Genomic DNA, 109,205 nt, shown 5'->3' on the forward strand with positions numbered 1-109,205 from the left:
CCGCGTGGCATTTTCACCCTCATCAAGTAAAACGGGTAGGCTTACAGCCTACCCGCGACGAAATGGCTGGGGAGGAAGGATTCGAACCCTCGAATGCCGGAATCAAAATCCGGTGCCTTAACCAGCTTGGCGACTCCCCAAAAAACTGGAATTCGGTTCCGCCCACAGCCACAATGGGTGACGCGCCAACGTCCGGCAACGCTTGAGTGCGCCGAACGGCGGATCCGGCAGGCGCGCATGGGTTACTACAAAACAACAACCGCCTGAACCGGACATCCGTGCGTCACCAAACTGAGCGAGCCACTGCAAGGCGCGATCGACTTCCGGGTGAAGTGCGCGCGCAACCGGCTCCAAATCGTTTCTCAGCGTAGCGTGCGCGAGAGCCGTTATTGTGCAACAAGGCGTATCGCGTGTCAAGAGGGGGGAGGCAAAAATCGATGCGGTAGCGACCGCGACTCCAGGGTCGAGGATCCAGATCGTCTCGGTCGGGAGCGGGTACGGGGTGAGCTTTTCACCAATTCCTTCGGCAAACGCGCTTTCGCCGAAGAGGAAAAACGGGACGTCTGCACCAAGTTCGGCACCCAGCGCACACAGCGTTTCGCGCGAGCGGTTGAGTCCCCAGAGTCGATTGAGCGCCAAGAGCACTGTCGCGGCATCGCTGCTTCCGCCCCCAAGGCCGCCACCGAGCGGAAGGTGCTTTTCCAGACGGATCGTCGCGCCCCATTCGGGGTGGCCGAACCGCGCGCGCAGCAAATGCGCGGCGCGAAGGGTCAAATCGCGTTCCGGTGGCAGTTTGGCCAGTTCTGCCGGGCTATTGGGCGGCAGTTCGCGGACGATTCGGCCGTCGTCACGGCGCGTGATCGTCAACCAATCGCACCAGTCGATTAGCTGAAAGAGGGTTTGCAGCAGGTGGTACCCATCGTTACGGCGCCCGACCACGTGCAGAAATCGGTTGATCTTGGCTGGCGCCGGGACGCGAACGGTGCCGGTGCCCTGGGGTGGTACTGGGATGAGGGGCTCTGGCTGTTGGTGTGCAAAGGTCATGATTCGCTGCCTTGCCGCGTCTCGACGACGAGTATCAGACGGGTATCGCCGCGGCTGATTTCGATTCGGCGTGGCCACCCGTTCGGATCACGATCAGACCACCGCCAGGTCCAACCGAGCGCGTGTGTCGACTCGTGCGCAACCGGCTCGACGGCGGGGGGATTGGTATCGACCGGGCGCCAGCCCCAAAGCGCGGCGCGCCAGGTCGTCCACGGCGGAAGGGCAAAACCAAGAAGCGGTTCGACGAGCGTTTCGGGGTTTGGCGCAGTGCGTGACGGTTGCCCCGGGACGGTGAGCGTCGCGTCGTGGCCGGTTACGGTAAGCTGTGCGACTTCGTTTCCCGTGGGGGAGAGGAGTTGCCACGTCTCCTGATGGGGTGCGGTTCGTTGCCAGACGAAACGGCCCGAGATCCCTTCCGCTTCGTGTTGCGCCGCAAAACGCCCTTCGACGTAAAAGCGCACCGGTATCGCGGCAACCGATGCGGGGGACGTGCTGTCCACGCGCCGCGGGGGCGGGGAAGGGAAGGAGGAGCAGCCGGCGATTCCGGTTGCGAGCAATCCAAGCAGCGCCACGCGCCAGCGGACGCGCACCGCCCAGGCAAGCCGCAGCCGCGTAAGCCCAAAGAGCGACGTGCCTAACCGGTCGCTTCCCTGACGATTCATAGCCCTTCCCTCTCTGTCTGTTGCGGCGTCTCAGGGGCGGCGCTTGCCGGAGGCCCACCTTTGCACCGTCGCCGGATCGCGGCTTGCGTAAGCAGGCTCGCCGAGACCGGCGCCGTGAGGAAGACGAAGAGTGTGATGAGGAGTTCGGCAAAACCGGGACGCCCCTCTTGCCATGCAGCGATCATCGACGCGATCAGCAGCATCCCGATCCCCAGCGTCGATGCTTTGGTGGGCGCGTGCAGCCGTTGGAAGGCGTCCCGGAAGCGATTGAGGCCGATCGCGCCGACGAACGTGAAGAACGTACCGGCGAGCACGCATCCGGCGATCAGCCATTCCCACGCTTGCGAAACCATTCGACGCTCCTATTCGATCACGGCGTGGCGGGCCAGGTACCGCGCTGCAGCGGTGGTACCGACGAAGCCGAGCGCGGTGATCATCAACGCGGCTTCGAAAAGCAGCGGCGTATGGTGCCGCAGGTCCCAAACCAGAAGCAGGCTCGCGGCGTTGAGGTAGAGCGTGTCCAACGCCAACAGACGATCGACCGCGTCCGGTCCGCGCCACAGCCGCCAGGCGACCAAAACGAGGGTGAGCATCAGGACAAAGAGCGCACCGTCGAGCAGCGTGTTGAGCCAGGGCGAGAAAGCGGGCGTCATTGGGGCGTCTCCTCAATATCGAGCGAAAAGATCGCGATGAGCGGCAGTTGGTAGCGGGTATCGATTTCGTGGAGTGCTGCCGCTGGGTCTGCGCAGTCGAGTACATGGATGAGGAGCGAGCGCTCGGCAAACGCCACGGAAACCGTTCCGGGCGTGTTGGTGACGATCGTTGCCAACAGGGCGTTTGCGCGCGCGTGATCGGTGCGAAGCGGCAACACCAGCCACGCCGATCGCGGTTTGGCGGTGGGGCTGAGCGCCAGGCGCGCTACGCGGACGTTCGAGACCACGATATCCCAGAGGACGATCGCCGCCAACCGCAATGCAGGCAGCCAGCGGATGGTGGCACGGGTCCCCAAAAGCGGTCGAAGCCAAAACGGAATCCCCCACCCCAGAACGCACGCTGCAACGAGATGGGCCGGGCTCGCGCTGTGGTTGAGCAGCAACCACGCGCCAGCCAGGAGTAGCGAAAGGATCGGCGCAGGGAACCAGCGCGGTGGGATCGTCGCGGGGGTCATGGCACCTCCGGTGGTTCGGTCTGGGGAAGGACGCCGTCATAAGGCCGCGTCCACGGGGCCGAAAAGTGCACGCGCTCCAAGACGACGCGTGCGTATGCCGTCTGGTCGGCAGCCTGAACCGCTGCGGCGTAGGTGAAGCGGTAGAGCGGTTCTGCCCACAGCGTCATCGCGGCGACGACAACGACCAGCGCCACGACCGGCTGCATGAGCACGCGACTGTCACCGGCGGGCCAGACCGTGATGCGCTTCGGGTGGGTATGCCAAAAGATGGTCACCCCTGCACGGGCGAGCGCGATCAGTGTGAGTGCGCCCACTGCGATGAGCGTGAGCCACACGGCGCCTTGCCCCGGGCGGTCCAGGCTCGCTTCCAGCAGGTAGAGTTTGCCCAAAAAACCCGGAAGGGGCGGGATGCCGATCGCAGAAGCGGCAGCGAGCAGCATGAGGAGACCGAGCGCAACCGGATCGCGCAACGCAGGCGCAGGTTGGATCACGTCCCCGATTTCACCCCGTTGTGCGGCGACCAGCGCAACGACCAAAAAAAGGAGCGTGACGGTGACCGTGCTGTGGACGAGGTAAAAGAGTGCGGCAGCGATTCCCTTCGGGGTGGCCAACGCGACGCCGATGAGGATCGTGCCCACCGACGCGACGGTCAAGAACGCGATCTGCCGCGAAAGGGTGCGGGCCGCAAGCGCCCCGGCAACACCCAGCAATCCCGTGACGATCGCTACGGGAAGCAGCAACGCAAACGCCGCGCTACCCAAAACGCCCGACTCACCGCCCCAGACCGCCCAATGGACGCGAATGATCGCGTAGATGCCGACCTTGGTCATGATTGCAAAGAGCGCGGCAACGGGCGGTGACGCCGCACTGTACGCTGTGGGAAGCCACAGATAGAGTGGTGCGGCAGCGGCCTTGATCGCAAAGACGACGAGCAGCAGTGTGGCACCCGCGCGCGCCAAAAAGAGGGGTTGCGGGGCAAGCGCCGCCGTGCGTTGCGCAAGATCGGCAAGGTTGAGGCTACCGTAAGCGCCGTAGATGAGCGCTAACCCCAAGAGAAAGAGTGCCGATGCGGTGAGGTTTACGACCACATACCCAAACGCGACCCGCAAGCGTGCCTGTCCAAGACCGTGGGTGAGCAACGCGTACGAGGCGATCAACAGTACTTCGAAAAAGACGAAGAGGTTGAAAATGTCGCCCGTGAGGAACGCGCCGTTGAGTCCAGCCCATTGGATATGGAACAGGGGGTGGAAGGCCCGACCGCGGTGGTCCCAACTGCCGATCGCAAACGCCAAGGCACTACCCGCGACCACAGCGGTGAGCAGCAGAAAAAGAGCGGACAGGCGATCCGAGACCAACGCGATTCCAAATGGCGCGGGCCAGTCGCCCAACGAATAGACGCGAATCGCACCGTGCGCGGCATCCCAGGAAAGCAGCGACGCCCCCAGCAGGGTGATCGCCGCACCGCTCAAACTGAGCCAGCGCTCGCGGCGTAACGACGTTTCGGGGTGGTCGCTCCCCGGCGGATGGTCGCTGCTGCGCGCAGCGCCGAGGAGCAAAAGGATCCCCCACCCCAGCGGCCAAACGATCAGCAGGATCGGTAAATGGGTGAAGAGGGCGGTTGCAGCGTTGCTCACCGCGCGTCCTCCGTGTGCTTCGGGGTAAGGTGCGTGCGCTCGTCACCCGTGACCGCAAAACGGCGAACCGCCAACGCAAGCAGATAAGCGGTGGTGGCAAAGCCGATCACGATCGCGGTCAGGATCAGCGCTTGTGGTAGCGGGTCGGCACTAAGTCGGCGGCCCGCGTCGAGAACAGGGGGTGCGTCGATCCAGAGCCCACCCGCGACGAAAATGAACATATTGACCGCGTAACTGAGCAGTGTCAAGCCCAATGCCGTGGCAAACGCGCGCGGTTGCAAGAGCAGGTAGACGGCTACGGTGGTGACGATCCCAATCGCCGAAGCAACCAATCCTTCCAGCGTCATCGTTCGATCTCCTCGGTTTTGCGGTCATTGCGGCGACCCGCAGCCAAAGTGGCAAGGAGCAACAGCGTTGCCCCGACCACCGTGACATAGACGCCAAGGTCGAAGAGTGCTGCCGAGGCAAGCGGGAGTTCGCCTAAGAGCGGCAGGTGTGGGTGACCGTGTGCGCTGGTGAGGAAGGGGCGTCCAAACGCCCACGCAGCGGCGCCCGTGGCGGCTGCGATCGCGATCCCAGCGCCCACCGTGCGTGCGAACCGCCAACCGTCTTGGGTGCGCACGAATTGGTTTGCCGCGGCAAACCCGTGCGCGAGATAGACGAGCAGAAGCGCTGCAGCGGTGACCAACCCGGCGATGAACCCGCCGCCCGGTTGGTTATGGCCGCGCAAGAACAGATAGATGCTCAAAAGAAGCGCCGCGGGCAGCATCACGGTCGTTGCGACGCGCAGAAGGTGGGAATGGGGTTCGATCCACTGTGGTGTCCGTCGGGCGCGATCCTGTGCCCGTGACGCGCCGACAAAGAGCGCCCACGCGCCCAACGCGGCGACCCCGAGCACGGTGATCTCGCCAAAGGTATCGTAGCCGCGGAAATCGACGAGAATCACATTGACGACGTTGCGGCCGCCTCCGCCGGGAAGCGCCTCGGCCAAGAAGTACCAACTGATCGATTCGCGCGGCGTCACCAGCAGCCACCAAGCCAACACGCCGACGGTGACGCCCGCAGCGACGGCGATCGCACCGCGCAGGAAGCGTCGCCGAAACGGGATCGCCGGGGTGCGTTTGGGTAGGAACGAGAGCGCAAGGAACAGCAACACGGTGCTCACCACTTCGACGGCGATCTGCGTCATCGCCAGATCGGGCGCGGACAGCAGGGCAAACGCCACGGCGCTCACCAGTCCGATCACGCCGGTCAGAAGCACCGCGACGGTTCGGCGCGCATGCCAGAAGAGCAGCGCACCCGCCGAAAGCGCGACGAGCAACCAGAGCGGGAACGCAACGAGCAGTGTCGCGAACGAAGGTTCCGGGACTGCTGGGGTGTTAATCGTTTTCGGCCACGGTACGGTGAAATAGAGGAGCGCGAGCGCGCTCATCCAGACGAGCGCAACGATCACGGTGAGCGAGCCGGTGTCGGTACGGCGAGTGATCCAAGCCGCGGCGCGCACCAATCGAGCGATTGCAGCGGCAAAGAGCCAGCGGCCAGCGCGGCGTCCGAAGAGACGGTCGATATCGAGTCGATGGAGGAAGCGGTTGGTCATCAAAAGGGCGTACGCGATGCCGCCCCCGACGAGCGCAAGTCCGCTCATTGCGACGTGAAGCCCGGGATAGTGCCACAACGCTAGGTGAAGTTCCGGCACGGCTGACCCGGCCGTCGCTTCGGCAACCCGCGTGATCAGCGGTTCGGCGAGCCACGGCATCACACCGAAGAGGACGCAAAGGAGCGCAAGGAGCACCACGGGCGCCCGCATGCCCCACGCCGGTTCGTGCGGGTGGGGGTTGGGTAGTGGCCCCGGTTCGCCGTTGAAAAAGGTATCGTGAATGAAACGGAACGAGTAGGCGACGCTTGCGGCTGCCGCAGCCGTTGCGAGGATCGGGACGAGCGGGTGGGGCGCGGTGAGTGTCGCGGTGAAGAAGAGCTCTTTGGACAGGAAACCGTTGAAAAAGGGGATTCCAGCCATCGCCGCTGCGGCGATGATCGCAAAGAGACCGGTCCACGGTAGATAGCGCATCATGCCGTTTACGTGGCGCAAATCACGTGACCCCGTTTCGTGGTCGACGATTCCGGCACTCATGAAGAGGGCTGCTTTGAACAACGCGTGGTTGAAGATATGAAAGACCGCCACGACCACCCCTTCGACGGTACCCAGACCGATCATCGTCATGATCAACCCCAAGTGGCTGATCGTCGAATAGGCAAGGAGCCCCTTGAGGTCGTGTTTGAAGATTGCGATGACGGCGCCGAGCGTCAGGGTTGCCAAACCGACCGGTAATGCGATCATTTCGAATAGGCTCGAACCGGCAAAAAGTGGGTGCAGACGCAGCAGGAGGAAGAGCCCCGCTTTGACCATCGTCGCCGAATGGAGGTACGCCGAAACGGGCGTCGGGGCGGCCATGGCGTCGGGCAGCCAGAAGTGGAACGGAAACTGGGCGCTTTTCGTGACCGCACCGATCAGCACCATCACAAGCGCCCACGAAAAGAGCGGATGATTCTGCAACGCGCCACCTTGCGCGAGCAACGCGCTGATCTGGTGGGTGCCGCCGATTTCGCCTAGGAGCAGCGCGCCAGCCGCCAGAACCACACCGCCTACACCGGTGACGATCAGCGCTTGTCTTGCGCCGCGCCGCGCTTGCGTCTGCTCGTTCCAGTAGCCGACCAAGAGAAACGACGAAAGGCTGGTGAGCTCCCAGAAGACGACGAGCAGCAGCAGGTTGTCCGCGAGCACGATCCCGAGCATCGCGGCCATGAAGAGCATCAACGTCGCGTAGAACTTCCCGGGCGGATCTGTGGGGCCGAGGTAGTAGCTGGCGTAGGTGATCACCAAAAGCCCGATTGCCAGGATCAACGTAGCAAAGAAGAGGCTCAACGCGTCGGCGCGCAGTTGCCAGTTGAGCCCCAGTGAGGGGACCCACTGCGCCGCTTCGGTCACGGCACCCCCCGCCCAGATGGGTGCCGCTAGGGTCAGCAACAGGCCCAGCGCCAGTATCGCGACTGCAGCGGCACTGACAGCCGCGGCCCGTTTCCCAAACCGCGCCCCCGCCCACGCGCACGCCGTGGTGCCGAAAAGCAGAGGGAGGACAATGACCAACGTCAGCATCGGTTAGCGCCCCGAAAATTGCCGCGCCAGGCGTTTGCGCCACGCAGCGGCACGCGCTTCGTCGCCAAGCGCTTGGTACACGGCGACGAGGTGATCGCCGATTTCCGGGTCTGGCGCGCGCCGCCACGCGGCTTCGATCAGACGGCGCGCGGCCAGGTAGTCCCGTTGCCGGAAACGCAACCACCCTTCGCTGTCCATGATGAACCCGTCGTTCGGCTTGAGGGCGCGCGCCAGGCGCAGCAACCGTTCGGCTTCGTCGAGCGACCGGTTCGCGTCGGCAAGCAGGTAGCCGAGCGCGTTGATCGCATGGACGTCGAATGGCCGCATCGCCAAAAGCTTACGCAAATACCCTTCGGCGCTGTCGCGCGCGCCCATCCGTTCGAGCAGGATCGCGTAGTCGTAGAGAAGTTGCGGCACATCGCCAAACGTCGTAAGTGCGTCGATGAGCACGGCACGTGACGCTTCCCACTGCTTCGCTTCTTGCCACAAGCGTGCTTCGCGCAGTGCCGCATCCACGCCTGAGAGGGGGGCGTGTGCTTCCAAGCGCGACAACGCCTCGTCGACCCGCCCCAGCCGTGCCAGCGCTTGCGCCGTGAGTGCGGCAGCCGATTCGGCAAGGTTGCCGGGCAGCGCGCGCTGCGCAAGGAGACGAAGGGCGCGTCGCGGTTGTTCGCGGGCAAGCCACAGTTGTGCCGCTTTGAGGCGCGCTTCCGGGCGCTCTTTGGCAAGGCGCAAAAGCCACCGAGCACACTGTTCGGGTTCGATCCCTTGCGCCCCAAAAGTTGCCAGCGCGTCGATCAGCCGGGGGTCGGTCACACCGCGCTCGACCCACGGCGCAAGCAGCGCAACCGCCCGCTCCGGGTGGTCGGTTTCGGCGAGCAACGCCGCGAGCGCCAAGGTAACGGTGAGCGCTTCGGGTTGGCGTTCCTGCGCTGGCGCGAGGATCGGAATCGCCAGTTCCGGAGCAAAACGGTCGAGCGCCACCTGCGCGAGTTGCGCGAGCGCCGGTGGCCAGTCGGGACGCAACGCCACCGCCGCTTGCGCAGCAGCCCACGCGCGGTCGAGGTCACCCGCTTGCCGTGCGGCCTCGCTGACGATCAGGTGCGCCGCCGGCTCTTCGCGGTAGGGCGCAACCGCTCTTTCGATCAAGCGCAGGATCTGCGTCGGGTTACCCAACTCGGCCAACGCAGCGGGAAGCCCCAGCAGATTGCGTTCGCGCTGATCGGGGTCCTTTTTCAGGATCTCGGCGATCCGTTCGCTGATCTGCGCTTCGAAACGGGCGTTCAGCCGTTCGCGGTGCGCAGCGAGTTGCTGAAGCCGCGCGTCGTCCGGCGCTAGCCATTGCCAAAGCGTGAGGATGCGTTCGAACTGGGCTGCGTCGCCCGCCAGGAGCGCGGTTTGCGCCCAGCGGTCGAGCACGGCGGGGATCGGTTGCGCTTCGGCCGCGCGCTCGTAGGCTTCGAGCGCTTGCCCCCACTGCCCGTTTCGGAGCGCCAATTCCCCGACGAGCCACGCGAAGACGAAATCGCCGTCGAGCGGGGTGCGCAACGGCTCGACGCGAATTTCCGCGGTGGCGTCGGGCGAAGCAGGGGTGGCTGGTGCGGTGTCGCTTTGCGCCGCGGCAAACGGGGCGTACGCCAAGGGCAGAGCCGTCGATAGCAAGGTCAAGAGCGCGCGAAGCGTCATCGGGTTTCTCGATCGAATCGGGTTGCCGATAGGATAGCAAAAGATCGCCACGGTTCCCGCACCCCGGGCTCTGCGTTCGTGCGCGCGTCGCGAAAGGGTTCGCGCGCTCACTGAGTGCGCAGCGCGGCGGCGATCGTCGCCAGGTTGTGACGCATCAGATCGAGATAGGTCGCGGGCCCAGGAGAGGGCGCAAAGGTTTCGGCGTAGAGGGGACCCGCGACGGCAAGGCCCAGGCGCTGTGCGAAAGTTTGCGCCACCCGGCTCGTGCGATGGGCTTCGGTGAAGAGGATGCGAATTCCTTCGCGTGCTGCGCGTGCCTTGAGTTCGAGCAGGCGTTGCGCAGTGACCTCGCCGTGCGGCACCACGGTGTCGATACCGATCAGTTCGACACCGAACGCGGCGTTGAGGTAGCGGTAGGCGTCGTGCAGCACGAACGCCTTGCGGTGCGTGGCGGGCAGGTCGGCCAGACGGGTACGCCCGTCCGCGGCCAGCGCGCGCAGCGCCTCCAGGTAAGGGTGCGCGTGCGCGGTGATCGACTGCTGCGCGCTGGGGATGCGGGTGATGAGGTTTGGGAGTGCCTGCGCTAGGGCCTCGGCAACCCGTTCGGGATCGAGCCAAAAGTGGGGATCGTATTGGGTTGCGTGATCGTCGTGCTGGCCGTGCTCCAGCGTGTTGTCGGGATCGCGATCCTGTGTGTGGTCATGGCTATCGGCGTGATCGTGATCGTGATCGTGGTCGGGCGCGATGCCGGTGGGACGGAGCAAGCGCCGTTGCGGCGCAAGCAGATCGCCAAGCGCAAGGCGCGGGGTGTCGGGTACGAGTCGAGCGCAGTCGCGCACGAACGCGGTGTCGGTGCCCAGCCCCATCGTGACGATGGTCACCGCTTGCCGCAGAAGGGGAAGATGCGCAGGGTGCAGCGTGATGCTGTGCAGATCTTGTTGGGGTTGTGCGATCGCCTGCACCGCCGCGTGCGTGCCAACCAGATTGCGTACCCAGTCGGCAACGATCGGGTGACTCGCGACGATGAGGGGTTGTGGCGTGCGCTGGGCTTGTGCGCGCGATGGGTTCGCAAGCGGCAGGGTTGCCAGCGCGCCCAACCACTGCGCACAATAGGCGAGAAAATGGCGGCGCGTGGGGGCGCCGCGGTCGTGTTCGTTTCTATACATTTTCTGTACTCCCGTTGAGTCGTGCGATTCGGGCGTCATGCCACGCGGTGTTTGGGCGACGGGTGGCGGCGTCGCCACAGACCGTACGGGGCAAAGAAGAGCGAAACGAGGTAACCCAGTGAAAGGGTCGCCGCAACCGCGGGGCCGGGTGGCCAATCGCCGGCAAGCGCCGCGCAGAGCCCGATGGTGCTGCCGGCGGCGCCGATCGAGGCGGCAGTGACGAAAGTCGGCAGTAAACGATTCGCCCACAAACGCGCGGTCAGCGCCGGCAGCATCAACAACGTAAGTCCCAAGAGCGCGCCGAGCGCTTGGAAGACCGCGACCATCATCGCGACGATCACCGCGAGGGTGAGGTAGTAGGTGCGGGCCGACGCGCGCGGGTCGAGGCGGCGCAAGGTCTCGGAATCGAACCATTCGAACGCGATCGCGCGCCGACAGACAACGAGCGTGAGCAGGGTCACCGCAGCGGTTCCGACGATGAAACCGAGCGTGGCGCGGTCGAGCGCCAGTACCGAACCAAAGAGAAGGTGCATCACGTCGGTGGGGTTGCCTTGTGCCGTGATCAAAAGGATCCCAAGCGCGAGCGCCGAGAGTTGAAACCCGGCAAGCGTCGCGTCTTCGAAAAGTGCCGTGTTGCGGCTCGCCCACCCGGCCGCCCACGCCACGGCTACTCCGGCGACGAGGCCGCCAACGGTGATCGCGGGCAGCGAAAACCCGGCAAGCAGGTAACCGGTAGCGACACCGGGCAGGATCGCGTGGCTCATCGCGTCGCCCATCAGACTCATGCGGCGGGTGACCAGCAGCACCCCGCACGGCGCCGCCGCGAGCGCGGCAACGGCCAGCGCCAGCCACGCCTGGCGCAACCACGGGTCCGTCAGCAGCAAAGTGATCGCTTCCCATGGTGCGGTGAAGGCCATCACACCCCCTCCGCGGCAGGTGCATCGGCGCACCACGGCGCATCGTCGCGCGGTGCGATCGGTTGCGCGGCGCGGCGTCGCCATGCGTGCCAGTCGATCGTCTGGGTTGGCGCGAACGCAACCAGCTCCCGCGCAAGCAGCATCGTCCATGGAAAGTCGCTGCGCGCGATCGTTTCGTCGTGTAGAACCGCCAAGACCGTCACGCCGCGTTCCCGCCACTGGGCAAGGATTTGGCGCACCCAGGCGGTCGTCTGCGCGTCCATCGCGGTGAAGGGTTCGTCCAGGAGGATCAGTTTCGCATCGCGCACGAGCAGCTGCGCAAAGCGCACCCGCTGCTGCTGTCCGCCCGAGAGCGCCGCGACCGGACGTTTCGCAAGTGGCGTCAGTCCCATATCGGCGAGCGCGGCGTGGACGCGGTTGCGTTCGTCGCGTCGAAGCGGCCGCCAACAACCGACCTCGGGCCAGAGCGCAAGCGCAACCGCGTCGAAGACCGAAAGCGGAAAATCGACGCGCCACGTGGGGTGCTGCGGCAAGTAGGCGACGCGACCGCGCCACGTTTCCGGGAGGTGGACCGCGCCCGTGATCGGGGGCAACACTCCGGCGATCACCTTGAGCAGTGTCGATTTCCCCGCGCCGTTCGGGCCGAGCACCGCGACGTGGCTGCCCGCTGGTATCGTTGCGGTAAGGTGGTGTATCGCGGGGTGGCGGTCGTAGCCGGCGGTGAGATTGTCGAGGTGCAATGCTTCGCGCGCGGTATCGGGCGGGTTCATCGCGGAAAACCGATCAGTGACAGTGCGCGCATTGGCCGCGGATCACGAGCTCCGCTTCGCGCGGAACGAAACCGTCGGGCAGTGGCGGCCACGGCGTGGGGTGGGGTGGAAGACACCAAGTGCGTCCACACGTGGTGCAGAGAAAGTGGGCGTGCGCCGGGTTGTTGCTCGCGACTTCGAAGCGGGCGGCACGGTCGCTTGCGGCGATGCGCCGCACCAACCCTTTCGCGACGAGCCAGTCGAGCGCCCGATAGACCGTGACCCGGTCGGGCGCTTTGGGAGTCGCAGCAGTCGTTGCCGCGAAAAGCTCGTCTGGCGTCAGCGGTTGCTTGGCTTCGCGTAAGATAGCGAGTGCCCACCACCGTGCCGCGGTGACCCGGCCATAGCGGGCGAGTGTCTGCGCGATGGGGTCTTGTGGCATAGGATGAGGTGTCATTTTTGCAATTTTATTGCATGTGCAGGGTATGTCAAGAGTCAAGGAGTCGATCGATGACAAACGCTTGGGTGTTCGAACCGAGGGTCGCGTGTGTTCCCGTGACCGATGGACGGCTTTTTCCCGTTCGCCGTATCTTCTGTGTCGCCCGCAATTACGCGGATCATGCGCGCGAAATGGGCGCCGATCCGAACCGCGAAGCGCCGTTTTTCTTCCTGAAGCCCAACGACGCGGTTTTTCCAGTGACCGACGAGACGGCGTGCTGGCCTTATCCGCCGATGACGGAAGAGGTCCATCACGAGGTGGAACTGGTGGTTGCGTTGGGGCGTGGCGGCCGCAATCTCAGTGTAGTGGAGGCGGAGCAAGCGATCTGGGGCTACACCGTCGGACTCGACATGACTCGGCGTGACCTGCAAAGTGCGGCGAAGGCCAAAGGGCGGCCGTGGGATGTGGCGAAGGGGTTCGACGCGTCGCTGCCGCTTGCGCCGCTCGTGCCGCGCCCAGGTGTGGCGTTGACCCGCGGCGCGGTTCGCCTTTGGGTCAATGAGACGCTGCGCCAAGCGGGGGATATCGCGCAGATGATCTGGTCGATCCCTGAGTTGATCGCCACCCTTTCGCGCTATTGGCGGTTGGCTGCGGGGGACCTCATCCTTACCGGCACGCCGGCTGGGGTCGGGCCGGTGGTGGCGGGGGATCGCGTGACTGCTGAGGTCGAGGGGGTGGCGCGCTTCACGATGACGGTGGTTGCCGACGGTGACGCGCCCACGCGGTGAGCACGGCGCCTGCGAACACCATAGCCAAAGAGAGCCATTGCGCGGTGGTGAGAAGGCTGCCGAACGCGGAGAAGATGCCGGGGTCGGGGTTGCGGAAAAATTCGCAGAGGAAGCGAACGCTGCCGTAGCCGACGAGAAACGCGGCTGAAACCATTCCGGCGGGACGCGGTCGGCGTGCAAACCACCAGAGGAAGAGAAAGAGAACGATCCCTTCCCCGAAGGCTTGGTAGAGTTGCGAGGGGTGGCGGGGAATCGCATCGACGTGGGGGTAGATCATCGCCCAGGGCAGCCCTTCGGGTGCAGGGCGTCCCCAGAGTTCGCCGTTGATGAAGTTGCCGATACGACCAAACCCCAGCCCAGGCGGAATGAGGGGGGCGACGAAGTCGGTAACCTGCCAAAAATTTTGACCGGTGCGGCGCGCGTACCAGAGCATCGCGGCGATCGCGCCGAGCAACCCACCGTGGAAGCTCATCCCCCCTTTCCAGATCGCGACGATCTCGAGGGGATGGGTAAAGTAGTAGGCGGGTTGGTAGAAGAGCACTTCGCCCAGTCTGCCGCCGACGATGATGCCGACTACGCCTGCGGTGAGGAGTTGTTCCAGGCGCTCTGGGGACCACACGTCGGTTACCCTGAGCCGTTTCGCATGGCGAAGCCCCAGCCAATAGAACGCCGCAAAACCAGCCAGGTACATGAGGCCGTACCAACGGACGGTGAGCGGACCCAGGTAGATCGCAACCGGGTCGATTTCGGGAAAGACGAGTGCCATCGCGCTTCCTGCCGCAAAAGCGTTAGAATACGCCAAAGTCAGAGCCTTGAAGCAGGAGAGCACCATGCCGCAGTACCGTTCGCGCACGACGACCCATGGGCGCAACATGGCAGGCGCCCGCGCATTATGGCGCGCTACCGGCGTCAAAGAGAGCGATTTCGGCAAACCGATCATCGCGATCGCCAACAGCTTCACCGAATTCGTCCCGGGGCACGTCCATCTGCGCGACCTGGGTCGGATCGTCGCCGAAGAGATCGTCAAAGCGGGCGGTATCGCCAAAGAGTTCAACACGATCGCAGTCGATGACGGGATTGCAATGGGGCACGGCGGGATGCTCTATTCGCTGCCAAGCCGGGAGCTCATCGCCGATTCGGTCGAATACATGGTCAACGCCCACTGCGCGGATGCGCTGGTGTGCATCTCCAACTGTGACAAAATCACCCCGGGCATGTTGATGGCGGCGCTGCGCCTCAACATCCCAACGATCTTCGTCTCCGGCGGTCCGATGGAGGCGGGGAAAGTGACGATCGGGGGCAAGACGGTGGCGCTCGACCTGGTCGATGCGATGGTCAAAGCGGCCGAAGACCAGGCAAGCGACGAAGAGGTGGCCGCGATCGAACGGAGCGCCTGCCCCACCTGCGGTTCGTGCTCGGGGATGTTCACCGCGAACTCGATGAACTGTTTGACCGAGGCGTTGGGGCTGGCGCTACCGGGTAACGGCACGCTCGTGGCCACGCACGCTGACCGCGAGCGGCTCTTCCGCGAGGCGGGGCAGCGGATCGTCGAGTTGACTAAACGCTATTACGAAGCGGACGACGAAACCGTGCTTCCGCGCTCGATCGCAACCTTTGCCGCGTTCGAAAACGCGATCGCGCTCGATGTTGCGATGGGCGGCAGCACCAACACGGTGCTGCACCTGCTGGCGGCGGCGTCTGAGGCGGGCGTCCCGTTTACGATGGCCGATATCGACCGCATCAGCCGCAAAGTTCCGTGTCTCTGTAAAGTGGCGCCCGCGGTGCCCGATGTCCATATCGAAGACGTGCATCGCGCCGGCGGCGTGATGGGCATTCTGGGCGAACTGCAGCGTGCGGGGCTTTTGGACGATTCGGTGCCAACGGTCCATAGCCCAACGCTCCAAGCGGCGCTTGCGCAGTGGGACGTCAAACAGACCGACGATCCTGAGGTGCACCGTTTCTACCGCGCTGCGCCGGGCGGGATCCCGACCACGAAAGCCTTTTCGCAGGCAAACCGTTACCCTGAGCTCGATCTCGACCGCGCGCGCGGCGTGATCCGCGATCGCGTCCATGCGTTCACCCAAGACGGTGGGCTTGCGGTGCTCTACGGGAACCTCGCGCCGAACGGGTGCATCGTCAAGACCGCGGGGGTCGACGAGTCGATCTGGGTCTTCAAAGGCCGGGCACGGGTCTTCGAAAGCCAAGAGGCGACGGTCGAGGCGATCCTTTCCGACCAGATCGTGCCGGGCGACGTCGTAGTGGTCCGCTACGAAGGGCCGAAAGGGGGGCCGGGCATGCAGGAGATGCTCTACCCCACGAGTTACCTCAAATCGAAAGGGTTGGGCAAGGTCTGTGCGCTCATCACCGATGGCCGCTTTTCGGGCGGAACCTCGGGGCTTTCGATCGGCCACGTCTCGCCCGAAGCGGCGTGTGGCGGCCCGATCGCGCTCGTCGAGGAGGGGGATACGATCGAGATCGATATTCCCAACCGGCGGATCCATCTTGCGGTGAGCGACGAGACGCTCGCAAAGCGCCGTGCCGCGATGGAAGCGCGCGGCGCGAACGCGTGGAAGCCGGTAGCACGCAATCGCCCGGTCTCGGCCGCGCTGCGTGCCTACGCCGCACTCACGACCAGCGCCGATACCGGTGCGGTTCGGGATGTCACGCAAGTGGAGCGTTGAGATGGAGCAATTGCTCGCCGGGCTCGAGCAGAGAATCGAGTTACTGGCGCAACAACTGACCGCGTCGCGGCAGGAGAACGCGCAACTGCGGCTTCAGGTGGCTGCACTGCAACAAGAGAACCGCCGTCTCCAAGCGGCTGTGACCACGGCGCGCACCGAAGTGGCCAAACAGCAAGAACGGGTTGCGGCGCTGCGTGGTGAGCTGGCGGCGTGGCTTGCGCGTAAGGAGCGTGACGATGGTTGAAGTTCGGGTCGAGGTGACACTGCGCGGCAAGACCTACCGATTGACGTGTGACGAAGCGGACGCGCCGCTCCTGCGGGACGCGGCGCGCCTCCTCGACGAGCGGCTCGCGCGTCTGAGCGGCGAGGGGTTGAGCGGAGAGAAGCTGCTTCTTTGGGCGGCGTTCGAGATCGCAACGGAACTCATTCGCACGCAACGGCAAGGGGGGTTTGACATCGCCGGGTTTCAGCGTAGAATCGAGCGTATGGGTGCGCGGCTCGACAGGCTCTTGGCAGAGGGGCAGCCGCCGTTGCCGCGCTGAACCGGGTACTCCCTGCGGCGTTCGAGAAAGCTGTACGATCCTTGAACCAATAACGTGACGATTGGTCGCCGACCCAGACGTCGCCTGTGTGCATGTGCCCCGTGTACGTGCCTGATGGTGACGGGAACGCGACCCTCCTGAACCGCAGGTTCAGGTCACACAGCCGGATCGGCGCTGCGGGGCTCTTTTTTTCTTGATGCGTATGGACTACTGGTGGCTTGCTTACCCGGTTCTCGGGGTTTTCGTAGGGCTTTTTGCTGGTCTCTTGGGCGTGGGCGGCGGCGCGATCATGGTGCCGGTGCTGACCACGCTCTTTGCCTATCAGGGCTTTTCTTCTGAGGTCGTTGTCCATATGGCGCTCGGTTCGTCGATGGCTGGGATCGTCCTCACTTCGTTCGCGAGTGCTCGAACCCACTACCAACACCATGCGGTGCGCACCGACGCGCTCGTTCCCATGGCAAGTGGCGTGCTGTTCGGTACCTTCGTCGCCTCTTTCATAGCGTCCCTGATTCCCAGTCGCACCCTCGCGATTTTTTTTGCGTGCTTTATAGCATACGTTTCTTTGCAAATGTTCCTCAATTTGAAACCGAAGCCGACGCGTCAGCTTCCGGGTTGGCTGGGGCTCGGTTTCGCCGGGTTCGTGATCGGCGCCGTTTCCGCGCTGGTTGCGATCGGCGGGGGGACACTCACGGTGCCGTTCCTCACGTGGTGCAACGTCCCGGTGGCGCACGCGATCGGCACCTCGGCCGCGCTGGGGATCCCCATTTCGATCACCGGAACGATCGGTTATGTGGTAAACGGCTGGCATGACCCCAATTTGCCACCCTTCTCGTTGGGCTACGTCTATCTGCCTGCAGTGATCGGGGTGAGCGCAACGAGCATTCTGACCGCGCCGATCGGCGCCCGATGGGCCCACCGGTTGCCCGTGCCGGTGCTGAAACGAATTTTGGCCGGGGTTCTGCTCTTGCTCTTGGCGAAGATGTTGTGGACCCTCTACGGGGGTGGGGCATGAGCGGGTTGCTGCTTGGCCAGTCGGTTGCTGTTCCGGACGGGTACGCGCCTGAGCTGCTGACGCCGATCGCGCGTGCCACCGCGCGTGCGACGTTGGGTGACCCACTGCCGCATTGGGTGGGTGAAGACCGCTGGTACGGGTACGAAGGCTCGTGGCTCGACGCGCATGGAAAGCCGCAGGCGGCGGTGATCGAGATCGGGGTGCCTGCCCATTCCCCATACTTGATCGAATCGAAGTCGCTCAAACTCTATCTGAACGGTTTCAACCAAATTCGTTTCGCGGAGGGCGACGCGTTGGTTGCGCGCATCCAAGCGGATCTGGCGGCGGTAGCGCAGGCGCCGGTTCGCGTCGCGCTTCATCCCCTGACGCAATTTTGCCGCGCGGTTGCGGCCGATTTCGGCGACCCCGGCGCATGCCTTTTGGACGCGGTTGCCGCGGATGATTTTCGTTACCAATACGATCCCACGCTGCTTGCGCTCCGCAGCGCCGTTCCCTCCGAACAGCGCTTCGTGATGCAGGCGTTTCGCTCGCTCTGCCCGGTGACGGCGCAACCCGATTGGGCGAGTCTCTATCTGCGCTGTTTCGGGCCGCGCGTCGATCCCGCATCGCTTCTGCGTTACCTCGTTTCGTTTCGCTGTCATGCGGAATTTCATGAGCAGTGCATCGAGCGGATCTACACCGACCTGTGGCGCTTGGGTATGACGGAGTTGATGGTCTGGGGGCGGTTTTTGCGTCGCGGTGGGTTGGAGATCAACCCATTGCGGGCGAGCAGCGAAATGTGGCTGCCGCAACAATGGGTCGCCGATCCGCGGCAATGAGATATTACTGATGAAAAAAGGGTTGCTTTCTTTTGCCCTTTACGCGTACAATGTCCCGAGGATTTTCTCATTGACCGAAAGGAAGGAGCAGCGATGAAAAAAATCGCACAACTGTTGGCGGTGGCTGGGATAGTCGTAACGGTCGCAGCACCGGCGATAGCCGAAGATGCCTCGGCGCTGGCGAAAGCGAAAGGGTGCATGGCGTGCCACGCGATCGACAAGAAACTGGTCGGCCCGTCCTATAAAGACGTCGCGAAGAAATATACCGAAGCCGACGTGCCCAAATTGGTCGAGAAAGTGAAGAAGGGCGGTGCCGGTGTCTGGGGTCCGGTTCCGATGCCGCCGCATCCCCAAGTGGCTGAAGCGGATATCGAAAAGATCGTCCGATGGGTGCTCACCCTCAAGTGATCGGCTTGCGCGCGTTTCGGTGTCTTACCGAAGCGCACGCAGCGCAAGCAAAAGCCCGCAATGGCAAAGCCCGCAATGGCAAAGCCCGCAGAGGCGGGCTTTTTCATTGGTTGATCTGGTCGGCGAATTCCAGCGCTTCAAGAAGCGCCTGATTGTGCATGGCGCTCGCAACCCCTAAGCTTTCGGCCTGGGCGATCAAGCGGGCGGGCGAAGCGCTTTCGCTCGCTTCGGCGAGCGCCAAAAGTGGCGCGTAAGGGCCGTCCCGTTGGATCAGCGCCGCTTTGACCGCTTCCGGTAAAGTGAGGGGTTCCAACGATACTTCGGGCGGTTCACCCGTGAGCTGCGGCAGGATCGAGAAAAGCCCGCAGAGAAAGAGCGCTTCGGCTTCGTCGGCGTCGAAGAACTCCGCAGCGAGACGCTCGAGATAGCGGGCGCGCGTCAATGCCGTCTGCGCGAGCGCGGGCATTTCGGGGTGGTCGTGGCTATGGACGAGCAAGACCGAAAGCCAACGCAGCAACGGCCGGTAACCGAGGATGCTCACCGCATGGCGAAACGAGGTGATCTCCATCCGTAGCCCCATCGCGGGCGAATTGAGGTAGCGCAGGAGCCGGTAGCCGAGCGCGACGTCCCGTTTCAGCACCTTTTCCAATTCTGCGATCTCAGCGTCTTGCTGCAGAAGCGCGATCAAATGGAGCACCGTGGTGCGTGCCGGTGCCGGTTCGCACTGCGTGTTGGGGAGCGCCTCTTTGAGAAAGAACCACCCGCAGACCCCGGCGAAATGGTGCAATGCCGTTTGCGCCGCAGCCCGAGACGGCACCCCCCACGCCAACGCCACCCCTGGCGCCGCGTCGGGGCTTTGGCATTTGCGCCAATCGACGAGCGAAAAGCGCCACGGCGCGTCGGGGTAGGGACTGACCCCATCGTACCAGGCCAGACAAAGCGGCGTCTCTTGCTGGACGCAGTGCGCGATCAGCTGTTGCGTGGCCGGGATGGTGAGTGCCTGTTGGGGGATTTCGAGGAAGGTGTTTTCCGGCCACGCCCATGAAAGGAGTTTGATACTGGGCGGCAGACGCATCAGCGACAACAGCACGGCGTGTGACTGTGGCCAGTGCGGCGTGAGCGCCGTGAGCGTCTGGAGCGCCTGCTCCGTGGTGCTCGCGTGCAGGCAGAGGCGGTTCGCGGTGATCTGAAAGCGGCGATTGAGCGCCGGTTCGCGGGTCAGATAGGCGAAGGCGGTGTTCATTGCGGCGTCGATTGAAACGTGAACGCGTCGGCGAACAAGGCTTCTTCCGGCAGGTTCGCGGCTCGGAAGCGGGCGCGTGCGGCTTCAACCATCGCGGGGGAGCCGCAGACGTAGGCGTCGTACGCCGTGAGGTCGCTGAGCTCAGCAACGACTGCGTCCGGTACCAATCCGGTTCGCCCTGTCCAATCGGGCGCCTGCACCGGCTCTGAGATCACCGGGCGATAATCGAGCCAGGGGTGGGATTCGGCAAACGCCCGCAACCAGGCGTCGCGGTAGAGCCCAGCAGGGGTGCGGGCGCCGAAATAGCAGAGCACGGGGCACTGCGGCGGTTCCCCCGCGGCAAGTTCCAGCAGGAGCGATTGGATTGGCGCAAAACCGGTTCCCCCGGCGACGAAAAGGAGCGGCCGTGCGCGCGATTTCAGGGTAAAGGTGCCGAATGGCCCTTCGAGGCGCCACACCGTTTTCGGTGCGGTTTCGGTGAACACCTTCGGGGTGAAACGGCCACCGGGCACCAACCGGATGTGGAGTTCGAGGAAACCGCCGTGGTTGGGTGCCGACGCGATCGAAAAACTGCGGCGGGCGCCATCGGGCAGCAGCACATCGACATATTGTCCAGCGCGGAAGCGAAAGTCGAGGCTATTCGGCAGCTTGAGCGTGACGATTGCGACCTCGTCGATCTTTTCGATCGTCTCGACCCGCGCCGGGAATTTGTGAATGGGCAGATCGTCGGCGCGGCGCAGCTCCCGCACTTCGATCGTCAGATCGGATCTGGGGTAAGCCCGGCAGAGCAGCGTCCAGCCAGCGGCGCGTTCGTCGTCGGACAAAACGCCCGGCGCGACCCCCTTCAATTCCACGGTGCCGTTCACGACGCGCGCACGGCAGGCGCCGCAGGCGCCGTCACGGCAGCCGTACGGCACAGTAAGGCCCGATCGCAGCGCAGCGTCGAGTACCGTTTCGTCGGGCGCGGCGGTAAAGGTGGCGTCGGGGTGATTCGCAATCTGAACCGTGTGGGTCATGGAACGTCGCGTGCGATAATCGGAAGCCTTTATTGTACGGGAAGAGGGGCGCGAGCGTGACGGTTCGAGTGTTGGTCGTGGGCGGCGGGGATGTCGCGTTACGTGCAGCGCGCGCCTTGGCGTCTCGCGTCCAGTTTTGGGTGGTGGTGCGCGATCCTGCCAAAAGCGCCGCGTGGCGCGCGTTGGGGGCACGCGTGATCGTCGCCGATCTCGACCTCTGGCGGTCGTTGGCGCGAATCGGCGCGGCAGTGGATCAGGTTTGGGTCACGGTGCCGCCTGCGGAGGATGGGGTGGTCGACCCCCGCACCCGTCGTCTGCAGGCAGCGCTGCGGCGAAGCACCGCCCGAAGTAAGCCACGCGGCCCGGGGCGGCGTCACCATTTCGCTCTTCGGCCGCGTATGGTCTATCTGAGTACGAGCGGCGTCTATGGCGACCGAGGAGGGGCGTGGGTGCGCGAGAGCGACCCGGTTGCCCCTCAAACGGCGCGCGCAGCGCGGCGGGTCGCGGCGGAGCGGTTGTGGCGCGATTGGGCGAAACGGGGCGGCTGGGTGGTGCGGCTGCGCGTACCGGGGATCTATTCCGCCGAACGCCTCCCGGTGGCGCGGTTGCTGCGTGGTGATCCGGCGATTCACGAAGAGGAGGACAGTATCAGCAACCACATCCATGCCGACGATCTGGCGCAGATCCTCTGGGTGGCGGGGTGGCGCGGCAAGACGGGGCGCGCCTATCACGCTGCCGACGATCAACCGTTGCCGATGGGCGCGTGGTTCGATGCGGTGGCCGATGCACTGGGGCTGCCCCGCCCGCCGCGTCTGCCCAGACAAGCGGTGTTGGAACGTGTCGGGCCGATGATGGCTTCGTTTCTCACCGAAAGCCGACGGCTGCGTAACGACCGCCTCAAACGGGAACTTCGCTTTCGTTTGCGCTATCCCACGGTTTTTGCGTTGCTCGCGCAACCGATCTGGAAAGAAAGGAGGGAATCGTGCTCTATGGCGTCGTCAAGTCGCTGCATATCATCTTGATGACTTCGTGGTTCGCGGGGCTCTTTTATCTGCCGCGAATCTTTGTCAATCTGGCGATGGAAGAGAACGCAGCCGCACGTGACCGGCTGCTCCTCATGGCACGCAAACTTTTTCGCTTCATGACGCCGCTTGGGGTTTTGGCGGTGGGGTTCGGTCTCTGGCTCTGGTTCGGGTTCGGTTTTTCCGGCGGGTGGCTGCACGCGAAGACGACGCTCGTGGTATTGCTGATCGCCTACCACGCGTATTGTGGAGTGCTGCTGCGCCGTTTCGAGGCCGGCACCAACACCCGCTCCCACGTCTGGTTTCGGGTTTTCAACGAAATCCCGGTGGTGATCCTGACCGTCGTCGTCTTTCTTGTCGTGTTGAAGCCGTTCTAAGCCGGGAAGCATGTCGTGTCGAATCGGTTGCGCGCGTTCGCGCCGTGCCCGCGCGGGTTGGAGTCATGCCTCGGTGACGAATTGACCGCTGCGGGTGCCGCCGAAATCCGGGTGCGTCCCGGTGGTGTTGCCTTTACCGGTGACTGGCCGGTACTCATGCGGGTACACCTCACGAGCCGCATCGCGACGCGGGTGTTGGTCGCGGTGGGAGGCGGCGCGTTGCCGCACGGCAAGCGGCGTGGCGAAGAGGGGGCGGCGCTCTACCGCCTGGCGCGAACCGTCGCGTGGCCGAAATGGGTTTCGCCCGATGCGCGGCTGCGTGTCGATCTCACCGTGACGCGGGCGGCATGCACCGATGCGATCCCTTTTCTCACGCTGCGGGTGAAAGACGCGATCTGTGACGCGCTCCGCGCCCAGTGCGGTCGTCGTCCCAGCGTTGACAAACACGATCCAACCTTTCGGGTTGTCGTCTTCCTCGACGAACGGGGGGCGACCTTCTATTGGGATACGAGCGGGGCGCCGCTTGTGCAGCGCGGGTTCAAGTCAGCAACGACGCTGGCGCCGCTCAAAGAGAACCTGGCTGCTGGGATTTTGCAGGTGATCGGGTGGACACCCACGTTGCCGCTGATCGACCCGATGTGTGGCAGCGGGACGTTCTTATTGGAAGCGGCGATGCGCGCCTATGCGATTCCCCCGGGGCTTTTTCGCGTGTTCGCGTTCGAACAGTGGCACGGACTCGACCGCCAGACGTGGCAGCAGCTACGCAACACCCTACGGGCAGAGACCGCTCGGCACATCGCTGTGCTGCGCACAAAGCACAGGGAGCCGCTCCTTTTTGCCGCCGACGCCGATCCGCGGCAGATCGCCGCGGCGCAGCACAATTGGCAGAAGCTCGAAGCCGCGGTGGAAGCGTCGCTGCCGATCGTGTGGCAAACCGCGGCAGCGGAAGCACTCGAACCGCCGTCTGAAGTGCCGCCGGGCTATTGGGTGACCAATCCCCCTTACGGTGTGCGCCTAGCCGAAACCGAAGCGCTCGCCGCGTGGTACCCGGTGCTGGGCGACGCCCTCAAACGGCGCTGGGCAGGGTGGACCGCCCATTTCTTGACCGCCGATTCGCAATTCGCCAAGCGCATCGGCCTGCGGCCAGCGGCGAAGTGGCACCTCGACAACGGGCCACTGCGCTGCGTGTTGCTGCGTTACCCGATCGTAGCGGGTTCTTTGAAGCGTAACCGCGTCATGAGTGCAGAAGCAGAGGCGTGATCAACGGCAAACCGAGCCGTTACGCCTTCGTTACACGATATCGAGCCCTTCTGGGACTTCCACTTCGGGCTTGTCGGGCCGTTTGCTGTGGAGTTTGATCTGGATGCGCAGGTCATTGACCGAATCGGCGTAGCGCAGCGCATCTTCGTAACGGATCATCCCAGCTTCGTAGAGGTCGAAGAGCGCTTGATCGAAGGTCTGCATCCCCAGTTCGCGCGAGCGTTTCATCACCTCTTTGATTTCGGGGATCTCCCCTTTGAAGATCAGTTCCGCAACGAGCGGCGTGTTGAGGAGGATCTCAACCGCAGCGACGCGCCCTGGTCCCGAGGCGCGCGGCAAGAGCCGTTGTGAGACGATCGCTTTGAGGTTGAGCGACAGGTCCATCAGCAACTGTTGCCGTCGGTCTTCGGGGAAGAAGTTGATGATGCGATCGAGCGCCTGGTTGGTGCTGTTCGCGTGCAGCGTCGCCAGGCACAGATGCCCTGTTTCGGAGAAGGCGATCGCGTACTCCATCGTGTCGCGGTCGCGAATTTCGCCCATCATGATCACGTCGGGTGCTTGGCGCAGCGCGTTTTTGAGCGCGATTTCCCAACTGTCGGTGTCGATCCCGATCTCACGCTGTGAGACCAGGCATTTCTTGTGGGGATGGAGGAATTCGATCGGATCTTCGATGGTGATGATGTGCCCGCGGCTGTGTTCGTTGCGCCAGTCGATGAGCGCCGCAAGCGAGGTCGATTTCCCGGTACCGGTGCCGCCGACGAAGATCACGAGCCCGCGTTTGACCAGCGCCACCTCTTTGAGGATGGCGGGGAGCCGAAGACTGTCGAGCGTCGGGATGGTGTCGGGGATGGTGCGAAAGACGAGCGAAACCCCCCCTTTGGCGCGGTAGGCGTTGACCCGGAAGCGGCCGATGTTGGCTGGCGAGATCGCGAAGTTGCACTCTTTGGTGGCTTCGAATTCGGCGGCTTGGCGGTCGTTCATCACCGCGCGGGCGATCGCAAGCGTGTGCGCGGCGGTGAGTGGCTGATTCGACTGCGGTTGCAGCGCCCCGTCGATCTTGATCGCTGGCGGGAAATCGGGGGCGATGAAGAGGTCGGAACCGTTGCGCTCCTTGACGCGGCGCAGGAGGTCGGTGGTGAATTTCAACGCTTGGTCACGCTGCATCGATGGGTTCCTCCAACGAATCAACGGAACGCGTCTTTGTTCACCGCGTAGGCGCGCGCCTCGTCGGGGGCAACGATATGACGCGCGACCAGTTGTTGCAGCGACTGGTCGAGCGTCTGCATCCCCAACGCTTGGCTCGTCTGGATGATCGAGTACATCTGCGCGATCTTGTTCTCGCGAATGAGGTTGCGAATCGCGGGTGTGCCGATCATGATTTCGTGCGCGGCGACGCGCCCGCTGCCGTCGCGCCGCTTCAAGAGTACTTGCGAGATCACCGCGCGCAGCGATTCGGAGAGCATCGCGCGCACCATCTCTTTTTCGGCAGCAGGAAAGACGTCGACGATCCGGTCGATCGTCTTCGCCGCCGACGAGGTGTGCAACGTTCCGAAGACCAGGTGGCCCGTTTCGGCGGCGGTAAGGGCCAGGCGGATCGTTTCGAGGTCCCGCATCTCGCCGACCAGGATCACGTCGGGATCTTCGCGCAATGCCGACCTCAGCGCGTTTTCGAACGAGAGGGTGTCGCGATGGACTTCCCGCTGGTTGATGAGCGATTTTTTCGCCTCATGGACGAATTCGATCGGGTCTTCGATGGTGAGGATATGGAGCGGCTGCGTGGTGTTGAGGTAATCGATCATCGCCGCGAGCGTCGTCGATTTCCCGGAGCCGGTGGGGCCGGTGACGAGCACGATGCCGCGCGGCTGGTCGCAGATCGTTTTGAAAACCGCCGGGGCGTCGAGCGCTTCGAGTGTGAGCACTTTGCTGGGAATGGTGCGAAAGACCGCGCCCATTCCGCGACTCTGCACGAAGGCGTTGACCCGGAAGCGCGCCAGGTTCGGGATTTCGAACGAGAAGTCGGCTTCGAAATGGGCTTCGAACGTTTTGCGTTGCGCGTCGGTCATGATGTCATAGACGAGCGCCTTGACGTCGGCGTCGGTGAGTGCCGGCAGATTGACGCGCCGAATATCGCCGTGGATGCGCAGCATCGGCGGCAGCCCTGCCGAAAGGTGGAGGTCCGACGCTTTGTTTTTGACGGCAAAGGCAAGCAGTTCCGCGATGTCCATCGAGCAGTCTCCCGCATCTGATCCTGCTATGGTAGCCGATTTCGTCGATGCTATACTCGTTGCGGTCGCAAACGATCGACGAAACGGAGCAGCATGGAGGGCATGAGCGAGGTCGACGCGTGCGCGATCGCCGCGCGGGTTGCCGCGGTGCGGGCACAAATCTTCGAGGCGGCAGAGCGCTTGGGGCGCGATCCGGCGACGGTGACGCTGGTTGCGGTGAGTAAGACGCAACCCGCTGCGGTGATCCGTGCCGCGTTTGCCGCAGGCGTGCGCGTCTTCGGCGAAAACTATGTGCAGGAGGCGGTGGCGAAACAGGAGCAACTCACCGATCTACCCGTCGAATGGCATTTCATCGGGCCGATTCAACGCAACAAGACGCGGGCGATCGCTGCCGCGTTCGACTGGGTCCATTCGCTGGACCGCCTGGAAGTGGCGAAGCGCTTTGCCGAGCAGCGTGATCCCAAACGGGGGCCGCTCAACGTGATGGTGCAGGTGAATGTGAGTGGGGAGGCGAGCAAAGCCGGTGTCGCGCCTGAAACGGTGGTGGCGCTCGTGAAAGCGGTGGCGCGGTTGCCGCGGCTCCAAGTAGTGGGGTTGATGACGATCCCTGAGCCAAGCGCCGATCCCCCATTGCTCGCGCGCCGTTTTCGAACGGTGCGTGAGCTGCGCGACACGTTGCAGCGTGAAGGCTTGCCCGTTTGGGCGCTATCGATGGGGATGAGCAGCGATTGGCCGGTGGCGCTTGCCGAAGGGGCGACCCATCTGCGCATCGGTAGCGCCCTTTTCGGACCCAGACCGCCCAAAACATCGCGGCGCGAAGGTGGTGAAGACGCATCAGGAAAAGGAGCAAAAGCATGCGGTTGAGTTTTTTGGGTGGCGGCAATATGGCCGAAGCGATCCTGGGCGGGTTGGTCGATCGGCGCGTGACCGATGCGAAACGGATCCACGTCGTCGACCCTAACCCGGATCGCCGCACGGCGTTGGAAAGTCGGTATGGGGTGAAGGCGCTTCCCGTGGTCGATGACCCCTTTTTCGAAACCGATCTGATCGTGCTTGCGGTAAAGCCCCAAGTGGTTGCGACGGCGCTCGCGCCTCTTGCCGGTCGCGTCGGGCGAACGCCCGTGCTGTCGATCATGGCCGGGGTGCCGATCGCGCGGATCGCCGCATTGCTGGGGGACACGGCGCCGATCATCCGCGCGATGCCCAACACCCCGGCTTTGGTGGGTGCCGGAATGAGCGGGCTCTACGCGCCGCCCGAGGTGGGCGTAACCGTACGGCAGTTGGCGCAAAAGGTGATGGAAGCGGTAGGTGAGGTGGTCTGGGTCGAGAACGAAGCGGCGATCGACGCAGTGACTGCGGTCTCCGGCAGCGGTCCAGCGTACGGTTTCCTCTTCATGGAAGCGCTCGCCCGCGCGGGTGTCGAGCTGGGGTTGCCCGCCGACGTGGCGCGCCGTTTGGCGGTCGGGACCCTGCTGGGCGCCGCGAAACTCGCCGGCGCGAGCGCCGATCCCTTGGACGTGTTGCGCGCCCGTGTCACTTCGCCGGGGGGAACGACCGCTGCGGCATTGGAAGTACTGTTCGCGCATGCGTGGGACCGCATTCTGGAGACGGCGGTCGCGGCGGCGTACCAGCGCGCGCAAGAGCTGGCGAAAGGAGCGTAACGGATGGGGGGCGGGCAACTTTTCGATCTCGTTTTCGGTACCGTCTTCAACGGACTTTCGGCCCTTTTTTGGATCGCGTTTTTGATGCGCTGGCGACGGATTTCGTTCTTTCTGCCGGGGGGCGCGTTTGTGCTGACGCTCACCGAATGGGCGGCGCGGCCGGTGCGACGCCTTTTGCCGCGTACCCGGCTCGACTGGAGCTGCGTACTCTTGGCGTGGGTGAGCCAAATGGTGTTGATCGGCCTCAAGTTTGCGGTGCTGGGTCACCTGCCCAGCCTGCCGCTCTTCGGCGTTCTGGGGGTGATGGTGGTGGGCGGCGCGCTCGAAACCCTCTATGTCCTGGGGTACCTGGTCTTCTGGGTCGTGCTGGTTTCGGCGTTGCTCACCTGGTTACAGCCCAATGCCCCGCTCGCGCCGGTGATTCACGCGCTTGCCGATCCCTTCCTCGATCCGATCCGTCGTTTCGTGCCAACGATCGGTGGGATCGACCTCAGTCCGGTGATCCTGTTCCTTGCGCTCAACCTGCTGGCGATCGTCGGCGGCGAACTCCGATTCATGGTCGTGCGTGGCTTGTTGGCGGCGTCGGTGGGTGGGTGACGTGTCGGGCTGGCAGACGCATTCGGACGGGGTGTTGTTGTCCCTGCACGTGCAGCCCGGCGCGAAGCGCAGCGGTTGGGCAGGGCGCCACGGCGATGCGCTCAAAGTGCGGATCGCGGCCCCCCCGGTCGAGGGGAAGGCGAATGCGGCGCTGTGCGCCTTCTTGGCCGAAACCTTTGGCCTGCGTCAGAACGCGGTGACGGTGGTCGGGGGCGAATCGTCTCGGACCAAGCTGGTGTTGTTGCGTTGTGACGCGCACGAGCGCACCGCGATTCTGACCCGTTTGGGCGAAATGTTCCCACACTGACCGTGGTGTTGGGAGACGCGGCAATGGGGCACGCAGCGTGGCGCGGTTGGCAGCACCTGTTGCGCCCTGGGGATTGGGGGGCGCTTGCGATTGGCGTTGTAGCGGTTGCCGTGTCGCTGACATGGTTACTGCAGGCAGGAGCCCCCACCCACGCCGTGGTGCGTGTCGCGGGCCGTGTCGTCGGAACCTATGCGCTTGACCAGCCCCAAACCATTCAGGTAACCGGTGCGTTGGGCGTCACCGTGATCGAGATCGCGCCGGGGCGCGCGCGGGTGGTGCGCGACCCAGGCCCCCGGCAGATCTGCGTGCGGCAAGGGTGGTTGACGCGCGCTGGGAGCGCTGCGATCTGCGCGCCCAATGAGGTGACCGTGGAGCTCACTGGGCGCACGCGCCTCTACGATTCGCTCAATTTTTGACCGGTGCCGCTTCGCGTTCGAAGACGAAGGTGCCGCGCCGCATCAGGTGGGTGACGCGCCCCGTGAGCGGCAGACCCCACCACGGTGTGTTGTGCGCAGGCCCGACGAGCGAATGGGCGTCGACGATCCACGGTTCGTCGGGATCGAAGAGGATGAGGTCGGCCGGGGCGCCGACTGCAAGCCGCCCCCATTCGTCGTTATCGACAAGCGCAGCGGCGCGACTGCTCACTGGGGCAAGCGTCTGGGCAAGCGACAGCCCTTGCGATTCGCCCCAGCGCAGTACGAGCGGCAGGAGCGTTTCGAAGCCTGCGGCCCCGGGGGCGCTCTCCGAAAAGGGGTAGGCTTTCGCGTCACGCCCCACGGTCGTGTGATTCGAGGTGATGACGTCGATCGTGCCGTCAGCGACTGCTGCGGCGAGCGCTTCCCGGTCGCGGCTGCTGCGCAAAGGCGGAATCACGTGGGCGTTGGTATCGAACGCCCCGATGTCGAGTTCGGTCATCGTCAAATGGAGCGCGGAGACGCTCGCCGAGACGGGTAGCCCTTCGTCTTTCGCGCGGCGGATCAACGCGACGCTGCGTTCGCTCGACAGATTGACCACATGGAGCCGAACGCCTGCTTCAGCCGCCAATTCGATGAGGCGCGTGAGCGCGACCGTCTCCGCCGCGACAGGGATTGGCGGTAGCCCCAGGCGTGCGGCGACCACGCCGTCGTGCGCGCCGCCCGGCAGGCTGAGGTCGGGGTCGGCAGCGGTGAGCCAGACGGGAAGGTCGAAGCTTGCCGCGTACTGCATCGCCCGCAGCAACGCCAGCGTGTCGCGCATCGGGCGATCGCCTTGCGAGAACGCGATGCAGCCGGCCGTGGTGAGACGCGCCATTTCCGCAAGTTGCTCGCCTTTGAGGCCGACGGTGAGCGCGCCGAGCGGCAGGATGTCGGCGGTTGCGGCGCGGCGCGCGCGCTCAAGCAGCATTTCGACCAACCCCGGTTCGTCAAGCGGCGGGGCTGTATCCGGCGCGACCACCAGATGACCGATCCCGCCGGCCGCTGCGCCGTGCAATTCGCGCTCCAAGCGGGTTTGCTGTTCCAAGACCGGGCCGGTGAGGCGCGCGTAGGTATCGACCAACGCCGGGGCAAGTACGCGCCGCTGCGCGTCCCAGGTTCGATCTGGTGTAAAGCCCGGAATCGCCGGTGCCGCAGGCGGGTCGGCCGGGTGTTCTTGAATCGCCACGATGCGGCCGTCGGCGATCGCAACCGCTCCGTACCCTTCACGCCCCGAAGCGGGGTCGACGAGGTAGGCGTTGGTGATCAACCACTTCATGCGAGACCTCCTGGGGCAACGCCCGCCAATAGGGTGAAGACGGCCATGCGGATCGCGATCCCAAAAGTGACTTGCGGCAGGATTACGGCTTGGGGGCCGTCGGCGACGCTCGATGCGATCTCCACCCCACGGTTCATCGGGCCTGGGTGCATCACGATCGCGTCGGGTTTGGCCCGTTTGAGCCGCTCGGGGGTGAGTCCCCAGCATTCGTGGTATTCGGCAGTGGTGGCGATGAAGGAGCCGTGCATCCGCTCGTTTTGCAGCCGCAGCATCATGATCACGTCGACGCCGTCGAGCGCTTCGTCGAGGTCGTGGGTAACCTGTACGCCCAATTCGCCGAGCGCTTTGGGCAGCAGCGTTTTCGGCCCGGCAACGCGCACTTCGGGAACCCCCAGGGTGGTGAGCGCCGCGATCTCCGAGCGCGCGACCCGTGAATGAAGGACGTCACCGACCACCGCGACGGTGAGACGGGTGAATTCTTTCTTGTAGTGGCGGATGGTGTACATGTCGAGCAACCCTTGGGTGGGGTGCGCATGGCGGCCGTCGCCAGCGTTGAGCACGCGCACGTGGTCGAGCCCACGTTCAGCGAGGTGTTGCGCGATGCGTACCGGCGCGCCGCTTGCGGCGTGACGGATCACGAACATGTCGGCCATCATCGCGCAAAGATTGTCGATGGTGTCGAGCAGCGACTCCCCTTTCGCCGTGCTGCTGGTGGCGATGTTGAGGTTGACGACGTCGGCAGAAAGCCGTGCGGCAGCGATCTCGAAGGTGGTGCGCGTACGGGTCGAGTTTTCGAAGAAGATGTTGAAGACGCTTTTGCCGCGCAGAAGCGGCACTTTTTTCACCGCGCGCTCAGAGACTTCGAGAAAAGAGTCTGCCAACGAAAAGATCTGCTGCAGGATCGGTTCGGGTAGCCCATCGAGCGTCAAGAGGTGACGCAGGCGCCCGTCGGGTGTGAGTTGGAGTGGCGTCATGCAACGAGCTCCCAACGAAAGGTCTGTTCAGGGGTGACGATGAGTTCGAGCCGCACGTGGGTGGCCAGCGGGGTCAGGCTCCGCCAGGGGCAAAAGTCGGGACAGATCGGGAGTTCCCGCCCCCCGCGATCGGCAAGCGCCGCAAACCGCACGCACGCGGGGCGGCCGTAGTCGAAGAGTTCATTGATCGCAGCGCGCACCGTGCGTCCGGTGTAGAGCACGTCGTCGATCAGCAGGATCCGTGCGCCTTCGACCGAGAACGGAAGTTCGCTGGGCCGAACGTCGCGCCGCCCCAGACCCCGTTGTGCCAGATCGTCGCGGTAGAACGACACGTCGATCACCCCAAGCGGTAGCGTTGGCGCGAGCGCGGCGCGCAGCCGTTCGGCGATCCAGCTGCCGCCCGCGTGGATGCCGACGAAGGCGTCGAAGGTATCGCGGTACGGCGCAATCGCGCGCTCGAGTTCATGGTAGAGCGTTTCGGCGTCAGGGGGTGGCGATATCAATGGGTTTTCCGTGTGCATGCGTGATTGCTCCCGGAGGGTAGACGGTGGCGTGACCGTCGCAGAAGGTTTGCAGGATGAGCGCGGCAGCTACCGCGTCGAGGCGCGCTTTGCGCGCTTGCCAGCGCCGTTTGCCCGTTTCGCGCAAGAGCTGTTCGGCGTGCGCCGAGGTAAGCGACTCATCGACCCAGTAGATGGGTTTGGCGTGACGGGCAGTGAGGGTGTTGGCGAACGCGGTGATCGCGGGGTGCATTGGGTGGGGGTTCCCACTTGCGGGTGTGGGTGGCCACCCCAGGACGAATCCACAGGGGTGCCATTCCGCGACGAGGGCGTCGAAAGCGACCCAGAAACGCGTTTCGGGCTGCGCGGCCAGTGTGGTCAGGGGGGTCGCGATCGCGACGGGCAGCGTGGCGACCGCGACGCCGATCCGCGCGTTGCCGTAGTCGATCCCGAGCCAGACGCCGTCGCAGGGCGCGAGCGCGCATTCAGCCATGCCCGGCACCTCCGACCAGAAAACCGGGGCGCACGCCAAGCAGCGCGAGCGCCGCCTGATAGCGCGCTTCTGGCGGCGTGGAAAAGATGATCTCGGGGTCGGCGGGTACGGTTAGCCAGTCGTTGCGGGCGATTTCGCTTTCTAGCTGGCCTTCTCCCCAACCGGCATGGCCCAGCAAGACCAGGAAGTCGCGGACCGCGTTCACGTCGCCCAAGCTCGGCAAGATGTCACGCGACGAGGTGAGCGCCATGTCTTCGGGTAGCGTCATCGATCCCGCCCATTCGCCACTGGGACGATGCAGGACGAAACCGCGTTCGGTCGCGACTGGCCCGCCGTAGAAGACGGGCGCGTCGGCAACGAGGGGGTTGACCGCGCCCGCTTCGACCCGCTCGAAGAGCTGCCCTAGGGTGATTTCGGTGGGACGGTTGATGATCAACCCCATCGCGCCTTGAGGGTGGTGTTCGACCAAATAGACCACCGTTTGGCGGAAATTGGGGTCGTTGAGCTCGGGCATCGCGACCAGGAAATGGTGTTTGTAGCTGACGAAACGTTGTCCCATGGCGGTATTGGATCCTTCTCAGTTGAGGAAAGAGCGCTCCAAGATCGGCGCATACGGCGTACGCTCACTGGGGGGCGTTTCGGGGGTGGGCAGCAAATTGGGGTTCCACCCCTCGCCGCCTTCCCAGATGGGTGTTGGCGGATAGGGATCTGGTGGCGGCAGTTCGGTGTAATAATACTCAGGTCGGCCGTCGAGGATCGTGGTCGCGATCCCCGATGGCATCGGCAAATAGGTCTCCGGAACGCCCGCGAGCGCCGTCTGCATGAAGTCGATCCAGATCGGCAGTGCCGCCCGGCCACCGGTCTCCCGTTTGCCAAGCGGTTTGGGCTGAGGGTAACCCACCCAGGTGACCGCAACGAGGCTCGGGTGGTAGCCGGCGAACCAGGCATCGACCGCGTCGTTGGTAGTGCCTGTTTTGCCCGCGAGGTCGTTGCGTTTGAGGGCGCGTCGCGCCGCCGCGCCGGTTCCCCGTTCGACCACGGTGTGGAGCATCGAGTCGATCAACCAGGCGTTGCGCGCGGGGATCGCGCGAATGCGCTCGTCTCCGGCAACGGTGGGGTGCGCCTTCCAGAGCAGTGTCCCTTGACCGTCGCGGATTTCGTCGATCAGATAGGGTTCGACAAGATAACCCCCGTTCGCGAAGACCGCGTAGGCGCGTGCAAGTGCCCACGGGCTGGTCTCCCCGGCGCCAAGGACCATGGTGAGATACGGGGGGTGCCGTTTGGGATCGAACCCGAAGCGGGTAATCCACTGTTGCGCGTATTGGGGGGTGATGTCGTGGAGGATGCGGATTGCTGGAAGGTTCTTCGAGTGGGCGAGCGCTTCGCGCACCCGCATCCACCCTTCGTATTTGTCGTCGTAATTTTTCGGCGCCCACTCCTTGCTTCCCGTGATCTCGGGGCCGAAGACGATCGGCTCGTCTTCGATCCAGCTGCCCGGCATCCACCCCTTCTCGAGCGCGGCCGAGTAGATGAAGGGTTTGAACGCCGAACCGGGTTGACGAAAACCCTGTGTGGCGTAGTTGAATTTGGCGAGTTCGAAATCGTAGCTTCCAGCGAGCGCCCGGACCGCACCAGTGGTGGGGTCGAGCGCCACGAGCGCTGCTTGCGCATCGGGCAGTTGCGTCGCTTCCCATTCTCCTTGCTCGTTTTGGCGAATACGGATCACGGCGCCAGGGCGAATCTGGAGCGCTGCTGGCGCACGCGGCGCAAGCGCGCGTTCGAGGAACGCGATTCCTTTGCCGGTCAAAGAGAGGGTTGTACCGTTGCGCCACACCGTGATCGCTTTAGGGGCGACGGTGAGCACGACTGCGGCGAGCGCGTCGGGCGCGTCGGGGTAGGCTTCGAGCGCTTCGGCGAGCGCACCGGGATCACGCGACTGCAGCACCGAAGCAGGGATCTCCCCTTCCGGGCCCCGAAAGCCGTGACGCTGGTCGTAAGCGAACAACCCCCGGCGAACCGCGGCTTCGGCTTCCCGTTGCCATTTGGGGTCGATCGTCGTGTAGACCTGAAGCCCCGCGGTCATTGCGGTGTCGACGCCGTAGCGCTCGACGATCAGTTGCCGGACCAGTTCGGCGACGTGCCCGCCCCAGGGAATGGCGCTTTTGACGACGGTATTTTCGCGCTTCTGGTCGCTGGCAAGTGTCAGAGGTTCGGCTTTGGCGGCTTCGTATTGCATCTCATCGATGAATCCGGCCTCCTTCATGCGCCGCAGTACATATTCGCGCCGCGCCAATGCTCCTTCCGGGTTGCGGTAGGGGTTGAGCTGTGACGGTGCTTTGGGAAGTCCCGCAAGGAGTGCGCTTTCAGCGAGCGTGAGCGCTTGGATCGGCTTGCCGAAATAGACCTGCGCTGCGGCCGCGAACCCGTAGGCGCGTTGCCCCAGGTAGATTTGGTTCATGTAGAGCGTCAAGATTTGGTCTTTGCTGAGTTCCCGCTCCAATTTGATCGCGAGCAGAATTTCGTAGAATTTTCGCCAGTAGCTCTTTTCGCGCGAGAGGTAGAAGTTGCGCGCCACCTGCATCGTGATCGTCGAACCCCCTTGCGCCTTGGCACCGGTGATGAGGTTCGCGATCGCGGCGCGTACGATGCCCAGCGGATCGACGCCAGGGTGTTCGTAGAAGTGCTCGTCTTCAGCGGCCAGAATCGCCGCTTTCAAGTGGTCCGGTACCGCGGTGATATCGACGACCACCCGCCGTTCTTCGCCGAATTCCGCGATTTTTTCGCCGTTTTTCGCGTAGATGCGCAACGGCATTTTGGGGCGGTAATCGGCCAGCTGCGAAACGTCGGGCAGTTCCTGCCACGCAAAAAGGATCACGGTGGCGATCACGGCAAGCGGCGAGACGAGGAGTGCGAACGAAACGGCCGTCCATTTGAGCAAACGCATAACGATTGTCTTGACAGCGGGCGGAGATTCGCCGATTATAGCTTTGCTGCCGCGAAAGCGCGTTTTTTATCGATCGAGGGGAGGCGTTGCATTCGATGCTGCGGTTGGGACGACAACAAAAAGCGGGGGAGGGCGTTGGCATCGATTTGGGGCCATCCGCCGTCAAAGCGGTCAAGTTGCAGCGGCGGGGGCAGGCAGTTGCGCTAGCAAGCGTTGCAACCGTGCCGTGTGAAAGTGGGTGGTATTCGGCGTCTGGGGTAGGCAATCCAAAGGCAGTGGTGGGCGCGCTCATGAAGGCGGCTCAGATGCTGGGTGGCGTCCGAGCGGCGGTGATGGCATTGCCCGACAGTGCGGTGATGCAACGCAGCGTCGACTTTCCTGTCGGCCTTTCCGAACGGGAAAAGGAAGAGCTCGTCTTTGCCGAATTGGCGCGGATGTCTCCGTTTCCGGTCGAGGATCTGCGCGCCGATTGGCAGGTGGTCGGGCCTGGCGTCGAACCGGAAACCGAACGGGTGGTGATCGTCGCCACCCGCCACGAGCGGGTCGAGGCGATGCAGCTTATCGCTGAAGAAGCGGGATTGACCCTCTCACACTTGGACGTGGAAAGTCTGGCGTTGCGTCGCGCGGCGCTGCGTGCGGAACTGCTTTCTGGCGTCACGGCGCTCGTCGACGCTGGGGAAGAGACGATCGAGCTCGTTGTCTGGGTCAATGGCGAGCGGCGATTCGACCGCAGCCAATCGTTCGAAGCGAGCCGTATCCGACGTGACCTGGCACGTTTTTTGCGTTCGAACGAAGCGGCTAACCAGATGGTCGCGTCGAATCAATGGAGCGAAGCGGCGAAGACAGACGTGTTGCAACCGTTTTTGGCGAAATTCGCGTTCGAAGTCGCCAATCTGTTGAAATTTTTTCTTACAGCGGCCGGGGGAGGGGTGCAGATCGACCGGCTTTTGCTCGCGGGTGGCGTCGCGACATTGCCTGGGGTTGTCGAAGCGGTGCAGGGTATGGTTTCGCCGCCGGTGGCACTGCTCAACCCTTGGGTGAAGCTGACTGTGGCAGCGCGTTGGCAGGAGTGGTTGCCGGTCGCACCGCGATTTGCGTTGGCAACTGGCTTGGCGTGGCGGGGGGTAGCGTGAATTCGATCGATATCGATCTCTTGCCGTGGCGGGAAGCGCTGCGCGAAGAGCGACGACAGCGCTTCTATTTCGGTTTGGGCGGGGTGGCCCTGTGCGCCACGCTCGTGGTCGCCACAGGGTGGTGGTGGCTCGATTCCCTTTTGGCGCGGCAAACGGCGCGCAACCATTTCTTGGAACAAGAGATTGCGCAGCTCGACCGGCAAATCGCCGAGATCAAATCGCTGGAATCTCTGATTGCGGGGATTTTGGCGCGGAAAGAGGTGATCGAGTCGCTGCAACTGCGGCGGGTCGAACCGATCGCTGTCGTCGATGCGTTGCCGCGGTTGTTACCCGAGGGTGTGGCGCTCACCCAAGTTGAGCGCCATGACGCCGAGGTCACCTTGCGCGGTCTGGCGCGCTCCAACGGCACGGTCTCAGAATTGATGCGCGCGCTGGAGTCTTCTCCCGATTTCCATCGCGTCCGCTTGATCGAAACGCAAGCAACCGAAGTCGACCGGCAAAGTGGCGTTCAATTCGCGCTGGTGGTGACGATCGACCGAGCCTCGATCGAGCAGCGTACGACGCAAAAGGAAGGAGCGGAGCGATGAAGGCGCAGTTCGCCCGGTTCGCTGCCCAGTTTCGCGATCTCGACCCGAACGATCCGGGATTGTGGCCGCTTGCGCCGCAGGTCACCGTTTGGGTCGTGGCTTTCGTACTGGCCCTCTTTTTGGGGTGGTATCTCTTGTGGAGCGATCAGATCGCGGCGATCGAAGCGGCGGTGGCCAAAGAACCGGAGCTCAAAGAGCGGTGGCTGGCGAAGAAACGGCTTGCAGTCAATTTGCCGCTGCTGCGCAACCAAGTGAAAGCAGCGGAAAAGCAGTTTGGGGACCTGTTGCAGCGCCTTCCCAGTCGCGCCGAAGTCGACGGGTTGTTGAAAGAGGCGCACCGCTATGGGTTGCAGCGCGGTTTGCGGTTCGAGCTCTTTCGGCCGGGGACTGAAAGTGTGAAAGAGTTCTATGCCGAATTGCCCGTGACGATCCGGTTGACGGGGGATTACCACCGCATCGCCGGGTTCCTCAGCGACGTCTCGTCGATGCCCCGCGTCGTCTCGTTCGCCGACGTCAAATTGGCTGTCGCGAATCGACAAGGCGACAATCCAACCCTGCAGATGGACGCAACGCTCTTTGCGTATCGTTATCTGGATGAGGAGGAGCGGGCGGCGCAGGTGCCTAAGCCGGCGCAACGCCAAGGAGGTCGGCGATGATGGCGCGGCGCTGTTTCCTGCGTACCCGGTTCGTCGCGGTGGTGGGGGCGCTGCTGACTGCGGGGTGTGGGTTGGTGGTGCCGCCGGACGGCACGGAGGATTTGGTCCGGTGGATGCAACAATCCGCTGCGCCGCTCAAAGGGCGGGTCAAACCGTTACCGCAGGTGCGCACGATCGTTCCGCTGACCTATGCGGCTTATGATCTGCCCGATCCGTTTGCATTGTCGCGCTTCTTGCCGCCGCCACCCAAAGTGGAGGCGGCAGCGGTCGACCCCGGGTTGCCTGCCCCCGATTTGACGCGCGCGCGTGAGCCGCTCGAAGCGTTCGCGTTGGACGATTTGGCGTTACGCGGAGTTCTGGAGCAGAAAGGGACGCGGTGGGGGCTGATCGCTGCGCCGGATGGCAAATTGTACCGGGTGACGGTCGGCAACTATTTGGGGAAAGATTTCGGCCAAATCGTCGCGATCGAACCGGCGGAAACGGATGCGGGGCGACGGTGGCGGATCGTGCTGCGCGAATTGGTCCGTGACGACGACGGCCGTTGGCGGGAACGGGAACGCGAATTGGTGAGCCAAGGGGGGTAAGGTGCGAAACGAGTGGCGACGTGTGGCAGTGCGGTGGTTGGCTGGCTTCTGTGGCATGTGGATGGCACTCTCCGCATGGGCGACCAATCTCACTGGCTTGGAACTGGTCGAGGGTGGCGATGGACAAGCGAGCCTGATGTTGCGTTTCGATGCGGCCGTGCCTGCCCCTGCTCACTTTCAGATGAGCGGGCCGGTGCGCGCGATCTTCGACTTCGTCGGGGCTAAAAATGGGTTGGGCCGCTCGGAAGAGCGCTTTGCGCGTGCAGGAGTCGATCGGGTCTATCTGGTGGAGTCGGGGCAGCGGCTGCGCGTCGTCTTGGTGCTCGACGAGCCGGTGCCCTATGCGCTTGCGGCTACCCCCGAAGGGTGGCGCATCGACTGGCGCCGCGCGGCGCAACCCGCTTCGGAGCCGGTAGCGAACGCGATTGCGGCAGTCGCGTCCGCGCGAAGCGCAGCGCCACCGGCAGCCGAGGCGGTGTTCGACACCCCTGAAATTCGCGACGTCGATTTCCGTCGCGGCGAACGCGGCGAAGGGCGTGTCGTCGTAACGCTCTCTTCGACGAAGGTCTCCCCCGACCTGATCCGCGCGGGGGACCACCTGGAAGTGCGTTTCCCCGACGTCCGGTTGCCCGATCTTTTGCACCGCCGATCCGACGTCCGCGATTTCGGCACACCGGTGACCGAATTGCGCTTTGCCCAAAAGGGGCGCGATGCAGTGCTTTCGGTTTGGGCGAAAGGGGATTGGCAACCCACCGCGTATCAGGCCGATACCACGTTCGTGTTGGAGGTCGCTGAGCCGCCCAAGGAGGAAGAGAATGCCGTTTCTGATCTCCTCAAACCGAAATACAACGGTGAGCGGTTGACGCTCGACTTCCAAAACGTCGAAGTGCGGGCGTTGTTGCAGGTGCTTGCCGATTTCAGCGGATTCAATATCGTCGCGTCCGACACGGTGCAAGGTACGATCACCTTGCGGCTCAAAGAGGTGCCGTGGGATCAGGCGCTCGATATCATTTTGCAGGCGAAAGGGCTCGACAAACGGCAAAACGGCAACATCATCTGGGTTGCACCCACCCAAGAGATCGCGCAACGTGAACAGGAGCGTTTGGCGGCGATCAACCAGAAAGTGGAAAAAGGGGTGCTGCGCACCGAATCGTTCCAGATCAATTACCACTCGGCTGCTGAGATCCATCAGATGTTGGTGAGCGGCCGAAGCGGCGGTGGCAGCAACGGCGGAGCCCAGACGCAAGGCTTTCTCTCTGCGCGTGGTTCGGCGACCTTCGACGCGCGCACGAACAAACTCTTCGTCACCGACGTCGAGGATCGCCTGGCCGCGGTGCGTGCGCTCTTGAAAGAGATCGACGTGCCGCCGAAACAGGTGGTGATCGAAGCGCGCATCGTCGAAGCGACCACCAATTTCGGGCGCGAAATCGGCGCGCGTCTGGGGTTTGATGACGCGCGCATCCGGAGCCTGGGCGGTGGGGTGCTCTACACCATCGGCCCGTTCAATTGGCCCAATACCACAGGCGCCACCGTGACCAACACCAATTACGGTTCGTTCGCGGTTTCGATCTTCAACAAGTCGCTCACGCGCTACCTCAACCTTGAACTCAACCTGGCCGAGGTCTCGGGGAACGGGCGCATCATTTCGAGTCCGAAGATCATGACCGCGAACAACGTCAAGGCGCGGATCAGCGTAGGCGACGAAATTCCGTACGTGACGCCGGGCACCACTACCCAAACGGCGACGGTCTCGTTCAAAGAGGCGGCGCTGATCCTGGAAGTGACGCCGCAATTCACCCCGGATGGGCGGGTACGTATGTCGGTGCTCGTCGAGAAAAACCGTGCCGATTTCACTCGGAGCGTCCAGGGCAACCCGCCGATTTTGAAGAAACAGGTCACAACCGACGTGATCGTCGAAAACGGTGGCACGGTCATCTTGGGTGGGCTTTTCGAGGAGAGCGATCAGCAAAACGAAAACAAAGTCCCCTTTTTGGGAGACCTTCCGATCATGGGTAACCTCTTCAAGAATACCAACCGGACCGCACAGCGCACCGAACTGATGATCTTCCTCACCCCCCGCATCGTCAGCGACGATCTGCGCCTGCGCTAAGGTACACTACGCCCATGTTCCCAGAAAACCGAGGAAGGTGTGGAACCGATCGTATTGGTGGGCATGATGGGCGCCGGGAAGACCACGATCGGCAAGGCGTTGGCAGCCCGCCACGGGTTGTCGTTCGTCGATGCCGACGAAGCATTGGAAGCGCGCACCGGCGTTCCGATCCCGCTCATTTTCGAGTTGGAGGGCGAAGCCGGGTTCCGCGATCGCGAAGCGCGGCTTTTGGATGAGTTGCTGGCCAAAGAGGATCTGGTGATCGCAACGGGGGGCGGCGCGGTGACCCGCGCGGAGAATCGCCTACGGTTCAAGCGCCGCGGCGTGGTCGTCTATCTGGAAGCACCGCTCGAGGTGTTGTGGGAACGCTTGCAATACGACCGCACGCGCCCGCTCCTGCAGGTGCCCGATCCGAAAGCGCGGCTGCAAGCGCTCCTTGCCGAGCGGGACCCCTGGTACCGCGAAGTGGCCGACCTGATCGTTCCCACCCGCGATGGGCGGTTGTCTGCGGTGGTGCAAACGCTCGAAGAAGCGCTGGTCGCTTATGGGGTGCCGTTGCCCGCAACGTCGGCGTGAGGGGCTGCACCAGAAACGGAAGAAAGGAGATGAGCCGTGCGCATCGTCAGCGTCGATTTGGGGGCGCGATCCTATCCCATCTGGATCGATGAGGGGATCTTGTCCCATGCGGAGCTGTTGCTGCCCCACCTGCCCCAACCCAACGGTGTGATCGTCACCAACACCACGGTGGCGCCGCTCTATTTGGAGACCTTTCGCGCTGCGCTCGAACGGCACGGCGTTGCGGTGTCGGCGGTGGTGTTGCCCGATGGCGAGCGCTATAAAAACTGGGAGACGCTCCAGAGGATTTTTGATGCGCTCGTCGACGTCCGCGCGGAGCGAGAAACGACCGTGATCGCGCTGGGGGGCGGCGTGATCGGGGACATGGCCGGTTTTGCTGCGGCGTGCTGGCAACGCGGTGCGCCGTTCCTTCAGGTGCCGACGACGCTCTTGGCGCAAGTCGACTCCTCCGTCGGTGGCAAAACCGCGATCAACCACCCCCGCGGCAAAAACCTGATCGGTGCGTTCTACCAGCCGCGTGCGGTGTTGATCGATACGGCGACTTTGCGCACGCTTCCGGCGCGCGAATTGCGTGCGGGGCTTGCCGAGGTGATCAAATACGGACTGATTCGCGACGCCGCGTTCTTCGAATGGCTGGAACACCGCATCGAGTCGCTCTTGGCGCTCGATGCCGAAAGCATCGCGATCGCGGTCGAGCGCAGCTGCCGGAACAAAGCAGAGGTGGTTGCAGCGGACGAAACGGAACGGGGCGTTCGCGCCACCCTCAACTTGGGTCACACCTTCGGGCACGCGATCGAGACCGCAACCGGTTACACGCAATGGTTGCACGGCGAGGCGGTTGCCGCAGGGATGATGATCGCCGCCGAAGTGTCGCTTCGCTTGGGGTGGCTCACGGAAAACGACTGTGCCCGGATCGAAGGGCTACTCATCCGTGCTGGCCTTCCGGTACGGGGGCCGGCACTCGATACCGACCAGGTCTGGCAACTGATGACGGGTGACAAGAAGGTTGTCGGCGGCAAAATCCGCTTCGTCCTGCTCAAGGGAATCGGGGAAGCGGTGGTGACCGCTGATCTCCCCAAAACCGTCGTCGATGCGGCTTTGGCCGCGCGGTTGGGCTGAGCGCATCCCGGCAAGAGGGTGCGTCAGACCATATCCCGTTGCTCGGTATTGCACACGGTGCCGTACTGAGGCAAGGTAGTTCGTTTCGTCAAACACTGAGGCACGGCGCCCCGGGCGAATGCTTGTCGCTCGGGGCGCTTTCTTGTAGAATCTTTCTGTCAAGTCCTCTAGTCTTATAAAAGACATAAGACATATTTTGTTTGTGCGAGACCATAGCGAGGTGATCGTCATGTTGGAAGCCTACCGTGCCCATGTGGCCGAGCGTGCGGCGCTCGGCATCCCCCCGTTGCCGCTTTCCAAGGAACAGACCGAAGCGCTCGTGGCGCTCCTGCGTAACCCGCCCGCAGGCGAAGAGGCGTTTCTGCTCGAACTGCTCACCTACCGGGTGCCGCCCGGGGTGGATGACGCCGCGAAGGTGAAAGCCGAATTCTTGACCCACATCGCGCGGGGTGACGAGACCAATCCCCTCATCAGCCGTGAGCGTGCCACCGAACTGCTTGGCACGATGCTGGGGGGCTACAACGTGGCGCCGCTTATCGAGCTCCTGAAAGACCCTGTGGTGGGCCAAATCGCTGCAGAAGGGCTCAAACACACCTTGTTGATGTTCGATTACTTCAACGACGTCAAAGCGCTTGCCGACGCGGGGAACGAGAACGCCAAAGCGGTATTGCAGTCGTGGGCAGAGGGGGAATGGTTCACCAGCCGCGAGCCGGTGCCCGAGCGCATGACGATCACCGTCTTCAAAGTTCCCGGCGAAACCAACACCGACGACCTCTCGCCTGCGCCGGACGCCTGGTCGCGTCCCGACATTCCGTTGCACGCGTTGGCGATGCTCAAAAACCCGCGCCCTGGGATCAAGCCCGATGAGCCCGGTGTTCGCGGGCCGATCAAACAGATCGAATCGCTCAAAGCAAAAGGGCATCCGGTTGCCTATGTCGGCGACGTGGTAGGGACGGGTTCGTCGCGCAAATCGGCCACCAACTCGGTGATTTGGTGGACCGGTAAAGACATTCCCTTTGTTCCCAACAAACGCTACGGCGGCGTGTGCTTGGGCGGCAAGATCGCGCCGATCTTCTTCAACACGCAAGAAGACGCTGGCGCGTTGCCGATCGAGATCGACGTCTCTCAGATGGAGATGGGGGACGAAATCGAGCTCGAGATCAACCACGAAACGGCCGAAGTCAAAGCCTACAAAAACGGACAACTGATCGCAGAATCGAAACTCAAGAGCCCGGTCTTGCTCGACGAAGTGCGCGCGGGGGGGCGGATCAACCTGATCATCGGCCGCAACCTGACCGCGAAAGCGCGCGAGGCGTTGGGGTTGCCTGCTTCGACCCTCTTCCGGCTGCCGCAGCAACCCAAAGAGAGCGGCAAGGGGTACACGCTGGCGCAGAAGATCGTCGGCCGCGCTTGCGGTTTGCCAGAAGGGAAAGGGGTGCGCCCCGGGACCTACTGCGAACCGCGGATGACCACGGTTGGTTCGCAGGACACCACCGGCCCGATGACCCGCGACGAACTGAAAGACCTGGCTTGCTTGGGCTTTTCGGCCGACTTGGTGATGCAGTCTTTCTGCCATACCGCGGCCTACCCGAAGCCGGTCGACGTCAAGATGCACAAAGAGCTGCCCAAATTCATCACCGAACGGGGCGGGGTCAGTTTGCGTCCCGGTGACGGCGTGATCCACTCGTGGCTCAACCGGATGTTGTTGCCCGATACCGTCGGGACAGGCGGGGACTCGCACACCCGTTTCCCGATCGGGATCTCGTTCCCGGCTGGGTCGGGTCTTGTCGCGTTCGCTGCGGCAACGGGGTCGATGCCGCTCGATATGCCTGAATCGGTGCTGGTGAAATTCAAGGGCGAAATGCAGCCGGGCATCACACTGCGTGACCTGGTAAATGCCATCCCCTACTATGCGATCAAGCAAGGGCTCTTGACGGTCGAGAAGAAAGGGAAGAAAAACATCTTCAACGGTCGGATTCTGGAGATCGAAGGGCTGCCACACCTCAAAGTCGAGCAGGCGTTCGAACTCACCGACGCGTCTGCCGAACGTTCAGCTGCGGCCTGTACCGTCAAGCTCGACAAAGAGCCGATCATCGAATACCTCAAGAGCAACATCACGCTCTTGAAGTGGATGATCGCCAACGGCTATGAAGACAAGCGAACCTTGGCGCGGCGCATCGAAAAGATGGAAGCGTGGCTCGAAAATCCGGTGTTGTTGGAGCGCGACGAAGACGCCGAATACGCTGCGGTGATCGAGATCGACCTCAACGAAATCACCGAACCGATCGTCGCATGCCCGAACGACCCGGACGACGTCAAGCTCCTCTCCGAAGTAGCTGGCGACAAGATCGACGAGGTCTTCATCGGCTCGTGCATGACCAACATCGGCCATTTCCGCGCCGCGGCGAAAGTGCTCGAGGGGAAAAACGACATCCCCACGCGCCTCTGGATCGCGCCGCCCACGAAGATGGACGAGATGATCCTGCGCGAAGAGGGGGTCTATGGGGTGCTTGGGCGCGTCGGCGCCCGGCTCGAAATGCCCGGCTGCTCGCTCTGCATGGGCAACCAGGCGCAGATCAAGCGCGGCAGCACCGCGATGTCCACGTCCACCCGCAACTTCCCGAACCGTCTGGGGCTCGATACTCGGGTCTATCTCGGGTCTGCGGAGCTCGCGGCGGCATGCGCGCTCTTGGGGCGTATCCCGACGGTCGAAGAGTATATGGCGCTGATGCAACCGGTAAGCGCGCAAGCGCCCAACATCTACCGCTACATGAACTTCGATCAGATTCCGGAATTTGCCGAAGTCGCCAAGCAAGTCGCGGCGTAAGGTTCGGTTCTTCGGGTTCTGATCCCAAGGAAGGGGGCTTTGGCCCCCTTTTTTGTGGAGTCGGCGCCAAGCATCGCATCTGTGCACGATACCGGGTGTTTCGCCTACAATGGACCCGATGGAACAGAGTTCTGAATCTTCCTCGCAATCGGTCCTTGCGTCGCTCTGGGAGCGGATGAACGCGCAGGGCGAATTTCCTGCGCTGGCGCGCAGCGTCGGGTTGGTGGTGCAATTGGCCGAATCGAACGACGCGCGTGTCGATCATCTGGCAAGCGTGATCCTACGCGACGTTTCGCTGGCGTCGCGGATCTTACGTTTGGCAAACAGCGCCACCTACCGCCGCAGCGGCATGCCGGAGATCACGACGGTGTCGCGGGCGCTCGTGCTCCTGGGGTTGGAGACGGTGCGCAACCTGGCGCTCGCCTCAGTGGTCTTGCAGCGGCTTGGTAACGCGCAGGGGACGATCGCGGTCGAGTGGGCGCGCGCGTTGGTGAGCGCGCTCTTTGCCGAACAGCTCGCCCCCAGTTTCCGCATCAAAGGAGAACGTGCTTTTTTGTCAACGCTGTTTCGTCATTTGGGCCGCTTACTCATTCATCACTACTTTTCCGAAGAAGCGGCACAGATCCAGGCGCTCGTTGCCGCCGGGATGTCGGAGGCGAAAGCAGAGTACCAGGTGTTGGGGGTGCATTGTGCGACGTTCGGCCTCTTCGTCGCGAAGGCGTGGGGGTTGCCGCTTGCGGTACAGCAGGCGATCGCGCCTACGGTTGGTGCGCCGCCCGTTACCTTGACCCAGGAACAGGATGCCGTGCGCTGGCTCACCGCCGCAGCCGAGGCGGCTGGCGCGCAACTGGCGCAAGGAAAGACGCTCGCGGCGCTGTATGGTGAGCTGACGCACCGCTATCCGTTTCTCAAGTCGATCGATGCGTCACAGTGGCAGGCGAGCACCAAACGGTGCGAAGCGGCAGCTGCTCATTGGTGGCAAGCCCTCGTAGGGCGTGGCGATCCCTTTGCGGTGCTCGCCGAACCCCAGCCGCAGCTGGAGCCTGGTCGCGCCGCGTCTTGGTCTCGCCGTGTGGAACCGTCGGAGGAACGGGCAGCGGCGGCCGCTGAACCAACGCCCGCAAGCGAATCCGCTAATAATGACTACGCACCCGACCCGCAAACGCCCGTCGATGAAGCACAGGCGATGCGGCGGATCCTGGTCGGAATCGAGGAGTATTCACAATCGCTGCTCGAAGGACAGCCGTGGGCCTCGGTTGCGGTAATGGCGTGCGAAATCGCTTGGCGGGCGCTGCGCTGTGAACGGATTCTTCTCTTTCTCTGCGAAGGCGATCGGCTCGTGCCCGCATTCGGGATCGCACCCGAATGGCGCGACCTGCGTGCGGCGCTTTGGCACATCCCGCTGTCCGGCCCCGGGCACGTGTTTCAGTTGGCGGTGGCGCGGGGGCTCGACATCGAAATCGAGATGCGCAGCGACCCCGCGATTGCCGCGAAGTTTCCCGACGCGATGCGCCGCCTGCCGCGCGGCGAAAGTGTCTTGCTGCTTCCCTTGCGCACGCGCGACGAGACGTTCGGGCTTGCCTATCTCGACAAGCCGCTGCCCCGGCAATTCCAGCTCTCACCCGAACTCAAACGGGTGATTCGACTGTGGCGCAACCAGGTGGCGCTGGGCTGGGCGCAAGCGCGGACGAAAGCGCAAGAAGCGGTTTAGCCGTCGGTTGCCGGGATCAGCAAAATTTCCACCCGCCGGTTCTGCGCCCGCCCTTCCGGCGTGGCGTTCGAGGCGATCGGGCGCGAACTACCGAACCCAACCGCGACGATGCGCCGCGGATCGACACCGCGTTGCATCAGGTAGCTCGCGACTGCCTGCGCGCGGTTTTCCGAGAGCGTCTGGTTGAACGCCGCGCTGCCGGTGGCGTCGGCGTGCCCCTCGATGCGGATGAGGGTGTTGGGGTATTGCTGCACGCTCTGCGCGAGTTGGTCGAGTACCGTGAGGAAACGCGGTTGTAATTGCGCGCTCCCGGTGGCGAAGGTGATCGCCTCCGGCGCTTGCAGCCGGATGGTGTCCCCTTGCCGTTGGATTTCGACGCCGGTATTGGCAAGCTGCTGCCGCAGTTGCGCCTCTTGCTGGTCCATTTGATGGCCGATCGCGCCGCCGACTACGGCACCCACCGCGGCACCGATCAACGCCCCTTTGGTCCGGTCTCCTTTCCCTGCGACGACGTTCCCGAGAACCGCACCGGCAACGGCGCCGGCGGTTGCTCCTTTCGCGGTATTCGCTCGTTCCCCGGTATAGGGGTTGGTCGTGACGCAACCGGCAAGCAACGCTGCCGACGCGAGCACGGCTGCTCCAGCACGCGCGGTACGGGTGGTCAAAAATCGGGTCATCGGTGCACCTCCTTCGGTCCTTTCAGTCATGGGTAGGGGTTGAATCACGGTAGCGGTGACAAAAACGCATCTCTTCCCCGTACGGGAAAAAATCTTCGACAATGCCTGCCCGAATCCGTTCTTGCGCATTTTGCCAGAATTGCGGGGTCAAGAGGTCGCGGTGGTGTTTGAGGAAGATCTGCCGGATCTTCGGGTCCCCCAGCAAGAAGGTCGCGAACTCTTCGGGGAAGACGTCGCGCGGCCCTGCGGAATACCACGGCTCGTCGCTCATCTCCATTTCAGGATAAGGCGCAGGCGGAATCGCGCGGAAGTTCATCTCGGTCATATATTCGATCTCGTCGTAGTCGTAGAAGACGACCCGGCCGTAGCGCGTCACGCCGAAGTTCTTCCACAGCATATCACCGGGGAAGATGTTCGCGATCGCGAGCTCGCGAATCGCATTGCCGTATTCGATGATCGCCGCTTCGGCTTCCTCTGGGGTGGCGGTTTCCAGATAGAGGTTGAGCGGCGTCATGCGGCGTTCGATGTAGAGGTGTTTGATCACCAATTGGTCGTCGATCTCTTCGATCAGACTGGGCGCCTCTTGCCGCAACTCGACGAGCAATTCGGGAGAGAAACGCGCAAGCGGCAACGCCACTTGGGAAAATTCCAGCGTATCGGCCATTCGGCCGACGCGGTCGACTTGCTTCACCATGTGGTATTTGCGGCGCACGGTGGCGTGGTCGATGTTTTTCGAACTGCCGAAGCGGTCTTTGATCACTTTGAAGACGTACGGGAAGGAGGGTAGGGTGAAGACGAGCATCACCATCCCTTTGATCCCCGGCGCGATGATGAACTGGTCGTTGGAGTGGCGCAGGTGGGCGATGAGATCGCGGAAGAACATCGTTTTGCCCTGCTTGCCCAACCCAAGCATCGTATAGAGTTCGGAGCGCGGTTTGTTGGGCATGATCGAGCGTAGGAATTGCACGTAGCCCGACGGGACTTCCATATCGACCAGGAAGTAGGCACGCGACAGCGAAAAGAGCACGGAGATGCGCCACGCTTCGAAGAGCGCGGTGTCGATGATCAATTTGCCGCTGTCGCCGTGGCGAATCGCCAGACAGAAGGGGATTTCGTCGTGGCCGTTGATCCCTTTGCCGATCACGTACGCCGTTTTGTTGCGGTAAAACGGGGAATAGAGCACCTGAATCTGGGCGTTCACTTCCATTTTCGGCCACCGGCCACCCAGGTGCGTCTCCAGCGCGCGTAGGACAAAGCCGATGTCGCGGTCAAGGTCCTCGAAGGGGCGCTCCCAGTCGAAATCTTCGACGATGCGACGGATCGTTGCCCGTAGCCCCCCCTCTTTCGGGTAATAGCTCGTGTAGACGGGCGGGAACGACTCGATGTATTCGGTCGAGATCGCAGGGCGCGCGAAGATGTATTGGTTGTTGAAGTAGCTTCGGTCCAGGATTTTGGTGGTCACCGAATTGAAAAAGGTCTCTGCGAGCTCAGGCTGTTTGTGGTCGATCAGGTGGTCGATGTAGAAGAGTTTGACCGCACGCCAGGTGGCGTCGTCGAGCGTAGCGATGGGAAACTGCGTTTTGAGCCGTTCGACCGTTTCGGCAACGCGCTGATCGTAGAATTCGACGCGATCGCGCACCAATTCGAGCTGCTTTTGCCAGTCACCCGCTTCAAAGAGCTCTTTGGCCCGGGCGCTTACCGCGCGAAAGATACGGTAGTGCTTGTCGAACCCTTCGATCATCGTTCGTGCCATGCCTTGGGCGATGAGTTCGAGTTCATCGGGCATCGGCCGATCCATCTTCGTCTCCCTTGTCTGGTTGGAGTTTTCGCGAAGTATAGCGCGGCAAAGGCGTTTTGACGGATAATAAGGGTTCCTAACACAGGGAGTGAAAGCACCATGAGCTATCAAAAGATCCAAGTGCCAGAAGGGGGTCAAAAAATCGTAATGGGGCAGCCGATCCCCGACAACCCAATCGTACCCTTCATCGAAGGGGACGGGATTGGGGTCGATATCACGCCCGTGATGCGTGCCGTGGTCGACGCTGCTGTGGAGAAAGCCTACGGCGGGAAGCGTAAGATTCACTGGATGGAAGTCTATGCCGGTGAAAAGGCCACGCGCATCTACGGTCCCGATCAGTGGCTTCCTGAAGAGACCCTGGAGGCGCTCAAGGAATACGCGGTGTCGATCAAAGGGCCGATGACCACTCCGGTTGGTGGCGGAATCCGGTCGCTCAACGTGGCGTTGCGGCAAGAGATGGACCTCTACCAGTGCGTCCGCCCAGTGCGCTATTTCAACGGGGTGCCGTCGCCGCTCAAGCACCCGGAGCTCGTCGATATGGTGATCTTCCGCGAAAACACCGAAGATATCTACGCGGGGATCGAATGGCCGGCGAAATCGGAAGGGGCGCAGAAGGTCATCAAGTTCCTTCAAGAAGAGATGGGGGTGAAGAAGATCCGCTTTCCCGAGACCTCTGGGATCGGCATCAAGCCGGTCTCGATCGAAGGGACGAGCCGTCTGGTGCGCGCCGCAATCCAATACGCGATCGACAACGACCGCAAATCGGTGACGCTGGTGCACAAGGGCAACATCATGAAGTTTACCGAAGGGCTCTTCCGCGACGTCGGCTATCAGGTGGCGAAGGAAGAGTTCGGCGCGCAACCGATCGACGGGGGGCCCTGGTGCCAATTCACCAACCCGAAGACTGGGCGCGAAATCGTCGTCAAGGATTCGATCGCCGATGCGTTCCTGCAGCAGATCCTTTTGCGCCCTGCCGAATACGACGTGATCGCAACGCTCAACCTCAACGGCGACTACATCTCCGACGCGCTCGCCGCGCAGGTTGGCGGAATCGGGATCGCGCCGGGCGCGAACATCGGTGACCATTACGCGGTCTTCGAAGCCACCCACGGCACCGCGCCGAAGTATGCCGGGCTCGACAAGGTAAACCCGGGCTCGCTCATCCTCTCTGCCGAGATGATGTTGCGCTTCTTCGGCTGGAAAGAGGCGGCGGACCTCATCATCGCCGCGATGGAGCGCACCATCAACGACAAGATCGTCACTTATGATTTCGCCCGTTTGATGGACGGCGCCACCGAAGTCTCCTGTTCGGGCTTTGGTAAAGCGATGATCGAACGGATGTGAGCAACCGACGACTGACGGAAATTCGCTTGCTGTAAGTTTCGCGTAAGCATTCATCCGTACGCTTTATGCCATCGTCGAGGTCACCCTGGGCGATGGCTTTTTTCGTTAACCACAAAGGAGGTTGAGATGGACAAGTCACCCGACGCCTACTGGAAAGCGACACTGCGCCTCATTGGCACAGTGCTCGTGATCTGGTTTGCGGTCTCCTACCTAGCGGGGATCTTGTTGGCCCCGGTGCTCAATAGCATCCATCTGGGCGGATATCCGTTGGGCTTCTGGTTCGCCCAGCAGGGCTCGATCTATGTCTTCGTCGCGTTGATCTTCTGGTACGCGAAGAGAATGGATGACATCGACCGCGAGTTCGATGTCCACGAAGACTGAGGGGAGGAAACAGCATGTCACTGAATGCCTGGATTTGGCTGATCGTCGGGCTTTCGTTCGCGCTCTATATCGGGATCGCGATCTGGGCCCGCGCTGGTAGCACTTCGGAGTTTTACGCAGCAGGGGGTGGGGTTCCGCCGGTGATGAACGGGATGGCGACCGCTGCCGACTGGATGAGTGCCGCATCGTTCATCTCGATGGCTGGCCTCATTTCGAACTTGGGTTACGGCGGTGGCGTCTTCCTGATGGGATGGACGGGGGGTTACGTCCTTCTGGCGATGACACTTGCACCGTACCTGCGCAAATTCGGTAAATTCACCGTGCCGCAGTTCATCGGGGATCGGTATTACTCCAAAACCGCTGCGGTCGTCGCGGTGCTTTGCCTCTTGATCGCGTCGATCACCTACATCATCGGGCAGATGACCGGTGTTGGCGTGGCGTTCTCCCGCTTTCTCGGGATCTCCAAAGAGATGGGGATCTACATCGGGATGGCGATCGTCTTCATGTACGCAGTTTTCGGCGGCATGAAGGGGATCACCTACACGCAGGTGGCGCAATACATCGTGTTGATCGTGGCCTATACGATCCCGGCGATCTTCATCTCCGCAATGCTCACCGGCAACCCGCTTCCGCAGTTGGCGTTGGGCTCCACCTTGAAGGGCTCAGACGTCTACCTGCTGGAGCGCCTGGATCAGATCGTCACCGAGCTGGGCTTCGGGAAATATACGACGACCACGGTGGGGAGCACCCTCAACATGTTCGTCTATACCCTGAGCCTGATGATCGGCACCGCCGGCTTGCCGCACGTGATCATGCGCTTCTTTACCGTGCCGCGCGTGAAAGACGCGCGCGCTTCAGCAGGCTGGGCGCTCGTCTTCATCGCGATCCTCTACACCACGGCGCCGGCGGTCGGGGCGATGGCGCGCTACAACCTTTTGGCCACGGTTTATCCCGCTGCGCTCGAGAACAAGCCGATGGTGACCGCTGACCAAGGGATCCGCTACGAAGAGCGCCCCGATTGGATGAAGCGTTGGGAAGTGACGGGTCTGCTCATGTTCTCCGACAAGAACGGAGACGGCCGCATCCAGTACTACAACGACAAGACCAAAGACGAAGCCGCGAAGCAGAAGTTCGAACAAGCCGGCTGGAAAGGCAACGAATTGACGGTGGACGCCGATATCATCGTGTTGGCGAACCCGGAGATCGCGATGCTTCCGAACTGGGTGATCGGCTTGATCGCAGCAGGGGGTCTGGCGGCTGCGCTCTCGACCGCCGCGGGGCTCTTGATGGCGATCTCGGCTGCGATTTCGCATGACCTGGTGAAAGGGGTGTTTGCGCCGAACATCAGTGAGAAAGGTGAGCTGATGGCGGGCCGAATTGCGATGGCGATCTCGATCGTCATTGCCGGCTACCTGGGGCTCAACCCGCCGGGCTTCGCAGCAGGGACCGTCGCACTGGCATTCGGTTTGGCCGCCTCTTCGCTCTTCCCGGCGATCATGATGGGGATCTTCTCGAAGAAGATGAACAAAGAGGGGGTGATTGCCGGGATGATCGCCGGTATTGTCGTGACCCTCTTCTACGTCTTCGCACACAAGGGGATCTTCTTCATCAAGGGCACCGAGTATCTCGACCTGATCGGCGGGCCGAACAGCTTCTTCGGGATCACGCCTGAGGCGTTCGGTGCGGTGGGGGCAGCGGTGAACTTCATCGTTGCGTTCCTCGTCGATAAGTTCACACCGGAACCCCCGGCGCACATCCAGGCGTTGGTGGAAAGCGTCCGCGTGCCGCGCGGTGCCAAAGCGGTGGATGGCGCACACGTCCACTGATCGTCCGGTTTGGTCCCTGCCTCGGTTGGCCCGAGGCAGACAGGCCAGACCGCTTGCCGGAACTCCGGTATAATGCGCAGGCCGCCAACTTCGGTTGGCGGCTTGTTTTCTGAGGATACGACCTATGGAAAGCATCCATTTGACCGTCTCGCTTGCGATCAATTGGATCCTCTTTTTGGCACTTTTTCCAGTAACCTTCGTCTGGTTACGCCGCGCGTTTCGTATCATCGTCCAGCGCGACTACTCCGAAGTGGCATTGAAAGGGGGAGAGCCGCCGCCCGATCCGGAACGGTGGGCGCCGTACACCGCGGCAATCAATCTCGTTGCCGGTGCGGTCACCGCGTATGTGATCTATGGTGTGATCGTCTTGGCACTACCGTTCGATACCTGGACCGCGATTGCGGGAACGACGATCTGGTTGAAATTGATCCTGGATTTTGCGCTCAGTCGACACGCCCATTGGCGGGCGAAGCAAGCGCTGAAAGCTGAGCGCGCGCAGAACGCGCCCAACGATTGACCAGCACGGCGTAGCCGGTTGCCAATACGGTAAAAAGTACGAGTGAAAAAAACGAGAGATTGAGGAAGCTGAGTGGAATGCCCCAGAGGGTGATCCGGCTCATCGGCTCGGCCCACCAGACGATCGCAAAGTTGTAGAGCAGCCAGACGACAAGTTCGGCCCACGTCAAACGGCGCGTGCGTTGCCAAAACGCTTTGCGGATCGTTTCCGCCCGCGCGTTGCGTTCGTCGTGGGTCAGCATTGGCATCGTGACCGCGCCTCAGCCCGAGAGAAAGCAGCCAAAAGAAAAGGGCGCTTGGTTGCGCCCCTTTCGCGGCTACGGCATGGCTTCGTAGAGCGGCAACGTCAGGAATTCGGGGAATTCCGGATCCAATGCGATCTTCTCGAAGATTTGCGCCGCTTGTTCATACGTTTCCAGCGGTTCGCCTTGGGCGGCGACCACCGCTTTCACCTTGTCGAGCTCTTCCGGGATCAGGGAGCGGACGAGCTCTGCGGTGACCTTGCGTCCGTCGGTCAAGATCCCTTTCGGGCTATAGACCCATTGCCACACTTGCGAGCGCGCGATCTCTGCGGTTGCGGCATCTTCCATCAGGTTGTGGATCGCGACGGCACCGTTGCCGTTGAGCCATGCGCCCAGGTAGTGGATCGCCACGTTGATGTTGTTGCGCAGCCCCGCTTCGGTGATCGGCTGTTCCGGACGGAAATCGAGTAGCTCCTTCGCCGTGAAGGTTTCCGTACGCTGTTTTTCCCACTGGTTGGGTTTGTCGCCGAGCACCGCGACGAACTCTTCCATCGCGATCGGCACCAAACCGGGGTGGGCGACCCAGCCGCCGTCGAAGCCGTCATTCGCGTCGCGCCGCTTGTCTTTGCGCACACCTTCGAGCGCACGCGCGTTCGCTTCCGGGTCGTTTTTGATCGGGATCAGCGCGCTCATACCGCCGATCGCCGGGGCGCCGCGCTTATGGCACGCCTTGACGACCGAAAGGGCGTAGGCGCGCATGAACGGGACTTCCATGGTGATCAAATTGCGGTCGGCCAGGCAGAAGTCTTTGTTTTTCTTGAACTTTTTGATGCAGGAGAAGATGTAGTCCCAGCGCCCTGCGTTGAGACCTGCCGAGTGGTCACGCAGTTCATAGAGGATTTCTTCCATCTCGAACGCGGCCAGGATCGTTTCGATGAGAACAGTCGCTTTGATCGTGCCCCGCGGCAGTCCCAATTCGTCTTCGGCGAAATGGAAGACGTCGTTCCACAACCGCGCTTCGAGATGGTTTTCGAGCTTCGGCAGGTAGTAGAAGGGGCCGGCGCCGCGCGCGATCTGCTCTTTGGCGTTGTGGAAAAAGGCCAAGCCGAAATCGAAAAGCCCACCAGAGACGCGTTGCCCGTCGACAAGAACGTGTTTTTCGTCCAGGTGCCAGCCGCGCGGACGGATTTGCAGCACCGCGATTTTCTCATTCAGTTTGTATTCCTTGCCGTTTTCGGCAACGAAATCGATCTGACGGCGAATCGCGTCATAGACGTTGATCTGCCCTTGGATCTGGTTGAACCAGTTGGGACTGTTCGCGTCTTCGAAGTCGGTCATGTAGCTGTCCGCGCCGGAGTTGAACGCGTTGATCACCATCTTGCGATCCGACGCAGGGCCTGTGATTTCGACGCGGCGGCATTCCAACGCTTTGGGCACCGGTGCGATCTTCCAGTCGCCTTCGCGAATGTGCGCCGTTTCGGGAAGGAAATTGGGCATTTCCCCTGCGTCGATGCGCGCTTGCCGTTCGACGCGCGCGCGCAGGAGTTCTTGCCGCCGTGGTTCGAATTTCCGGTGCAGTTTGGCTACGAATGACAGCGCCTCTGGTGTCAGAATCTCGTCGAAGCGTGGGTGCATCGGGGCGTTGATCGTCACGCCGTCAGGTAGTGCAGACATCGTTTTTGTCTCCCTAAGTCACAATGAACGGATTTTTCCGCAACGAGTTGCGTTACGGGGCTCCATAGACGGAAACGAAATAATAGCAGGTGAGCGCGGTTCCGACGAAGAGGACGAAGGTGCGAAGCCACTTCGCGGGTAAGCGTCGCGCGACGCGACCAGCGAGATATCCCCCGACACTGGCGCTCATCGCGGTGACCACGAGGTGGGGCCAGCTCACCGCACCGCCGATAACGAAGGTCGCCGCTGCTACCGTATAGATCGCCGCTGAGAGCAGGTTTTTGAGGGCCTGGATTTCATGGATGTCTTCGATGCGTTGCAGCGCAATCGCCGCGATCATCACAATTCCCATCCCTGCGCCAAAGAAACCGCCGTAGATCGCGACGAAGAACTGGAACAGACGCGCACCCGGGTGGGCAATGCTGCTGCCGGGGGGCGCTATGACGGTATCGTTTCGTTTCTCGGCCAGGGGTTGGGGCGAAATGGCTGATGCAGCGGTTTGCCGCTGCTTCGTAAGCCAGCGGTTGATGCGTGGTGGCGCGGCAAAAAGCAGTGTTGCAATGAGCAAAAGCCAAGGAATGAGCGTTGCGAAGGTTCGGTTGGGGGTGAAAAGCAAAAGCACAGCACCCAGCGCGCCTCCGATCAACGCAATCACGACCATTACGACAAGGTGGTGGGCATAGCGGCGCAATTCGTGCCGGTACGCCCAGGCGGTGAAGAGGCTCGCTGGCCAGAGCGCCACCGAATTGGTGGCATTGGCGACAACCGGGGGCAAACCGGCTGCGAGCAGTGCCGGAAAGGAGAAGAAGGTGCCGCCGCCAGCGAGCGCATTCATCGCCCCCGCGGCGGCACCGCCCAGAATCACACCGAACCACGCGGTGAATGGGGTGTCGAGAAATTCCATGAGGCGCGTACGCGCGTCAGACCGCTGCGCCCAGGAGGTAGTCCCTCATTTTGAGATCTTCCTGGATCACATGGTGGATCAACCAGTCGCGCAACAGTTGTAACAGCGCTTCTTTATTTTCCTTGGGTAGACTATCGGCTGAGGTTTGTTGGGAGTGGGCCAGCAGGATCTTTTCGGTCAGGTCGTTGAGGCGCCGGACGAGCGTTTCGTGGGCTTGCGCGTGCTTGTGAAAGTGGGGGTAGTCAATTTTTCGCATGACCGACTCTTCACGCGCAAAGTGATCACGCGTGTAGTCGTGAAGCGCGTCGAGCGCAAGCGTAAGCACCCCCATCGAGGCATGCGTGACAAAGAGGGATTGCACCTCGTTGATGAGTTCGATCAACCGCTTGTGGTCTTTGTCGATCTTTTCATGACCCACCGCGAGTTGCGGACGCCACTCTAAGGGCGTAAAACCGGATTTGTCGTTGGCCATGGAACGCGCACGGTAGCAAAGATGGATATACAGAGATTATACTGATCACTGCGCGTTGTCAGCAGGTCGTTTGCGATGCCTCCACCTTGTCCCTTGTGTGCGTCAGAAGTGTTGCCCATCGTTTGGCAAAACCGAATGTGTCGCGTCGTATGGGTGCAAGATCCCGAGTATCCGGGATATCTCCGTGTGATCTGGCAGCGGCACGTCGAGGAGATGACTGATCTTTCCTGGGCTGAGGCGAACCATCTGTGGCGGATTTTATGGGGCGTCGAGCGTGCCCTCCGCGCGGAGGCGCAACCCGACAAGGTCAATCTGGCTGCGTTCGGGAACGTGGTGCCGCACCTGCATTGGCATGTGATCCCTCGTTACCGAGACGATCCCCATTTTCCTGAGCCCTACTGGGGTCGACGCGTCCGCAATCGCCCGTCCGTTCGGGCCGTTGCGACATGCGAAACGATGCGTGCCGCGCTGACTGCCGAATTGGGGCGCGGCGAAGATGTCGCGTTGGTGTGAGGTTTTACGGTACAATTGCGCCCGATCGGAGGCGTGGCCGAGTGGTTTAAGGCAGCGGTCTTGAAAACCGCCAGGGGTTTGCGCCCCTCGTGAGTTCGAATCTCACCGCCTCCGCCATCCCTTGCATACCGACGATCTGTTTTCGTGCCAAGGAACGCTGAAGGGGTTCAAAACTTCTCCGGTCGTAACACGCCCACTTCGAACGTATAAGCCACCACGGCATAATGGCGGAAGTAGTGGGTCAGGACGTGATCGAGAATCGCGTCGGCAACTTCCGGCGAACAGAGTACCTCGATGCGGACCGTTTTCGCGGCTTCCCATTCACCGCTGCGGGAACCGCGGGAGCCCTGACCGCGGACTTCGCAGACGCTGTAACCATGGGCACCCAGGCGCATCACGTCGGTAGTGAGCAGCCCTTCGATCGCTTCTTCGGCAATGATCACGACGAGTTGTCGGGTAGCGCGCGTTTTCATCTCGTTATCCAATGATCTGTTGGGATACGAAATAATACAGCGGGATGCCAACCAGAATGTTGAAGGGGAAGGTGACCACGAGCGATGCGCCGATCGAGAGCGCCGGGTTGGCTTCGGGCACGGCGATGCGCATCGCTGCGGGGGCCGCGATGTAGGAGGCGCTCGCGGCGAGCGTTGCCAACAGCATCGCGCCGCCTGCGGAAAGGCCGGCGATTGCCGCGGCGATGAATCCTAGGGTAGCAGAGATGAGCGGCATCACGACACCGAAAACCGTCAGAAATACCCCGGCACGCTTCAGCGCGTCGATCTGCCCGGCCGCGACGAGCCCCATTTCCAAGAGAAAGAGCGATAGCGCTCCTTTGAAGCCGACGAAATAGAACGGTTCGAGCGGGGCGATCTTTTCGGGGCCGGCGAGCCAACCCACGACGAGTCCCCCTGCCAAGAGCACGATACTTTTCCCTAAAAGGACCTCGTGCGCGAGTGGTCCCCAGCGGACGGTTTGGAGGTTACCCATCCGCGCCAGAAGAATCCCGACGATGATCCCGGGGATCTCAAGAAGGACGAGGAAAAGCGGCGCGTACGCTTCGAATGGGACGTTTTTGGCGCGGAGAAAGTCGAGCGCGACCGCAAACGTCACCGCGCCCACCGAACCGTAATGACCGGCGATCGACGCGGCGTCGGGCCGCGGCAGTCGACCCAAACGGGTGAGGATGGGAAACGCAACGAGCGGGATGAGCACGCCCAAGAGGATCGTTACCCCTGCTTTGGGTGCGACTTCGAAGAAAGGCTCTTTGGCAAGTTCCACACCGCCTTTGAGACCGATCGCCAGGAGCAGATAGATCGAAAGGGCTTCGTAGAGTTGTCCGGGGATTTTGAGGTCAGAACGCGCGAGTCGCGCCAGAAAACCCAGTACGAAGAAGAGCGGAACCGGATCGAATGCCATGATTGCTTCCGACGAAATGATCGTAATTCATAATTATAACGCCGTGCGCGCCGCATAGCTGTCACGCGAGTGCGCAATGCGCACCCCTACGGCGCGGGCGTTTGGGTAAAAATCTGGTTTGGCAAGCGTCACCTCGACCCAATCGATTTTCGGATCGTGGCGAAAGAGGTGGTCGACGAGTTCGGTGGCGAGCGATTCCAGGAGATCGACGTGGGGCTCCGTGTGCCAAGCGGTGATGCGGTCGACGGCGAGCGAATAGTCGATGCACGCGCTGAGGTCATGCGGACGGATCGGCAGCGCGCCGCGTGCGCGAACGGAGACGAGTAAGCGTTGCGGGGCCAGCCGTTCGTGCGGGCACAGCCCCACCGGGACGACCACTTCCATCTCGTCGATGAACACTTCGTACATAGGCATTCGTCTTCAGGCGTATCGGCGCGATTGTAGCGGCATTGTTTGAGAAGGCAAAAAACGGGGCGGCGCAAATCGAGCGAGCCGCGGTCGGCAGAAATCGAAGCGGTCGATATGGGCTTTGTTGTGCGAAAATCCTAGGGTCACGGTGAGGGCGAGGGAAGATGACACCGCACACAGTCGATATCGTCGTTCTGGCTGCGGGAAAAGGGACGCGGATGCGTTCGGCGCGGCCAAAGGTGTTGCAGCCGCTTGCGGGGCGGCCACTCCTTTTTCACGTGCTCGATACCGCAGAAGCGCTCGCTCCCGCGCAAGGCGTGGTGGTGGTCGGTCATGAAGCGGCGCAGGTAACCGCTGCGCTCGCGGCGTGGTATTCGCGCCAGAGGGTGTCTGCAAGCAGTGGGAACGGGCCGACTGCGCCACAGAAGGCGCCCGAGCAAACCGGTTCAGACATCTGGCGCACGGTGGCGCAGACGCCGCAGCTTGGCACCGGTCATGCGCTGCAGGTAGCGCTACCGGCGCTCGCCGATTCGCCAGCACGATGGGTTCTGGTCCTCTACGGTGACGTTCCGCTCATTCGGCCGTCGACGCTCGTGCGGCTCGTCGCCGCGGCAACCGCGTGCGACGGGGTCGCGCTGCTTACGGTGACCCTCGAAAATCCGAGCGGGTACGGGCGAATCGTGCGCGATGGCGCAGGTGGTGTTGCCGCAATCGTCGAAGAGAAAGATGCGGATGCAGCCACACGTGCGGTTCGCGAAGTCAATACCGGTGTGATGGTCTTGCCGAAAGCGCGTTTGGCTGCTTGGCTCGCCGCGCTTACCCCCAACAACGTGCAAGAGGAGTATTACCTCACCGACGTGGTGGCGCGTGCGGTGGCCGAGGGGGTGCCGGTGGTTGCGGTGCAACCGGAGACGGTGGAAGAGACGCTCGGGGTCAATGACAAGCGGCAGCTTGCGGAATTGGAACGGATTTTCCAACGGCAGACGGCGGAACAGCTTCTGGCGGCGGGGGTGACCCTGCTCGACCCAGCGCGGTTCGACGTGCGCGGGGAGCTTACCTGCGGGCGTGACGTGACGATCGACGTCGGTTGCCTCTTCCTGGGCGAGGTGGTGTTGCACGACGACGTGGTGGTCGGCGCGCACTCTGTGCTGCAGGACTGCGTAGTTGGGCCGGGGACGCGCATCGAGCCCTTTTCGCATATCGTCGGGGCGCAGATCGGCGCGAACGCGGTGATCGGCCCCTACGCCCGCATACGGCCCAAGACGGTGCTCGCCGACGGGGTGCATATCGGTAACTTCGTCGAAGTGAAGAACAGCGAAATCGGCGAAGGGAGCAAAGCCAACCACCTGAGTTATCTGGGCGACGCGACGGTGGGATCTCGGGTCAATATCGGCGCCGGAACGATCACCTGCAACTACGACGGAGCGAACAAATACCGGACGGTGATCGAGGACGACGCGTTCATCGGCAGCGATACGCAACTGGTTGCGCCGGTGCGGGTCGGGCGCGGCGCAACGTTGGGAGCGGGCACGACGCTCACCAAAGACGCGCCGCCAGAGGCGCTGACGCTTTCGCGAGCACCGCAGCGCTCGATCACGGGCTGGAAGCGCCCCCAGAAGAAACGATGAGCGGTTGGCGTGCGCATGCAGGGTTGGGGGCAGGTAGGGTGGTGAAGCGCGGCCAACGGTAACGAACGACGAACTGAAGAGGGCAGAGCACGATGTGTGGGATCGTCGCGGCGGTAGCCGCTAATGGAAGCATGGTCGATTTCTTGCTCGACGGGTTGGCGCGACTCGAATATCGCGGGTACGACTCTGCAGGCATTGCGGTGGTCGATGACGCTGGGGTGCTGCAGCGCGCGCGGGGAACGGGCCGGGTTGCGGCGTTGGCAGAGGCGGTGCGTCGCCAGGGGCTCAGCGGGCGGGTGGGCATCGCCCATACCCGTTGGGCAACCCACGGGGCACCGACCGAAGCGAACGCGCACCCCCATGTGGTGGGTAGCGTTGCGCTCGTCCATAACGGGATCATCGAAAACGCCAACGCGTTGCGCGCCGAATTGTCTGCGCACGGGGCGGTTTTCGCGTCCGAGACCGATACCGAGGTGATCGTCCATCTGGTGGCGCAGGCACGTGCCGCAGGGGCATCGCTCCTCGCCGCGGTGCAGCAGGCCGTGGCGCGCCTTCAAGGGGCTTTTGCGATCGCGGTGCTCGACGCGAACGACCCACAGCGGTTGGTCGTGGCGCGTCGCGGTTCCCCGTTGGTGTTGGGCGTGGGCGAAGGGGCGAACTTCGCGGCGTCCGACGTCTCGGCGTTGGTTTCCCACACACGCCAGGTGATCTGGCTGGAAGAGGGGGACGTGGCCGAATTGACCCCCGCATCGGTGACGGTCGTCGCGGCGGATGGTACGCCCGTGGCGCGCCCCATCCGCACTACGGCGCTCACCGCAGACGCGGTGGCGTTGGGGGGGTACCGCCACTACATGCAGAAGGAGATCTTCGAGCAGCCGCAGGCGATCGCCAATACCGTCGGCGCGATCGGCGGTGGCGTCGCGTTGGGGTCCGCGCTCTTTGGGGCGACCGAGCAGTGGCTAGACCAGATCGACCGGGTGCTGATTTTGGCGTGCGGCACCAGCTACCATGCCGGAATGGTCGCACGCTACTGGCTCGAAGCGGTGGCGGGGATTCCGACGGTGGTCGAAATCGCGAGCGAATACCGCTACCGCGACAGCGTTCCGCATCCAGCAACGCTTGTGGTGGCGATTTCGCAATCGGGCGAAACCGCCGATACCCTCGCGGCGCTCGAACATGCCCATCAACTGGGGATGACGAAGAGCCTGGCGATCTGTAACGTACCAGAGTCGGCTTTGACCCGCACCGCGGCGGCAACCTTTCTCACCCATGCCGGACCGGAGATCGGAGTCGCGTCGACGAAAGCCTTCACGACCCAATTGGTGGCGCTGGCGCTGCTCACCTTGACGTTGGCGAAGCTGCGCGGCCGGCTCACCCCCGAAGCGGAAGCAGCGGAATTGACGCGGTTACGCCATTTGCCGGTGGCGCTACAGGCGGTGTTGGCGAAGGAAGCGGAGATCGCTGCGTGGGCGCCCCATTTCGCCGACAAAGCGCACGCGCTCTTTTTGGGGCGCGGGGTCCATTGGCCGATCGCGATGGAAGGGGCGTTGAAACTGAAAGAGATCAGCTACATCCATGCGGAGGCCTATCCCGCGGGCGAACTGAAGCATGGGCCGCTTGCGCTCGTCGATGCCCTGATGCCGGTGGTTGCGGTGGCGCCGAACGATCAGTTGCTCGACAAGCTCATGTCCAACCTGGAAGAGGTGCGCGCCCGCGGCGGCGAACTCTACGTCTTCGCCGATCAGGGGGTGAGCATACCGCAGGTGCCGCACCTGCACGCGATCCAGTTGCCGGAACACTACGGGCTCTTTTCTCCGATCGTCCATGTAGTGCCGCTACAACTCCTGGCATATCACGTGGCGCTCGTGCGGGGAACCGATGTCGACAAGCCTCGGAACCTGGCAAAGAGTGTGACGGTGGAGTGACGCGCGTCCCCCGCCTTCCGTTTTCACCCGGTGCGGGGTGTTCCGCCCCGCCTGAAAAACGGAAGCGGGTGGATGGGGTTCAGGGGATCAAGAAGACGTGCACCCGCCGCGGCCCATGGGCGCCCAACTGGATCGTCTGCTCGACGTCTCCGGTGCGTGAGGGGCCAGCGACGAAGTTGATGGTGCGCGGCAGATGTTCGCGCCAATCGGTTGTGTCGTCACCCAGTTCGCGGCGCAGCAGCGCCCAGAACTCCTCGAAATGGGAGACGATGCGGGACTGCGATAGCAGCACGAGGTGGTTGTCGGGCACGAACCGGTGGGTGGTGGGATGCACGGGGGCGGAGAGGAAGACAACACTTCCCACTTCGGCGATGCCAGCGTACGCTTCGCTCACCGCGGTTTCCGTGGTGACGGTTGCCGGTTCGCAGCGCAGTTGCCACGCAGCAGGCCAGGGGAGGTCGAGGAGGGTGCCGCTCGCGTGTGTGGGCGGTGTGGCACCCACTTCGGCACACCACGCCGCGACCGCTTCGGGAAGGGCGTCGCGGGAAGGGAGTTCGTGCACCGTTCCGGCACGTGCGGTCCAAAGTCGTTGCCATCGTGCCGCGACTGGTTCAGAGAACGCCAGCCGGGGGTGGGGTGCGCGCGGGGTGATCGCAGCGGCACGCGCAGCGGGATCGGCAGGCTCAACTGCGCCATTTTTGCCCAGCGCAGCGCGGATCGCAGCGAGCACCCGTTCACGACCGTCGGCGTGCCGGGTGGCGGTGCTGTCGTTTGCCGAAGCGGAGTCCAGCCGTTCGGGTCGTTGCGACGTGGGAAAGCCTGCGGTTGCGTTCATCGCTCGCCTCCGTTTGGGTTTTCGCGTTTGGCGTGCCACAGTTCGAGAAAGGTGCGTCCCGGGGGCGTGGGCAGGTCACGAACCCCAAACCAGCCGCGGGCGAAGGGAAACCAGTCAAGCGTCTTGCGCCCGCGCGCCCACGCGGCGAGCAGCCTGACTTTGACCCGTTCCGCGGCATGGTAGAGCGCAGGGCGGGTTGCGAGCCAGCGCCAGAGGGTGAGGGCCCGTCCTTCCAGCGCCGGACGAAGGCCCGCTTTGTGCTGTTCGTGGCGAAGACGGCGCAGCAGGTCCGGCAATGGGATTTTCACCGGGCACACTTCACCGCAACGACCGTTCAGCGTGCAGGCGTTGGGCAGATCGAGCGCGTTGTCGAGTCCGGTAAAGAGCGGAGTCAAGACCGATCCCATCGGCCCCGGGTAGACCCAACCGTACGCATGCCCGCCGATCGCGCCATAGACCGGGCAATGGTTCATGCACGCGCCGCAGCGGATACAGCGCAACATCGGACGGAACGGTCCATCGAGCATCCGGCTGCGTCCGTTGTCGACGAGCACGACGTGAAACGCCTCGGGGCCGTCCTGGTCGCCTGCGCGGCGCGGGCCGACGGAGTAGGTGGTGTAGGTTTCGCTGTCTTGCCCCGTTGCGGAACGCGCGAGCAAACGCAGAAAGAGCGCAACGTCCTCGAGGGTGCCGACCACCCGCTCGATTCCGGCGGTGACGATATGGACCCGTGCGAGCGTCTGCGTGAGGTCACCGTTCCCTTCGTTGGTGACGATGAGGGTCTGTCCCGTCTCGGCTACGAGGAAGTTCGCGCCGGTGATGCCGACGTCTGCTTGGAAGTACTTTTGTCGCAGCTGCAACCGCGCCTCGGTGACCAGCCCTTCGACGGTCGTTTGCCGCGGCGTGCCATGCGCGGCTTCGAAGAGGTCGGAGATCTGCTCTTTGGTTTTGTGGACCGCGGGGGCGATGATGTGTGAAGGAGCTTCTCCCGCCAGCTGAATGATGTACTCCCCTAGGTCGGTTTCGACGATTTCGTACCCCGCTGCCTCCAGCGCCTCGTTGAGCCCGATCTCCTCGGAGACCATCGATTTGCCCTTGGTGATCACGCGGGCGTTCGCTGCGGCGCAGATCTCCAGAATGATGCGGCGCGCCGCGTCGGCATCGGGTGCCCAATGGACGACACCGCCGTGGCGGGTGACCTCTGCTTCGAACGCGGCGAGGTAGGTGTCGAGGTTGGCCAGGATTTCGTCTTTGCGCTGGGCGCCCGCTTCGCGCAACTGCTCGAATTCGGGGACGAGCGCAACCGCTTTCGCGCGTTTGCCGATGAAGCCATCCGCGGCACGGGAAAGCGCCGCCTGGAGATTGGGCTCGTGCAGCGCGAAGACCGCTTGTTCGCGAAAGCGGCGTGGAGTGCGGCTGGTCATCGGGTGACACAGCTGGGCTTTTGTCGATTGCTCGCTCATTGCATGCTCCCGCGGGATCGCGTCAGCCATTCAAACCGGGACCATTTGCCAGCCCCGCCAGCACTTCGAGGGTATGATAGACCCGGACCGGGGCATGGATGCGCGCAAGCCGCCCGGCAATGTTCATCAGACAACCCAGGTCGCCGCCTAAGAGCACTTGCGCGCCGCTCTTCAGGATGTTTTGCACTTTGCGTTCGACCATCGCTTCAGAAAGTTCCGGATATTTGACGCAGAAGGTGCCACCGAACCCGCAACACACCTCGGCCTCTGCCATCTCCACCAGCGTCAGCCCTTCGACACGGGCAAGGAGCTGGCGCGGTTGTCCCTTGATCCCCAGGCTGCGCAAGCCGGAACAGGAGTCGTGGTAGGTGACGCGATAGGGGAACCGGACCCGTGGGAGTTGTTCCAATGGAACCTGTTGGGCGAAGTAGCTCAGCGCTTCCCACGACTTGGCTGCGAGCCGTTGCGCGCGTTCCCGCCATTCGGGATCGTCTTTGAGCAGTTCCGGATAGTCGTGGCGAATCGTCGCAAGGCACGAGCCCGAAGGCGCGATGAGATAATCGAAGGGTTCGAACGCGGCGATGGTCTGCTTCGCAAGCGCACGGGCGGCATCCCAGTCCCCCGCGTTGTAGCCGGGTTGCCCGCAGCAGGTTTGCGCGAACGGGACTTCGACGCGGTGCCCCGTGGCTTCCAAGAGTTGCGCAAGCGCCATCGCGATGTTGGGACGGATGGTATTGACCAGGCAGGTCACAAAGAGACCGACGCGGGGTTGGGTAGCCATAGTACGAAAACACGAGCGGGAAGACCCGCTCATTATACTGAGCAGGAGGCGCACTTGTCGATCGGGAACAGAAATTGGGTGCGACGCAAGCAATGGGGGATCGCGTGGCGCCTAGCGCTGCTCTGCGGTTGGCTGGGCATCGCGCAGACGCAACCGGTGGCGCAAGCCGAAACGGCACAAGCGTGCGCGCAGGCTGGTTCCGCCGAAGCGATTTGGCAGCCGTGGCCGACGGTAGTGGTGCCGTCTGCGCGCGAAGCCCCCGCGAAAGTGGTCGCACGCGAGTCGGCAACCGTCGCGCCGGAAGTCGCTGGCCGAATCGAAAAACTCCCCGTGCGCGTGGGGGACCAGGTGGCGGCAGGCGATGTGGTCGCGGAGCTCGACGCGTCGCTGTTGCGCTTGGCGCGCGACGAAGCGGCGGCGGCGTATGCCGCGGCGCAAACGCGGGTGGCGCAGGCGAAACGGTTACTTGCCCAAGCAGAGCGGTTGCTTGCCCAACGGGTGGGCAACCGCGACAACATGGCGGCTGCCGAAGAGCAGTTGCGGATCGCCGAGCAGGAGGCGGCTGCGCGGGCGGCGCAACGGGCGCAAGCCGAATGGCGCTTGGCGCACGCGGTGGTGCGCGCGCCGTTTGCCGGTGTGGTCACCGCACGCTTGGCGCAGGAAGGAAACTGGGTCGCTGCGGGACAAGGGATCGCGGTGGTGACCTCGGCCGAGCAGGAGGTGGTCGCGCAGGTGGTGGGCGATCAGGCAGCGGAGCTTGCCCATGCTGCCGCGTCACCTCGCTTCGTGCCGTTCGTAACCGGACATTCATCCGCGCTCATCTCCGATCCCTCTTCTGATCCGGCCGCGGAAATCGCGCTCACCTGGGTCGCAACCAACGCGGTGCGTGACGCGCCCGGACAGCGCACGACGGTGCGGTTTCGCTTCACGCACCCTCATCCATTGGCCGCAGGAACCGTGGGGCGGGTCCGGTGGCAATCGTCGGCACGCATCGCGCCGCCAGAAGCGGTCACGACCTTCGACGGTCGCGTCGGGGTTTGGGTGCGACGTAACCCCACTGCGCCGCCCCGTTTTCTGGCGTTACCAGACGCCCTTCCGGGGCGCAGCGCCGTGGTGGCGTTACCGTCTGGGTGGTTACCTGAGGAGGCGCAGATCGCGGTGGGTCGCCAGGGGGGGCTTGCGTGGGCATACGTGGGTGCGCGTACACCCCGATCCGAAACTCGCGCGGAGTGCGGGCAATGAGTGGGTTTGTGCGCCGCTTGTTGGAAAATGGGCCGCTGGCGAACCTTGCGTTTTTGCTGGTCGTTGCGCTCGGGGTCGCCAGTTATCTGACGATGCCCCGGGCGCGCGACCCCGAAATCAATTTCAACTGGGTCAATGTCTGGACGGTCTATCCTGGGGCGAGCGCCGAAGATGTCGCGCGAAAGATCACCGAGCCGCTCGAAGAGGCGCTGCGCACCGTTTCCGATATCCGCTATTTGGTGTCGACCTCGCGTGAGGGGCTGTCGTCGATCTTGGTCCGTTTCGAACGCCTGGACGACGCCACCTTTGCGCGCCGCGTCGAAGAGGTACGGCGTGAGGTGCTCAACAAGGCGAACGACCTGCCGGAGACCGCGAAAACCCCACGCGTGATGGAGATCACGACCTCGAACGGTTTTCCAACCGCGATGCTCGCGTTGTACGGACCGGTGGGTGGGGAGACGCTGCGTGCGACTGCGGAGCGGATCAAACGGGACCTCGAGCACCTTCCGGGGGTAGATCGCGCGTTGGTCTTCGGCTTTCGCGAACCGGAATTGCAGATACGTTTCGACCCGATCGCGTTGGCGGCGCTGGGCGTTGCCCCTGTGACGCTCGCGGATCAAGTGCGCGCCTGGTTCCGCGATCTGGCTGCTGGGCGGGTGCGGATCGCTGGCGAAGAGTGGCTCGCTCGGGTACAGGGCGAAACGGTTTCTGCCGAGGCGCTCGCCCAGTTACCGATCCAAGTGGCGCGTACCAACGACCCGGTACCGGCGCTGCTGCCACTTTCCCAGCTTGCCGAGGTTCAGGAAGGGGCGGAGCGCGCCCGTCAACTCGTCCGTTTCCACGGTCATCCGGCGCTCCTCGTTTCGATCACCAAAAAGGCGAAGGCGAACACCCTTCAGCTTTTGGACGCGCTCAACCGTTATATCGACGAGCACAATTCGGGGCTCGAAGCGCTGGGGCTGCGGCTTGCGCTCGTCGATGACCAAACCCCGGAGACGCGCGCAGCAATCGGTGTGATGGAACAGAACGCGCTGGTGGGCCTTGCGCTGGTTCTGGTAATGGTCGGGTTTTTCCTGGGGCGGCATTTGGCGCTGCTGGTGGCTGCGGGGATGGTTTTTGCGCTTGCGGGGGCAATGGCTGTATTGGCCGTGAGCGGCAGTACGCTCAATTTGACGGTGCTCTTGGGGGTGGTGATCGCGCTCGGGATGCTTGTCGACGATGCGGTGGTGATCGTTGAAGCGATCCACGACAAGATCGTGCAGGGGGTGCCGGCGCAGCAGGCGGTCTTTGCCGGGTTGCGCGAAGTGGCCGCGCCCGTGGCAAGCGCGGTGCTCACCACAGTGGCGGCGTTTCTGCCACTCATGCTCCTGCCCGGCATTCTGGGCGATTTTTTGCGGGTCGTTCCCGTCGTCGTCACTGTGGCGCTGGCGATGAGCCTCGTCGAAGCCTATTGGTTACTTCCGGCGCACATCTTGACGATGCATGCGGCGTTCGATCGGCCGCGTTCGCGCTGGGGGCTCTGGCGCGAGCGCTTTCAGCGCCGCTTGCGCAATCGCTATGGTCGGTGGCTGGTATGGGCGCTACGCCGACCGAAACGGGCGGCGGTGCTTGCGTTCCTGGCGTTCGCTGCTGCGGTGGCGTTGGTGGTGAGTGGCACCGTTCGGGTGCAGTTTTTCGCGTTCGAAACGATTCGGCTCTTCTATATCCATGCCGATCTGCCGGTCGGGACACCGCTTTCTGAGACGCTCGCGGTTGCCGACCGGATGCGGCAGGCGGTGGAAGCGACACTGCCTGCCGAGGAGCTGCGCGCGGCGGTGGCGATGGCGGGCGTGAAATTCACCGATACCGAACCGCTTTATGCCGACCACCATGCCCAGGTGATCGTTTCGCTCAACCCCCGCACACCGAACGGGCGAAGTACCGAAGCGGTGATCGATGCGCTGCGCGACGCGGTGACCGCCGCGGCGAAACCCTACACCGCGTCGTTCTTGATCGTCAAAGGGGGGCCGCCCGCGCAGCGCCCGGTGAGCGTCAAGGTGCGCTCCGACGACGACGCTGCGCGCGACGCCGTGGTGGCGCTCGTCAAAGAGTGGCTCCGCGACATCCCGGGGGTGAAGGACATTCAGGATGATCAGGCGGCCGGGCGCCCCACCATGGAATTGCGCTGGCGCCCGGAGGCGCTGGCCGACGCGAACCTCGACGTCGTCACTGCGACCCGAACCGCGGCGCTTCTTGCCGACGGCGAGTACGTGGGGGAGACGCGGCGGGGCGGTGAGACCTGGCGGGTGATCGTCCAGGCAAAACCCGTTGCGTGGCCGAGCGTCCCGTCGTGGCTCGATTTGCCGATCGTGACGCCTGCGGGTGGTGCGGTGCCGTTATCGGTATTGGCCGACGTGACGGTGCGCGAAACGGCGGGCGTGGTGCGCCGTTACCAATACACCCGTTCGGTGACGGTGGAAGCGGAACTCGACCGCACGGTTGCCGAGACCCAAGCGGTGAACGCAGAGCTACTGCGGCGTTGGCAGGCGGTGGCGGCGCAGTATCCCAACGTCACGCTCGACTTCACCGGCGAGCTCGACGACATCAAGGAAAGCCTTGCGGCATTGCAGAAAATCTTCCTAGTCGGGGTGGGGTTGATCTATCTCATTTTGGCCACTCAGTTTCGCAGCTACGTGCAGCCACTGGTGATCCTGGTGACGGTGCCGTTGGCGTTTACCGGCGTGGTTTTCGGGTTGGCCGCGTCCGGTTTGCCGCTCTCGCTTTACACGATGTACGGGGTGGTCGCGCTCACCGGAATCGCGGTCAATAGCGCGATCGTGCTCGTTGCTGCGGTGAACGACCGCCGCAGCGCCGGGATGAGCCCGATTCACGCCGTGGTGACCGCGGCACGGCGGCGGATCGTCCCGATCCTCATCACGTCGGGCACGACGATCGGTGGGCTCTTTTCTCTGGCAACGGGTCTGGCCGGTCACTCGCTCCTCTGGGGGCCGGTGGCGTCGAGTATCGTCTGGGGGCTGGGCGTTTCGACGATCCTCACCCTTTTCGTGGTGCCGCTCCTGTTGCTCGCGCTGTTGCGGGGTCAAGCGAAACGGGTTGCAATGGTCTGAATGGTGGGCAGTGGTTTTCTGACTCGAAAGTCGTTACAATCCTTCGCAAATAACGAGTCGATACGATGAACACACCCACGATCCTGCCCCAACTGGTCAATCCGAACCCAGCCCCGTTCCTGCCGATGAGTCGCGCCGAAATGGATGCACTCGGGTGGGACGCCTGTGACGTCGTCTTGGTCACGGGCGACGCGTACGTCGACCACCCCAGTTTTGGCATGGCGCTCGTTGGGCGGCTGTTGGAAGCGCACGGTTTGCGCGTGGGGATCATCAGCCAGCCGGATTGGCGCAGTGCCGAACCGTTTCGCGCGCTGGGGCGGCCCCGCCTCTTTTTCGGGGTTACCGCCGGTAATATGGATTCGATGGTGAACCACTATACGTCGGATCGCCGCATCCGCAGTGACGATGCCTATACCCCGGGTGGTGTTGCGGGCAAACGTCCCGACCGGGCGGTGATCGTCTATACCCAGCGGTGCCGCGAAGCCTTTCCTGGCGTGCCGGTGGTCATCGGCGGGATCGAAGCGAGTTTGCGTCGCATCGCCCAGTATGACCACTGGAGCGAAAAGGTGCGGCGCTCGATCCTGCTCGACGCGAAAGCCGATTTGCTGCTCTATGGCAATGCCGAGCGCGCGCTCGTTGTGCTCATTACCCGGTTGCAAGCAGGCGAACCGCTTGAGTCGATCCGTGACCTGCGGGGGTCGGCGTTTGCGGTGAAGCCAGGTTGGCTGCCCGGTCCCGAATGGGTGGAGCTCGACGCCACCGACCCCGATCGCCCGGTCGAGCAGCCCAAAGGGGCGGCACGCGAACGCACGGTGGTGCGGTTGCCGGCGTTCGAAACGGTGGCGGCAAACCCGTTGGCCTATGCGCACGCCTCGCGCCTCCTGCATCTGGAATCGAACCCATTCAACGCGCGCGCGTTGGTGCAACGGCACGGGGTTGGGCCGGGCGCGCGCGATCTGTGGGTCAATCCGCCGCCGTTGCCGCTCACCACGGAAGAGATGGATTTCCTCTACGAACGGCCCTATGCACGCCGTCCCCACCCCAGCTACGGCAACGCACGTATTCCCGCGTGGGAGATGATCCGTTTTTCGGTGAGCATCATGCGCGGCTGTTTCGGTGGGTGCACGTTTTGCTCGATCACCGAACACGAAGGGCGGATCATCCAGAACCGGTCGCAGGAATCGATTGTGCGCGAAATTGCCGCGATTCGCGACAAGACGCCCGGTTTTTCCGGCCACATCACCGATCTGGGCGGTCCCACGGCCAACATGTACCGGATGCGGTGCAAGGACCCTGCGATCGAGTCGCGCTGCCGCCGCCTTTCGTGCGTCTATCCGGACGTCTGCGAAAACTTGGGCGGGACCGACCATCGACCCCTCATCGCGCTCTATCGTGCGGCACGGCAAGTGCCCGGCGTGAAGCTGGTGACGATCGGTTCTGGCGTGCGTTACGACCTGGCGGTGAAAAGTCCCGAATACGTCAAAGAGCTGGTGCAGCACCATGTGAGCGGGCGGTTGAAGATCGCCCCGGAGCATACCGAACCGGAGCCGCTCGCGCACATGATGAAACCGGGGGTCGAAACGTACTACCGCTTCCGCGCGCTCTTCGAACGCTACTCGAAAGCAGCAGGGAAACGGCAACAACTAATCCCGTATTTCATCGCGGCGCACCCCGGAACTACCGACGAGGCAATGGTGAACCTTGCGCTCTGGCTGAAGCAGAACGGGTTCAAACCGGACCAAGTGCAGACCTTTTTGCCAACCCCGATGGCGTTGGCAACCGCGATGTACCATTCCGGACGCAACCCGTTGAAACGGTTGGCAAACGGGGGAAAGCCGGTTACCGTCGTGCGCAAAGGGCGGCAACGGCGGCTGCACAAAGCCCTCCTGCGCTGGCACGACCCCGCCAATTGGCCGCTCATTCGGGAAGCGTTGCGCGCGCTGGGGCGGCGTGACCTCATCGGGTATGGACCCAATGCGCTGGTGCCGCCGGTCGATCCCCCCATACAGCGTCAAAGAACAAGCGCAGGGCAACCCCACAAGCGGTTACCCCAACGCGCATCGACACCACGAAAACAGGGAGTGAAGCGTCCGTGAGTACTCAGCCTCCAGGTGCTACGCCAGAGGAACCGGCGTGGCGCGAAGCGTTGCGTTTGATGATGCCGTTGTCGCTTGGCTTGATCCCGTGGTCGATCGCCACGGGGCTTACGATGCGCGCTTATGGATTGAGCGAAGGCGAAGCGGCGGCGATGAACCTCTTCGTCTACGCGGCAACGGCGCAGCTGGGCACGTTGCCGTTGATCGTTGCCGGGGCACCGATCGCAATCGTCTGGCTTACCGCCGCTGTGCTCAATTTGCGCTTCGTGATTTACAGTGCGGCGATCTCGCCAGCGTTTCACCACCAATCGTGGGCACGGCGTGCGTTGGGCAGTTACTGGCTGGTCGATGCGCTGTTCATCGTGTTGGGGCCGCGGCTCACAGAAGAACCTGACCCCGAGCGGCGCTGGCGCATGTTTTTCGCGGCTGGCCTCTGGTGTTGGTGGCTGTGGCAGCTTTTCGGACTGGTTGGGATTTTCGGCGCGGAATGGTTGCCGCGTGACTGGCCGCTCACCTTCATGGGCACGATCGCGCTGCTGGTGCTTTTGGTGCCGCTTGTCAAAGAGGCAGCGATGCGCGTCACCGCGCTCACTTCGGCAACGGTGGCGATCCTGGCGTACGACCTGCCGCTCAAAAGCGGCGTGGTCGTTGCGGTGCTCGCCGGGCTGGCTGCCGGTGGTGCTTGGACCTGGTGGCATGCGCGCCGCCAAGGAGCGTGAGTATGGCAGAAGCACACGGCGTCTGGGGTTGGGGCTATCTTCCCATTTTTTTGCTCCTCTTTTGGGCCACTTGGCTCACCCGCGGCGCGTTCTTGCTGTTCGGGGAAAAGGTACGGTTACCGCAATCGGTGCAGATGTGGTTGCGCTACGCCCCCGCGGCAGCGCTGGGCGCGCTGGTTGCACCAGACCTCTTTCTGGCCGGTGGGGAAGTCGCGTTCAAGCCGGAGCTGGTTGCGGCAGTGGTGGTGATGGTCTCCGCCGCGTTCTGGCGCAACCCGTGGGCCCCTTTCGCGTTGGGGATGCTGACGCTGGTGGCGCTACAAAACGCGTTCCCGGGGTAGCGGCATGCCAGAATTGCCTGAGGTCGAAACGGTCAAGCGAGGACTGATGCCACTCATCGGTCAGCAGTGGCGGCACACTACCGTTCGCCGGGCAGACCTACGCCGTCCACTCGATGCTTCGGCATTTTTGCCGTGGCGCGATGCTACGGTCTGCGCCGTCACCCGGCGCGCCAAAGTGGTGGCGTTGGAACTGGCGCGTGCAGACGGTGCGCGCGCCTATCTGCGCTTTCACCTGGGGATGAGTGGGCGGCTCTACTTCACGGATCCCGCGTCTGATTGGCTGCCTCACGAACATCTGGAGCTCGCTTTTTCTGCGTCGGTCCTGCGCTTTCGCGATCCGCGCCGCTTCGGTTGGTGCGACCTGTTGCCAGCCGACGACTATGCCCGTTGGTCGGCAACCCTCGCGCCCGAACCCTTTTCACCCGCATTGACCCCGGAATGGGCGATGCACCGCGCCGGACGTGCCAGCATCAAAGCGGTGCTGCTTTCTGGTCGTGTCGTGGTGGGCGTGGGCAACATCTATGCGTGTGAGGCGCTCTACCACGCCGGGATTGCGCCGCAGCGCCCAGCGGAAACGCTTTCCGCGGACGAATGGGCGCGACTCATCGCGGCAGTGCGTGCGGTGCTCGACGCCGCGATCGCCGCTGGTGGGACCAGCTTTCGGGACTACGTCACCGTCGATGGCGCGCAAGGGTGGTTTCAATTGCAGCTTGCGGTCTATGGGCAAGAGGGGAAGCCTTGCGGCCGGTGCGGGACGCCGATCGAACGGATCGTGCAGCAGAGGCGAAGCACCTGGTGGTGCCCGCGGTGTCAGGCGGATTGATCGTTCGATCGATCCTTTTTGTGCTACCCTTTTACTTCTTCACGACAGTCTTGAGCCGAAATGGCACTGGGTCAGTACCTGATCGATTTCGACGCGTGGCGGGGGTCGGTTCGCTCGGCGCTCCTAATCGTGCAGCAGGCGCTTAGCGATGCCGGAGTGGCTGGGCGTGAGCGCGTGCGCGCCCGGTTGCTCGAAGCGTTCGATGCCGTGGATACCCAACGGCTGCGGGTCGCGTTCCTGGCCGAATTCTCCCGTGGCAAGACCGAACTGATCAACGCGCTTTTTTTTGCCGACCATGGCGAACGGATATTGCCGTCGCGGACGGGGCGCACCACGATGTGCCCAACCGAGCTCGAATGGTTCGACGGTGTAACCCCCGAAGTGCTGCTCTTGCCGATCGCTGCCGCGCGCGACGTCACGTTACGCGACGCCCGCATGCAGCCGGAGCTCTGGACGCGGCGACCGTTCGACCCGCAGGACACGCAGAGCGTCTTAGCGGCAACGCAAGGGGTTTGCGAAGTCGAACAGGTGTCGGTCGATGAGGCGGAGTCGCTCGGATTTCGCATCGACCCCAGCGGCGAAAACGGGCTCGAACCGCAGCCCGACGGAACCGTTCTGGTTCCGGCCTGGCGCCACGCGATCATCCGCTATCCGCACCCGCTCCTCGCCGCGGGGCTGGTGATCGTCGATACCCCTGGACTCAACGCGATCGGGGCGGAGATCGACCTCACCCTGTCGCTGTTGCCCGAATGTCAAGCCATCGTCTTCGTGCTGGGTGTCGATACGGGTGTTACCCGCAGCGACCTCGCGGTTTGGCGCCGGTTCATCCAAAGCGGTGGTGACCGCTCCGCTGCGACCTTGGTGGTGCTTAACAAGATCGACGCGCTGGAGGATGGGCTGCGCAGCGAAGCCGAGATCGAAGCGGAGATCGACGCGCGGGTTGCCGACGTCGCACACCATTTGGGCGTTTCGGTCTCGCACATTTTCCCGCTTTCGGCGCAACGGGCGCTGGTGGGGCGCATTCGGCGCGACGACGCGTTGGTGACGCGGTCGCGGATCACGGAGTTCGAAGCGGCGCTTTCCGAAGCGCTGGTCGATCGTCGTCTGGAGATCAGCGAAATTCACCTCAAAGCCGCGTTGGAGGGGCTCCTTGCCGCAACTGGGATCGAAGCCAAATTGACGCAGCTCCACGGCCAGCTGGAAGAGCTCAACGGGCTGCGCCACAAGAACCGCGCTCGGATGCTCTACCTCCTCAAGAAGGTGCAGAGCGAAAAAGAGGAGCTCGACGCATTGGCCGAGCGCAGCAAAGCGGCGAAAGCGCTGTTCGCTCGTGAAGCGAAAGCGCTGCTCGAGCTCATCGGTCGGCGGCGGATTCGCGCAGAAGTCGAGCGGGTGGTCGCGGCGCTCCAGCAGGCGACCTTTTCAGCGCAGATGCGCAGCGAAATCGAACGTTTTTTCGACCGCATCTCGGAGTGGCTTGAGGGAGGCAACCGCAAACTCGGCGAATTGAAAACGATGGTGGACAAGCTCTACCACCGCTTCGAAACGGAGTATGGGCTCAAATGCGATCCCCCTTCGGAGCCGCCGCAGTACGAGACCTTCATCGCGAGCATCCAGGACGTACGGGAAGCGGCGCTCGAACAGGTGGCCGGGTGGGGGTTTCTCTTTTCCCACGGCAAAAAACGGGTGATCGAGCAGTTTGCGTCGCTGGTTGGGCGGGAGATCGAAGCCCGTTGGGAACGCCACTACCGTCAGTTTCTGGCGTGGGTTCGGGTGGTGATGGTGCCGATGGACGAAGCATTGGCCGAACAAGCCGAAGCGCTGGAAAAGCGGATGCAAAGCCTGGCGCGCATCCGCGATTCCGTAGACACTCTGGAACCCCAGATCGCGGCGCTCGAAGCCGAGTACCAGGCGTGGCAAAACCACTGCGCCCGCATTGCCGCGGCAATCGACGGGGTTCGTTCCGCAGCGGGGCTTTGAGTGCGTCGGCACAGACCAAGGGCAGCGGTTGCCGCAACCCCTTCAAGCCCGATTCACGACTCCGGTCTCAACCAGGATTCCACTTGCGCGCGCGCGGGAACGCTGCCGGCATGAACCACTTTCCCGTCGATCACAACACCCGGTGTGCTCATCACCCCGTAGCGCATGATCTCGGGCAGTGATTCCACTTTTTCCAGTTGAATCGAGACGCCCAACGCATTGGCTACCGACTCGATCAGTTGTACCGTATTCTTACAATTCGCACAGCCGGTACCCAAAACTTTGATTTCCATTGCGGACTCCTTTCACGAAACAATCAGTTCAACAGCACGTTGAAGAGATAACCGACGAACAAAATCCCCATGGCCACGACGCCAGCGAACGTCGCGATCAGGGGCAATTTCAAAACGTTACGCAGAATGAGCATCTCCGGTAGCGAAAGTGCGATCACGCTCATCATGAACGCCAACGTCGTGCCCAGCGCGGCCCCTTTGGTGATGAGCGCTTCGACCACCGGGATGATCCCTGCCGCGTTGGTGTACATCGGTACCCCCATCGCTACCGCGGCAGGCAACGCCCACCACGGCGCATCTTTGCCCAAGAGCTTTGCCATCAACTCCTCTGGGACGTAGCCGTGGATTCCGGCGCCCACGGCGATCCCAATGAGGACATAGGGCCACACTTTGCCGACGATCTCCCGCACATGGCGCAGCCCCGCGGCAAAGCGGTCGTTCCAGGTCAGTGTGGTTCCCGTGGGCAATGCGGCGTCTCCCATGTGAATGTCGCGCACCCAATCTTGTAGGTAGCGCTCCATCTTGAGCTTGCCGATCACAAGCCCCGTGGCGATCGCAATCGACAACCCGGTGACCAGATAGAGCGCGGCCACTTTCCAGCCAAAGAGGCCGAAGAGCAGTGCCAGCGCCACCTCATTGACCATCGGCGCGGAGATGAGGAACGAAAAGGTGACCCCCAATGGGACGCCCGCGGAGAGGAAACCGATGAAGAGCGGTACTGCCGAGCAGGAGCAAAACGGGGTGACGATGCCCAGAAGCGCCGCGAGAAAATTGCCAATGCCCAGCCGCTTGCCCGAAAGGAGCGCCCGGGTGCGCTCGGGGGCAAAAAAGGTCTGCACGACGCCCATCACGAAAACGATACCCAAGAGCAACAGCAGCACTTTGGGCGCGTCATAAGCGAAAAAGTGCACCGCCTCACCCAGATGGGTCTCACGGCGCAAGCCTAGGGTGGCGACCACCCAATCGGCCCAATCGGTAAGGTGCGAATAGGCGAACCACCACACCACCGCAGCCGTCGGGATGCCGACGAACCAGCCAAGATGCGTCGGCGGTGTCGGGTTGGGGGTCGTCGTGTTCGAGGAAGCGGTCATGGTTGTCACCTTTATGTGCAGGGTGGGGGGTGTTTTCGGGCTCACAGCGCCGCGTTTGAGCGGGTACTTCTGGCTTCATACCACCCGCGGGTGCGGTTCACGATCGCCACCACTGCGAGCATCACCGGTACTTCGATCAAGACGCCCACCACCGTAGCCAGCGCCGCACCCGACTCGAAGCCGAAGAGGGCAATCGCTGCCGCAACGGCCAATTCGAAAAAGTTGGATGCGCCGATGAGCGCCGACGGGCCGGCGACCTCGTGTTTTTCTCCAACGGTTCGGTTGAGGAGATAGGCCAGGGTCGAATTGAAAAAGACCTGAATGAGGATCGGCACCGCCAAAAGCGCGATGATGAGCGGCTGATCGAGGATGATCTCCCCTTGAAAGCCAAAGAGCAGCACCAGGGTGATGAGGAGCGCCGCAATCGACGCATGGCCCAACTTCACCAGCGCGGCTTCATAGACTGCTTCGCCTTGCGCAAGCAACCGACGGCGCCAGATCTGCGCAAGCACCACCGGGATCACGATATAGAGCACCACGGAAAGGAAGAGCGTCTCCCAGGGGACTTCGATTTTCGAAACGCCCAAGAGAAAACCGACGATCGGTGCGAACGCAAAGACCATGATGATGTCGTTCAGCGCCACTTGCGTCAAAGTGAAGTAGGGATTGCCGTTGCACAGCCGACTCCAGACGAAGACCATCGCCGTGCAGGGCGCAGCGGCAAGCAGGATCAAACCGGCAATGTAGGCGTCGTGCTGCTCGGTGGGGAGCCATTCCGCGAAGAGATGCCGGACGAACAGCCACGCCAAGAGCGCCATCGAAAAGGGCTTGACCGTCCAGTTGACGAAGAGCGTCACCGCAATGCCGCGCCAATGCGCGGTGACGCCACCCAATGCGGAAAAGTCGATCTTGATGAGCATCGGGATGATCATCACCCAGATGAGGAGACCGACCGGCAAATTGACCTGAGCGACCTCCATACGGCCGATCGCTTGAAAGAAACCGGGGACCACTTTCCCCAGAACGATCCCGGCGACGATGCAAAGCGCCACCCAAAGGGTCAAGTAACGTTCGAAAAAACCGAGGGGCGCGCCTGCCGCGCGGCGCGCTGTGACGTCACATTGGGCGCTCATCACGCGTTCTCCTGGGCGAAAGGAACGGCCAATGCTTGGGCAACCGCAGGGACCAAATGGGCGCGGATCGCGTCCCGTACCGCTTCGAACGCGGCGAGCGGCTGCCCGTGCGGATCGGGAAAGGCCATGTGTAACGTGGGAATGGGGCGGGGAAAGACGGGGCACGCCTCACGGGCGTGGTCGCACACCGTGACCACGAGATCGAACGGTTCGTCGAGAAACTGTGCCACATCCTTCGGCGCGAGCCCGTCGGTGGGGAGTTCGGCGCGCCGTAGCGCTTCGAGCGCATTCGGCGCCACTTCGGACTGCGGCGCAACGCCTGCCGAGAAAGCGCGAACGAACGGAGCGAGGTCGTGATTGAGGATCGCCTCGGCCATTTGCGATCGGCACGAGTTACCGGTGCAGAGTACCAAAACCCGTTTCATGCGGTGTATAGAACCGCTGAGCTGGGTGCCCGGCGCGATTGTATTGAAGACGGTACCGTATTTGCGTAGATTTTCGTGTAGGAGATCAAGCCGCCGGTCATTCTCCACGCTGTCTACCCCAATCGTGTAGCAGATCCGAGCAAGGGCAGGCGGGACATCGCGTCGCTCACCGTGCAGACGAATCGCTACATGGCGCAAGGAAAAATTGAGAATGGGAATGATGCGCTCCACGCCCTTAAGCATGCAGGCACCCAGCGCAGCGAGAAGCAGTTCGGCAGGGTTGAACGCATCGTGTCGCCCCGCCATATCGGTATCGAGAATTACGGTTGCGTTTTTGGTGCGAGCGATTCCGTAGGAGGTGCCCCGTTCTGCCCAAACGTCGAATACCATGGGTGGTTTCGACGGATCGTTCCGTTTTTCCGTCATCGGCATGGCTCCTCGGTTGATTGAAACCAGTGATCGTCAATGCCCGATTCGGCACGCATCGTCGCGCACACCTCCCGTTGCCCAGCGCAGCACTCCTCGGTGAGATAGGCGATGAGCGCATGCATTTGGGGAATTGCGGCGCGGTAGCGGACGAAACGCCCTTCGGGGTTGCTCATCACGAGCCCGGCGCGTTCGAGCGTCTTCGCATGGAACGTGACCTGGCTGGGACTCATCGCGAGCCGTTCGGCGATTTCGCCGGCAACCAACCCCGTCGGCTCCTCGCGGACCAAGAGCCGAAAGAGCGCGAGTCGCGGTGCCGAAGCCAGTGCGGAAAGGGCGTCGATCGCTTCGTTGGCATTCATTTTGATTTTACGAAAATTGTTGAAATGTTGTATCCAAAAAAAACCAACCACAGGGGTTGGTTGGATTGGTTGCGGGGGCAGGATTTGAACCTGCGACCTTCGGGTTATGAGCCCGACGAGCTACCGGACTGCTCCACCCCGCGTCACGTGAAGCGAATTATAGCGTGCTGCTGCGCAGCGTCAACCCATTTATGGGTAAGGTTATTGCGCGGGCCGTGGCAACCATGAGTCCGCTGGCCCATGAAGGGGCTGGACTGCGTGCCGCACCGAAATCTGGGATAATCGCATCGAAATCGTATCGGGACCGTGGCGTGTTTCCTCCCCGTTTTTATACCCCGGAAGCCCGTTCGTGGCACACCGCGCCGCAAACGCCCTGGGATTTGCCGCCGGAAACCGCGTACCACGCGCTGGTGCGGCGCGTTCTGCCGGGCAATCCCATTCGGCTATTCGACGGCGCAGGGCGGGAGTGGGAAGGGGTTGTCGTGGCGGTTGGTCGCCGCACCGTGACGGTAGATGCGTTGCAGCCGGTCACGCCGCTGCCCGAACCCCCAACGCCGCGGGTACTCGCCACCGCACTTCTTCCCGCGGAGCGGCTCGACTGGGTGGTGCAAAAGGGAACGGAACTTGGGATGACCCATTGGGTGCCGCTTGTCACGGCGCGCAGCCAGGTGGGGTTCGATGCCGCGCGCGCTGAGAAGAAACGGCGGCACTGGCAACAGGTGGCGGCGAACGCCTGCGCGCAGTGCGGTCGGGCAACCGTACCGGAAATCCTCCCGGTGACACCCCTGACGGCATTGGCGGAACGCCTTGCCGAATGGGTCACGCCACCGATCACCTGGTTCTGGTTGCAGCCGGGAGGTACGTCGGTGGCAAAGCGCGCACCGCCTATGGGCGGTGTCGTGCTCCTCGTGGGGCCGGAAGGGGGGTGGCACCCGGAAGAGGAACGATACTTCGCCCAACATGAGGCGGTCGCGTTGGGGCTGGCGCCGTGGGTGTTGCGGGCCGAAACTGCAGCGGTCGCGGCGCTCGCGCAAACGGCGGTGTGGTGGTCACAATGAAAGGGATGCACAACGGATGAAAGCAAGCGGTGCGGCGCGCAAGCAAGGGACAGAAACGCCGGAGGCGATGGTGCCGATCGCGCTCGAAGACAGTAAAGCGGTCGCGCAGTTCGTTGCGTGGCTGCGCCATTCGGCACCCTACATCCACGCGTTCGGCGGCAAAACCTTCGTCGTGGCGTTCGACGGTGAAGTGGCGCAAGGCGAACGGATGCAGCGGCTGGCGTACGACTGCAACCTCCTTGCTGCGCTTGGAATCCGTCTGGTGTTGGTGCACGGGGCCAGACCCCAAATCGACGCGGAGATGGCGCGGCGTGGGCTGACGCCACAGTTTCACCGCGGCCTGCGCGTCACCGACGCCGAAGCGCTGGAATGCGTGAAAGCGGCGCAGATGGTCACGCGGCTCGAGATCGAAGCCAAGCTTTCGCAGGGGTTGCCGAATACCCCGATGGCGGGAAGCTTCATGCGCATCACCGGTGGCAACTACCTGGTGGCGCGTCCGCTCGGAGTGATCGAAGGGGTCGATTACCTCTACACCGGCGCGGTGCGCAAGGTGATTGCAGACGAAATCGAAGCCGACCTGGAACAAGAGAACGTCGTGCTGATCTCCCCCATCGCCGCGTCGCCCTCGGGCGAAATCTTCAACCTGAGCATGGAAGAGGTGGCAGCCGAAGTCGCGGTGGCGCTACACGCGGAAAAGCTGATCTTTCTCTGCGACGCACCGGGAATCCCGACACCGGAAGGGGAAGGGGTGATGGCGTCGGTGACGGTCACCGAAGCGCAGCAGCGGCTGGACGAAGCGGGCGCGACCTTTTCCGAAGATCTGCGCGCCTACCTGCCGTACGCGATCGACGCGGTTCGGCGCGGCGTGCGGCGCGCGCACCTCATCGCACGGGACCTCGACGGCGCGATCTTGCTCGAATGTTTCACCCACTCAGGGGTGGGCACGATGATCACCCGGAATCCCGTCTTTCGCTATCGCGACGCGACCAGCGAAGACGTCCCGGCGCTCATCGCGCTGATTGCGCCGATGGAAGCCGACGGCACCCTGGTGCGGCGCAACCGCGAGCTCCTGGAGCAAGAGATCACCCGCTTCATCCTGGTCGAACACGACGGCGTGGTGGTCGGCTCCGCGGCGCTTTACCCCTTTTCGGAAGAGCGGGCGGGCGAATTGGCGTGCCTTGCGGTCGCGCCGGAATACCGCCGCGCCGGGATCGGCGAGGAGCTGCTGCGTCGGATCGAAGCGCGGGCGCGCGCAGCGGGTTTGGAAAAACTCTACGTGCTGACAACCCGCACCGCCCACTGGTTCCTGGAGCGGGGGTTCGTGGAAGTGAGCGTCGATGCCCTTCCGAAACAGAAGCGAGAACTTTACAATTACCAACGGCGAAGCAAAGTGTTCGTCAAAACGCTCACTCAGTAGGATCAGTCCATGACACGAACCGTTTTTTGTGTGAAGTTACAGAAAGAAGCCGAAGGGCTGGAACGTCCGCCGCTGCCAGGGCCGCTGGGAAAGAAGGTCTATGAGCAGATCTCGAAAGAGGCGTGGCAAGCGTGGCAGCGCTACCAGACGATGCTCATCAACGAGTACCGCTTGAATCTGTTGGATCCGCAGGCGCGTAAATTCCTGCAGGAACAGATGGAGCAGTTCCTCTTCGGCACGGGCGCGGGTCCAGAAGCGATCCCCAACTACGTCCCGCCGCAAAACTGATCCTACCCGCAGATGATGCCCGTCAAACCCAAAGGGCTCTTTCGCTGGCTCAATGGCCGCGTCGTGCTGACACTGGGGGCAGTGTTTGGGGGGTGTGGGGTTGTCTTGAGTGCGATCGGCGCGCACGCGCTCACCCACCTTTCCCCAGCGTTGCAGGACGCCTACCAAACCGCGGCCTGGTACCACCTGATCCATGCGGTGGGGTTGTTGGCCGTGGGGGTCTGGTTGCGAACCGCGCCCCATCCGTTGTGGTTGCGCTGGGCGGCGCTTGCGTGGGTGGCGGGGATCGTCCTCTTTTCCGGCTCGATCTACCTCCACGCGCTCTTGGGCGAACGGTGGCTGCCGGGTTGGGTCACCCCGCTTGGCGGGTTGGCGCTGATCGCGGGCTGGGTGATGCTTGCCGCAGCGGCCTGGCGCGGCGCCGCCCCTTGAGCGGTTGAAGCTTACGCCTCGGCTTGCGGCGGCGGCGAGCCGCGGTAGCGCACGTCCTTGCCCTCCACCACGTAGATCACGTGCTCGACGATGTTCTTGGCGTGGTCGCCCACGCGTTCGAGCGCCTTCGCGATGAAGACCAGTTCGATCGACTGCGAGATCGTGCGCGGGTCTTCCATCATATAGGTGATCAGCTCGCGCAGGATCCCTTTGAACATCCGGTCCACCTCTTTGTCGCGCGCCAGGATTTCGCTGGCCTGGTCGTCTTCGAGCCGCGCGTAGAGGTCGAGCGCCGCATGGAGCATCTCCACGCTGGTACGGGTGATCAGATCGAGCTCGACGCTGGGCGTGAAAGAGGGCTGCCGTTCCAGCAGGCGTAACCCCGCTTTCGCGATCTTTTTTGCCTCGTCGCCAACCCGTTCCAGGTCTGTCGCGATCTGCATCGTCGCAAGCGCAAGCCGCAGGTCACTCGCGGTGGGGGCGTTGCGCACGATAAGCTGAACGGTTTTTTCGAACACCTCGCGGTCTTCGGCGTTGATCTCTTTTTCTTTCGAACGAACCGCTTCCAACAAATCGGTATTGCCCGTACGCACCCCTTCGACCGCGCGCTGCACCTGCGCTTCCACCTCTCGCCCCATGGTGAGCACCAAGGTGCGCAATTCGTTGATCTCTCTGTCGAAAACGGAAAGGGTGTGCGGCTTCAGATTCATCAGCGGTTCTCCTCAGAACGTGCCGGTAATCTTAGCATGGGAATGTGACGGTTTGGTGACAGGACGAAAGCCGCGCCGTCATGGCCGCACGAACCGCTCGACCCCATTGGGTGTGCCCAGAAGGAGCACATGCGCGGCCTGCATCGCGAAGATGCCGTTCGTGACCACGCCGGGAATGTCGTTGAGCCGCCGTTCCCACGCCAGCGGATCGTCGATCCTGAGTCCATGCACGTCCAGGATCTGGTTGCCGTTGTCGGTGGTGAACCCTGCGCGCAGTTTCGGGTCGCCCCCCAACGCGCGCAATTGCCGCGCCACGTATTCCCGCGCCATCGGGATCACCTCGACCGGCAGGGGAAAACGGCCCAGCACCGTGACGCGCTTCGTCGCGTCGCAAATGCAGACGAAGCGTTCGCTCATCGCCGCGACGATCTTTTCCCGCGTGAGCGCACCGCCACCGCCTTTGATCATGCAAAAGTTGGGGTCGATCTCGTCCGCGCCGTCGATGTAGAGCGCGAGCGATTCGACCGTATTCGCGTCCAACACCGACACGCCGATCGCTTCAAGGCGCGCGGTGGTCGCTTCCGAGCTCGAAACCGCGCCCGTAAGCTTCTTGCCGCTTCGGCCCAAGGCGTCGATGAAACAGTTCACCGTCGAGCCAGTACCCACGCCGATTACCGCGCCATCGGGGATCTCTTGCACCGCTGCTTCGCCGACGAGCTGTTTGAGGGTGTTTGGGTCCATCGGGGCTCCTTTGTGACGTAAGTGCGAAAACCAGGCGATCGATCGTGTCGATAGGGATATTAGCACGCAGTGAAAAAGGGATGGCCGCAAGGTTGTGGTGCGTAGAATCCCCACGAAATCGGGCATAATGGTACGAGCGGAACGAACAGCCAAAGAGGGTGGGAGGGGGAAGGCCGATGTGGCCGGCGCGATCAGAAATCAAAAAACGCATCGATGAGGCACAGGTGCTCTATTGTCCCTGAATCCGTGGTCACCAAAGTCGAAACCTTTCCTGTGAGCTGTCCGGCATGAAATTTTTGCCGGACAGACCGATTCATTGTCATGCCGACCATCTTTTCGGGGGTGATGGACCCGTATTTGCCCGCAAAAGTCGGCCTTGTCGGGACGGCGTTACGTCATATTGCAGCTTTCAGGCGAAGGGCTGCCTTCCACCGCAGCGGAATCCGTCCTTGGGGTGGGTTTCAGCCCGACCATCGTCATGGCGATGCCGCTCGCAACAATCGCTGCTGAAGCGCGACGAACACCTGCACATGGCCGGCAAATCCGCGGCCAAAGTCGAGAATGAGTTTTCTGGCATGTGCCACAAACTTCGCCGCCCGGTACATGATCTCCTGCAACACCGTCTTGAGCCTTCTGCGCTTGGCCGGGTGGCGAATGGGCGCAATCTCGCCGGTCAGGCCCAATTGGCCAAGGAGGCGCAGGCAGTTGTAGGCGAATGCCCCCAGATGCAGGATCACGTCGTTGGTGTCGAACTTGCCCGACGGCAACCGTTCCAGATCAAGGTCAGATTTGATCTCGGCATGGAACTGTTCGTGTGTGCCGTGATACCGGTAGTGCTCGATCACCTCCACAGCCGGCAGGGTGAGGCTCGTCCACCAGCCTTCGATCTCAATGTCCGGCACCAGCAGGTGTTGTCCCTTCTTGTCGATGGTGCGCTCGGTCACCCGCACGATCAGCCGGAAGGTGCGCTTTTGTTTCTGCCAGGCGCGCTCGACCTGGAGGTCGAGAAGTCCCACCCGCTTGCCTGGTCGGGTCACTTCAAAGGCGTTCGCTTCCTCGGCCCGCTTGACCCAGGCCGTTCTGTCCTGCTTTCTTGGGTTCCACTTCGTGACGAATTCCAATACGCGCCCATCACGCGCCCAGGCGTCGCGTTCTTCCGCTTTGGCGAACAGCAGTCGCGCGCTGTCAAAGCCGCTGTCTTCGACCATCAGGACGGGTTGATCCGCCCTGACCAAACGCTTGACCCGAGGAAACGCCCGTTCGTAGAAGTACTCGGTCTCGAGCGCCGAATGCCAGTTCCCGGCACGCAGTTCCAGTCCCATGTTCCAGCCTTCGTTGCCCAGGTAGCCCGCAATCGGGCAATAGCCATCAACGCCTTGGTAGGTGTGGCCGACGTCCTCCTTCTTGGTATCGCTGTTGTCCATGACGAAGGTGTCGATCTCGAAGCGCACGAATCCTTTGTGCGGCGTGATCGGCGCTTTTGTCCTCTCCAGCAGGCGCACCGACAGCTCGTCCGTCCGCTCCCGCAACTCGCCGGCCTTGGCGTCGAGTCGCTGGCGCATCCAGGCACTGCTCGGCACCTTCGACAGCCCCAGCGCTTCCTTGAAGAAGCGATCCTGCCGAAACGGCTCGATGGCTTCGAAGTCGCTCTTGCCCAGACTGAGCAAGCCAGTCATCGCCTTGACCAAGTCGGAGGTCTTCATGCCTTGCGATACCGGCAAGCGCGGATCGATCACGGCTTCCACCTGCGCCGCCTCGCAGCATTGCCCAATCAGCGCCAGGCCGGAGTAAGAGGTCAGATTCAGCTTCGCGGATTGACGGACTTCAAAGCGGGGCATGATCAGTTGGGTGAAGAAGGAAGATGCCGTATTCTATCAATAAATCATATGGTTGCAATTGATCGGGGACAGGTTTCCCACGGATTCAGGTCCACATAAAAAGCACTAACACGCTAACAGCAGAAGAGGAGGGACTTCTTACGCTGGCCGCCATCATGGCTAAGAAATACGACACGATTCGCCCGCTATTACAGAAGGTCAAACAAGCGCAGGCGTCCGGTCAAGGCATCTACCTGAACCTCCAAAAGGAACCTCAGCAAACAATCTCCGACATAACCAACGTTGCCACTCTAGCAAATAAGGCGGGCCTTCTTCCTAACTACAAATACCTAAAATCGCCAAAGTATCAGCTCTTTTGCGATTCTCCCAGATCTCCGGTAGCAATCAACTTTTTTACCGGTCAGTGGCTTGAACTCTTCGCGCTCAGCGTCGTCCGGGAGATTGAGATCATGGCAGCGACCCCTCTTTCCCCGTTTTGTGGAGTCCATGTGGAACTTCCCAACGGCGATCAGTTCGATCTTGACCTCGTCTTGTCTATAGCGAACAGGCTGATCTGGGTCGAAGCGAAAACGACAAATAATTTCGGTGATCTGTTGCCTAAGTATAAGAAGATTTCCGAGCTGCTCTGTGCCTCCGCCGAGGACGCCATCCTTCTATGGTCGGGTTTCGACGAGATGGACAAAGTACAAGCCACAAGAGGTACGCTGGCTCGCATGACGGTGTGTTCACCGAGACAGTTTCCAACATATGTCCGGAACCTACTCAAGCAGTACGGAGTGGAGCTGACCGAGAATGAGCTGGCGTGAGGTGATACTCAAGGAGTTTTCACCTGGAGTGTCCCTGCTTACCCTGGTCGCGGATCCGGACGGCCTGCTCCTTGAAGAAGGTGTCCTCGAAGGGATCCGAGAACGGGGTTTTGAGCTGATCCCGTTCGAGGATCCTATCGCTTTTCGCTACGCCTTTGAGACCAGGTTCCGCTCCCGCTGGGACCGTGGCGAGGAAACCGATCTGGTGGTGGTGCTGCGATCTGCCTCACACGATCTCGATGCCTTGCCCTACGACCTGCTGCAGGCGGGCCGCAAGCTCTCGTTCTCCTTAAGCGATCTCTTTCCGAATCTCAGCTATCCCGTGGTCGCGGCGCTCGACCGGGCCGATCTCGACGCCTTGTTCGATGCGCAATTGAGGCACGCGCCGGGGCAGCTCGGCGACAACGCGACGAAAGACTTCATCCTGCATCATGTGTTCGAGATCGCGCCCGAACTCATCAAAGAGCCTAAGGACCTGCTCCGGGTCTTGCTGCGCCGCCATTACCGCGGACAAAGAATTCCGGCCATTCTCGACGAACGCTTGATCGAGTTGCTTCGTCAAAACGGCTTGTTCAAGGATTGGCCTCTGGAAGCCATCATTCCGGACGCGCAAGCATTCTTTGCGTTCCTGCAGGAGCGCTGGCCGGTATTCCTGGATTCGCTCGCTAAGCCGAAGGGCGATGCCGTCCACGAGGACGCGGCGGACTACGGCTTCGAGTTCTCAGGACCGACGCTTTTGCCTTTCGACCACCACGATGTCCGCATTTACATCGACAACCTTTTCCTCGAGGGCCTGCTCCAGCCGATTCCTTACGAGCAATCGCAAGCGCTCGCCAAGACCTGGGTGGCTTACGGCATCAAAGTCTCCCCCGTGGAGAACCGTCGCCGCCGCATGGAGGGGCTGCTGGATGCCATCGAAAAGACGATCCCCACGGTGGAGGTGCGTCATGGGGAGTGGCTGCAGTTTGCTTACCGTTGGGCGGAACTCGTCGCGTTGGCGCAGGATCCGGACACCCCCCTGCCGGAAGAGTACCGGGAGCGCTTTCAGGCTTTGAGATCCCGGATCGATTCCGCGTTCACCGGTTGGGTGATGAAGCGCTATGCGAGCCTGATCAACCTTCCGCCCGCACCACCGGTGATGCTGCATCACATCCCGCGGTTGCTCGCCCGAAGTTTCGGAGACGACCGGCGCTCGAAAATCGCTTTTCTGCTGGTTGACGGCCTTGCGCTAGACCAATGGATCGTCTTGCGTGAGGTACTCAGCGAGCAGGATTCGTCTCTGCGGTTCCGTGAGAACGCCGTTTTCGCTTGGATCCCCACCGTCACCTCGGTTTCGCGGCAGGCTGCTTTTGCCGGCAAACCGCCGATCTTTTTCCCGGCGAGTATCCATACCACAGACAAAGAACCAGCTCTGTGGGCGCAGTTCTGGGTCGATCAGGGGCTGACGCAGCACGAGGTGGCCTACGCCAAGGGGCTGGGCGATGGGGACCTGGACGAGGTCTCCGAGCTACTGAGCCGGCCCAGGCTACGTGTCGTCGGACTGGTCATCGACAAGGTCGACCGGATCATGCACGGCATGGCGCTGGGTGCAGCGGGCATGCACAACCAGGTTCGGCAATGGGCCAGGCAGGGATTTCTACGGGACCTTCTCTCCCTGCTTCATACCCAAGGCTTCCAGGTTTACCTCGCTTCGGACCACGGCAACATCGAGGCGCAAGGGGTGGGACAGCCTGCCGAAGGGGCGGTTGCGGATCTACGCGGCGAGCGCGTGCGAGTCTATCCGGATTCCAGGTTGCGGGCGCAAATCAAGGAGCGATTTCCGGAGTCGTTGGAATGGACACCGATCGGTTTGCCAGAAGACTATTTGGCGCTGATTGCACCGTCTCGAGGCGCCTTTGTGCGCGAAGGCGAAACTTTAGTGGGGCACGGCGGCATCAGCGTTGAGGAGCTGATCGTGCCTTTTGTCCAAATCGAGAGACCAACGCGATGAAGCCGCAGCGACAGAGCCAGATCGGGCTTGATCGGATCGTGCGCCTGAAATGGCTAGAGTACGCCGCCGCTTTGGTTCTTGCCGGGATGGAAACGCCAGCGGTGAAGACAGCGCTCATTGCCGAGCTTCAGAGCGCATTTCAGTCTGCGCATACCGCTGCCCGTGGATCGTTAGACAAGACGGTGACGATCTTGATGAGAATTTGGGTCCGCCCGCCGCACGAACTTCGTCCGTTGCAACGAGAGGGACTCAATTTTCTCGTCCAACTGCCGCGCGAGTGCCGTGTTGCCGTTCACTGGGGCATGACGATGGCAGTTTATCCGTTCTGGGGTGCGGTAGCGGCCCATGCGGGGCGACTGCTCAGACTCCAGGGCACGGCCGCAGCCAGCCAGGTACAACGCCGATTGCGCGAGCAATATGGAGAGCGAGAAACGGTTTCTCGTGCGGCACAACGGCTTCTGCGCAGTTTCGTGGATTGGGGCGTGCTTGTGGAGTCCGATGAGCAGGGCCTGTATCGCCCTGCGTCCACGGTTGCGGTCGATCAAACAGCACTGATCGCGTGGTTGACCGAGGCCTATCTTCGAGCGCAAGCGATGAAAGGGCAGGCGTTGTCTGTGGTACTGGGGTCACCGAGTTTTTTCCCGTTTTCATTCGCTTCCGTTTCTGCAGCCCATCTTGCCGACTGTTCCAGCCGGTTGCACTCTTTCCGTCATGGCCTAGACGAGGCGTTGATCTTGTTGCGCGAATAGCCTTTTTCTTGTTCGTCAAAACACCACCGCAAACGGCAGGAACGCCACCGTTGCCCCTTCCGGTAGGTCACCGGCCTCTTCGGGAAGGATGATGAAGCCGCTCGCGCGGGTCATCGAGCTGAGGATGCCCGAACCTTGGGCACCGGCTACGCGCGCTACCAATGTGCCGTTTTCGCGCGCGAGTGTGCCGCGCAGGTACTCTTGCCGTCCCGGTTTTTTGCGGATCGGGTGTGCCAGGGTGACCGGGATCGGTTCCGCGGGCGTCACCGGGTCTTCTCCTTGCAGGTAGCGCAGCGCGTCACGGGCGAACGCGGCGAAGGCCACCAGCGAGGCGACGGGGTTGCCCGGCAGCCCAAAGAGCCAGGCGTTTTTGATGCGGCCGAACGCGAGCGGTCGCCCGGGTTTGATCGCCAGTTGCCAGAAGTGGACGGCGCCGAGTTCGCTCATGAGTTGGCGGATGAAGTCGGCTTCGCCCACCGAGACGCCGCCGGATGTGAGGACCACGTCGGCGTTTTCCGCTGCGTCGGTGAAGCGCACGCGCAGTTGTTGGGGGTCGTCGCGCACGATGCCGAAGTCGAGCACGTCGCACCCCAGGCGTGTGAGCGCGGCGGTGAGCGTATGGCGGTTGCTGTCGTAGATCTGTCCCGGGGCGAGCGGTTCGCCGATCGTGGCGATTTCGTCGCCGGTGGAGAGGACGACGCAGCGCAGCCGGCGATAAACGCGCACCGACCCGATGCCGAGCGACCCGATGAGCCCGAGTTCGGCAACGCCCAGGCGGCGGCCCACGGGTAGCGCGACGCTGCCGGCGGCAAGGTCTTCGCCCGCGCGGCGCAGGTGTTGCCCGGCTTTTTGCCCGGGGGGGATGGTGACGGTGGCGCTGTCGTGGGCGGTACAGAGTTCTTGCGGGACGATGGTGTCCGCCCCGTTGGGGATTTCGGCGCTGGTCATGATCCGGACTGCGGTGCCGGCGGTGAGCGCACCAGTGAAGGGGTGCCCGGCAAAGGCGCTCCCGATCACGGTGAGCGTGGTGGGTCGATCGGGGGCAAGGTCCGCGGCGCGTACCGCGTAACCGTCCATGGCGGCGTTGTCGTGGGCTGGGACGTTGAACGGCGCAAGGATCGGTTCGGCAAGGATGCGGTTCAGCGCTTGGGGCAGTGGGACGAGTTCCCACGCCATCACAGGTTGGAGTGCGGCACGGATCGCGGTTTGGGCGTCGGCAACCGAAAGCATCGGGGTTCTCCTCTCTTCGGATTGTGAAGGTGCGCGCTGTGGCGTGGTCTGCGGTACGCTGTTTTTGGGATTGTAACGCGGGCGGCGCGGGTTGTGCGGCATAATCGGGCCGTTGGGTTTGGGAGCGCCCATGAGGGAAACGATGCCAGTGAATGTGGCGCATTCTGCACAAGGGGAACAGTCGGAGCGTTCTGGGCGTTCGGTGCATGAGGCGGCGTTTCGGGTGCTGTTGACCGCCGAACCGGCGGCGAAGTGCGCGGGCGCGCAGGAGTTGTGGCAGGCGTGGCAGTCAGGCGCGTTTCGCGTCGAACCGGAACGGCCGTTGCCGCCGCCACTGCTGCAGCCAGGGCGCCCTGAGCGGCCAGTCTTGTTGCCGCCCGCGGCGATGCCGAAGCGCAAGGTGGGTACGCGCGAAGGGCATGCGGCGCTGCTGCACGCGGTGGCGCACATCGAGTTCAACGCGATCGATCTGGCGCTCGATTGTGTGTGGCGTTTTGCCGCGATGCCGACGGCGTTTCACGCCGATTGGCTTCGGATCGCGGCGGAGGAGGCGTACCACTTCGGTTTGGTGTGCGCGCGGCTCGAAGCGTTGGGGTTTTTCTATGGCGATTTCCCTGCCCATAATGGGTTGTGGGAGATGGCGGTGAAGACGATGGACGATCCGCTGGCGCGTATGGCGTTGGTGCCGCGGGTATTGGAGGCGCGCGGGTTGGACGCGACACCGGTGATTCAGGAGAAGTTGCGGCAAATTGGCGACACGGCGTCGCTGGCGGTGCTCGATGTGATTTTGCGCGACGAAGTCGGCCACGTGGCGGCAGGGGATCGCTGGTTTCGCTGGTTGTGTGCCGAACGGAGTTTGCCGCCGGAGGAGACCTATCAGGCGTTGGTCGAACGGTTTCGTGCGCCGTTACCCCATCCGCCGGTCAATTGGGCGGCGCGGGAACAGGCGGGGTTTTCTCGCGCGGAGGTCGAAAGGTTGCTTGCGCTCCGGGCAAAACGTGACAAGCAAAAGAGAAAAACTTCCCGGCCGAGCAGTTAGGCTCGACCGGGGGTAGATGGCCTGTTCACGCGACCGGTCAGACAGTTCTCAGCGCAGGCCGGCGATGTAGTCCGCAACGGCTGCCATTTCGCTGTCGGTCATGGCATTGACGGCCATGCGCATCATCGCTTCGGGGTCGTTGGCGCGCTGCTGTTCGCGGAACGCTTTGAGCTGCGCGACGGTGTATTGTGCGTGCTGCCCTTTCAACATGGGGAAGCTGACCGGGATCCCGCTACCCGACGGGCCGTGGCACGCGGCGCACGCCGGGACCCCTTTGCTGGCGATTCCGGCGCGCCAGATCTTTTGCCCCAGCGCCAATGTGGCCGGGTTCTGCGCCGCGTTTTCCGCCGGTTTTTGTTGGCTGAAATATTCCGCGACCGCTTTCATCTCTTCTTTGGTGAGGGTGGCGACCATGCCGTTCATGATCGCGTTTTCACGCTTGGGGGGTTCCCCGTTCCAACTCTTGAATTCCACCAACTGCTTGTAGAGGTATTCGGCGTGTTGTCCGGCCAGTTTCGGGTATTCGGCAACAGCGCTGTTGCCGTCGGTGCCATGGCACGCGGCGCAAATGGTGGTGACGATCTCCTGCACACGGGCCGGCTCGACAGCGTGCGCGGCGCCAGCGACGAGAAGCAGCGAGCTAGCGACTACGAGTGGTTTCATGACGGTTCCCCAAGACGAAGCAACTCAAAACTGCTATTCTAACAGAAGTGACAATTTTCGCGGAAGTGCAAGCGTTTGATGCATCTCAACAATGACGGTTTTTTTCGTGGTACGGCGTTCGTGACCTCGATCGCGAAACCGACGGGTTTGCCGCCTGCGGCGGGACCGGAAGTGGCGTTCGTCGGGCGCTCGAACGCGGGGAAATCGAGTGCGATCAACACATTGACGGGCCACAAACGGCTGGCGTACGTCTCGCGGACGCCTGGGCGGACGCAATTGCTCAACATTTTTCGCACGCCTGCGGGGTGCTATCTGGTCGATCTGCCCGGTTTTGGCTACGCGAAGGTGCCGGAAGCAGTGCGCCGGCAGTGGGTGGGTTTGATCGAACACTATCTGATGAACCGGGACGCGCTGATCGGCCTCGTGCACGTGATGGATGCCCGCCACCCGCTGACGCCGCTCGACTGGCAGTTGCTCGAGTGGTTCGCGCCGCGCGGGTTGCCGGTTCATGTTTTGCTCAGTAAAGCGGACAAGCTTTCGCGCGGCAAAGCGGCAGCCACGCTTGCCGAGGTTCGGCGCGCGCTGGCACCCCGCGGGTGGCAGGTTTCCGCGCAGCTCTTTTCGGCGTTGCAGCGCACGGGGGTGGCGGAAGTGGAAACGGTGGTCGGTAACTGGTTCGCAGCGGCGCAGCAGCATACTCTGGCTGTGGTGGCATCTACCGAAAACGGGGGGCGCTGACGCGAACGCACGGCGATAAAAAAAGACGCCCAGACGGGTTCGTCCGGGCGTTCAATCCCGCTCAGGGAGGAGGGCGGGAGGAGGAGGGAGGATGAAAACCATGGCTGCTGTTGCCACGCTGTGATCCTTAAGACACAGCCGGTCAGCAGAAAGTTCCCGACTATTTTACTCGAAAATTTTCCCTGGGTTGAGAATCCCGAGCGGGTCGAGCGCTTGCTTGACTGCGCGCATGGCTGCAACGGCGGTTTCGCCCGCTTCTTGGCGGAGAAACGCCTTCTTACCCAACCCGATCCCGTGTTCGCCGGTGCACGTGCCCTCGAGCGCGAGCGCGGCAGTGACGATCGCTTCGTTGAGTGCTTCGGCACGGGCGATTTCGTCGGGGTCGTCGGGGTTGACGAGGATCAGGGTGTGGAAGTTTCCATCGCCCACGTGCCCCAGGATCGGGGCGATGAAGCCAGAGGCGTCGATGAGGCGGCGCGCCGCTTCCACCGCTTCGGCTAGGCGGGCGATGGGGACGCAGACGTCGGTGGTGATGCCGCGGCAACCGGGGCGCAACGCCAGGCAGGCGAAATAAGCTTTGTGCCGCGCGGCCCACAGCCGTGTTCGCTCTTCCGGGCGGTTCGCCCAGAGGAACGGTCCGCCGTTTGCCTCTTCGGCGAGCGTTTTGACGAGCGCGATCTGTTCGGCCACGGCGCTTTCCGAACCGTGGAATTCGAAGAAGAGGGTGGGCGTTTCGGGGTATTCGGTATGGCTGTAGCGGTTGATTGCGGCTACTGCGCGTTCGTCGAGGAGTTCGACGCGCGCCAGGGGAACGCCCATTTGGATCGCGGCGATCACGGTATGTACTGCAGCGCCGATCGTCGGGAAAGGGCAGACCGCGGCGGCGACTGCCTCCGGTAACGGGTGGAGGCGCACGGTGATCGCGGTAAAGAGAGCGAGTGTCCCTTCGGAGCCGACCAGCAGGCGGGTGAGATCGTAACCCGCGCTCGATTTGCGCGCCTTGGTGCCGGTGTGGATCGGTTCGCCGTTGGCCAGTACCGCGTCGATCGCCAGGACGTTCTCCCGCATGGTGCCGTAGCGCACTGCGTTGGTGCCGGAAGCGCGGGTGGCGGTCATGCCCCCGATCGTCGCGTCGGCGCCGGGGTCGATCGGGAAGAAGAGCCCGGTCTCTTTGAGCGCGGCGTTGAGTTGGGTGCGGGTGACACCCGGTTCGACAGTGGCGAGCATGTTTTCCGGTTCGATGGCCAGGATGCGGTTCATCTGGGTAAAGTCGACCGCAACGCCCCCCAACGGAGCCAAGACGTGCCCTTCGAGCGAGCTGCCGGCGGCGAAGGGGATGAGGGGGACGCGATGCTGGGCGGCCGCGCGCACGAGCGCTTGCACTTCGGCTGCCGAAGTGACGAATGCGACTGCTTGCGGCGGGGCGTCGGGAAAGTGCGATTCGTCGTGGCCGTGTTGTGCGCAAACCGCCGGGTTTTGCGTGAACCGATCGCCTAAGAGCGCGCGAAGTTCGGCCACGAACGGTTCCGGGAGTGGTGCGGGCGGCGTTTCCTTCCGGGCGGCCAGGGGTGTGCGGAGTGCGTGAGCTGCTTCCTTGGGCATGGTCAGGGCTCCTCGGTATTCGACCTACCCGATGATAGCGCGGTGGGCAGGCGTACGAAAGGAAGCAGCGCTGAGGTCTATAATCGACCCGTTGAGGCATGTCTTGAGGAGTAACGCGATGGTTGTTCCCATGGGGGCGTTTCCCGCGGTGCGGATGCGGCGGATGCGGCGCGACGCGTTTTCGCGCCGCTTGATGCGTGAGCACACGCTCACCGTCGATGATCTGATCTGGCCCGTTTTCGTGTTGGAAGGGCAGGGGCGCAGCGAACCGGTGGCGTCGATGCCTGGGGTGGAGCGGGTGACGCTCGACCGTTTGTTGCCGTTGGCGGAGAAAGCGGCGAAGCTGGGCATTCCCGCGATCGCGCTCTTTCCAGTGGTGCCGCCGGAAAAGAAGAGTTGGGGCGCCGAAGAAGCATGGAACCCCGACGGGTTGGTGCCGCGGGTGGTCGCGGCGCTCAAGCGCGCGGTGCCGGAGCTTGGGGTGATCACCGACGTGGCGCTTGATCCGTACACGGCGCATGGGCAGGACGGCTTGATCGCACGAGACGATCCCACCGGCTACGTGTTGAACGACGAGACGGTTGCGGCGCTCACCAAACAGGCGCTTTGCCATGCCGCAGCGGGGGTCGACGTGGTGGCGCCTTCGGACATGATGGACGGGCGCATCGGTGCGATCCGGCAAGCGCTCGACGCTGCTGGGCATAGCCAGGTGCGGATCCTTTCCTACGCGGCGAAATACGCGTCCAGCTTCTACGGCCCATTCCGTGACGCGGTGGGTTCGGCGGCGAATCTGGGCAAAGGAAACAAATATACCTACCAAATGGACCCCGCGAATTCGGACGAGGCGCTGCGCGAAGTGGCGCTCGACCTCGCAGAGGGGGCCGACATGGTGATGGTCAAACCTGGTATGCCCTACCTCGATATCGTGCGGCGGGTGAAAGAGACCTTCGGTGTGCCGACGATGGCCTACCAGGTGAGCGGCGAATACGCGATGCTGGCCGCGGCAGCGCAGAACGGGTGGTTGGAGCGCCGTGCGTGTGTGCTCGAAGCGCTCTTGGGGTTCAAGCGGGCAGGCGCCGACGCGGTACTCACCTACTTTGCGCTGGAAGTGGCCGAGTGGCTTCGGGAAGGGGCTTGAGTAGGAGTTACGGCTGGCAGTGCTCGCTGTTCTCGTCGCACCGGCAGGGGCGGCCTAGAGGCGGAGGAACGGTCAGGGGTGTGGTCACCGAGCGCCCCACCGCCCCAGCACTTTCGGAAGGTCGGTGACGGTAGCGATCTTCCAGTCGACGTAGGGCGGTAAGCCGCGCGCGCGGGTGACCCAAACGGTGGTCATGCCCAGTTGCTTCGCCGGTGCGAGATTTTCGGCGCTGTCTTCGATGAGGATGCAGCGCGAAGGCGCGACTTTCATCGCATGGAGTACCGTAGCATAGGCGCGGCGGCGCGGTTTGGGGTTGTAATCGAGATCTTCGATCGCGAAGAGGCGAACGAAGTGGCGGTGAATCCCCAGGTGTTCGACAATGGCGCGCGCGTATTCGCGGGGTCCGTTGGTGAAAAGGACTCTGGCGCCGGGCAATTTCGCCAGCGTCGCCGCCAGCCGCTTCGGGGCGTGAATGTGCGCGGCCAGATTGTCGAAGCGGTGGGTTTCGCGCAGGAAATGGCGCGGGTTGATGCGGTGGTGGCGAATCAGCCCGACGAGCGTCGCGCCGTAGGCGCGCCAATAGCGCACCCGAAGCGCGTTCGCTTCCGTTTCGTCGAGCGCCAGGTGGCGCATCAAATAGGCGGTCATCTGGCGGTTGAGGTGAGGAAAGATCGCGGCGCTGGCGTGGTGCAGCGTGTTGTCGAGGTCGAAAATCCAGATCGGCGTGGTCATTGCGGTGTCGTAGGTTCCTGGGGTTTGCCAGGGCGAGGTTGCCAGACGATGGGGCGCGGCGCCCGGGGGTCTTGCTGCGGTTGCGCTAGACGGGTGACGCGCCATGCGTGCCCGAAGACGAGCTCCACGGTCAAGGTAAACGGAAAAGGGATCGCGTTGAGGCGCTCAGCTGCGTCAAGCCCCAGCCACGGGCCCCAATCGGTGCGGAGCGTTTCGGGACGTTCGTAACGCACCGTGAGCATTTGCATGTCCATCACCGGTTCGGCGTAGCGCAACCGTACCAGGATGTCCCCCAGGTCGTGCATGTCCAAAAACGGTGGCCATCGCGGAGCTGAGTCGCAAGCCAATGCCGCTTTGAGTTCTTTCAGGGTGTCGGGACCCAACGTCGCGAAAAAAAGCGGTGCATCCTCGGCGAGTAGGGGTTGCCATGCGGCCAGAAGTTGTGTGGGGTCAGCGGCGCGGTAGAGCAACAAGTTGCTGAAAAAAAGGTCGATCCCGCCCGGTTCTTCGGGCAGGTGCAACGGGTCGGCAGTGCGAAAAGAGACGGTGGCGCTTTTCCGCTTGTCTTTTGCGAACCGTTTTTTCAGTCGTGCAAGGAACGAGTCATCGCAAGCCGCGTCTGAGGGGGAAAGCGGGGCGCTACCGGCGGGGGTTTCGTCGGGCCGATAGCCACAGCACGCGGCGTTGGGGTAGCGCGTGGCGAGCGAATCGGCCCATGCGGTGCCTTCTCCTACCCAGACGATGCGCGCGGGCGTATGGCGTAGATACTCCAGCCGCTCGACGAAGCGTTCGCCCGCCTCTGCGCCAAGCCATGCCGGGGGGCGAAGGGCGGAGAGCGCGGGATGGGTCGTTGCGTTGTTAGAATGAGCAGTCATGGAAAAATGATAGCACCCTTGTGGGGGCAATGTCGGCAAAGGGGAATTGCGCAGTGAGTCAAGAGAACACGAACATCGAGCGTTGGAATCTGGCCGAGCGCCATCTGTGGGCGCCACTGGGGTGGGACGCGCACGCCGTTTCGCGGGTATTGCAGGAGATCGCCAGCCACGCGGTCGATGATGCCGACCTCTATTTTCAATATCGCCATGCGGAGTCGTGGTCACTGGAAGAGGGGATCGTCAAAGCGGGAAGCTTTTCGATCGACGCAGGGGTCGGCGCCCGGGCGATCCATGGCGAAAAACAGGCGCTCGCCTACACCGATGTCCTTGAGCCGGACGCAGTGCGTGACGCGGCGCGAACCGTCCGGGCGATTGCCGCGCAGGGGCAGGCGGGTGTCACTGCGGTGCCGCTTGCGCGGGTAGCGGCCGTTACGCCGCAATACCCGGCGGTCGATCCGGTTCACACCTTGGCCGCTACCGACAAAGTGGCGCTGTTGCAGCGCTTGGAAGCCAAAGCACGGGCGTTGGAATCGAGACTCGATCAGGTGATGGCGCATCTCGTTGCGGTGTGGGAAGCGGTGATCGTTGCGCGGCTCGATGGGACGCTTGCGTACGACATTCGGCCGCTCGTGCGCTTGTCGCTCACCGTGATCGCGCACGACAACGGACGGCGTGAAGTGGGGTCCGCCGGGATCGGCGGGCGTTATGGCTTGGAGCGGTTCGACGAAGCGGTGCTCGACCGCTTGGCCGAACAGGCGGTGCGCCAGGCGCAGGTGAACCTCGAAGCGCGCCCGGCGCCAGCAGGCGAGATGACCGTAGTGCTCGCTGCGGGCTGGCCGGGAGTGTTGTTGCACGAAGCGGTGGGTCACGGACTCGAAGGCGATTTCAACCGCAAAGGGGTTTCCGCCTATAGCGGACGGCTGGGCGAACAGGTGGCGGCGAAAGGGGTGACGGTGGTGGACAACGGGGCGATGCCCGAACGGCGCGGCTCGCTCACCGTCGATGACGAAGGCACTCCCACCGGCGAGACGGTGTTGATCGAAGATGGGGTGCTCGTCGGGTACCTCCACGACCGGCTGAACGCGCGTTTGATGGAGATGCGTCCTACTGGCAACGGCCGGCGCGAATCCTACGCCCATTTGACGCTACCGCGCATGACCAATACCTACCTGCGCCCCGGCCCATACGCGCCGGAAGAGGTGGTGGCAAGCCTCGATCGCGGCATTTACGCGGTGCAGTTTGGCGGCGGGCAGGTCGATATCACCTCCGGCAAGTTCGTCTTCGAGATGAGCGAAGCGTACTGGGTGGAGAACGGCAAGATCCAATATCCGGTGAAGGGAGCGACGCTGATCGGAGATGGGCCGGAAGTGATGCGGCAGGTGACGATGATCGCGAACGACTGGGCGTTGGACCCGGGAATTGGCACCTGCGGTAAAGAGGGGCAGAGCGTCCCCGTAGGGGTGGGGCAGCCGACGCTTCGGATCGAGCGGATCACCGTGGGTGGGACCGGAGGTGCGTAAAGGCGAAGCACGAAGGAGCATGCGATGAACCAGTACGACATTGCGGTGGTGGGCGCTGGTCCAGCAGGATTGGCGTTTGCGTTGGCGGCGGTACCATTGGGATTGCGCGTTGCGCTTTTCGATCAGCAACCGGAAGCGCAGCTCGCTGATCCCGCACCGGATGGCCGAGAGATCGCGCTCACCCACGCGTCGCGCGCCACGCTCGAACGCTTGGGGGTCTGGTCGCATATTCCGGAAGCGGAGGTGTCGCCGCTCAAAGATGCGCAGGTCTTCGACGGCCCGTCGCTCCTGGCGTTGCGTTTTCGCGCAGCCGACGCGGGAACCGATGCGATCGGTCTGTTGGTTCCTAACCACTGGATCCGTCGCGCGTTGTACGAGACGGTGACCGAGCGCGGTGCTGCGACGCTGATCACTGGGGCGCGGGTCGCGTCGGTGGTGCGGGGTGACCGCGAGGTGTCGCTCACGCTGGAAGAGGGCAGGACGTTCCGAGCGTCGTTGCTCGTTGCCGCCGATACCCGGTTTTCGCGGGTGCGGGCGCAGGTGGGGATCGGTGCCAGCCGACTCGACTTCCAGCGGACGATGATGCTCGTACGCATGACGCACGACGCGCCGCACGGGCACGTGGCATGGGAGTGGTTCGGCTACGGTGGCCAGACATTGGCGCTGTTGCCGCTCAACCACAACGTGAGCGGGATCGTGGTCACGATGGCGCACGCGGAGATCGCGCGGCTCATGGCGCTTTCGGATGCCGCGTTGGCAGAAGAGCTCACGCGTCGCTTCGACGGACGGTTGGGGCGGATGACGGTGGTGAGCGAACGCTTCGCTTACCCGCTCGTTGCGGTCTATGCGCACGATTTCGTGGCGCGGCGGGTGGCGTTGATCGGCGACGCCGCGGTGGGAATGCACCCGGTCACGGCCCACGGATTCAATTTCGGGCTGGCGAGCGCGGTGCGGCTCACCGAAGCGCTTACCTCGGCGCTGGCCGCGGGCGCGCCGCTGCATGCGCAGCGCCATCTCTTGACCTATGAACGAACGCACCGCCGCGCCACCTGGCCGCTCTACCAAGCGACCAATCTGGTGGCTACGCTCTATACCCGCGATGCGTTTCCCGCACGTGTGGCGCGGCGCGCGGCACTCACCGCAGCGGCGTGGTTCCGTCCTTTCCAGCAGGCGGTGTTGAAACAGGTGGTGGCACAATGATGAAGCGAAACGCTCTGCGCCATGCGACGGGTAGCGTGCTCCTAGCGGCGTCGCTGCTGTTTGCGCAACCCATCTTTGCCGAAACGGAACAGCTGCATCGGGTGGCGTTTGCCGAAGCAGTTTCGGCCGAGGTAGCGCACGATCGCACGGTGGCGCTTTTGCGCGCGCAGGCAGAAGGGCAAGACCCCGCCGAGCTCGCCGATCGGGTGAATCGCCAGATCGATGCGGCGTTGAAGCGGGCAAACCGGGTTCCGGGCATCGAAGCGTACACGACCGGCTACCATACCGAAGCGCTGCGGGACCAGGAAGGCGCCCTTCGGAGGTGGGTGGTGCAGCAGCAGCTTCGGTTGGTGAGCGACGACAATTCAGCGCTGGGGCGTTTGGTGGGGGCGCTTCAACAAGAGGGATTGCTGTTGGTAGCGCTTACCGGAACCGTTTCGGAAGCGCAACGGCGAAAAACGCTCGATACGTTGGTGGCACAAGCATTGCATGCGTTCCGGCATCGAGCCGAGCAGGTGACGCAAACGTTGGGTTTTTCGGGCTATCGGCTCGTTCGCATCGACCTCGATTATCCGACCGCGCAGCCGGGCGTGCCGCAAGGCGTTGCGTTTCTGGCCGCACGCGAAGCCGCGCCGGTTCCGATCACGGGCGAGTTGGAAACCCTGACGGTACGGGTTCGCGGGGAAGTGGAATTGCTGCCGCAATCGCAGTAGTCGGCTTTTGGCGTCTCGTCAACGGTTTTGCCACGCTCGGCTCGCGATCAGGCCGATCGCGGCAATGGTTGCGAAGGCTGCCCCACTGAGAAACGTTGCCTTGGGGCCGATTCCAGACCAAAGCCCTCCGGCGAGTGTACTGGCACCGAGGAGGGCCACGCCGCTGATCAGGTTGAACAGACCAAAAGCCGTGCCGCGCAGGTGGTGCGGCGCGTTTTCGGCAACCCAGGCGGAGAGGAGGCCTTGCGTGGCGCCCATGTGTAAGCCCCAGAACATCGCGCCAACGTAGACGAACCAAAAGTGGTCGGCGAGCGCAAGGAGAAGATCGGCGACAATCAAGAAGCCAATGCCCCAGAGCAGAAGGGCCCGACGCTGCCCGCTATCGAATCCTTTGCCGAAAGGATAAGCGCTCACGGCATAGACGAGGTTCATCGCGATCAGCACCAGCGGTGTCCACGTGGCAGCCAGACCCAAGTTTTCGGCGCGCAGAAGGAGAAACGCCTCGGAAAAGCGGGCGAGCGCAAGGATCGCCGCCAAAGCCAAAATCGACCAGAAACGGAGCGGGAGTTCGCGAGCTGCCGCAAGGGTGATCGGCGTGCGGCTTGGGTGAGTCTGCGTGCTGCGTGGCGGTTCGGTCACGGCAAAGAGGATAAAGACGATGGCTAAAAATGCGGGCAAGGTCGCGACCCAAAAGACTAGAGGGAAGTTGTCGCCTGTGGTTGCCATCAGGAGCGTTGCCGCAAGAGGCCCCAGAAAGGCCCCGATGGTGTCCATCGCTTGACGCAGGCCGTACGCCGCACCCCGTTGGGTTTCGGGGGTGACGTCGGCGATGAGAGCGTCACGCGGGGCGCCGCGTATCCCTTTACCGATGCGATCGAGAAAGCGGGCAGTCAGCACCGTTTCGACGCTGTTGGCGAGTGGAAAGAGCGGTTTGCTCACGGCAGCGAGGCCGTATCCGAGCAAAATCAGCGGTTTGCGACGCTGGAAACGGTCGGAGAGCGTCCCCGAGAAAATTTTGACCATGGCGGCGGTCGCTTCCGCTATGCCTTCGATGATCCCTATCGCAACCGGCGAGGCGCCAAGGATAGTAACTAGGAAGAGCGGTAGAAGGCTATGGATCATCTCGGAAGAGAGGTCCATGAGCAGCGAGACGAACCCCAACGCGACGACGCTGCGGGGGAGCGAAGCAATGGCCATCGTTACGTCTTTCGGTTAGCGATAGTGGTTCAGCGCGGCAAAGACCAAATTGGGGTAGGTTGGGTCCCCCAGGCTCCCGTTGTAGCGGCCCAACGCACGCACCAGATCGCCCTGTTCGATATCAAGGTAGTGGCGCAGGATTACGGTTCCGTACCGGAGGTTGGTGCGCAGGTGAAAAAGGTTGTGTTCCGGGGTGCCGATGAGATCGACCCAAAAAGGCATCACTTGCATGTAGCCGTGCGCTCCAGCCGTGGAGACGGCATATTTACGAAAGCGGCTTTCGACGTGGATCACTGCGAGCACCAGATCGGGGGGAAGCCCCGCGCGCGCCGCTTCGTACCAGACGGTGTAGAGGAGTTCGTCACGTTCAATGGGGTCCGGAAGATAGCGTGCAACCCGCGATTGCTGCTTGGCAACCCATTGGGCGCTTTCGGGAAAAGTCGCCGCAAGGGTGGCGATGGGCGGTGGCGCGTCGGCTTGGGTCGCGGTAGCGAGCGCGGCGCGCACCGCGTCGGCAAGCGGTTCGTAGCGCTGTGCGCCCGCCTGGAGGGTAGGGGGCGCACTAAGGAGCGCAAAGAGGAGCAGGAACGTGCCGGTGCGCTTCGCGCCGCGGATCATGTTGCGTGCGTATCCCCCGTCTTCGCATTGCGGATCGCGGCGATCACCTGAGCGAGCGCCTCGGCTTCCGGAAGCACCATATTGTCCGCGGCCCGGCGGTGGCGGATTTCCACGGTCCCCGCGCTCAGACCGCGTTCGCTCACGACCAGTCGCCACGGCACACCAATCAATTCCCAGTCGGCGAACATCGCCCCCGGGCGTTCGTTGCGGTCGTCCAGGATCACGTCGATGCCCGCGTCGCTGAGCGCGCGGTAGATCCGCTCTGCTGCTTCGGCGACTGCAGGCGATTTGGTCGCACCGATCGGACAGACCACGGCTTCGAACGGTGCGATCGGCTCTGGCCAGATGATGCCCCGCGCGTCGTGGTTCTGTTCGATCGCGGCGCCCAGGATGCGGGTCACGCCAATGCCGTAACAGCCCATCTCCATCGGGCGTTCCGCACCGGTTTCGTCGAGAAACGTACACTGCATCGCTTCGGAGTATTTGGTGCGCAGCTGGAAGATATGGCCCACCTCGATCCCTTTGCACAGCGCGAGTACCCCTTTGCCATCCGGGGAGGGGTCGCCGGCGACGACGTTCCGCAAATCGGCCACTTCGGGTTCGGGAAAGTCGCGACCGATATTGACGCCGGTGTAGTGGAAGCCATCACGGTTCGCCCCGGTGACGAAATCGGCCATTTTCGCGACGGTTCGGTCGGCGATGATCCGCCCGTTGAATCCGACGGGGCCGAGTGAGCCGGGGCCAGCGCCGAATGCGGCGCGAATCGCGGCTTCGCTGGCGAAGGTGAGCGGATTCTTGATTCCCGGCAGTTTTTGCGCTTTGATTTCGTTGAGTTCGTGGTCGCCGCGCAACAGGAGCAGCACGGGTTCGCCGCCTTCGCTTTCCACGACCACCGCTTTGACCGTCTGTTCGATGGGGATCTCAAGAAACGCGACCAGATCGGCGATCGTCTTCACCCCCGGCGTGGCCACTTCGGTCAAGGGGGCGGTGGGCTCAGGACGGTCACCTTGCGGAGCAAGCGCTTCGGCCAGTTCGACGTTTGCGGCGTAATCGGAGGTGGGGCAGTACGCGATCGTGTCTTCCCCGGTTTCGGCGATCACGTGGAATTCGTGCGAACCGGTGCCGCCGATCGAGCCGGTGTCTGCGGCGACGGCGCGGAATTCCAGTCCCAGCCGGGTGAAGATTCGGGTGTACGTATCGTACATATTGCGGTATTCCCGCTCCAGGTCGGCAAACGAGGCGTGGAACGAGTAACCGTCTTTCATGATGAATTCGCGGGCGCGCATCACGCCGAAACGGGGGCGGATTTCGTCGCGGAATTTGGTCTGGATCTGATAGAAGTGTTTGGGGAGCTGCTTGTAGCTTTTGATTTCGCGGCGGGCGAAATCGGTGATCACCTCTTCATGTGTGGGGCCGATCACGAAATCGCGCTCATGCCGGTCTTTGAAGCGCAGCAACTCCGGACCGTAGAAGGTCCATCGTCCCGACTCTTGCCACAGCTCCGCGGGTTGCACGGCGGGCATGAGGAGTTCGAGCGCCCCGGCGCGGTTCATCTCTTCGCGCACGATCGCTTCGACTTTGCGCAGGCTCCTGAGTCCCAACGGGGTCCAAGTGTAGATACCCGCTGCGACCTTTTTGATGAAACCGGCGCGGATCATCAGCTTTTGGCTGACGATTTCGGCATCCGACGGATCTTGCTTGAGCGTTGCGATAAAGAATTGACGCGCTTTCATAGAGCAACACACCGTAGTCATGGTTTGTCATCATGGGCGAGTTTAGCACGCCAGTTTGCCGCTTCGGTTGCAGGAAAGCGGGAAAAAGGGTACATTGATGCGGTGCAGCAAAAAGGAACCGATCATGATGAACGCGCATCCGGTGGTGTGGATCGAGAACAAGACCTTCGAAGAGATCACCGTGGGTGAGGGGGCAAAGATCACCCGGACGCTGCGCCCCGAGGACATCCACCTTTTCGCGGTGCTTTCGGGAGACCTCAACCCGACCCACGTCGACCCGGAATTCGCCCGATCGGGTCAGTTTCGCGAAATCGTCGGCCATTCGATGTGGGGTGGGGCGCTCTTTTCCGCGATCTTGGGGACGGAATACCCTGGGCCCGGCACCGTCTATGTGCGGCAAGACTTGCGTTTCCACCGTCCGATCGTGATCGGGGATACGCTCACCGCGCGGGTGACGGTACGGGAAAAGTTCGCCCACAACCATCACGTGCTCTTCGATTGCACGGCGACCAACCAGGAGGGGTTGCTGGTGATCGATGGCACCGCGGAGGTGGTCGCGCCCACGGAGAAGATTCGGCGGCCGCGGGTCGCTCTGCCGGAAGTGACGATCTCTGATAAGGAACTCCGCTACCAGCACCTGATGGCACTGATGCGCGGATTGCCTCCGGTGCGGATGGCGGTGGCGCACCCGTGCAGCGAATATGCGCTTTTGGGGGCGTTGGAGGCGAAGGAGGCGGGGGTGATCGACCCGGTGCTCGTGGGGCCGCGAGCACGCATCACCGCGTTGGCCGAGCAACTGGAGGTGTCGCTCGACGGCGTTACGCTGATAGACACGCCCCATTCGCACGCGTCTGCCGAAGTGGCGGTGGCGCTTTGCCGCAAAGGGGAGTGCGCGGCGTTGATGAAGGGGTCGCTGCACACCGACGAATTGATGAGTGAAGTGGTGAACAAAGAGCGGGGGTTGCGGACCGACCGTCGCATTTCCCATGTGTTCCTTGCCGACGTTCCCACCTACCCGCATCCGCTGATGATCACCGACGCGGCGATCAACATCGAACCGACGCTCGAAGAGAAGCGCGACATCGTGCAGAATGCGATCGATCTGGCGCATGCGATCGGGATCACCGAACCGAAAGTGGCGATCCTCTCCGCAGTCGAAACGGTCAATCCGAAGATCCGCTCGACGGTCGAGGCGGCGGCGCTCTGCAAGATGGCCGACCGCGGACAGATCACCGGAGGGTTGCTGGATGGCCCCTTGGCGTTCGATAACGCGGTTTCGCTCGTCGCGGCAAAGGTCAAAGGGATCCGCTCTGCGGTTGCGGGCAATGCCGACATTCTGGTCGTGCCCGACTTGGAAGCAGGCAATATGCTGGCGAAGCAGCTCGAATATCTGGCGAATGCGCTGATGGCGGGAATCGTTTTGGGGGCGAAGGTGCCGATCGTGCTCACCAGCCGCGCCGACACCCCGGAAACGCGGGTGGCGAGCTGTGCGCTTGCGCAGATTCTGGTTGCGGCGAAAGCGCAAGGGATGGCGTTGCCGTCGTGACCGATCTGGCGATGAGGGCCGCCGCGAGTGGTTCCGTGACGCGCTGGAGACGGCGCAGCGGGTTTCTCGGACGAAACGACCCAGGAACGAAAAAATGATGATCGAACCGCAACCGCACACCCAGGCGATCCTCTGTTTGAACGCGGGCTCTTCCAGCCTCAAATTCGCCCTGTTTCCGTGTGACGAAAACGGGGTGGCATCTACCGCGCAGTGGTGGGGAAAGATCGACGGGATTGGTCTAGGGGCGGCGCAGTTGCAGTGGCAGTGCGCTAACGAAGCAGGCGCGCAAGAAGCCAACGCGGCCCCCCTGGGCAACAAGCCAACTGCCACTGCCGCGGTGCGCGCCCAAGCGGGTAGTCAAGCCGCCGAGGGACGGATCGCGTTACCGCTCGACGGCGACCTGGAGGCACAGCATGACGCGGCGCTCACGGCGCTGTTGGCGTGGATCGAAGCACATTTGGCCGGGGTGACGGTGGCGGCCGTTGCGCATCGCGTGGTGCATGGCGGGCACGAGTTCGCTGCGCCGGTGGCGATCGACGATGGGGTCTTGACGCAACTCCAAGCGTTGATTCCGCTGGCGCCGCTTCATCAGTCACACAATCTGCGGCCGATCCGGTTGTTGCGCGCCCGCCACCCTGATTGGCTCCAGGTGGCCTGTTTCGACACCGCGTTTCATCGCTCGCAGCCGTGGCAGGCGCAGATGATGCCCTTGCCGCGCCGTTACTGGGAGGCGGGGGTGCGACGCTACGGATTCCATGGTCTCTCTTACGCCTATGTGGCCGGGCGCTTGCCGGAAGTTCTGGGACCGGAGCGCGCGGCGGGGCGTGTGGTGGTGGCCCACCTGGGCAACGGTGCGTCGATGTGCGCGCTTTACAGGGGCAAGAGCGTCGCTTCGACGATGGGGTTCACCGCGCTCGATGGTTTGATGATGGGTACCCGCTGCGGGACGATCGATGCGGGGGTTGTGCTTTATTTGTTGCAACACGAAAAACGTGACGCGAGCGCGATCGAACACATCCTCTACAGCGAATCCGGGTTGCTCGGCGTTTCCGAACTCAGTTCCGACATGCGCACGCTCCTGGCAAGCGACGACCCGAAAGCGCGCGAAGCGGTCGAACTTTTCTGTTACCGGGTGGCGCGGGAGTTGGGGTCGCTGGCTGCCGCGCTGCAAGGGTTGGATGCGCTGGTGTTTACCGGCGGGATCGGCGAACACGCAGCGCCCGTGCGTGCCCGCATCGCCCAATACGCCGCGTGGCTTGGCGTGGTGATCGACGACGCAGCGAATGCAGCGGCGGTGGGAAGGCTACCTGATGGCTATCGACGCATCGAAGCGGCAGCAAGCCGCGTCGCGGTGGCGGTGGTGGCGACCAACGAAGAGGCGGTGATGGCCAATGCGGCGTGGGAAGTGGGGTTTGGGCGAAACGAAGGAAGCAAGAAATAGTACCCACGCACCGTGTTCTGCGGTCTTACACAAGGGTCAGCGTGCCGTTCTGGGCTTGCTGCCAGTTGCGGGTGGGACGGTCGTAAGGGGTGTTGATGATGAGGGATTTAGGGCGCATGGGATGACTTACTTAGCGCGATCACACCAATATTCCGGTGCTCGGTGTAGGTGAGCGACGGCGATGATTTCCAGGCGCACACCCTGGACTCGGTATATCAGCCCATACGGAAAATGCCGTAATCGGCAGCGACGCAGACCATTTCCAAGCGGATGCCAAGCTTCTGGAAGACGTTTGATCAGGTCACGACAGGCTTGCACTTCATCGAGAAACCGGCGTCCCAGACCGGGTTGCTCCTGCTCGTAGAAGGCAAAGGCTTCCTCCAGTTCCTGGCGGGCCGCGGCAGCAAGGTAGGTTTTCACGATTGGCGTAGGTCAGTCAGCACCTGGTCGAAGTCCTCCCACGGCATCTCCCCTTTTTCCAGGGCTTTGAGACGGGCTTGGCATTCTTGCCGCCACAATTCATCCAACGTCTGGTTTGGCTGATCCAGACTGGCAAGCAGTTCATCCACCAGCCGGGCGCGTTCGCTGGGGGGCAGTCTCTTAGCGATTTCGGCAATCTGTTCGGTGGCGGCAGTCATAGTCATTCCTCCAATCCGATGATTTTCAGCGATTCACTCTCCCTTCGCTACCCTTCGATCCGCAGCGCTGCAAAAAGCGCGCCGAGATCGAGCGCCCCCAGCCGTTTGCCGTGGTACTTTTCGGGCAGGCGGCGGTTCGCTTCCACCAGCGCCGGTGCCCGAACGCCATGCGCAAGCGATTGCGCCGCCTCGGTGAGTGCCGCGAGTTCGTCCATCGCTTTGATGAGCGGGCCGTCGATCGGGTCGCAGGCATCACGGTCGAGCGCTTCCGGGACCGTTTCATCCGCCAGGATACGCCATTGCCCGTCTTCGCGTACCCGGCAGGCGAACTCCGTTTCCGTATAAGCGCGCAGTTGCGCATGCCAGTTTTCGGGTAGGAGCGGCAGGAGCACTTCGGCCATCAACCGCCGTTCTTCCGCTTTGAGAAGGGCTTCCACGCCTGGCGCTTCGCGTTTGATCGGCGAAATCACATCGCGGGTGAGCACCTCCGGCAAATCGTGAAAGAGCGCGCCGTAAAAGGCGTTAGAGCGGCGCTGCGTGCTTTTTGCGCCCAGCTCCCGTGCGCCGCAGTAGCTCAAAATCGCGACGAACAGCAGATGCCCGAGCACTGAGGTTTTCGGTAGCCGCGGCGTCTGCGCCCAGCGCTGTTGGAAACGCAACTGCCCGACCAGGTCGACGAAACCGAAGAGGCGTTTTCCCAGCGCGATTTTTTGTACGCCGATGAGGTCGTAGTGCGCTTCGATCTCCCCTTCGATCGCGGCTTTCGTCTGTTCGATGCCGTAGAGGAAGGGGGCGGTGTGGTAGATGAGGCGAAACTCCCACTGCGTAGCTAAGTAGTGCGCCGCTTTGAGAATACGGCGCTCGAGGGTGGGCGCTGGTGCGGTGAGGTGGGTGCGAATCGCCGTAAAGAGCGCGCCGTCAGCGACCGGGGTGACGGCGGGCGCCAGCCGTTCGAGCGCCCATTCGGTAAGCGCTTGCCCCTTTTCCGCCATCAAACGGTGAAAGATCGGCGGCTTCAGGTCGGTGAGGACGATGCGGTGGAGGCACTCGGCGATGGTGCCGCCGATGAGCGCTTCCCAGTCGATCGATTTGCCCGCATCTTCCTCGGCGCGCGCCAAAACCCACGCGATGATCGCTTTGTGCGCTTGCTTGTCGAGCTCCGTGAAAGGCATCGGGCGTGGATGGTCGTTC

109 protein-coding genes, 3 tRNA genes and 1 other RNA gene (2 of these 113 running past the window's edge) are annotated in these 109,205 nt (G+C 62.9%); 55 read left to right on the plus strand and 58 right to left on the minus strand.

Features of this window, described 5'->3' with window-relative positions:
* The 15 genes from ACYQ4Z_RS08145 to ACYQ4Z_RS08215 all read right to left on the minus strand — a co-directional run.
* Nucleotides 1-11, minus strand: the start of a protein-coding gene (locus ACYQ4Z_RS08145; protein ID WP_119335694.1) for a ribose-phosphate pyrophosphokinase. Its footprint begins 940 nt before the window's first position; the window shows 11 of its 951 coding nt (coding positions 1-11); the start codon lies at nucleotides 9-11; its stop codon lies off the left edge, out of view.
* 52 nt (nucleotides 12-63) lie between these two features.
* Nucleotides 64-140 (minus strand) — tRNA-Gln (locus ACYQ4Z_RS08150).
* On the minus strand, nucleotides 118-1,044 hold the full coding sequence (gene ispE, locus ACYQ4Z_RS08155; protein ID WP_219972168.1) for a 4-(cytidine 5'-diphospho)-2-C-methyl-D-erythritol kinase: 927 nt from the start codon (nucleotides 1,042-1,044) through the stop codon (nucleotides 118-120). The genes ACYQ4Z_RS08150 and ispE overlap by 23 nt, the downstream gene beginning before the upstream one ends.
* A complete protein-coding gene (locus tag ACYQ4Z_RS08160; protein WP_219972170.1) occupies nucleotides 1,041-1,706 on the minus strand; it encodes a lipoprotein insertase outer membrane protein LolB in 666 nt (221 codons plus the stop codon). The genes ispE and ACYQ4Z_RS08160 overlap by 4 nt, the downstream gene beginning before the upstream one ends.
* Nucleotides 1,703-2,059, minus strand: a complete 357-nt coding sequence (locus tag ACYQ4Z_RS08165; protein ID WP_219972172.1) for a Na+/H+ antiporter subunit G — start codon at nucleotides 2,057-2,059, stop codon at nucleotides 1,703-1,705. Before ACYQ4Z_RS08165 ends, ACYQ4Z_RS08160 begins: the two co-directional genes overlap by 4 nt.
* 9 nt (nucleotides 2,060-2,068) lie before the next feature.
* Nucleotides 2,069-2,359 (minus strand): K+/H+ antiporter subunit F, encoded by a 291-nt coding sequence (locus ACYQ4Z_RS08170; protein WP_119335690.1) that lies wholly within the window; start codon nucleotides 2,357-2,359, stop codon nucleotides 2,069-2,071.
* Entirely contained in the window at nucleotides 2,356-2,874 is a 519-nt protein-coding gene (locus ACYQ4Z_RS08175) for a Na+/H+ antiporter subunit E (protein WP_119335689.1), read from the minus strand. The genes ACYQ4Z_RS08170 and ACYQ4Z_RS08175 overlap by 4 nt, the downstream gene beginning before the upstream one ends.
* On the minus strand, nucleotides 2,871-4,508 hold the full coding sequence (locus ACYQ4Z_RS08180) for a monovalent cation/H+ antiporter subunit D (RefSeq protein ID WP_459860631.1): 1,638 nt from the start codon (nucleotides 4,506-4,508) through the stop codon (nucleotides 2,871-2,873). The genes ACYQ4Z_RS08175 and ACYQ4Z_RS08180 overlap by 4 nt, the downstream gene beginning before the upstream one ends.
* Nucleotides 4,505-4,855, minus strand: a complete 351-nt coding sequence (locus ACYQ4Z_RS08185) for a Na+/H+ antiporter subunit C (RefSeq protein ID WP_119335687.1) — start codon at nucleotides 4,853-4,855, stop codon at nucleotides 4,505-4,507. The genes ACYQ4Z_RS08180 and ACYQ4Z_RS08185 overlap by 4 nt, the downstream gene beginning before the upstream one ends.
* Complete coding sequence (gene mbhE / locus ACYQ4Z_RS08190; RefSeq protein WP_459860632.1) at nucleotides 4,852-7,662, minus strand: hydrogen gas-evolving membrane-bound hydrogenase subunit E; 2,811 nt, start codon at nucleotides 7,660-7,662, stop codon at nucleotides 4,852-4,854. The genes ACYQ4Z_RS08185 and mbhE overlap by 4 nt, the downstream gene beginning before the upstream one ends.
* A gap of 3 nt (nucleotides 7,663-7,665) precedes the next feature.
* On the minus strand, nucleotides 7,666-9,348 hold the full coding sequence (locus ACYQ4Z_RS08195) for a tetratricopeptide repeat protein (protein WP_459860633.1): 1,683 nt from the start codon (nucleotides 9,346-9,348) through the stop codon (nucleotides 7,666-7,668).
* A gap of 107 nt (nucleotides 9,349-9,455) precedes the next feature.
* On the minus strand, nucleotides 9,456-10,514 hold the full coding sequence (locus ACYQ4Z_RS08200; protein WP_459860634.1) for a metal ABC transporter substrate-binding protein: 1,059 nt from the start codon (nucleotides 10,512-10,514) through the stop codon (nucleotides 9,456-9,458).
* A 35-nt stretch (nucleotides 10,515-10,549) separates the two neighbouring features.
* Nucleotides 10,550-11,431 carry a metal ABC transporter permease gene (locus ACYQ4Z_RS08205; protein WP_219972178.1) on the minus strand — a complete coding sequence of 294 codons (882 nt, stop codon included), beginning with the start codon at nucleotides 11,429-11,431 and terminating at the stop codon, nucleotides 10,550-10,552.
* On the minus strand, nucleotides 11,431-12,201 hold the full coding sequence (locus ACYQ4Z_RS08210; protein WP_459860635.1) for a metal ABC transporter ATP-binding protein: 771 nt from the start codon (nucleotides 12,199-12,201) through the stop codon (nucleotides 11,431-11,433). Before ACYQ4Z_RS08210 ends, ACYQ4Z_RS08205 begins: the two co-directional genes overlap by 1 nt.
* Before the next feature lie 13 nt (nucleotides 12,202-12,214).
* Complete coding sequence (locus ACYQ4Z_RS08215; protein WP_231999983.1) at nucleotides 12,215-12,622, minus strand: Fur family transcriptional regulator; 408 nt, start codon at nucleotides 12,620-12,622, stop codon at nucleotides 12,215-12,217.
* Between the two features lie 68 nt (nucleotides 12,623-12,690).
* Here ACYQ4Z_RS08215 and ACYQ4Z_RS08220 point away from each other — a divergent pair, with 68 nt between their 5' ends.
* Nucleotides 12,691-13,407 carry a fumarylacetoacetate hydrolase family protein gene (locus ACYQ4Z_RS08220; RefSeq protein ID WP_219972179.1) on the plus strand — a complete coding sequence of 239 codons (717 nt, stop codon included), beginning with the start codon at nucleotides 12,691-12,693 and terminating at the stop codon, nucleotides 13,405-13,407.
* On the opposite strand, the gene lgt is transcribed toward ACYQ4Z_RS08220, so the two are convergent.
* Nucleotides 13,364-14,173: a prolipoprotein diacylglyceryl transferase gene (gene lgt / locus ACYQ4Z_RS08225; RefSeq protein WP_459860636.1), complete on the minus strand. Its 810-nt coding sequence runs from the start codon at nucleotides 14,171-14,173 to the stop codon at nucleotides 13,364-13,366. The two genes, ACYQ4Z_RS08220 and lgt, sit on opposite strands and share 44 nt — an antisense overlap.
* Before the next feature lie 64 nt (nucleotides 14,174-14,237).
* On the opposite strand from lgt, the gene ilvD reads away from it, so the two are divergent.
* The 7 genes from ilvD to ACYQ4Z_RS08260 all read left to right on the plus strand — a co-directional run bounded on the left by ilvD (nucleotide 14,238) and on the right by ACYQ4Z_RS08260 (nucleotide 18,868).
* Nucleotides 14,238-16,088, plus strand: coding sequence for a dihydroxy-acid dehydratase (ilvD, locus tag ACYQ4Z_RS08230; protein ID WP_459860637.1), 1,851 nt, complete (start codon nucleotides 14,238-14,240; stop codon nucleotides 16,086-16,088).
* Between the two features lies 1 nt (nucleotide 16,089).
* Entirely contained in the window at nucleotides 16,090-16,332 is a 243-nt protein-coding gene (locus ACYQ4Z_RS08235) for a hypothetical protein (protein WP_219972184.1), read from the plus strand.
* Complete coding sequence (locus ACYQ4Z_RS08240; protein WP_219972186.1) at nucleotides 16,325-16,630, plus strand: cell division protein ZapA; 306 nt, start codon at nucleotides 16,325-16,327, stop codon at nucleotides 16,628-16,630. Before ACYQ4Z_RS08235 ends, ACYQ4Z_RS08240 begins: the two co-directional genes overlap by 8 nt.
* Nucleotides 16,631-16,636: 6 nt before the next feature.
* Nucleotides 16,637-16,817, plus strand: a non-coding RNA gene (ssrS, locus tag ACYQ4Z_RS08245) — 6S RNA.
* 9 nt (nucleotides 16,818-16,826) lie between these two features.
* On the plus strand, nucleotides 16,827-17,642 hold the full coding sequence (locus ACYQ4Z_RS08250; protein ID WP_459860638.1) for a sulfite exporter TauE/SafE family protein: 816 nt from the start codon (nucleotides 16,827-16,829) through the stop codon (nucleotides 17,640-17,642).
* Nucleotides 17,639-18,460 carry an NADPH-dependent 7-cyano-7-deazaguanine reductase QueF gene (locus tag ACYQ4Z_RS08255; protein ID WP_459860639.1) on the plus strand — a complete coding sequence of 274 codons (822 nt, stop codon included), beginning with the start codon at nucleotides 17,639-17,641 and terminating at the stop codon, nucleotides 18,458-18,460. Before ACYQ4Z_RS08250 ends, ACYQ4Z_RS08255 begins: the two co-directional genes overlap by 4 nt.
* A gap of 93 nt (nucleotides 18,461-18,553) precedes the next feature.
* Nucleotides 18,554-18,868, plus strand: a complete 315-nt coding sequence (locus tag ACYQ4Z_RS08260; protein ID WP_459860640.1) for a c-type cytochrome — start codon at nucleotides 18,554-18,556, stop codon at nucleotides 18,866-18,868.
* 103 nt (nucleotides 18,869-18,971) lie between these two features.
* Here the strand turns inward: ACYQ4Z_RS08260 and ACYQ4Z_RS08265 are convergent, their stop codons facing one another.
* The gene (locus ACYQ4Z_RS08265; RefSeq protein WP_219972190.1) at nucleotides 18,972-20,111 is read right to left on the minus strand and encodes an EAL and HDOD domain-containing protein; all 1,140 of its coding nucleotides are present in this window, start codon (nucleotides 20,109-20,111) and stop codon (nucleotides 18,972-18,974) included.
* Nucleotides 20,108-21,127 carry a 2Fe-2S iron-sulfur cluster-binding protein gene (locus tag ACYQ4Z_RS08270; protein WP_459860642.1) on the minus strand — a complete coding sequence of 340 codons (1,020 nt, stop codon included), beginning with the start codon at nucleotides 21,125-21,127 and terminating at the stop codon, nucleotides 20,108-20,110. Before ACYQ4Z_RS08270 ends, ACYQ4Z_RS08265 begins: the two co-directional genes overlap by 4 nt.
* Before the next feature lie 56 nt (nucleotides 21,128-21,183).
* On the opposite strand from ACYQ4Z_RS08270, the gene ACYQ4Z_RS08275 reads away from it, so the two are divergent.
* Genes ACYQ4Z_RS08275 through ACYQ4Z_RS08285 form a run of 3 tightly spaced genes read left to right on the plus strand, consistent with a single transcriptional unit; the run spans nucleotide 21,184 to nucleotide 23,786 of the window.
* Nucleotides 21,184-22,149, plus strand: coding sequence for an NAD-dependent epimerase/dehydratase family protein (locus tag ACYQ4Z_RS08275; RefSeq protein WP_459860643.1), 966 nt, complete (start codon nucleotides 21,184-21,186; stop codon nucleotides 22,147-22,149).
* Nucleotides 22,149-22,526 carry a CopD family protein gene (locus tag ACYQ4Z_RS08280; RefSeq protein WP_233467987.1) on the plus strand — a complete coding sequence of 126 codons (378 nt, stop codon included), beginning with the start codon at nucleotides 22,149-22,151 and terminating at the stop codon, nucleotides 22,524-22,526. Before ACYQ4Z_RS08275 ends, ACYQ4Z_RS08280 begins: the two co-directional genes overlap by 1 nt.
* 15 nt (nucleotides 22,527-22,541) lie before the next feature.
* Nucleotides 22,542-23,786, plus strand: a complete 1,245-nt coding sequence (locus tag ACYQ4Z_RS08285) for a THUMP domain-containing class I SAM-dependent RNA methyltransferase (protein ID WP_219972193.1) — start codon at nucleotides 22,542-22,544, stop codon at nucleotides 23,784-23,786.
* A gap of 30 nt (nucleotides 23,787-23,816) precedes the next feature.
* On the opposite strand, the gene ACYQ4Z_RS08290 is transcribed toward ACYQ4Z_RS08285, so the two are convergent.
* Entirely contained in the window at nucleotides 23,817-24,950 is a 1,134-nt protein-coding gene (locus tag ACYQ4Z_RS08290) for a PilT/PilU family type 4a pilus ATPase (RefSeq protein WP_285614701.1), read from the minus strand.
* A 20-nt stretch (nucleotides 24,951-24,970) separates the two neighbouring features.
* Nucleotides 24,971-26,011: a type IV pilus twitching motility protein PilT gene (locus ACYQ4Z_RS08295; RefSeq protein WP_219972194.1), complete on the minus strand. Its 1,041-nt coding sequence runs from the start codon at nucleotides 26,009-26,011 to the stop codon at nucleotides 24,971-24,973.
* Between the two features lie 102 nt (nucleotides 26,012-26,113).
* Here ACYQ4Z_RS08295 and ACYQ4Z_RS08300 point away from each other — a divergent pair, with 102 nt between their 5' ends.
* The 5 genes from ACYQ4Z_RS08300 to ACYQ4Z_RS08320 are packed head-to-tail and all read left to right on the plus strand — an operon-like array spanning nucleotide 26,114 to nucleotide 28,992.
* Nucleotides 26,114-26,875, plus strand: a complete 762-nt coding sequence (locus tag ACYQ4Z_RS08300; protein ID WP_119335666.1) for a YggS family pyridoxal phosphate-dependent enzyme — start codon at nucleotides 26,114-26,116, stop codon at nucleotides 26,873-26,875.
* Nucleotides 26,866-27,672 carry a pyrroline-5-carboxylate reductase gene (gene proC, locus ACYQ4Z_RS08305; protein ID WP_459860645.1) on the plus strand — a complete coding sequence of 269 codons (807 nt, stop codon included), beginning with the start codon at nucleotides 26,866-26,868 and terminating at the stop codon, nucleotides 27,670-27,672. Before ACYQ4Z_RS08300 ends, proC begins: the two co-directional genes overlap by 10 nt.
* Before the next feature lie 3 nt (nucleotides 27,673-27,675).
* Complete coding sequence (locus ACYQ4Z_RS08310; RefSeq protein WP_219972197.1) at nucleotides 27,676-28,269, plus strand: YggT family protein; 594 nt, start codon at nucleotides 27,676-27,678, stop codon at nucleotides 28,267-28,269.
* Between the two features lies 1 nt (nucleotide 28,270).
* A complete protein-coding gene (locus ACYQ4Z_RS08315; RefSeq protein ID WP_459860646.1) occupies nucleotides 28,271-28,576 on the plus strand; it encodes a DUF167 domain-containing protein in 306 nt (101 codons plus the stop codon).
* Between the two features lie 23 nt (nucleotides 28,577-28,599).
* Nucleotides 28,600-28,992, plus strand: coding sequence for a NusG domain II-containing protein (locus ACYQ4Z_RS08320; protein WP_119335663.1), 393 nt, complete (start codon nucleotides 28,600-28,602; stop codon nucleotides 28,990-28,992).
* On the opposite strand, the gene ACYQ4Z_RS08325 is transcribed toward ACYQ4Z_RS08320, so the two are convergent.
* The 6 genes from ACYQ4Z_RS08325 to ACYQ4Z_RS08350 are packed head-to-tail and all read right to left on the minus strand — an operon-like array spanning nucleotide 28,982 to nucleotide 35,218.
* Nucleotides 28,982-30,307 carry a dihydroorotase gene (locus ACYQ4Z_RS08325; RefSeq protein WP_119335662.1) on the minus strand — a complete coding sequence of 442 codons (1,326 nt, stop codon included), beginning with the start codon at nucleotides 30,305-30,307 and terminating at the stop codon, nucleotides 28,982-28,984. The genes ACYQ4Z_RS08320 and ACYQ4Z_RS08325 overlap by 11 nt on opposite strands.
* Nucleotides 30,304-31,281, minus strand: a complete 978-nt coding sequence (locus ACYQ4Z_RS08330; protein ID WP_119335661.1) for an aspartate carbamoyltransferase catalytic subunit — start codon at nucleotides 31,279-31,281, stop codon at nucleotides 30,304-30,306. The genes ACYQ4Z_RS08325 and ACYQ4Z_RS08330 overlap by 4 nt, the downstream gene beginning before the upstream one ends.
* Nucleotides 31,278-31,781: a bifunctional pyr operon transcriptional regulator/uracil phosphoribosyltransferase PyrR gene (gene pyrR / locus ACYQ4Z_RS08335; protein ID WP_459860745.1), complete on the minus strand. Its 504-nt coding sequence runs from the start codon at nucleotides 31,779-31,781 to the stop codon at nucleotides 31,278-31,280. Before pyrR ends, ACYQ4Z_RS08330 begins: the two co-directional genes overlap by 4 nt.
* Nucleotides 31,765-32,274: a Holliday junction resolvase RuvX gene (gene ruvX, locus ACYQ4Z_RS08340; protein WP_119335659.1), complete on the minus strand. Its 510-nt coding sequence runs from the start codon at nucleotides 32,272-32,274 to the stop codon at nucleotides 31,765-31,767. Before ruvX ends, pyrR begins: the two co-directional genes overlap by 17 nt.
* Entirely contained in the window at nucleotides 32,267-32,833 is a 567-nt protein-coding gene (locus tag ACYQ4Z_RS08345) for a YqgE/AlgH family protein (protein WP_119335658.1), read from the minus strand. Before ACYQ4Z_RS08345 ends, ruvX begins: the two co-directional genes overlap by 8 nt.
* Before the next feature lie 18 nt (nucleotides 32,834-32,851).
* Nucleotides 32,852-35,218: a penicillin-binding protein 1A gene (locus tag ACYQ4Z_RS08350; RefSeq protein WP_459860647.1), complete on the minus strand. Its 2,367-nt coding sequence runs from the start codon at nucleotides 35,216-35,218 to the stop codon at nucleotides 32,852-32,854.
* A 95-nt stretch (nucleotides 35,219-35,313) separates the two neighbouring features.
* Here ACYQ4Z_RS08350 and pilM point away from each other — a divergent pair, with 95 nt between their 5' ends.
* From pilM to ACYQ4Z_RS08395, 9 genes are all read left to right on the plus strand, one after another.
* On the plus strand, nucleotides 35,314-36,351 hold the full coding sequence (gene pilM, locus ACYQ4Z_RS08355; protein WP_459860747.1) for a type IV pilus biogenesis protein PilM: 1,038 nt from the start codon (nucleotides 35,314-35,316) through the stop codon (nucleotides 36,349-36,351).
* Entirely contained in the window at nucleotides 36,348-36,938 is a 591-nt protein-coding gene (locus ACYQ4Z_RS08360) for a PilN domain-containing protein (RefSeq protein ID WP_459860648.1), read from the plus strand. Before pilM ends, ACYQ4Z_RS08360 begins: the two co-directional genes overlap by 4 nt.
* Entirely contained in the window at nucleotides 36,935-37,594 is a 660-nt protein-coding gene (locus ACYQ4Z_RS08365; protein ID WP_438438253.1) for a type IV pilus inner membrane component PilO, read from the plus strand. Before ACYQ4Z_RS08360 ends, ACYQ4Z_RS08365 begins: the two co-directional genes overlap by 4 nt.
* Nucleotides 37,591-38,178, plus strand: coding sequence for a pilus assembly protein PilP (locus ACYQ4Z_RS08370; protein WP_459860650.1), 588 nt, complete (start codon nucleotides 37,591-37,593; stop codon nucleotides 38,176-38,178). The genes ACYQ4Z_RS08365 and ACYQ4Z_RS08370 overlap by 4 nt, the downstream gene beginning before the upstream one ends.
* Nucleotides 38,179-38,200: 22 nt before the next feature.
* Nucleotides 38,201-40,288, plus strand: coding sequence for a type IV pilus secretin PilQ (locus ACYQ4Z_RS08375; RefSeq protein WP_459860651.1), 2,088 nt, complete (start codon nucleotides 38,201-38,203; stop codon nucleotides 40,286-40,288).
* Nucleotides 40,289-40,327: 39 nt separating this feature from the next.
* A complete protein-coding gene (locus ACYQ4Z_RS08380; protein ID WP_119335651.1) occupies nucleotides 40,328-40,864 on the plus strand; it encodes a shikimate kinase in 537 nt (178 codons plus the stop codon).
* A gap of 36 nt (nucleotides 40,865-40,900) precedes the next feature.
* Nucleotides 40,901-41,983: a 3-dehydroquinate synthase gene (gene aroB / locus ACYQ4Z_RS08385; RefSeq protein ID WP_459860652.1), complete on the plus strand. Its 1,083-nt coding sequence runs from the start codon at nucleotides 40,901-40,903 to the stop codon at nucleotides 41,981-41,983.
* Between the two features lie 229 nt (nucleotides 41,984-42,212).
* Nucleotides 42,213-44,810: a bifunctional aconitate hydratase 2/2-methylisocitrate dehydratase gene (acnB, locus tag ACYQ4Z_RS08390; protein ID WP_459860654.1), complete on the plus strand. Its 2,598-nt coding sequence runs from the start codon at nucleotides 42,213-42,215 to the stop codon at nucleotides 44,808-44,810.
* A 118-nt stretch (nucleotides 44,811-44,928) separates the two neighbouring features.
* The gene (locus tag ACYQ4Z_RS08395; protein WP_459860655.1) at nucleotides 44,929-46,521 is read left to right on the plus strand and encodes an HDOD domain-containing protein; all 1,593 of its coding nucleotides are present in this window, start codon (nucleotides 44,929-44,931) and stop codon (nucleotides 46,519-46,521) included.
* Here ACYQ4Z_RS08395 and ACYQ4Z_RS08400 read toward each other — a convergent pair.
* A complete protein-coding gene (locus ACYQ4Z_RS08400; protein ID WP_119335647.1) occupies nucleotides 46,518-47,198 on the minus strand; it encodes a YiaD family glycine zipper/OmpA-like lipoprotein in 681 nt (226 codons plus the stop codon). The two genes, ACYQ4Z_RS08395 and ACYQ4Z_RS08400, sit on opposite strands and share 4 nt — an antisense overlap.
* A 22-nt stretch (nucleotides 47,199-47,220) precedes the next feature.
* Complete coding sequence (gene aceK, locus ACYQ4Z_RS08405) at nucleotides 47,221-48,996, minus strand: bifunctional isocitrate dehydrogenase kinase/phosphatase (protein WP_219972211.1); 1,776 nt, start codon at nucleotides 48,994-48,996, stop codon at nucleotides 47,221-47,223.
* A 99-nt stretch (nucleotides 48,997-49,095) separates the two neighbouring features.
* Between aceK and icd the strand changes: the two genes are divergently transcribed.
* The 4 genes from icd (at nucleotide 49,096) to ACYQ4Z_RS08425 (ending at nucleotide 53,064) form a co-directional block, all read left to right on the plus strand.
* Nucleotides 49,096-50,340, plus strand: a complete 1,245-nt coding sequence (icd, locus tag ACYQ4Z_RS08410) for an NADP-dependent isocitrate dehydrogenase (RefSeq protein ID WP_217125892.1) — start codon at nucleotides 49,096-49,098, stop codon at nucleotides 50,338-50,340.
* 126 nt (nucleotides 50,341-50,466) lie between these two features.
* Nucleotides 50,467-50,721, plus strand: coding sequence for a DUF4212 domain-containing protein (locus tag ACYQ4Z_RS08415; RefSeq protein WP_438438247.1), 255 nt, complete (start codon nucleotides 50,467-50,469; stop codon nucleotides 50,719-50,721).
* A gap of 14 nt (nucleotides 50,722-50,735) precedes the next feature.
* The gene (locus ACYQ4Z_RS08420; RefSeq protein WP_219972213.1) at nucleotides 50,736-52,547 is read left to right on the plus strand and encodes a sodium:solute symporter family protein; all 1,812 of its coding nucleotides are present in this window, start codon (nucleotides 50,736-50,738) and stop codon (nucleotides 52,545-52,547) included.
* Between the two features lie 124 nt (nucleotides 52,548-52,671).
* A complete protein-coding gene (locus ACYQ4Z_RS08425; RefSeq protein ID WP_197713662.1) occupies nucleotides 52,672-53,064 on the plus strand; it encodes a hypothetical protein in 393 nt (130 codons plus the stop codon).
* On the opposite strand, the gene ACYQ4Z_RS08430 is transcribed toward ACYQ4Z_RS08425, so the two are convergent.
* The 4 genes from ACYQ4Z_RS08430 to ACYQ4Z_RS08445 form a co-directional block, all read right to left on the minus strand.
* Complete coding sequence (locus ACYQ4Z_RS08430; RefSeq protein WP_119335643.1) at nucleotides 52,991-53,311, minus strand: DUF4212 domain-containing protein; 321 nt, start codon at nucleotides 53,309-53,311, stop codon at nucleotides 52,991-52,993. The two genes, ACYQ4Z_RS08425 and ACYQ4Z_RS08430, sit on opposite strands and share 74 nt — an antisense overlap.
* 69 nt (nucleotides 53,312-53,380) lie before the next feature.
* Entirely contained in the window at nucleotides 53,381-54,979 is a 1,599-nt protein-coding gene (gene aceB / locus ACYQ4Z_RS08435) for a malate synthase A (RefSeq protein WP_119335642.1), read from the minus strand.
* Between the two features lie 52 nt (nucleotides 54,980-55,031).
* On the minus strand, nucleotides 55,032-55,883 hold the full coding sequence (locus tag ACYQ4Z_RS08440) for a sulfite exporter TauE/SafE family protein (RefSeq protein ID WP_459860656.1): 852 nt from the start codon (nucleotides 55,881-55,883) through the stop codon (nucleotides 55,032-55,034).
* Nucleotides 55,884-55,899: 16 nt separating this feature from the next.
* Nucleotides 55,900-56,355: a bacteriohemerythrin gene (locus ACYQ4Z_RS08445; RefSeq protein ID WP_119335640.1), complete on the minus strand. Its 456-nt coding sequence runs from the start codon at nucleotides 56,353-56,355 to the stop codon at nucleotides 55,900-55,902.
* A 75-nt stretch (nucleotides 56,356-56,430) separates the two neighbouring features.
* On the opposite strand from ACYQ4Z_RS08445, the gene ACYQ4Z_RS08450 reads away from it, so the two are divergent.
* On the plus strand, nucleotides 56,431-56,868 hold the full coding sequence (locus ACYQ4Z_RS08450) for an HIT family protein (RefSeq protein WP_119335639.1): 438 nt from the start codon (nucleotides 56,431-56,433) through the stop codon (nucleotides 56,866-56,868).
* 27 nt (nucleotides 56,869-56,895) lie between these two features.
* A tRNA-Ser gene (locus tag ACYQ4Z_RS08455) sits at nucleotides 56,896-56,985 on the plus strand.
* A gap of 50 nt (nucleotides 56,986-57,035) precedes the next feature.
* On the opposite strand, the gene ACYQ4Z_RS08460 is transcribed toward ACYQ4Z_RS08455, so the two are convergent.
* From ACYQ4Z_RS08460 to ACYQ4Z_RS08470, 3 genes are read right to left on the minus strand one after another with little or no spacing between them, the layout of a single operon-like run.
* Entirely contained in the window at nucleotides 57,036-57,341 is a 306-nt protein-coding gene (locus ACYQ4Z_RS08460; protein ID WP_055424392.1) for a P-II family nitrogen regulator, read from the minus strand.
* Between the two features lie 4 nt (nucleotides 57,342-57,345).
* A complete protein-coding gene (locus ACYQ4Z_RS08465; RefSeq protein WP_459860658.1) occupies nucleotides 57,346-58,284 on the minus strand; it encodes a sodium-dependent bicarbonate transport family permease in 939 nt (312 codons plus the stop codon).
* Between the two features lie 33 nt (nucleotides 58,285-58,317).
* Nucleotides 58,318-58,692, minus strand: coding sequence for a dihydroneopterin aldolase (locus ACYQ4Z_RS08470; protein WP_170210840.1), 375 nt, complete (start codon nucleotides 58,690-58,692; stop codon nucleotides 58,318-58,320).
* Nucleotides 58,693-58,856: 164 nt separating this feature from the next.
* Here ACYQ4Z_RS08470 and glmU point away from each other — a divergent pair, with 164 nt between their 5' ends.
* Together glmU and glmS are read left to right on the plus strand one after the other, a co-directional pair.
* Entirely contained in the window at nucleotides 58,857-60,320 is a 1,464-nt protein-coding gene (gene glmU, locus ACYQ4Z_RS08475; RefSeq protein WP_459860660.1) for a bifunctional UDP-N-acetylglucosamine diphosphorylase/glucosamine-1-phosphate N-acetyltransferase GlmU, read from the plus strand.
* A 92-nt stretch (nucleotides 60,321-60,412) separates the two neighbouring features.
* A complete protein-coding gene (glmS, locus tag ACYQ4Z_RS08480; protein WP_219973343.1) occupies nucleotides 60,413-62,245 on the plus strand; it encodes a glutamine--fructose-6-phosphate transaminase (isomerizing) in 1,833 nt (610 codons plus the stop codon).
* Nucleotides 62,246-62,324: 79 nt separating this feature from the next.
* Here glmS and ACYQ4Z_RS08485 read toward each other — a convergent pair whose 3' ends face one another.
* From ACYQ4Z_RS08485 to ACYQ4Z_RS08495, 3 genes are all read right to left on the minus strand, one after another.
* A complete protein-coding gene (locus ACYQ4Z_RS08485; RefSeq protein WP_285614745.1) occupies nucleotides 62,325-63,080 on the minus strand; it encodes a LutC/YkgG family protein in 756 nt (251 codons plus the stop codon).
* Nucleotides 63,077-64,504 carry a LutB/LldF family L-lactate oxidation iron-sulfur protein gene (locus tag ACYQ4Z_RS08490; protein ID WP_349497529.1) on the minus strand — a complete coding sequence of 476 codons (1,428 nt, stop codon included), beginning with the start codon at nucleotides 64,502-64,504 and terminating at the stop codon, nucleotides 63,077-63,079. Before ACYQ4Z_RS08490 ends, ACYQ4Z_RS08485 begins: the two co-directional genes overlap by 4 nt.
* 61 nt (nucleotides 64,505-64,565) lie before the next feature.
* The gene (locus ACYQ4Z_RS08495; RefSeq protein ID WP_170141319.1) at nucleotides 64,566-65,324 is read right to left on the minus strand and encodes a (Fe-S)-binding protein; all 759 of its coding nucleotides are present in this window, start codon (nucleotides 65,322-65,324) and stop codon (nucleotides 64,566-64,568) included.
* A gap of 78 nt (nucleotides 65,325-65,402) precedes the next feature.
* Between ACYQ4Z_RS08495 and ACYQ4Z_RS08500 the strand changes: the two genes are divergently transcribed.
* The 7 genes from ACYQ4Z_RS08500 to ACYQ4Z_RS08530 all read left to right on the plus strand — a co-directional run bounded on the left by ACYQ4Z_RS08500 (nucleotide 65,403) and on the right by ACYQ4Z_RS08530 (nucleotide 75,632).
* A complete protein-coding gene (locus ACYQ4Z_RS08500; protein ID WP_170141318.1) occupies nucleotides 65,403-66,566 on the plus strand; it encodes an efflux RND transporter periplasmic adaptor subunit in 1,164 nt (387 codons plus the stop codon).
* Nucleotides 66,563-69,673 (plus strand): efflux RND transporter permease subunit, encoded by a 3,111-nt coding sequence (locus ACYQ4Z_RS08505; protein WP_219973349.1) that lies wholly within the window; start codon nucleotides 66,563-66,565, stop codon nucleotides 69,671-69,673. The genes ACYQ4Z_RS08500 and ACYQ4Z_RS08505 overlap by 4 nt, the downstream gene beginning before the upstream one ends.
* A gap of 65 nt (nucleotides 69,674-69,738) precedes the next feature.
* Nucleotides 69,739-71,769 (plus strand): YgiQ family radical SAM protein, encoded by a 2,031-nt coding sequence (locus tag ACYQ4Z_RS08510; protein WP_459860661.1) that lies wholly within the window; start codon nucleotides 69,739-69,741, stop codon nucleotides 71,767-71,769.
* Nucleotides 71,766-72,488 carry an AzlC family ABC transporter permease gene (locus ACYQ4Z_RS08515; RefSeq protein ID WP_459860662.1) on the plus strand — a complete coding sequence of 241 codons (723 nt, stop codon included), beginning with the start codon at nucleotides 71,766-71,768 and terminating at the stop codon, nucleotides 72,486-72,488. Before ACYQ4Z_RS08510 ends, ACYQ4Z_RS08515 begins: the two co-directional genes overlap by 4 nt.
* A gap of 2 nt (nucleotides 72,489-72,490) precedes the next feature.
* The gene (locus ACYQ4Z_RS08520; protein ID WP_119335631.1) at nucleotides 72,491-72,829 is read left to right on the plus strand and encodes an AzlD domain-containing protein; all 339 of its coding nucleotides are present in this window, start codon (nucleotides 72,491-72,493) and stop codon (nucleotides 72,827-72,829) included.
* Nucleotides 72,830-72,833: 4 nt separating this feature from the next.
* Nucleotides 72,834-73,652 (plus strand): bifunctional DNA-formamidopyrimidine glycosylase/DNA-(apurinic or apyrimidinic site) lyase, encoded by an 819-nt coding sequence (mutM, locus tag ACYQ4Z_RS08525; RefSeq protein WP_119335630.1) that lies wholly within the window; start codon nucleotides 72,834-72,836, stop codon nucleotides 73,650-73,652.
* Nucleotides 73,653-73,712: 60 nt separating this feature from the next.
* On the plus strand, nucleotides 73,713-75,632 hold the full coding sequence (locus ACYQ4Z_RS08530; RefSeq protein WP_459860663.1) for a dynamin family protein: 1,920 nt from the start codon (nucleotides 73,713-73,715) through the stop codon (nucleotides 75,630-75,632).
* A gap of 53 nt (nucleotides 75,633-75,685) precedes the next feature.
* Here ACYQ4Z_RS08530 and ACYQ4Z_RS08535 read toward each other — a convergent pair whose 3' ends face one another.
* From ACYQ4Z_RS08535 to ACYQ4Z_RS08560, 6 genes are all read right to left on the minus strand, one after another.
* Nucleotides 75,686-75,925: a thioredoxin family protein gene (locus ACYQ4Z_RS08535; protein ID WP_459860664.1), complete on the minus strand. Its 240-nt coding sequence runs from the start codon at nucleotides 75,923-75,925 to the stop codon at nucleotides 75,686-75,688.
* Between the two features lie 23 nt (nucleotides 75,926-75,948).
* The gene (locus ACYQ4Z_RS08540; protein WP_219973356.1) at nucleotides 75,949-77,016 is read right to left on the minus strand and encodes a permease; all 1,068 of its coding nucleotides are present in this window, start codon (nucleotides 77,014-77,016) and stop codon (nucleotides 75,949-75,951) included.
* A 41-nt stretch (nucleotides 77,017-77,057) separates the two neighbouring features.
* A complete protein-coding gene (arsB, locus tag ACYQ4Z_RS08545; RefSeq protein WP_219973357.1) occupies nucleotides 77,058-78,149 on the minus strand; it encodes an ACR3 family arsenite efflux transporter in 1,092 nt (363 codons plus the stop codon).
* Nucleotides 78,149-79,000, minus strand: coding sequence for an arsenate reductase/protein-tyrosine-phosphatase family protein (locus tag ACYQ4Z_RS08550; protein WP_219973358.1), 852 nt, complete (start codon nucleotides 78,998-79,000; stop codon nucleotides 78,149-78,151). The genes arsB and ACYQ4Z_RS08550 overlap by 1 nt, the downstream gene beginning before the upstream one ends.
* A complete protein-coding gene (locus tag ACYQ4Z_RS08555; protein ID WP_438438239.1) occupies nucleotides 78,997-79,362 on the minus strand; it encodes an ArsR/SmtB family transcription factor in 366 nt (121 codons plus the stop codon). The genes ACYQ4Z_RS08550 and ACYQ4Z_RS08555 overlap by 4 nt, the downstream gene beginning before the upstream one ends.
* Before the next feature lie 66 nt (nucleotides 79,363-79,428).
* Nucleotides 79,429-79,505, minus strand: a tRNA-Met gene (locus tag ACYQ4Z_RS08560).
* Nucleotides 79,506-79,586: 81 nt separating this feature from the next.
* Here ACYQ4Z_RS08560 and ACYQ4Z_RS08565 point away from each other — a divergent pair.
* The 4 genes from ACYQ4Z_RS08565 (at nucleotide 79,587) to ACYQ4Z_RS08580 (ending at nucleotide 82,557) form a co-directional block, all read left to right on the plus strand.
* Entirely contained in the window at nucleotides 79,587-80,420 is an 834-nt protein-coding gene (locus tag ACYQ4Z_RS08565; protein ID WP_219973362.1) for an RsmE family RNA methyltransferase, read from the plus strand.
* 67 nt (nucleotides 80,421-80,487) lie between these two features.
* Nucleotides 80,488-81,837: an amino-acid N-acetyltransferase gene (gene argA / locus ACYQ4Z_RS08570; protein WP_349497530.1), complete on the plus strand. Its 1,350-nt coding sequence runs from the start codon at nucleotides 80,488-80,490 to the stop codon at nucleotides 81,835-81,837.
* A gap of 9 nt (nucleotides 81,838-81,846) precedes the next feature.
* Nucleotides 81,847-82,125, plus strand: coding sequence for an oxidative damage protection protein (locus ACYQ4Z_RS08575; protein WP_119335623.1), 279 nt, complete (start codon nucleotides 81,847-81,849; stop codon nucleotides 82,123-82,125).
* A 12-nt stretch (nucleotides 82,126-82,137) separates the two neighbouring features.
* A complete protein-coding gene (locus ACYQ4Z_RS08580; RefSeq protein WP_197713655.1) occupies nucleotides 82,138-82,557 on the plus strand; it encodes a DUF423 domain-containing protein in 420 nt (139 codons plus the stop codon).
* Between the two features lie 11 nt (nucleotides 82,558-82,568).
* Here the strand turns inward: ACYQ4Z_RS08580 and phoU are convergent, their stop codons facing one another.
* The 3 genes from phoU to ACYQ4Z_RS08595 all read right to left on the minus strand — a co-directional run bounded on the left by phoU (nucleotide 82,569) and on the right by ACYQ4Z_RS08595 (nucleotide 85,846).
* Nucleotides 82,569-83,267, minus strand: coding sequence for a phosphate signaling complex protein PhoU (gene phoU / locus ACYQ4Z_RS08585; protein ID WP_459860666.1), 699 nt, complete (start codon nucleotides 83,265-83,267; stop codon nucleotides 82,569-82,571).
* 78 nt (nucleotides 83,268-83,345) lie between these two features.
* Nucleotides 83,346-84,008 carry a ribose-5-phosphate isomerase RpiA gene (gene rpiA / locus ACYQ4Z_RS08590; RefSeq protein WP_219973368.1) on the minus strand — a complete coding sequence of 221 codons (663 nt, stop codon included), beginning with the start codon at nucleotides 84,006-84,008 and terminating at the stop codon, nucleotides 83,346-83,348.
* A 476-nt stretch (nucleotides 84,009-84,484) separates the two neighbouring features.
* Nucleotides 84,485-85,846 (minus strand): IS1380 family transposase, encoded by a 1,362-nt coding sequence (locus tag ACYQ4Z_RS08595; protein ID WP_169116535.1) that lies wholly within the window; start codon nucleotides 85,844-85,846, stop codon nucleotides 84,485-84,487.
* Nucleotides 85,847-86,001: 155 nt separating this feature from the next.
* Between ACYQ4Z_RS08595 and ACYQ4Z_RS08600 the strand changes: the two genes are divergently transcribed.
* From ACYQ4Z_RS08600 to ACYQ4Z_RS08610, 3 genes are read left to right on the plus strand one after another with little or no spacing between them, the layout of a single operon-like run.
* A complete protein-coding gene (locus ACYQ4Z_RS08600) occupies nucleotides 86,002-86,652 on the plus strand; it encodes a hypothetical protein (RefSeq protein WP_459860668.1) in 651 nt (216 codons plus the stop codon).
* Complete coding sequence (gene pglZ, locus ACYQ4Z_RS08605; RefSeq protein ID WP_459860670.1) at nucleotides 86,639-88,642, plus strand: BREX-3 system phosphatase PglZ; 2,004 nt, start codon at nucleotides 86,639-86,641, stop codon at nucleotides 88,640-88,642. The genes ACYQ4Z_RS08600 and pglZ overlap by 14 nt, the downstream gene beginning before the upstream one ends.
* Nucleotides 88,639-89,391, plus strand: a complete 753-nt coding sequence (locus ACYQ4Z_RS08610; RefSeq protein ID WP_459860671.1) for a hypothetical protein — start codon at nucleotides 88,639-88,641, stop codon at nucleotides 89,389-89,391. The genes pglZ and ACYQ4Z_RS08610 overlap by 4 nt, the downstream gene beginning before the upstream one ends.
* 15 nt (nucleotides 89,392-89,406) lie before the next feature.
* Here ACYQ4Z_RS08610 and moeA read toward each other — a convergent pair whose 3' ends face one another.
* On the minus strand, nucleotides 89,407-90,621 hold the full coding sequence (gene moeA, locus ACYQ4Z_RS08615; RefSeq protein WP_459860672.1) for a molybdopterin molybdotransferase MoeA: 1,215 nt from the start codon (nucleotides 90,619-90,621) through the stop codon (nucleotides 89,407-89,409).
* 142 nt (nucleotides 90,622-90,763) lie between these two features.
* On the opposite strand from moeA, the gene ACYQ4Z_RS08620 reads away from it, so the two are divergent.
* Complete coding sequence (locus ACYQ4Z_RS08620) at nucleotides 90,764-91,660, plus strand: ferritin-like domain-containing protein (protein ID WP_459860673.1); 897 nt, start codon at nucleotides 90,764-90,766, stop codon at nucleotides 91,658-91,660.
* A gap of 48 nt (nucleotides 91,661-91,708) precedes the next feature.
* Here the strand turns inward: ACYQ4Z_RS08620 and ACYQ4Z_RS08625 are convergent, their stop codons facing one another.
* The gene (locus tag ACYQ4Z_RS08625) at nucleotides 91,709-92,323 is read right to left on the minus strand and encodes a c-type cytochrome (protein ID WP_438438235.1); all 615 of its coding nucleotides are present in this window, start codon (nucleotides 92,321-92,323) and stop codon (nucleotides 91,709-91,711) included.
* A gap of 78 nt (nucleotides 92,324-92,401) precedes the next feature.
* Between ACYQ4Z_RS08625 and yihA the strand changes: the two genes are divergently transcribed.
* A complete protein-coding gene (gene yihA, locus ACYQ4Z_RS08630) occupies nucleotides 92,402-93,061 on the plus strand; it encodes a ribosome biogenesis GTP-binding protein YihA/YsxC (protein ID WP_459860674.1) in 660 nt (219 codons plus the stop codon).
* A 165-nt stretch (nucleotides 93,062-93,226) separates the two neighbouring features.
* Here the strand turns inward: yihA and ACYQ4Z_RS08635 are convergent, their stop codons facing one another.
* Nucleotides 93,227-94,663, minus strand: coding sequence for an FAD-binding oxidoreductase (locus tag ACYQ4Z_RS08635; RefSeq protein WP_459860675.1), 1,437 nt, complete (start codon nucleotides 94,661-94,663; stop codon nucleotides 93,227-93,229).
* Nucleotides 94,664-94,781: 118 nt separating this feature from the next.
* Here ACYQ4Z_RS08635 and hemB point away from each other — a divergent pair, with 118 nt between their 5' ends.
* A complete protein-coding gene (gene hemB, locus ACYQ4Z_RS08640) occupies nucleotides 94,782-95,801 on the plus strand; it encodes a porphobilinogen synthase (protein WP_438438233.1) in 1,020 nt (339 codons plus the stop codon).
* 84 nt (nucleotides 95,802-95,885) lie between these two features.
* Here hemB and ACYQ4Z_RS08645 read toward each other — a convergent pair whose 3' ends face one another.
* A complete protein-coding gene (locus tag ACYQ4Z_RS08645) occupies nucleotides 95,886-96,533 on the minus strand; it encodes a pyrimidine 5'-nucleotidase (protein ID WP_438438232.1) in 648 nt (215 codons plus the stop codon).
* Nucleotides 96,530-97,408 carry a class I SAM-dependent methyltransferase gene (locus ACYQ4Z_RS08650; protein WP_459860677.1) on the minus strand — a complete coding sequence of 293 codons (879 nt, stop codon included), beginning with the start codon at nucleotides 97,406-97,408 and terminating at the stop codon, nucleotides 96,530-96,532. The genes ACYQ4Z_RS08645 and ACYQ4Z_RS08650 overlap by 4 nt, the downstream gene beginning before the upstream one ends.
* 29 nt (nucleotides 97,409-97,437) lie before the next feature.
* Here ACYQ4Z_RS08650 and tldD point away from each other — a divergent pair, with 29 nt between their 5' ends.
* The 3 genes from tldD to ACYQ4Z_RS08665 are packed head-to-tail and all read left to right on the plus strand — an operon-like array spanning nucleotide 97,438 to nucleotide 100,841.
* Entirely contained in the window at nucleotides 97,438-98,928 is a 1,491-nt protein-coding gene (gene tldD, locus ACYQ4Z_RS08655; protein ID WP_438438990.1) for a metalloprotease TldD, read from the plus strand.
* Nucleotides 98,929-98,952: 24 nt separating this feature from the next.
* Nucleotides 98,953-100,128, plus strand: coding sequence for a 5-demethoxyubiquinol-8 5-hydroxylase UbiM (gene ubiM / locus ACYQ4Z_RS08660; protein ID WP_459860680.1), 1,176 nt, complete (start codon nucleotides 98,953-98,955; stop codon nucleotides 100,126-100,128).
* Nucleotides 100,125-100,841 (plus strand): SIMPL domain-containing protein, encoded by a 717-nt coding sequence (locus tag ACYQ4Z_RS08665; protein WP_459860681.1) that lies wholly within the window; start codon nucleotides 100,125-100,127, stop codon nucleotides 100,839-100,841. The genes ubiM and ACYQ4Z_RS08665 overlap by 4 nt, the downstream gene beginning before the upstream one ends.
* An 18-nt stretch (nucleotides 100,842-100,859) precedes the next feature.
* Here ACYQ4Z_RS08665 and ACYQ4Z_RS08670 read toward each other — a convergent pair whose 3' ends face one another.
* The 3 genes from ACYQ4Z_RS08670 to ACYQ4Z_RS08680 are packed head-to-tail and all read right to left on the minus strand — an operon-like array spanning nucleotide 100,860 to nucleotide 104,389.
* Entirely contained in the window at nucleotides 100,860-102,038 is a 1,179-nt protein-coding gene (locus tag ACYQ4Z_RS08670) for an MFS transporter (RefSeq protein WP_459860683.1), read from the minus strand.
* Nucleotides 102,039-102,053: 15 nt separating this feature from the next.
* Nucleotides 102,054-102,656: a lytic transglycosylase domain-containing protein gene (locus ACYQ4Z_RS08675; RefSeq protein WP_219973114.1), complete on the minus strand. Its 603-nt coding sequence runs from the start codon at nucleotides 102,654-102,656 to the stop codon at nucleotides 102,054-102,056.
* The gene (locus tag ACYQ4Z_RS08680) at nucleotides 102,653-104,389 is read right to left on the minus strand and encodes a proline--tRNA ligase (protein ID WP_459860685.1); all 1,737 of its coding nucleotides are present in this window, start codon (nucleotides 104,387-104,389) and stop codon (nucleotides 102,653-102,655) included. The genes ACYQ4Z_RS08675 and ACYQ4Z_RS08680 overlap by 4 nt, the downstream gene beginning before the upstream one ends.
* A gap of 124 nt (nucleotides 104,390-104,513) precedes the next feature.
* On the opposite strand from ACYQ4Z_RS08680, the gene ACYQ4Z_RS08685 reads away from it, so the two are divergent.
* Both ACYQ4Z_RS08685 and ACYQ4Z_RS08690 read left to right on the plus strand, forming a co-directional pair.
* On the plus strand, nucleotides 104,514-105,935 hold the full coding sequence (locus tag ACYQ4Z_RS08685) for a bifunctional enoyl-CoA hydratase/phosphate acetyltransferase (protein WP_459860687.1): 1,422 nt from the start codon (nucleotides 104,514-104,516) through the stop codon (nucleotides 105,933-105,935).
* A 94-nt stretch (nucleotides 105,936-106,029) separates the two neighbouring features.
* Nucleotides 106,030-107,376 (plus strand): acetate/propionate family kinase, encoded by a 1,347-nt coding sequence (locus ACYQ4Z_RS08690; RefSeq protein WP_459860689.1) that lies wholly within the window; start codon nucleotides 106,030-106,032, stop codon nucleotides 107,374-107,376.
* 126 nt (nucleotides 107,377-107,502) lie between these two features.
* On the opposite strand, the gene ACYQ4Z_RS08695 is transcribed toward ACYQ4Z_RS08690, so the two are convergent.
* The 3 genes in view from ACYQ4Z_RS08695 to ACYQ4Z_RS08705 are tightly spaced (at most 41 nt apart) and all read right to left on the minus strand, a layout consistent with a single transcriptional unit that may run on beyond the window.
* Nucleotides 107,503-107,796, minus strand: coding sequence for a type II toxin-antitoxin system RelE/ParE family toxin (locus ACYQ4Z_RS08695; protein ID WP_219973123.1), 294 nt, complete (start codon nucleotides 107,794-107,796; stop codon nucleotides 107,503-107,505).
* Entirely contained in the window at nucleotides 107,793-108,020 is a 228-nt protein-coding gene (locus ACYQ4Z_RS08700; RefSeq protein WP_459860691.1) for an addiction module protein, read from the minus strand. The genes ACYQ4Z_RS08695 and ACYQ4Z_RS08700 overlap by 4 nt, the downstream gene beginning before the upstream one ends.
* A 41-nt stretch (nucleotides 108,021-108,061) precedes the next feature.
* Nucleotides 108,062-109,205: the 3' portion of an HD domain-containing protein gene (locus tag ACYQ4Z_RS08705; RefSeq protein ID WP_219973127.1), read on the minus strand. 56 nt of this gene lie beyond the right edge of the window; 1,144 of the gene's 1,200 nt are visible here — the last part of the coding sequence; the start codon falls outside the window, past its right edge — the gene reads right to left on this strand; the stop codon is at nucleotides 108,062-108,064.

It is taken from the genome of Hydrogenophilus hirschii (assembly GCF_054656675.1).

Coding starts and splice junctions, on each gene's coding strand:
- ispE (WP_219972168.1), bottom strand. CDS start 1,044: ATGACCTTTGCACACCAACAGCCAGAGCCCCTCATCCCAGTACCACCC.
- ACYQ4Z_RS08160 (WP_219972170.1), bottom strand. CDS start 1,706: ATGAATCGTCAGGGAAGCGACCGGTTAGGCACGTCGCTCTTTGGGCTT.
- ACYQ4Z_RS08165 (WP_219972172.1), bottom strand. CDS start 2,059: ATGGTTTCGCAAGCGTGGGAATGGCTGATCGCCGGATGCGTGCTCGCC.
- ACYQ4Z_RS08170 (WP_119335690.1), bottom strand. CDS start 2,359: ATGACGCCCGCTTTCTCGCCCTGGCTCAACACGCTGCTCGACGGTGCG.
- ACYQ4Z_RS08175 (WP_119335689.1), bottom strand. CDS start 2,874: ATGACCCCCGCGACGATCCCACCGCGCTGGTTCCCTGCGCCGATCCTT.
- ACYQ4Z_RS08185 (WP_119335687.1), bottom strand. CDS start 4,855: ATGACGCTGGAAGGATTGGTTGCTTCGGCGATTGGGATCGTCACCACC.
- mbhE (WP_459860632.1), bottom strand. CDS start 7,662: ATGCTGACGTTGGTCATTGTCCTCCCTCTGCTTTTCGGCACCACGGCG.
- ACYQ4Z_RS08195 (WP_459860633.1), bottom strand. CDS start 9,348: ATGACGCTTCGCGCGCTCTTGACCTTGCTATCGACGGCTCTGCCCTTG.
- ACYQ4Z_RS08200 (WP_459860634.1), bottom strand. CDS start 10,514: ATGTATAGAAACGAACACGACCGCGGCGCCCCCACGCGCCGCCATTTT.
- ACYQ4Z_RS08205 (WP_219972178.1), bottom strand. CDS start 11,431: ATGGCCTTCACCGCACCATGGGAAGCGATCACTTTGCTGCTGACGGAC.
- ACYQ4Z_RS08210 (WP_459860635.1), bottom strand. CDS start 12,201: ATGAACCCGCCCGATACCGCGCGCGAAGCATTGCACCTCGACAATCTC.
- ACYQ4Z_RS08215 (WP_231999983.1), bottom strand. CDS start 12,622: ATGCCACAAGACCCCATCGCGCAGACACTCGCCCGCTATGGCCGGGTC.
- ACYQ4Z_RS08220 (WP_219972179.1), top strand. CDS start 12,691: ATGACAAACGCTTGGGTGTTCGAACCGAGGGTCGCGTGTGTTCCCGTG.
- lgt (WP_459860636.1), bottom strand. CDS start 14,173: ATGGCACTCGTCTTTCCCGAAATCGACCCGGTTGCGATCTACCTGGGT.
- ilvD (WP_459860637.1), top strand. CDS start 14,238: ATGCCGCAGTACCGTTCGCGCACGACGACCCATGGGCGCAACATGGCA.
- ACYQ4Z_RS08235 (WP_219972184.1), top strand. CDS start 16,090: ATGGAGCAATTGCTCGCCGGGCTCGAGCAGAGAATCGAGTTACTGGCG.
- ACYQ4Z_RS08240 (WP_219972186.1), top strand. CDS start 16,325: ATGGTTGAAGTTCGGGTCGAGGTGACACTGCGCGGCAAGACCTACCGA.
- ACYQ4Z_RS08250 (WP_459860638.1), top strand. CDS start 16,827: ATGCGTATGGACTACTGGTGGCTTGCTTACCCGGTTCTCGGGGTTTTC.
- ACYQ4Z_RS08255 (WP_459860639.1), top strand. CDS start 17,639: ATGAGCGGGTTGCTGCTTGGCCAGTCGGTTGCTGTTCCGGACGGGTAC.
- ACYQ4Z_RS08260 (WP_459860640.1), top strand. CDS start 18,554: ATGAAAAAAATCGCACAACTGTTGGCGGTGGCTGGGATAGTCGTAACG.
- ACYQ4Z_RS08265 (WP_219972190.1), bottom strand. CDS start 20,111: ATGAACACCGCCTTCGCCTATCTGACCCGCGAACCGGCGCTCAATCGC.
- ACYQ4Z_RS08270 (WP_459860642.1), bottom strand. CDS start 21,127: ATGACCCACACGGTTCAGATTGCGAATCACCCCGACGCCACCTTTACC.
- ACYQ4Z_RS08280 (WP_233467987.1), top strand. CDS start 22,149: ATGACTTCGTGGTTCGCGGGGCTCTTTTATCTGCCGCGAATCTTTGTC.
- ACYQ4Z_RS08290 (WP_285614701.1), bottom strand. CDS start 24,950: ATGCAGCGTGACCAAGCGTTGAAATTCACCACCGACCTCCTGCGCCGC.
- ACYQ4Z_RS08295 (WP_219972194.1), bottom strand. CDS start 26,011: ATGGACATCGCGGAACTGCTTGCCTTTGCCGTCAAAAACAAAGCGTCG.
- ACYQ4Z_RS08300 (WP_119335666.1), top strand. CDS start 26,114: ATGAGCGAGGTCGACGCGTGCGCGATCGCCGCGCGGGTTGCCGCGGTG.
- proC (WP_459860645.1), top strand. CDS start 26,866: ATGCGGTTGAGTTTTTTGGGTGGCGGCAATATGGCCGAAGCGATCCTG.
- ACYQ4Z_RS08310 (WP_219972197.1), top strand. CDS start 27,676: ATGGGGGGCGGGCAACTTTTCGATCTCGTTTTCGGTACCGTCTTCAAC.
- ACYQ4Z_RS08320 (WP_119335663.1), top strand. CDS start 28,600: ATGGGGCACGCAGCGTGGCGCGGTTGGCAGCACCTGTTGCGCCCTGGG.
- ACYQ4Z_RS08325 (WP_119335662.1), bottom strand. CDS start 30,307: ATGAAGTGGTTGATCACCAACGCCTACCTCGTCGACCCCGCTTCGGGG.
- ACYQ4Z_RS08330 (WP_119335661.1), bottom strand. CDS start 31,281: ATGACGCCACTCCAACTCACACCCGACGGGCGCCTGCGTCACCTCTTG.
- ruvX (WP_119335659.1), bottom strand. CDS start 32,274: ATGGCTGAATGCGCGCTCGCGCCCTGCGACGGCGTCTGGCTCGGGATC.
- ACYQ4Z_RS08345 (WP_119335658.1), bottom strand. CDS start 32,833: ATGGGACAACGTTTCGTCAGCTACAAACACCATTTCCTGGTCGCGATG.
- ACYQ4Z_RS08350 (WP_459860647.1), bottom strand. CDS start 35,218: ATGCGTTTGCTCAAATGGACGGCCGTTTCGTTCGCACTCCTCGTCTCG.
- pilM (WP_459860747.1), top strand. CDS start 35,314: ATGCTGCGGTTGGGACGACAACAAAAAGCGGGGGAGGGCGTTGGCATC.
- ACYQ4Z_RS08365 (WP_438438253.1), top strand. CDS start 36,935: ATGAAGGCGCAGTTCGCCCGGTTCGCTGCCCAGTTTCGCGATCTCGAC.
- ACYQ4Z_RS08370 (WP_459860650.1), top strand. CDS start 37,591: ATGATGGCGCGGCGCTGTTTCCTGCGTACCCGGTTCGTCGCGGTGGTG.
- acnB (WP_459860654.1), top strand. CDS start 42,213: ATGTTGGAAGCCTACCGTGCCCATGTGGCCGAGCGTGCGGCGCTCGGC.
- ACYQ4Z_RS08395 (WP_459860655.1), top strand. CDS start 44,929: ATGGAACAGAGTTCTGAATCTTCCTCGCAATCGGTCCTTGCGTCGCTC.
- ACYQ4Z_RS08400 (WP_119335647.1), bottom strand. CDS start 47,198: ATGACCCGATTTTTGACCACCCGTACCGCGCGTGCTGGAGCAGCCGTG.
- aceK (WP_219972211.1), bottom strand. CDS start 48,996: ATGGATCGGCCGATGCCCGATGAACTCGAACTCATCGCCCAAGGCATG.
- icd (WP_217125892.1), top strand. CDS start 49,096: ATGAGCTATCAAAAGATCCAAGTGCCAGAAGGGGGTCAAAAAATCGTA.
- ACYQ4Z_RS08415 (WP_438438247.1), top strand. CDS start 50,467: ATGGACAAGTCACCCGACGCCTACTGGAAAGCGACACTGCGCCTCATT.
- ACYQ4Z_RS08420 (WP_219972213.1), top strand. CDS start 50,736: ATGTCACTGAATGCCTGGATTTGGCTGATCGTCGGGCTTTCGTTCGCG.
- ACYQ4Z_RS08425 (WP_197713662.1), top strand. CDS start 52,672: ATGGAAAGCATCCATTTGACCGTCTCGCTTGCGATCAATTGGATCCTC.
- ACYQ4Z_RS08430 (WP_119335643.1), bottom strand. CDS start 53,311: ATGCCAATGCTGACCCACGACGAACGCAACGCGCGGGCGGAAACGATC.
- aceB (WP_119335642.1), bottom strand. CDS start 54,979: ATGTCTGCACTACCTGACGGCGTGACGATCAACGCCCCGATGCACCCA.
- ACYQ4Z_RS08440 (WP_459860656.1), bottom strand. CDS start 55,883: ATGGAATTTCTCGACACCCCATTCACCGCGTGGTTCGGTGTGATTCTG.
- ACYQ4Z_RS08445 (WP_119335640.1), bottom strand. CDS start 56,355: ATGGCCAACGACAAATCCGGTTTTACGCCCTTAGAGTGGCGTCCGCAA.
- ACYQ4Z_RS08450 (WP_119335639.1), top strand. CDS start 56,431: ATGCCTCCACCTTGTCCCTTGTGTGCGTCAGAAGTGTTGCCCATCGTT.
- ACYQ4Z_RS08460 (WP_055424392.1), bottom strand. CDS start 57,341: ATGAAAACGCGCGCTACCCGACAACTCGTCGTGATCATTGCCGAAGAA.
- ACYQ4Z_RS08465 (WP_459860658.1), bottom strand. CDS start 58,284: ATGGCATTCGATCCGGTTCCGCTCTTCTTCGTACTGGGTTTTCTGGCG.
- ACYQ4Z_RS08470 (WP_170210840.1), bottom strand. CDS start 58,692: ATGTACGAAGTGTTCATCGACGAGATGGAAGTGGTCGTCCCGGTGGGG.
- glmU (WP_459860660.1), top strand. CDS start 58,857: ATGACACCGCACACAGTCGATATCGTCGTTCTGGCTGCGGGAAAAGGG.
- glmS (WP_219973343.1), top strand. CDS start 60,413: ATGTGTGGGATCGTCGCGGCGGTAGCCGCTAATGGAAGCATGGTCGAT.
- ACYQ4Z_RS08485 (WP_285614745.1), bottom strand. CDS start 63,080: ATGAACGCAACCGCAGGCTTTCCCACGTCGCAACGACCCGAACGGCTG.
- ACYQ4Z_RS08490 (WP_349497529.1), bottom strand. CDS start 64,504: ATGACCAGCCGCACTCCACGCCGCTTTCGCGAACAAGCGGTCTTCGCG.
- ACYQ4Z_RS08495 (WP_170141319.1), bottom strand. CDS start 65,324: ATGGCTACCCAACCCCGCGTCGGTCTCTTTGTGACCTGCCTGGTCAAT.
- ACYQ4Z_RS08505 (WP_219973349.1), top strand. CDS start 66,563: ATGAGTGGGTTTGTGCGCCGCTTGTTGGAAAATGGGCCGCTGGCGAAC.
- ACYQ4Z_RS08510 (WP_459860661.1), top strand. CDS start 69,739: ATGAACACACCCACGATCCTGCCCCAACTGGTCAATCCGAACCCAGCC.
- ACYQ4Z_RS08520 (WP_119335631.1), top strand. CDS start 72,491: ATGGCAGAAGCACACGGCGTCTGGGGTTGGGGCTATCTTCCCATTTTT.
- mutM (WP_119335630.1), top strand. CDS start 72,834: ATGCCAGAATTGCCTGAGGTCGAAACGGTCAAGCGAGGACTGATGCCA.
- ACYQ4Z_RS08530 (WP_459860663.1), top strand. CDS start 73,713: ATGGCACTGGGTCAGTACCTGATCGATTTCGACGCGTGGCGGGGGTCG.
- ACYQ4Z_RS08535 (WP_459860664.1), bottom strand. CDS start 75,925: ATGGAAATCAAAGTTTTGGGTACCGGCTGTGCGAATTGTAAGAATACG.
- ACYQ4Z_RS08540 (WP_219973356.1), bottom strand. CDS start 77,016: ATGACCGCTTCCTCGAACACGACGACCCCCAACCCGACACCGCCGACG.
- arsB (WP_219973357.1), bottom strand. CDS start 78,149: ATGAGCGCCCAATGTGACGTCACAGCGCGCCGCGCGGCAGGCGCGCCC.
- ACYQ4Z_RS08550 (WP_219973358.1), bottom strand. CDS start 79,000: ATGACGGAAAAACGGAACGATCCGTCGAAACCACCCATGGTATTCGAC.
- ACYQ4Z_RS08555 (WP_438438239.1), bottom strand. CDS start 79,362: ATGAATGCCAACGAAGCGATCGACGCCCTTTCCGCACTGGCTTCGGCA.
- ACYQ4Z_RS08565 (WP_219973362.1), top strand. CDS start 79,587: ATGAGTCCGCTGGCCCATGAAGGGGCTGGACTGCGTGCCGCACCGAAA.
- argA (WP_349497530.1), top strand. CDS start 80,488: ATGGTGCCGATCGCGCTCGAAGACAGTAAAGCGGTCGCGCAGTTCGTT.
- ACYQ4Z_RS08575 (WP_119335623.1), top strand. CDS start 81,847: ATGACACGAACCGTTTTTTGTGTGAAGTTACAGAAAGAAGCCGAAGGG.
- ACYQ4Z_RS08580 (WP_197713655.1), top strand. CDS start 82,138: ATGATGCCCGTCAAACCCAAAGGGCTCTTTCGCTGGCTCAATGGCCGC.
- phoU (WP_459860666.1), bottom strand. CDS start 83,267: ATGAATCTGAAGCCGCACACCCTTTCCGTTTTCGACAGAGAGATCAAC.
- rpiA (WP_219973368.1), bottom strand. CDS start 84,008: ATGGACCCAAACACCCTCAAACAGCTCGTCGGCGAAGCAGCGGTGCAA.
- ACYQ4Z_RS08595 (WP_169116535.1), bottom strand. CDS start 85,846: ATGCCCCGCTTTGAAGTCCGTCAATCCGCGAAGCTGAATCTGACCTCT.
- ACYQ4Z_RS08600 (WP_459860668.1), top strand. CDS start 86,002: ATGGCTAAGAAATACGACACGATTCGCCCGCTATTACAGAAGGTCAAA.
- pglZ (WP_459860670.1), top strand. CDS start 86,639: ATGAGCTGGCGTGAGGTGATACTCAAGGAGTTTTCACCTGGAGTGTCC.
- ACYQ4Z_RS08610 (WP_459860671.1), top strand. CDS start 88,639: ATGAAGCCGCAGCGACAGAGCCAGATCGGGCTTGATCGGATCGTGCGC.
- moeA (WP_459860672.1), bottom strand. CDS start 90,621: ATGCTTTCGGTTGCCGACGCCCAAACCGCGATCCGTGCCGCACTCCAA.
- ACYQ4Z_RS08620 (WP_459860673.1), top strand. CDS start 90,764: ATGCCAGTGAATGTGGCGCATTCTGCACAAGGGGAACAGTCGGAGCGT.
- ACYQ4Z_RS08625 (WP_438438235.1), bottom strand. CDS start 92,323: ATGAAACCACTCGTAGTCGCTAGCTCGCTGCTTCTCGTCGCTGGCGCC.
- yihA (WP_459860674.1), top strand. CDS start 92,402: ATGCATCTCAACAATGACGGTTTTTTTCGTGGTACGGCGTTCGTGACC.
- ACYQ4Z_RS08635 (WP_459860675.1), bottom strand. CDS start 94,663: ATGCCCAAGGAAGCAGCTCACGCACTCCGCACACCCCTGGCCGCCCGG.
- hemB (WP_438438233.1), top strand. CDS start 94,782: ATGGTTGTTCCCATGGGGGCGTTTCCCGCGGTGCGGATGCGGCGGATG.
- ACYQ4Z_RS08645 (WP_438438232.1), bottom strand. CDS start 96,533: ATGACCACGCCGATCTGGATTTTCGACCTCGACAACACGCTGCACCAC.
- ACYQ4Z_RS08650 (WP_459860677.1), bottom strand. CDS start 97,408: ATGACTGCTCATTCTAACAACGCAACGACCCATCCCGCGCTCTCCGCC.
- tldD (WP_438438990.1), top strand. CDS start 97,438: ATGTCGGCAAAGGGGAATTGCGCAGTGAGTCAAGAGAACACGAACATC.
- ubiM (WP_459860680.1), top strand. CDS start 98,953: ATGAACCAGTACGACATTGCGGTGGTGGGCGCTGGTCCAGCAGGATTG.
- ACYQ4Z_RS08665 (WP_459860681.1), top strand. CDS start 100,125: ATGATGAAGCGAAACGCTCTGCGCCATGCGACGGGTAGCGTGCTCCTA.
- ACYQ4Z_RS08670 (WP_459860683.1), bottom strand. CDS start 102,038: ATGGCCATTGCTTCGCTCCCCCGCAGCGTCGTCGCGTTGGGGTTCGTC.
- ACYQ4Z_RS08675 (WP_219973114.1), bottom strand. CDS start 102,656: ATGATCCGCGGCGCGAAGCGCACCGGCACGTTCCTGCTCCTCTTTGCG.
- ACYQ4Z_RS08680 (WP_459860685.1), bottom strand. CDS start 104,389: ATGAAAGCGCGTCAATTCTTTATCGCAACGCTCAAGCAAGATCCGTCG.
- ACYQ4Z_RS08685 (WP_459860687.1), top strand. CDS start 104,514: ATGATGAACGCGCATCCGGTGGTGTGGATCGAGAACAAGACCTTCGAA.
- ACYQ4Z_RS08690 (WP_459860689.1), top strand. CDS start 106,030: ATGATGATCGAACCGCAACCGCACACCCAGGCGATCCTCTGTTTGAAC.
- ACYQ4Z_RS08700 (WP_459860691.1), bottom strand. CDS start 108,020: ATGACTATGACTGCCGCCACCGAACAGATTGCCGAAATCGCTAAGAGA.